A 113,723-nucleotide genomic window follows, 5' to 3' on the forward strand; every position below is an offset into this window, starting at 1 on the left:
GGCCCGGTTGCCGCCTGTGAACCCTCATGGGCGAACGCGGATGATCGTCTTCCCCCTGGTCCGCTCGGTCGGATTGAGGGCGGCCACGGCACCATCGAGGGTGGCGACGGTTCCGATGTTCGTCCGCACGCGCCCGTCCCGGACCCGCCGGGCGATCTCACCCAGCTGGACGCGGTCGGACACGACAACGAAGTCGATTGCCCGGCCGTCAGCAGGCCGCACCTCCGGCGGTCCGGTGACCGTCACCAGCGTCCCTCCGGCTCGAACCAGACCCGCGGACCGCTTCTGGATGTCGCCACCGAGAACATCGAAGACGAGATCGACTTCGCCGACGTCTTCCAGGGTGTCGTTGTCGAGGTCGACGAACTCGTGGACACCGAAGTCGACTGCGGTCTGTTGGCCGCTGGCACGTCCGGTGCCGATGACGTAGGCGCCGGCCTGCCGAGCGAGCTGCGTCGCCATCGAACCGACCACGCCGGCCGCGCCGTGCACCAGGACGCTCTGCCCCTCCAGGAGGTGGCCGTGATCGAACAGCCCCTGCCACGCAGTCAGGCCGGCCATCGCGACGCCGGCACCCACCGTGAAGTCAACGTCGCCCGGCAGCGGGGCAAGGTTGCGCGCCTCGACGACGACGTACTCCGCGAGCGTGCCGTCGCGGGTCCAGTCCGTAAGGCCGAACACCCGCTGTCCCACCGACAACCCGGTTGCTCCGTAGCTGAGCGCGGTGACCACCCCGGCCACCTCGTGGCCGGGGATCGACGGCGTCCGGTCACGGCCGAGGCGGTCGATCCAGGTCGAGGGCCACTCCAGCTCATCGCCGGTGAATCCAGACGAATGAACTTCGACGACGACATCGCCGTAGTTCGCGCCCTCAAGACTGGCGAGCCTCGCCGCGTCCGGCTCGGGCCGCTCCACCAGCCTCATCCCGGCCGTCCCGGCGGCCCGGTCCGTCACCACGATCGCTTTCATCTGAACGCCACTCCGAATCAGTCCTCGTCCACCCCGTTACGACACAACAGGGGTGCTGCTGTCTGCGCGTCATGACCGACCGCTGTTCACGGTCTCGCCCTCGACCGGCCCGGTTGAAGACGGCGACGGCATCGTCGAGGGTCGCGACGTTGCCGATCTTCGTCAGCAGTCGCCCGCTGGACGACTACGTCATGTCCTTCTCGAACGCGGTGAGCTCCTCGCCATGGTCGCCCGCTGCGCGTTCGCGCTGGGGGTAGGCGCCGGCACCGGGATGGACCTTGTCGATGAGGTCGAGGTACTGCGGGTTACGGGCAATGAACCTACCGACGACCGGGCAGATGATGGTGATCTTCTTCCCGCTCTCGCGGATCTCGTTCAGCACGCGAGCGACGAGCTCCGTGGCCACCCGGTTGCGCCGGTAGGCGGGGTCGACCCAGGTCGTCAGCAGCACGACACGGCCACCCACGAACCGGTACTGGAGCTCGGCGATCGCTTCGGCGCCGAGGGCGGCGATCCAGCGACCGCGCTCCACGTCGTTGATGACATCGAGCTCCCAGCTGGATTCCACCTCGCTGAGACTTGTCTCGTTCAGAGCGGCGATGACCGCCGCGTTGTTCTCTTCCCGGGTGGCCGCCTCGGCCTCGAGATCGATCGCCATTGTCACGCTTCCTGTCGGGGTGCTAAAGGTGGGTTCAGGACGAATGGGTGCGACGCAGGGTTACTCCCGGATGCTGAGGGTCGACGAGGTCGGCGTACTCGGGGTTGTGCTCGATGAACGTGCGGACGATCGGGCACAGGATGGTGACCGTCTTACCTTGCCCGCGCGCGTCGTCCAGGACGTGTCGGATCAACTCGGTGGCGATGCCCTGTTCGCGGAACTCGGAGAGCACGGAGGTGCCGAGCAGCACGAGTCGGTCGTCTCCGGCGACGCTGTAGGTCAGCCCGGCCACCTCCCGGCCCCCGACGAGGGCGTCGTAGGTGCCGAGTCTCTCGTTCTTGACGACCTGCAAGTCGAGCGCGGGGGTACGGGGATCATCGATTACCTCGTCGATGAGGACGGCTTGGTCCTGACTGAGGATGTCTTCCTCGTCGGGGTGTCCGGCCCCGTCGGAATACCCGAGGGCGTGGCGGGTCGGCTCGATGGGGTTGGTCATGGGGGGTACGCCTTCGGTGCTGGTCATCGGGTCACTTTCAAATCGTGGCGGTAGTCGTACGCGCCCAGTTGCATGTCATCGACGGGAGATGAAGGCGCAGTCGTCGACGCGCTGACTTCTCTTGCGAGGCGGCAATCGCGCTTCGTCGTACCGGGTCCGCATGAGCGATGGCGCATGATCGCCTCTCCCCTCCCTCCGCCCGGTCGGCGTGGAGGCGTCAGCCGAGGCCGGGCCGGTGTCGGCACCTGTGGCGGTGGGACCGGCGCAGCTGTCATCGAGTCGTTCCTCGCATCGTTGGATCACCTCGCGCTGCGACCGGGAGTCGCCGGGCACCGATGTCGCCCAGTTGTCCGGATTTGAGTCCGCCCGAGTCGCGGGACGCGATGACGATCGCCGCCCTGATGCGTGAACGACGACTACTCGCTCATCCATCAACCGGAGATCGCCGCAATCGTAGCTGCAACGGACTTGATGGTCCAATCTAGCTCCGGCTAGAACGAGTTCAACCGGCAGCCACTTGACCCATAGCACCTGCGCATCCAGCGAGCTTCCGCGTGCGGCAACGGCCCCAAAGGTCGAGCGGTTCTTGCAACGCACCGGTAACTGGACTGTTTGGTCCGCGACGACTGACCTGCGGAGGCGGCGGCCAGTGTCATGCCCGACGCCAGGAGGGTTCGATGGGACCGGCTCCCGCCGCCGAGGATGTTGTCGACGGCCAGCCGGTCGACGCGGTGGACATCCTGCCGATCAAACGCTGCCGTCTCGGTCGACGTCCTTTACCGGAGTGGCCCAGCACCCACCCGCCTCCGCTCCGCAAATTCGGCCGCGTACCGAGAAACCGCTCGAAAAGCCCCGCTTTCGACGCCAAGTACCGGCAAGAGCACGTACCGGAGCAACCCAAAGCCGAGGGCGCATGCGGCCCGGAGGAGGCGGTTGCGCCGCTTATGCCTCAATCGACGTCAAGTCCGTGTGCCCACGCCCAGGAAGCCGCCGGCCCAGCATCGAAGGCACGCGAGAAGCGAACGAGGACCCGCCGAACTCGCGACGGAGCGGGGATCAGAATCCACGCAGGTGACTGAACCCGGGAGATATGGGAAATGAATGATCCGACGGCAGCAAAGCCAGCCATAGGCGCCGCGTCCACCTCATGACCCGCTCGGGCGGCACCGCGGGCGAACCGATAGATAATGCGTGAACGTGCCTCCGCAGCCCGTAATACATGACGACTGCGCGCGCCACGGCCAGGGAGCATAGTCGACGTTTGATTCGTCCCGCTCCGCCTTCCGTCAAACAATTCCTGAGGTTCGTGTGCGCAACTAACGTGGTGTCATCCCTTCCAGCCAGGTCGGCCGGTGCGGACAGCCAAGGGACCTGGATGCATCGAATCGGAGGCAGCATGGACAACTGGTTCATCTCAGAGGCGGTGTCACGAAGTGCAGAATCCGAAACGGATCGGCAAAGGCTCGCGGCCCTGGTAGATCCAGAGGTGTGCAAGGCCGACCCGGCGGGTGGGGGCTCGCCGAGCGACGCAGCCATCCTCAACTTCGCGCTCAATCTCGAATATCTCGAAGCCGAGTTCTACCTCCGCGCGACGACGGGATCCGGGCTTCCTGACGAGATGACTACCGGCACCGGGGTCCGCGGCGAGGTGTCCGGCGGAGGATCAGTCAACTTCAGCAGCAACTTCGTGCAGAGGTTCGCGAAGGAGATCGCCGCCGACGAGATGCAGCACGTCGCCTTCCTGCGATCCGCGCTCGGCGATTCCGCTGTTGCTCGTCCCGCGATTTCACTGGATACGAGCTTCACCGCGGCCGCGACCGCCGCTGGCCTGATCAAGCAAGGCGAAAGCTTTGACCCGTACGCGAACGACCTGAACTTCCTCTTTGCGGCGTTCCTCTTCGAAGACGTAGGAGTCTCGGCCTTCAAAGGATCCGCGTCACTTTTGTCGAACAAAACGTACCTTGATGCGGCCGCCGGCCTGTTGGCCACCGAGGCATACCACGCCGGGATCGTCCGATCCGCTCTCTACAGCGTCGGACTTACCGACGACGCCGTATTCGACTCGGTGCAGAAGCTCTCCGACGCGCGTAACAGTCTCGATGGTCCGGCGGACGACGACCAGGGGGTCGGGACGGCGGCAGACCCGAATTTCATCCCCACGGATGAGAACGGGATGTGCTACGGCCGAACGGCCCAGTCCGTTCTGAACATCGTCTACCTGAGCCCGACCCCGGCGACTTCGGGTGGCTTCTACCCAGCCGGCCTGAACGGCGAGATCGTGATGAGCGCCGGAGCCGCCTGAGCGGGGGTGTAAAAAGATCTGTTGTGGACGATGTGGCGAGATGAAGCCTGCCGGCAGGTCCGGAGCGGGTGGCGCGGCGTCCGCGCGTCGCGGCTACCCCTCCGACCTGACCGCTGCCCAGTGATCGCATGCCCTACGAAGTGCCTACACGATCACCCCGATCCGGCATGATCCGCCGACCAGGGCATCACCGGCCGACTGATCGAATAAACCCGCGCAGGGCCGCGACGGCCGGCATGGCCGGCCACATCGCCCGCGGCAAACCGGCACGCCGTCAAACCCGCCGCACCGTCGCCTACGCCTGATCAACCCCATCCCATACACGCTCCGGTTAGGATCCGTGACATCGTCGGGAGCCGAGCCGTGCAGGAGCAGCCGATGATCATCGATGCGACGCTCGCCCGGATCAACGAAGGGGTGCAGTTGCACCATCATCAGGGCCGGCGTGCGGCTGCGCGCGACGTGTTCACGCAGATCTGGGACGAGATCGGCGGAGAGCAGGGCGACCCGTTGCACGTGTGCGTCCTCGCGCACTCGATGGCCGATGTGCAGGACGACGTCCACCAGGAGTTGGCCTGGGATCTACGGGCGTTGGCGGCGGCCGATCTGCTCACCGACGCCCGGGTCACTCAGGCCGGCGTGACCCTGCCGGTGGCCGGCCTGTATCCGTCGTTGCACCTGAACCTGGCAGAGTGCTATCGCAAGCTCGGCGACCTCGACCGTGCCCGCGAGTACCTCCAGCGTGCGCAGGCGGGGATCGGCGCGCTCGGCGATGACGAGTACGCGCAGCTGATCAGGGGCGGTCTCGATCGGGTGGCGCAGCAGCTGGCCGGCGAGTAGGCGTACCGCTGCCGACGAGACCGCCGGCAGCCGGCGGCGGTCGCCGGGCAGGATCCCGGATCAGCCGGCGGCTTCCCGTGCGGACGGCGTGAAGCGCCGTTTACCAGTCCAGCGGCGCGGCGAGGAACGGCGCGTCGTCGGGCGCCGTCCTGCGCGCCGCCAGCACGGCCGTGGCCGTCTGAAGACGAAATCCTTCGCCGGTACGGTCTGCGCCCGTCCGCCGCCGATCTGCCTCGCATCCGCGAAATACCGCTGCAAGCTCAGGAAGACCGTGAGCAGCATGACCAGGACACGGAGCTCATGAAGCTGTGCTGTCTGCAGCTGTTCAACGCCGGCCAACTGGGCGACGTGCTCGTCATCTGGCAGGCCAAGGAATCGAGCTGGAATGCCCACTGCTCGATCGACGTTCAACTGCTCTGCGGAGCAGGGTTGGACGCCACCAGGGCGTACCTGGAGGCTGACGGCTCGGCGCAGGCTGTAGAAGCGCTCCGCTACCTACTGGACTGCGAAGCCGCCGGCGACTTCGTCGGCTTCTCGGTAGTGGAGGAATCCCGCTGGAGGGCCAACTACTACCTGGGCTGACTTGGAGTGGCTACGGAACCGCGGGGTGACGTTTGCTGTTCGAGTATCAGCTGTCCGAGTTCCTGGGTGCATCGGGTGAGCGCGACGTAGAGGCCGTTCCAGCCGCGCGGTTCGGCGGCGATGCCCTGGGGATCGATGAGTACCGTGGCGTCCCATTCCAATCCCTTGGACTGGGTTGCGGTGAGCACCGGCACGTCGACCAGCACGGCCAGGAGTTCGGCGATGCGGTCGGCGGGGGCGATGACGCCGACCGTGCCGCCATGCCACCGTTGCTGCAGCTGTCGTACGGCTTGGGAGGCGGCGCCAGCAAGCTCGGCGGGCGTGATCGTGAGCTCCCAGGGGGCGATGCCGGAGGAACGTACCGCCCGTGGCGGCGCGTTGTGGCTGCCGGCTTTCTCCAAGACGGATTCGGTGAGGTCCATGACCTCACGCGGGGTCCGGTAACAGATGGTCAGCTCCGCGGCGGTCCAGCGGTCTCCGAAAACGGACTGCACCGCTTGTGCCCAGCTGGTGTGCCGGTGCGCCGCCTCCGCCTGGTCGATGTCGCCGACCGCGGTGATGGAGCGACTGGGACAGCGCCGTAGGACCATTTGCCACTGCATCTCGGAGAGCTCTTGTGCCTCGTCGATGACGACGTGGCCGTACACCCAGTCGCGCTGCCGGCGAGCGTGGTCGGCGACGAACTCGCCCTGTGGTTGCGGGGCTTCGACCTCGCCCAGCAGGTCGGCGAGGGCGTCGAGCAGGGGGATGTCGCTCGATGCCCACGGGGCAGGCTCGGCCGAGACAGCGGTGATCTCCGCCGGGGACAGCTGCGGGGCGAACCGGGCCAGCAGGGTGCGGTCGGTCAGGAGATCACCCAGCAGGGATTCGGTGTCGAGGGTGGGCCACCATGCCTCGATGAACCGGGCGATGGTGGCGTTCTCGGCGATGCGAGAACGGAGCTGTTCGATCTCGTCCTCGGAGAGCAGTCCGTCGACGTCGCTGCCGGTGGACCTCCTGTCGGGGTGGTGATCATGTTCCATGCTCCTGTCGACACGGGCGAGGATGTCCTCGAAGCCCTCCTCCATCTCGTTCATCAGCGCCTCGCGCTGCTCGGCGACGGCTTCGGCAAGGAGATGGTGCAGCTGCTCGGCGAACGCCGCCCGGGCGCGGTGGTACGCGCGCCCCTGCACCGCCGAGGCGAGCGCCTGTGCCACGGCTGCGGCCGTGATGACGTAGAAATCGCCCTCCCAGCGCAGCTTCAGCTCACGGGGCCGGGGCAGCAGCGACGTGACGTAGTTTTCGAGCGCGGGTTGCCAGAGCGCGCGGCCCTTGATCTCGGCGAGGAGCCGGCTCTCGTCGCGGCCCACGCGGATCCTGGGCAGCAGAGTGTCGCAGGTCGCCGAGACGACGGCGGTCTCGCCGAGCGCGGGCAGCACCTGGGCGATGTACTCGAGGAACCGTGACGAGGGGCCGAGGACCAGGACCGCTTGGTCGGCCATCTTGGGGTGGGCGAACAGCAGGTAGGCGACGCGGTGCAGGGCAACCACGGTCTTGCCGGTGCCGGGGCCGCCCTGAACGATCAGCGGGCCGGTCGCCTCGGCCCGGATGATGTCATCCTGTTCGCGTTGCAGCGTGGAGATCGCCGTCGACATGCGGCCGGTGCGCCGCTGGTCGAGGGCGGCCAGTAGAGCGGCTTCACCGACGAGTTCGGCCGTTATGGTCCCGTCCAGTGGCTCGTCATCCACACCGACGACGATCGATCCCGTGGTGCGTATGTGCCGGCGCCGTGCCTGACCTTGTGAGTCGACGGCCGTCGCCGTGTAGAAGGGTCGCGCTGCGGGAGCGCGCCAGTCCACCAGCAGTGGCTCGTTGTCCTCGCCGTCGTTGCGGAGACCGACACGGCCCACGTGTCGCACCGTGCCGTCGAGGCCGTCGAGGCGGCCGAAGACCAGCCCTTCCTCTGCTCGCCGTAGCTCCTCGTACTGCTGGCGGAGCATGCGCTGCCGGGCCCGTTCCAGCGAGTCCAGGGCCTCTGACGAAAGCTCGGCCTGCAGGTGGTCGATCAGCCTGTCGCGTCGGGCCGTGGCCGAGTCGAGAAACTCCTGCTCCTCGGCGACCGCGGATCGGCGCGCGACATCCTCTGCGGTAGAAGCCGACGGTTCACCGCCTGGTGTTGCTCCGCTGACGCCAGCAGTGCCGTAGTTCGGAGCAGAATTCCGGCGCATTCGCGAATCCTCGTATCGGTGTTCCCCGTCGGCTCGGATGAGCCGCAGCGCATTCCGGCGGCAAGCATAGGTTTGGTTCTCCCTCGTCGCCAGGAACTCCGTCGGCAGAGATGGAAATCTCAATGCCTTGCAGGTACGGGTCGATTGTGGCCTCACCTAATCGTGATTTGCTTATTGACAGTTCGGTCCTTATCTGATCTGACTGCCGACGCTGGCACTGCCCGCGCGCGACCCGACCACCGTGCGAACATCGTCGTTCACAATGCGAAACCAATCGGCCTGAAGCCGCTCGGCGCAGGTCGGTTCGGGCGGCAGGTCGCTGTACTGGCTGCTGTACTGCTGGCGTCAGATGAGGCGGTGGATGCGGACCTTCGGGCGCTCGTTTCTGAGGTGTCCGTGCTTGTGTTGGCGGATTTGCTCGTCCCAGACCTCCTGGTCGTAGTCCGGGTTCGGCGGGATCCACCGGTGCGAGCCGTCGCTGTAGTGGAACTTCTCGTCGCCGGGTCGCAGGATGCTCATCGAATCCAGCCGAGGAAGCGTCGGTGCAGTACTCCCGCCGGCATCCAGGTCAGGTCCTCGGAGGCGCGCACGAGTTGGGCACCGAGGTAGAGCGCCAGGGATATCGGAGCGCCGTTGAACTCGGCGCGTAGTTCGTATTGCCGGGTGCGGCATGGCCAGGGCGCGTCGCAGCCGCCGCAGCTCCAGATCGGTAGCACTGGGCCGTGGGTGGTCATGCGCACCCGCCGAGTGGGCCCGCTGTCAGGAACCGCGGCCGCCGGTTCATGGCCCAGTCCGCCTGCCGGCACGGGTACGCCATACACAACCACGACGCCGCACGACCGGCAGTCGGGCCGCGTTTCGCCCGCAGTGGTACGACCCGGTTGCGCGGCTCCGCCTCGTTGCTCACTGCCCCTCCTGGGTGGGCCAGTGCCCTCGGTTGATCGGTATGCGATGTCGGTTACGGCAGGGCAGGTCGACGCCACAGCGGCAGATCCAGGCCCAATTTCGCCACGACCATGCCGGGCGGTGCCGTTGTGCCAGGGTCATCGCGACAGCGGTCACGTATTGGTCGTAGGAGACTCGCCGCCACGGTGGTGGCCCGTCCCGCATCCCTGTACTCCCTCCGCCGGGCAGCACTCCATGGCCGATCCCGAGCCACGGGACCGGATCTGGAACGTTCGGTAACTGCGACGCTACGATCAGAACGGCGACGAGTGGACTCACCGGCAGTACGCGTGAGCAGGCCAGACACCCGTCTGGAGGGGGCGACTCGCCAGGAACGTCGACCAGCGGTCAACGTAGGGATGTGGCATCGCCAGTCAGGCGCTCCTCAACCGCGGCATCCGACTCCTGGACAGCGACCGGGTCTCCGCACAATCCCGACAGGAACTAACCTCTATCGTCTACCGCCTGCGAGCGGACGGACTCACCGGCACAGGGACGGGCAGATGAGCGACGACCACGACGCCGCCGGAGCAATGAGCTTCATCTTCGAAGCCGGCGTACTCAAACGCGCCGCCCGCACCGGCTGGTGGTTCGCCGGCGTCAAGCACCCCGAGACCATCGCCGAACACTCCTTCCGCACCGCGCTCATCGGCATGATGCTCGCCGCCATGGAAGGCGCCGACCCCGCCCGGGTGTCCATGCTGTGCGTCCTGCACGACACCCAGGAAACCCGGATCACCGACATCCCACACATCGCCAAGCGCTACCTCACCGCCCAGCCCAACACCGCAGTCACCGCCGACCAGGTCGCCGCCTGCCCACCCGCAGTCGCCGACGTCATCACCGCCGCCGTCGCCGAATACGAAGCCGGCGACACCCTCGAAGCCATCATCGCCCGTGACGCCGACAAACTGGAATGCCTCGTCCAAGCCGTCGAATACCGCCACCAAGGAATCGACAACGTTCAACGCTGGATCGACAGCTCACGAGCAGCGCTCAAGACCGCGAGCGCGCACCGCCTCGCCGACGCCGCCCTCACCGGACAGCCCCTCGCCTGGCTCACCCCTTCTCGAACGCCGGGGCCCTAGCTGCTGACAGCTGGGCTGCTCCGTCAGGGCAGGCTTGGCACGTGCGCATCCGTTGGCAGGCCAGCATTGACGTGTTCACGCAAATGCTGGGGCGGCGCGGCGTCGAGCCTGCCGCCGTGACGGACGTCGAAGCGGCATGGGATGTGTTCGCTGAGTTCCTTCAACTGGAGATCGATGGCATTGACCCGACTCCGGACTCTGATGCTGATGGCTTCATAGTTCAATGGGGTCGACGGTCTTGGAGCGACAACCGCCCGATTCTGGCGTTCGCTCGGCAGTTGGCCGTCGCTGATGTCGGTGATCGTGCCGATCCCTACTGGCAGCCTGAACTATGGCAGCTCGACTTCGAGATGACCTTCGACGATGAGCCCCGTCTGACCGGCCTCGACAGCCTCGACGTCCAGAACACGGGATTCAGGTTCGCTCCCATCGGACCGCTGCGCGCTGCGGCTCTGGCCGATGCCCGGGCGGAGGCGCAACGGCATGCCCCTGTTCGGGCAGCTTGGATCACGACCCCAGCGAGTAGCGTCTTATCCTTCGAATGCGTCAGTTGATCTCCGAACCATGAGGTGGAGGCGGTTCATCAATCGGTAGAGCAGGATCAGGCCCGATTGACGTATCGGCACCCGGTGCGGCTCTGGCGCCCGTCGAGCACGCCAGCGCGGTCTTCCTCCCGGATCGTCGGACTCGGCTTCCGAGACGCCGAGCCGCCTTCCTGCCGCTGATGCAGACCACATCCCGCTGGCGCTCGATTGCACCGCCTGGTCTCCCGAAATCGCCGAGCGGCCCAGCACGCCCCTGCCTGCCGTCCACGATGGCCCGGATTCGCTCACCTCCACGGGTGGGGCACGCTGCGCAAACCCCAGGATGCGATGTCCAGGCTCCCCACCCGCGCCGGCCATTCGTCAGGCCCACGAGCGTGAACGAACATGACCCATCGCGAAAAGGTGCGCGGCCACGCTTCCCCCTCGGGCGTTCTTCGTCTGCGGCGGGGCCACCTGCCCGATGTTCCACATTCCTCGGCCTGGGCTGTCACGATCGGACCTCAACCGGACATGGGGTGTGTGTGAGCTCCGGGACCGAGCACGAGGAACGCTTCCGCCGCATCTACGCGAGCAACTTCCAGCCGCTGCTCGCGTACGCCCTGCGACGTGCCGCGCAGCCCGAGGACGCGGCCGACGTCGTTGCCGAGACCTTCCTCGTCGCTTGGCGCCGCGGTCACGAGATGCCGGCCGACGCCGAAGTCAAGTTGTGGCTGTACGGCGTCGCCCGACGCATTCTTGCCAACCACCACCGCACCGGACTACGCCGCGAGCGACTGGGTGAGCGGCTCCGGCATCGAATGAGGGCCGCCGTCGCCGCCGACCCAGGCAGCGAGGTACCCGAACGACTCGCCATCCAGGCCGCGCTGGCCCGCCTCGGCGAGCTGGACCGGGAGGTGCTGACGCTCACCGTCTGGGAGGGCCTCGAGCCGCGCGAGGTGGCAATGGTCCTTCGGGTGGACCCGGCCGTGGTCCGCACCCGCCTTTCGCGCGCGCGAGCCAGGCTGCGCGATCTCATCAGTGACGACCTCGCCCCACCCGGACATGTACTCGACGTCCTGACCGCACCCGCCCCGAAGGAGGGCAGATGACCGACGAACACCTCGACCGGCTGGTCCGGGACGCCGACCCCTACCGACCCGATGTCATCGGACACCTCGACGGGGCTAAGCAGACACTCCTGGAGGAAATCATGTCTGTGCCGACCCTCCAGCGCGTCCTCGAACCGCCGCCGCCACACCCCACGACGCCCCGCAGCATTGTCCGCCGCTCCGCCGGAGCACTGGCCGCGGCCGCCCTTTTCGCGGGCATCCTCGCCGTGCCCGCCATGCTTCCCGACCATCGGGACGACCGCCAGGCCGTTCCCGCCGGCACCCCGATCGTCTACTCGGCCGCGGCGATCAAGGCTGCCGAGGAGAACCCGCGGTTGCTGATCAACCAGCCCGGCTGGACGGTGACCACCGTCTACGGATTCGCCAAGCAGCAGGGCACCATCGCCTTCCGCAACGGCCAGGCGGAGCTGGAGATGAACTGGTACCCCGCCGACGCCTACGACGACTTCTACGCCGACCGGCTCCGCGCCAGCAAACCGGAGCCCGTGACGATCGACAGCTGGTCCGGTCACCTCTTCACCTACAGTGCCGGCGACTTCGCGGTCACGCTTCGTCCCCGCGACGGTGTCTTCGTCGAGCTTCGCACCCGAAGCCGCTGGACCCGGGACACGTTCGAACGACTGCTCACCGATGTGGTGCGCGTCGACGCCCGCACCTGGCTCGCCGCGCTTCCGGCGGAGGTCGTCACGCCCGACCGGGTGGCCGCGGAGGCGGCCATCGCGCTCGCCGACGTGCCGCTGCCGCCGAGGTTCGACATCGCCGCCCTGGGTCACATCGGCATCAACGATCCCTACCAGTTCGGCACGGAGGTGACCGGCAGCGTCGGCTGCGCCTGGGTCTCGGAATGGCTCCGCGCGAAGCGCATCGGCGACGACGCGGCGCTCAAGCAGGCAAGCGACGCGCTGCTCAGCAGCCACAAGTGGCGAGTGCTGCACCAGATGAACGACAAGGGTGACTGGCCGGAGGTGTTCTGGGGCATCGCCGACAAGGTCGCCGCCGGGACCCCGCCAACCGGCTATGTCCAAGCGTTGGGCTGCGACTAGCTGTTCGTGGGCCCGACACACCGAAGGCCCTGACCTGGACTGCGTCCTGTCTGGGCCTTCGTGCTGGAGCGGGCGCGCACAACGGCACGCCCGCCATCGACTGGACCGTCCAGCGGCCCGTCGGAAAACCTCACAGGTAGTGCCACCACCAGCCGCCGGCGACTGTCGGCTAGCCGACACTTATCGGTCACATCCGTTCGCAACCGGTCGGGGGGTCAACGAGTGTCTTGCCCGTGACACCGTCGACGGCGAGCGCCGCCGACGGACAAACGGGGAATCGGAGGCTCCAACATGACCAGGACCACCACCCGCCGGCTCGTCGCCGGCGTTCTCGGGGCGGGGCTCGCGGTGACCGGCGTGGCCACCCCCGCCGCGCACGCCGCCGCCGCGCACGACACGTCGGTCTCGGTCGGCCGGCTTGTATTGAACCCGACCGACCGGGGCTACACCGGCAGCCTGCCGGTGACCGTCAACTACCGGGGAGCGGAGGCCTCCTACCTCGAGCTGACCCTCACCGAGCCGGTGCCGGGGGCGTTCGCCGGGCTGGTGCCCAGCGAAGCGTGTATCACCATCAGCCCGACGCCGCTGCGTACGATCTCCTGCATCGTGCCGGGCGGCGACCTCCAGCCCGGCGAGCGGCGCCGGTTCACTGTCGATTTCCGGGTCCTCACCGCGCCCCGGGCCCACGCCATGTCGGCCGCGGGCGGCCGGGTGACGGTGGACGCCGGGGACGCGAACCCCGCGAACGACACCGCCTCGTTCGACACGCGGTTCCGCTCCACCACGGGTTCGCTGCGCAACCCGCAGCCGTACCAGTGGGACACCCGGACCGACGCCTCGCTGACCGTCGGCTCCGCGACCCTGACCCGGCAGGAGGACGGGAGCTGGGCCGGCCGGCTGCCGATCACGGTGCGCTCCGCCGGCGACGCCGCGCACGACATGTACTGGCTGGAGCCGACGTTGCCCGCCGGCGTGGAGGTCGCCGGGATCGAACCGGAGGAGGGCTGCGCCGGGGTCTGCGGGGTGGCCGGCGGGGCGTTCATGCAGGGCGAGGAGCGGGCGCTCACGCTGCTGCTCCGGGCACCCGCGGAGGTCGCGCCCGGGGACCTTGGCACCGGTTCGGTGCGGCTGTTCGCCCTCTTCGGTTGGGGCGACGAGCTCGTCGACGTGTCGCCCGCCGACAACACCGCCAGCTTCGGCGTCCGTGCCGTCGACGCGGCCTGACACCTCTATGACGAAAGGGCAGGCGCGGCCGTGGATCATGGATTCACGGCCGCGCGTTCCCGCCCCGCCGGCCCCGCGGACCGCATCCGAGCCGCACACTGCCGCCCGGACCGCCTCCGACGAGACCGGCCCCCGCTTCGACGAGATCTACCGGCACAATTTCCAGAGCCTGGTGGTGCAGCTCTACGCGTTCGTCGGAGACATGAGCGAGGCCCAGGACCTGGTGCAGGAGGCGTTCAGCCGGGCGTGGCCACGCTGGGAGCGGATCGCCCGCTACGACGACCCGGTGGCCTGGGTACGGCGAGTGGCTTGGAACGCCGCAGCCAGCCGCTGGCGCCGGCTACGCACCGCCTGGCTGTTCCAACAGCGGCAGCGGCTGGATGTCGTGGCCGGGCCGGAGCCCGATCGGGTGGCGCTGACCGCCGCGCTCGGCGCGCTCCCCGCCAGCCAGCGGCGCGCGGTGGTCCTGTTCTACCTGGCCGAGCTCACGGTCAACGAGATCGCCGAGGACTGCGGTGTGGCGCCGGGGACGGTCAAGTCCTGGTTGCACCGTGCTCGTACGGCGCTGGCGGCCGGCCTCGCCGACGGCGAAGCCGGCCGACCGGGCAGCGGACGGACGCCCGCGGGCGGGTCGACGGAGAGGACGGTGAACTGACGTGGACGACCGAGACCAGAGCGCGGACCGGTTGGCCGGCGCCTTCGCCGAGTTCCGCGGCGCCAGCCTGCGCCGGGCCGCCGAACCCGACCCAGATGAGCCCCGCCGGCGGGCGTACCGCCGGTTGCGGAACCGCGTCGCGGCGCCGGTCGTCGCGGCCACTGTTGCCCTGCTCGCCGTCGCGGTCGGCCTCGCCGGCAATGCGGTCACCCAGCCGCCGCTCGTGACCACCGACGAGTCACCCCCCGCCACTGAGATCCCGCCGGCCACCCCGAGTACCGCGCCGACCGGTCCGACCCCGAGTTCGTCGGCCACACCGACCACGCCGACCAGCCCGACGCCTACGGCCACCGCCTCCGGGACGCCGTCGGCGGCCTCGGCCACCCCATCCGGCGGCCGATCCGCGGCACCACCGTCGGCGACCTCCACCCGCCGGCTCGACCTGTCGATCAGCTCCCCCGGGTCGGTCACCCTCGACCCGACCGGTGACGCCTACACGGGGTGGTTGACGTTCACCATCTCCAACGCCGGCGACCGGGCGTACGACGCCAACGACATGATCGTGGTGCTGCCGGTGGAGGCGACGGTCGACTTCGGCGACAGCGCCATCGGTGGCTGCTTCAACCAGGGGCAGGACGACGACACCAGGACGATGTTCTGCACCGGGGACCGGCAGATTCCGGCGGGTGGGTCCCGCTCGTACCGCTTCGGCTTGCGAGTGGAGATCGCGCCGGGCCCGACAGCCCGTACCCTCGACGGCCTCGCTCTCACCGTGCGCGCCAACGACCGAGGGGCCTTCCCCGCGGACCGCACTCCGGCCGACAACACCGCTCGGATCGACCTCGAACTGCCTCCAGGCTGATCGCGACGCGGCGTCCCGACTCAAGCGGACCGGCACGCCGCGGCCGCCTGCCAACTCACCCCGTCCTTCGCTCGCCGCATCACCCGCCGTGACCTGTCGGCCTGACACGCGTCTCGTGGGCGGCGCCTGTCACGACGAAGGGGGCGTGGTCGGGGACCGATGTTGGCCAGGCTGTTGGCGGGCGGCGATGGCGAGGAACCGGTGTGCTGGGTCGTCGTAGTGGGTGAGGTACCAGCCGGTTCGGAGCAGGGCGAAGCGGAGTGGGGTTTCGGCGAGGGGTTCGTCGGGGCGCAGGGTCCGGCCGTGGCGGGCGGCGAGCGCGGCGCGGCCGGAGGGGTGGAACAGGACTAGTCGGCCGCCGGGTCGGGTGACGCGGGCGAGTTCGCGTAGGCCGTCGCCGGTGTCGGGTAGATGCGTGATGAGACCGGCGGCGAAGATCACGTCGGCGGCCGTATCCGGGAGGGGCAGGCGGCGGGCGTCGGCGAGGACGAGGCCGGCGTGGGCGGTGGTGGCGCGTGCGCGGGCAACGTCGAGCATTTGCGGGGTCAGGTCGACGCCGACGACGGTGCCGGTGGGTCCGACCGCGTCACGCAGGGCGGGCAGGGCGCGGCCGGTGCCGCAGCCGACGTCGATGGCCACCCCGCCGCTGGGGATGGTGGCTTCGGCGATGGCGGCGGCGTAGGCGGGCAGGTCGTCGCCGAATTTGGTGTCCCAGGTCGCGGCGCGGGCGGCGAAGAACGCTTGGGCTTCGGTGCGGTACCAGAGGTTGGTGGGCGCAACCCATCGGTCGAGGTGCTGGATGACCGGCCAGGTGGCGTCGTGCAGGTCGACGACGATATCCGCGTCGTCAGCCGGGCGGCGGTTGCTGCTCAGGGTGGGGGCGCTGCGCACCCAGATGCTCAGCTGCCAGCGATCGGCTGGGTGGTCGGCGCGCCAGCGGGAGCCGTCGGCGATGACCACGGTGTCGGCGGCGCGGCCGTTGCGGGCGTCGGCGTGGGTCGTGCAGGTGGCCTCGGTGAGCCGCACACAGCGGCGGCCGGCGTTGCGCAGGACAGCGGTGAGCCGGTCGGCCAGCAGCGCGGCGCGGTGATCGTGCCCGTCGATGAGCACGGCAGGCGAGCCGGCCGGGATGGCGGCGGCCAGGTGGGTGAGGACGGTGCTCCATCGGTGCCGCTGTTCGCTGGTCATGGTGTCCCAGTGGGCCGCCGCCATCCGCGCGTTCATCTCATCATGATGCAGCTGCGAGACCGTCAGAGCTAGACGTACGGCACTTGCGATGCGATCCGGTTGATTTGCACCGCAGATGCGATCGGCTCACCAAACCCGGCCAGCGCCACCACCCGCAAGGCCCGTGGTCGTCTCGACCCCCGCTGGCTTCGTAGCTGACAAATGTCATTCCGGCGATGACGGTCGTGACTACTCGGGCTCCGGTAGACACGGGAGCCTGGGAACATGTCGCTCTCCCAGCATCTGCCCGAGCGGGTGCCTGTCGTCGCAGTCGAGGCAGTCTCGTGTTCGTACCGCGATTTCGTCGCCGTCGAGACCGTCAGCCTGTCGGTGCGGGCCGGCCACATTCACGCACTTCTCGGCACGAACGGTGCGGGGAAGACGACTCTGCTGGAGACGATCCAGGGGTTGCGGCGCCCCGCATCGGGCAGCATCGAGGTGTTCGGGCGCGACCCTCGGCGGCACCGTGCCGAGGTTGCCGGGCGCACCGGCACGATGCTCCAGGAGTCCGGGCTCGTGGATGAGATGACGGTCGCGGATCAGCTCTCGCTGTGGCGAGGCGTGAGCGTACGTGAGGACTCGGTGGATCGCGTCCTCGAACTCGTCGGACTCGATCACCGCCGCCGGGTACCGGTATCGGTGCTCTCCGGTGGGGAAAGGCGACGCCTCGACTTCGCGATGGCGCTCTGGGGCGACCCGGAACTGGTGGTGCTGGACGAGCCGACGACGGGCCTGGACCCGCAATCGCGTCGCACGATGTGGTCGATCATCCGCGACCTCAACACCCGTGGTACGACCGTGCTCCTCACGACGCACTACTTGGAGGAGGCACAGCACCTCGCGGACTCGGTGACGATCCTCGACAAGGGGCGGATCGCGGTCGAGGGCACGATGTCCGACGTACTCGCGGCGATCCCCGCCCGCATCACGTTCATCTCTGCGGCGTCGTCGGCGGTGCTGGCCGAGCTGCGGTTGCTCGTCGTCGGCGATGTCGCGCAGACGCCCATCGTCGACACCTGCGGTTCAGCGGATACCTGGTCGGTGACCGTCCAGACCCCGCGGTTGCAGGACGATGTCGCCGCCGTCATGGACTGGGCCCGCGCGCATGGTCTGCGCCTGGAGCAGCTTCGTTGCGCCCCGGCCTCGCTGGAAGAGGTCTTCTTCGAAATGCCCGCCCTCGCCGCTGGTAGGGCCGACTCATGACGACCACCACGACCCACCGCAGAAGCGCCGGCCAGCTCGTCGCATCCCTCATCGCCGCCGAACTGCGGGTGTTCCTGAGACAGCCCGTCATGCTCGCCCTGACGCTGCTGCTCCCCGCCGGGCTGCTCGCGATCACCGCGATCGGCGAGACCTCCGATATCTCCGAACTCTGGGCGCAGGTCGCGGGCCGCAACGTGGTCGCGGCCCAGTGCATCACCGTCTACTTCGTCGCCCTGAACACGATCACCGCACGCCGGCACACCCTCGCGCTGAAACGGTTGCGCACGACCGCGCTGCCCAGCTTCGGGATCGTGGCCGGCCTCCTCACCCCGCCCCTTCTCGTCGGAGCGTTCCAGGTCATCGTGGTGCTCGTCGGGCTGGTGGCGCTCGGCGCGCCCACGCCCGATGCGGCGGTACTGGTCGTCGTGTCGGCGCTCGCCGGGATGGTGATCGCGGCACTCGCGGGTGTGGTGACGAGCGCGTTCACGGCAACACCGGAGAAGGCGCAGTGGACGATGCTGCCGCTGTTCGTCGCGACGATGGGTGCGGTCGCGGTGCTGCCGTCGATCGGTGACGGCGTAGGCGGTACGGCTCTGCGGCTGGTGCCGCTCGTGGCCAATGCGCATCTGGTGACGGCAGGATGGCACCTGGACGGTGTCGCCAGCGAGGCGGCCGCCGCCGATCTCAGCATCATGGCCGCCTGGATCGTCCTGCTCGGGGTGCTCGCCTGGCGCACGTTCCGATGGGAGCGCCGACACTGAACGCACGGCAACGATGACGGGAGGGCGTATGAGCAGGCAGAAGCGTGATCGCTTCCGCGGCATCGCCGCCTACGTGCACGCTTCTCATGCCGCGCTCGCGCTGGCCTCGTTCGCCGCGCCCGTGGTGGCGCTCGCTCTTGAGGCTTCGGTCGTACCCGGCTTGGCGTTCTTGGTCGCGCTCTTCGCCGGGATCGTCGCGGTGGGTGGGGCACTGGCCGTCGCCGTCGATTTCGCGCCCTGGCATCGCCTCACCCGCCCCTTCGCTCCCCCGTGCCGCCGTGCGCTGTTGAGCGTTGCCGTCGTGGTCGCGGCGCTCGTCGTCATACTCCTCCTACCGTCGTCGGGAGGAGCCGTGGGTGTTGCGGTGATCCCGCTGGCGTGGGCGCTGCGCGCAGTCGCGGACGGGTCGTTCTGGTCCGGTATCGCCCGCATGTTCGCCGCCGCCCTGGGCTGCGGACTTGTCACCGCGCTCACCTCGGCTTGGAGCGGACAAGCCTGGGATTCCCTCGGCCTGGCTGTCGCCGTACTCCTGGCCTTCGGGTTACTCGGGCAGGACTCGATCTACATCCTCGCGATCGAACTCGACGACCTGCGCGCCCTAGAAGCGGATCGTGCGGTGGCGACCGAACGCAAGCGCCTCGCCGGCGACCTCCACGACATCCAGGGTCAGCATCTCGGCCTCATCACGGTCGAAGCGGAACTCGTCACGAAACTCATCGCGAGCGGAGACACCGCGGGGGCCGCAGCTCACGCCCGGCGGCTACAAGCCATCGCCGGCGACGCGTTGGATGAACTGCACCGGGTCGTGCACGACACCCGCGCCGTCACTCTCGATCAGGAACTCACCAACGCGGCTCGCGTGCTCGAAGCGGCCGGCATTGCCGTCGCCCGGAACGTCGACCGTATCGACTTCCTGCCCGAGACGGCGGACCGGCTGTTCGGCCTGACCGTGCGGGAAGCAATCACCAACATCCTCAAACACTCGCGCACCCGGGACTGCACCATTCAGGTCAGATGCGAGGCACGAGCCGGCAACGATGGCATCGTACTGACGGTGACGGACTCCGGCCCCGCCGCTACTCATGCGGTTCGGACACGTGGTACCGGGTTGATCATGTTGCGCGAGCGCTACCTGGACGCCGGTGGTGAATGCACCTTCGTCTCAGGTCCGGGAGCCAAGCTCACTGCCTGGGTACCCATGACCGGAGGAGGTTCCCGATGACCGAGCCGGGCACGCCGATCCGCGTCATCCTCGCCGATGACGAACTCCTGCTGCGCGAGGCCGTGATGACACTGCTCGCCCTCGAAGACGGCATCACCGTGCTCGGAACCGCCGCCACCGGCGCTGAGGCCGTCGAACTCGTCCGGAAGGCCCGCCCCGATGTGGCCGTGCTCGACCTCGAAATGCCGACCCAGGACGGCATCGAAGCCGCCGCCGAGATCCAGCTGATCGCACCCGGCACCCGGGTCGTGCTGCTGACCCGCCATGCCCGCCCGGCGGTACTCCGCCGCGCCCTCGACGCCGGGGTCTCCGCGTTCGTCACGAAGGCCACCTCCGTCAAAGAACTCCCGAGCATCCTCCGGTCCGTCGCGTCCGGAGGTCGATACGTCGACGGCGCCGTGGCTACCGCCGCCCTGTCTGAGAGCAACTGCCCGCTCACCGAACGCGAGATCGATGTGCTCCGCGAATCCCTCGACGGCGCAACCATTCGCGTCATCGCCGAACGTACCCATCTCGCCCCCGGCACAGTGCGCAACTACATCTCGACCGCCATGACGAAACTCGGTGCCGCCAACCGCGTCCAGGCTGCGCGCGTTGCGTGGAATGAGGGCTGGATCTAGCGCGCCACCCCGGAACAGGGTTATCGCCGACGCCACGTCGGTAGGCCGGCGGCGGCGCGGAGCACGAAGTACAGCACCGTCGCGCCCAGCAGCGCCCACCGCCACAGCTCCCGGAGATCGTCGGGAAAGATCACGAAGACGAGGAGCGCAACCGCACCGATCTGCACGATCGCGGACAGCACCTCCCGGGCCGGTGTGGATGCCGGGCCGACGCTCATCAGGTCCACTGCCAAGCTTCGCTTCGGGGCCCGCTGCTGCCGTGGTCCATCACTCCATCCGCTCATGCGTCCACGGTTCCGCACCGGCCCGGAAGGCGTTAGGCGCAGTTGTCACCGCTCCGATGACAAACGTCACGAGCAGTCGTGACGGGGCTTACTGCCGCCCGTTTCCGGTCTGTCGCAGCCGACGCGGTGTTCGGTTCACGGGCGCTGAAATGCTGAATGCGCCGGCCGGATGGGTTGCCCCATCCGGCCGGCGTCCGGACCCGTCCTGCAAACCGACCCGGAGGGCCGGCACTGGTGGGTACCGGTCTGGGACTGACCGTCTCAGTGCTTCTTGAACACCGGCATGGTGTCCAGCGTGGTGGTGATGTTCTGCGTGGTGCCGCCCCGATACGTCTTCCCGGTGAAGATGTCGGTCCAACTGTTGCCCGGCGGGAACCACACCGACGTCGTAGCGGTGTTGCCGGGCGTGGTCACCGGTGCCACCAGGTAGTCCGGGCCGTAGAGGTACTCGGAACCGGCGGTGGCGTACGCGGCCTGCTCATGCGGGTAGGCCAGGTACATCGAGCGGACGATGGGCGTACCCGTGCGGGTGGCCTCCTTGGCGGCGGCGTAGGTGTACGGCAGCAGCTTCTCCCGCAGGTTCAGGAACTTCTTGGCCGACGCCTCCGCCGCCGGGCCGTACTGCCAGGGCAGCCGGTCGCTGTGGTTGGAGTGCAGCCGGTCGATCGGCTGGAACGTACCGAACTGGACCCACCGGGCGTAGAGGTCGTCGGGCAGCTTCGTGCTGCCCGGCTCGCTGCCTGGCTCCTGCAGGCCGCCGGTGTGCCCGCCGATGTCGTGGCTGACCGCGGCCAGCCCGGTCGCGGCCGACTCGCCCGGCGTGTAGCCGACCTGCATCTGCAGGGTCTGCCAGTTGGAGACGGTGTCGCCGGTGAAGTGCAGCGTGGTGCGCTTGTCGGCCCACGGGCCGGTCGGCACCGGGGTCGGGCTGCTGTAGCCGCCGGCCTGCAACGATCCGTACGCCCGGGAGAAGGCGAAACCGGTCTTGTCGGCGTACTGCTGGTTGATCCAGGCGTCCGGGGTCACCCCGGCGAGGGAGGACTTGGAGTTGTCGCAGCACCAGTCCATCCACCAGAGGTCCGGGCCCTTGCTGCCCTTCGGCACCATCCCGTCGTGCAGCTGCAGGTACGCCTTGAGCTGATCCGGGTCGCCGAAGTCGAACGCGTAGCAGTCGGCGCCGCCGTTGCAGCCGACGCGCTGCAGCTTGCCCTTCGCGGTGGCCTGCGCCTGCGCGAACTTCGGGTCCGAGCCGAGGATGCTCGGGTGGATGTTGATGCCGGTGTGCAGACCCTGCTTCTTGGCCCAGTCGAAGAACGCCTTCGGGTCGGGGATCCGGGTGGGGTCGATGCTCCAGCCGCTCCACTTGTTCGGCGCCTTGACGTCGGTGTCGAGGACGAGCACGTCCATCGGCACACCCTCGGACTTGGCCCGGGCCACGAGGTTCTGGAACTCGGTCGCGGTGCGGTCGTAGTACTCGGACCACCACACCCCGTACGCCCACTCCGGCAGCAGCTTCGTGGGCCCGGTCAGGGTCGACAGCTCCTTCAGACCACGGGTGAAGTCCTGCCCGTACGCGAAGACGTAGCCGTCCTGCTCGGCGGCGGGCCGGGGCTTGGTGTCGCGCAGGGCCGAAGCCGAGTCGTCGAGCAGGTACCAGCCGTCCTGGTAGAGCAGGCCCGCGGAGGTGAGCGCGGAACCGGAGACCCCGTCCAGGCCCCGGCGGTAGCCGCCGAGCGGCGCGTGCGGGGCGAGCAGCGGGGACTTCGCGCTCGTGACGGCGACCGTGTCCACGTTGACGTTGCAGCTGGCGTCCGTGGGGCAGCCCAGCGTCACGGTGTTGGTGCCGCGGGTGAGGTGGACCGGGACGGAGATCGTGTTCCAGTAGTCCCATCCGCTGGTCGGCGGAAGGCTCGCCGTGACCGGTGCCGCGGTTCCCGCCGTGACCGACATGGTGCGCGTCTGGCTCGGCTGGGAGCCGGCCTGGCCGTTGGCGTAGCGGATCTGCACCCGGTAGTCACCGGCGGACGGCACGTTCGTCACGGTGAGCGCGGCGGCGGACGTGGTGCTCTCCAGGCCGGCGAGGAAGCCCGTACCGGAGGCGCCGTTGTGGTCGTTCGCGGGCTTCGCACCGCCGGTCAGCGCGCCGGTCTCCGCCTCGCCGAGCGTCCCGAACGGCAGGGGCTGTGGCTGGGGTGCGGCCGGCGCCGGGAACGGTTCGCCCGGGTTGACCACCGCGAGGCTGTCGATGTTCACATTGCCGGAGTCGTTGGGACCCCGCAGGACGCTGATCTCGTGCCGGCCCGCGGTGAGGTCGACCGGCACGTTGGCCAGGCCCCAGGTGTCCCAGTTCGCGGTGGGCGGCAGCGTCAGCGTGCGGCCGGGCTCGCCGTCGACCAGGACCGTCAGGGTGCGGTCCACGGTCTGGCCGTCACCGCCGGCGCTGTTGGCGTAGCGGACGGTGAGCTGCTTCGTGCCATCCGCCGGGGCGTCGAGCGCGAACTTGACCGAGTCGCCGGAGGAGGTGAAACCGGCCGCGAACCCGCGTCCGGTATATCCCCGGTGGTCGGTTGCCACGCCGGGGCCGCTGAGCTGCAGCGCTTCGGCCTCACAGAGCGCGCCGAGGGCGCAGTCCGGAGCACCGCGGCCGGCCCAGGGCTGGGCCTGCACGACCTGCTTGCCGGTCTTGAGCTGCACGGTGAGGTTGTCCGCGGTGAACGCGCCCGAGCCCACCTGGTAACGCAACGTCATCGCGCCGGTGTCGATGGTGAGCCAGCCGTGGTCGACGTGCTTCGTGAAACGCGTACGGGGGAAGTCGTCGCGCCCGACGGCGTTGAACGTGGCGGCGTCGGTGAACTTGCCGTCCTTCTGGTACTCGGTGCGGATCAGGGTCGGGGAGAGCACTTCGAAACGTGCGTTCCCTGACCGGACGGCTCCGTCCTTCGCCTGGTTGTGGCTGGCCTGGGCCGTCGCGGACGGAACGAGTGTCAGCCCCGTGATGAGAATGCCGGCCGCGGCGGCTGCTGTCGCGCGGCGGCGGCGTGGACCCCGATAGAGCAAGTTGCACTCCTCGTCGTATATGGAGGAAATGGGTCAATGACAACGTTGTCACTAGTCCGAAACACCTGTCAACGAATCTTGGAGGGTGTCCCTGCTCTCTTCCGCCAGGCCCTGCAATCGTTACCCAGGCAGCGCCGGCCCGCCGACCCGTAGGAGCCGGTCCTGGGGCGCGAGCTCCTCGACCAGCCTGTGCAGCTCTCGCTCATGGTGCGGGAATCTTCGTGCCAGGCTCACCGACTACCTCGATGAGGCTCGGCTGAAGCAGCCAATCTCGCCGGCCGTCGATCCAACTATCCGTCACTCGTCCCACCCGCCGAACCCGGGACTGCAGGCCCAACGCCCGCCCGCTCGCGGTCCGCACGATGCCCTCGCGCACCGCTCACCACGAGCGCCCGCGCAACCAGGCGTGCCGAGCTAGGAGAGCTCGTTGGCCACTGCTTTGGTCTGGCTCATTGCTGTGGCCGCTGCTGTGGACAGCTCCGGCTGCACCCTCGGTACAGTGCGCTCCCATGGCCGAACGCGTCTCCGTCGACGATCTGGGAATCTGGGTCATGCGCCCCCACGGGACTACGGGACTTCCCTGGGTGGAAGTAACCAGGGTCGCCGTGTACGTCTCGGTGTTGCCCCCTGACGGTCGGCGCATCGTATGGATGGACGCCACGCATGTGTCGGGTGAGTTCGTGGAGATCAATAGCCTGACCGACGGGTTCGAGGAAGCCGTGGCCGCTGTCATCTCCCGGTCGGGTCGCGGCCCGGTGGACCTGGCCCGCTTGCATTCGTCGGATCCCCCTGTCGAGATCTATCGCGCGGAGGGATAGGAAGGCCACGATCCGTGCCGACCGCCCGCAAGGCGTCTGACCCCGTAACGGCACCGAATCGCGCCATGCCGCTACCGACGGCGTGACGGCCTACCTCGCGGGGACGCAGAGATCTACAACATCACGGACGCCGCCGTGCGCGAGGACCCGCGGCCCGAGCCGATGCTGTTCTACAGGTCCATCGCGTAGACCAGGACCTGCCGACAGGTATCCGGCTGCACCGTCTCGCGCTCCAGCGACATGCCCAGCTTGACCATCACCCGCGCAGACGCCTCGTTGCCGACGACGTGGATGCTGACCAGCCGCCGCAGGCCGAGCTCGGCACGGGCGTGGGAGACAACAGCCTCGGCCGCCTCGGTGGCCAGGCCTCTGCCCCAGAAGGCGCGGCCGAGCCGCCAGCCGATCTCCACGGCCGGCATGATCTCGGCCAGGAAGGCTGGTACCGCCAGTCCGGTGAAACCGGCCAGCTCGCCGGAAGTGGACATTCTCGCTGCCACAAGGGGCCACCGACCGTTACCCCTTTCAGATCCGCCGAAGAGGTCACCCAAACGACTGCTGCTCGCCACGGCCTACGCCGATGGCAACCGCCCGCCCAACGGCGTCGACCACGTCGCGGAGGCCTTGTCCACCCTCGGCGCGTCCAGGCCGACCGCGTCATTCCTCATCAGCAGGCATGGAGAGCCACTGACATCCACTCAGAGCTGCTCACGAGTATTTTCGTCATTTATCACAGATTATTCCGCTTCCCGCCACTTGTAGACGGGCGGCAAGGCCCGAGCCACGGCGACGACCCGGCGGCGCCGAAATGATCAGGACCAGGGTCGACGGGCTAAACACTGTGTTTAAACATCGTGTATGGTTCCGTGGAGAACCTGGACCTCGATCTGGATAAGTGATGAGCAACTCGACTTTTCTCCTCGTACACGGCGGGCACCACGGCGAGTGGGTTTGGGCGCCGCTTCAGAACGCCATGACCGAGCGCGGACTCGCCAGCCGCACGGTGACACTGCCCAGCGCGGTCACCGACGTCGACAAGGGCGAGCCGTACCCGGGCATGTATGACGACGCGAAGGTGATCCGGGACGCGATCGCCCAGATCCGGGGCGATGTGATCGTCGTTGCCCACTCGTACGCCGGCGTTCCAGTCACGGAGGCCGTCAGCCGCGACTCGAACGTCGTACACGTGGTCTATGTCGCCGCCTACATGCTCGACGTCGGCGAGAGCATGTTCGGCACGCACGGCGTGCCGTCTCCGGAATCGCTGAGCGGGCTGCGCCCGGCCGCGAACCCGGACCTCAACCTGCCGCTCGCCTTCTATGACGGCGACCCGGATAACCCGGACACGGCCAGGGCTATCGCGCGGCTCGTGCCGCAGAGCGTGCGCGCCGACTTCGAGACGGTTACCCGGGCGGGCTGGCGCCAGGTGCCGAACAGCTACGTGATCCCGACACATGACCTCTCCCTTACGGGCACGGTCGCGGAGCAGCTGGCCGAGCGCGCCGATCGAGTCTTCCGCGTGCCGGGCAACCACGCGCCGTTCTGGTCGAACGTGACGGAATTCGCAGATTTGCTGGTGAAGATCGATGGCCTCGTTCACGCGGCGCGGTAGGGCGGACGACGGCGGGCAGGCGACCACGGACCGCCGGATTCTGTTGGCGGCGGAGCGCCTCATTGAGCAGGGCGAGCGGTACACCGAGATCACGGTGCAGCAGATCCTCGCCGAGGCGGGCATCTCGCGGGCCACGTTCTACGCGCACTTCCGCGACAAGACCGACCTCATTCTGCGGCTTACCGCAGAGCTACGGCAGCAACTGCTCGATATGGCGCGGGCCTGGGATCCCGGCGCGGGTGAGGATGGCGCCGATCGGTATACGCGGTTCTTCGTCGACGTCATTGCGCTGCACCGACGGAAACGGCTTCTACTCGCCGCGCTGCGCGAGGTTGCCGGTTACGACGCTGCGGTGCGTGGCTTCTACACCGCAGATCTGGAGGGCTTCGACGAGGCCGTGCTGGAGACTCTCGTCGAACAGCAGCGGGCCGGCAAAACCCCTGCCGACCTGGACCCCGCGGCCGCCAGCCGGGTGATCGTCTGGGGTGGTGCGCAGGCCATCGCCCGCCACATCGAGGTGGACGACGGTAGCGGCGACGCGGCATTCGCCCGGGAACTCGGATGGATCTGGTGGTACGGCGCCTATCGCCGGCCACCCATCAGCAAGGAGAAAGCACAGTGAACCATGGAATTCCGGCTCACCCCTTGGCCGGTCGCACCGCTCTCGTGACCGGCGGTGGACGCGGCATCGGTGCGAGCATCGCAGGACTGCTCGCCACGGCCGGCGCCCGGCTCGCGCTCGCAGGACGGTCGCAGGAGTCATTGCTTGAGGTAGCCGCAGGCCTGCCGGATGACACCGTAACCATCGCCGTCGACCTGGGAAAGTCCGGCGAGGCCGAGCGCTTGTTCACCACCGCGGTCGAGCAGCTGGGCCGCGTCGACATCCTGGTGAACAACGCGGCCGCCGAGAACTTCACGCTCGGCAGCGAGCTGACCGAAGACGAGTCCGACGAGATCTGGCGAATCAACACCCGGTCGCCGCTCATCCTCGCCGGGCGCTTCGCCAAGCACATGGGCGCGAACGGCGGCGGCAGCATCGTGAACCTCTCGTCGGTGATCGGCAGTGAGCGGGCCATCGCCAACCAGAGCCTCTACGCCACCACGAAAGCGGGCGTCGACGGCATGACGCGTGCACTGGCCGCCGAGTGGGGTAAGCAGGGCGTACGCGTAAATGCCGTTCGCCCCGCAGTGACCCGGTCGGACATGTCCGCCGCCATCTTCGCCAGCCCCAACCTCACCGAGACTCTGACGGCGCAGTACGCCCTCGGCCGGATGGGAGAGCCGAGGACATCGCCGAAGCCGTGCTGTTCTTCGCCTCCCCAGCCAGCTCCTTCATCACAGGGCAGACCTTGAGCGTCGACGGCGGGTGGATCACAGCGCTGGTCCACTGAATCCGTGACCTCCTCGATGAGGTCGGCGGCCACGACAGTGCGCCAGGTGAAAGCCGCCGTCACAGGCCCGATCTCCAGCGAGTTAGGCAACACCGGGCGATCAACGTCCGGCAGGACTGTCCGTTTGCACAGCGACCACAGCCGCATCCGCGCCTGCCCGCCCTCCCTGGTAGGCGCTGCTCGACGTGACTGGGCTGGTCGTGATCCCTCGAAGCAGCAGTACGCGCGGGCGCTGCGCACGCTCCTACTCCCTGAGCCTCATGGATGCCGAACGGCAGCGGCTCGCCACCCGAATCCAGGTGCTCCATGGCCAAGAAACCCGACGACAAGATCGACTTTAAGAAGAGCCTTGACGCCTACCAGGCGCACCGAGGCCGGTTCCGGATAGTCGACGTACCCGACATGCAGTACCTCATGACCGACGGTCATGGCGATCCCAACACCTCGCCCTCCTTCACGCAGGCGGTCGAAGCGCTCTATCCGGTCGCGTACAAGCTGAAGTTCGCCAGCAAGCGGGACCTCGGGCGCGACTATGTCGTCCCGCCCCTGGAAGGCTTGTGGTGGGCCGAGGACATGGCCGCCTTCACCGTGGCACGGGACAAGTCGCGGTGGGACTGGACGCTGATGCTCATGGTCCCCGACTGGATCGATCAGACCATGTTCACCACCGCCGTCGAGCAAACCGGTGCCAAGCGCCGGCCCGCACGTCTCGACGATGTCCGCCTCCAGACGCTGTCCGAGGGGCGGTGTGTGCAGACGCTGCACATCGGTTCCTTCGACGACGAGGCCGGCTTCCTCGCCCAACTGCATCACGGGTTCATCCCCGAGAACGGGCTTCGCCTGGCCGGAACCCATCATGAGATCTACCTCAGCGACCACCGCAAGGTCGCGCCAGACAAGCAGCGCACCATCCTCAGGCAGCCGATCACCATCGGCACCGAGGGGTGAGCGGGATTTCCCGTGGGATCGGTGTACCAGATATGGGCGCGCTGGCCCGCCTAACAGGGGTCCCGCGTAACACCGTCCGCGTTCGAAACTCCCGCGCTACCCACCGGGGCAGCGGTTATCGCCGCCGCTGTGCTCCTGGCATCTCGTCGGCGGTGGCGGCGCAGGCGGGGGCGGGGCGAGATCCCGGTACGCTCCGGCGGCGACCGGAACGGCAAGTACGCCGAGACCGAGCGCGATGACCAGGTAGACGGCGGCGGTCCGGCGCAGGAGCCCGCTGCGGGCCACGACGGCGATCACCACCGGGCCGACCACCACCTCGGCGGCCAAGAGCAGCAGGGCCACGTTCGCCTTACGCGCCAGTGCGTCAGCTCCGACACCCTGGTCACTGTGCTGGTCTGCCCAGCCTTCGAGGCCGAGGGCGAACATCCACCCGAGCAGCACCAGGCCACCGATGAGCCACGCCACCGTCAGGAGCGCGACGACGCCTGGCGCCCAAGGCGCCGCAGATCGACGATCCACGCCTGCACGCTATCCAGGAATGACAAGTGAGACGAAGGTGGCAACCGGTCGGCGGCAGATCCGAGGTACCCCGGGCTCGGCGTCGGCACCCCGCTGGGGTCCTTTCCTCGGGCCGGCCGCCGTCTGGCCCGGCGTCGCGATCGCCGCGCTATGGGAGCGGAGCGCTGGGCGGATTTCCGTCTGTCAGACAGGCGCTTGAAGACTGACCAACGCGCCGGACGATGAACGCCGTCAGGAGGGCTCGAAGTTGCCAAGACCAGACCAGCCCCCCGGCTCCATCGGCTACGCGCAGGCACCGCTCGCACAGAAGACTGTGTCGGGGCCCGTGTTCGTGCTGCCGCAGAACAGCGCAAACGTTGCTACCGACGGTAGACCTCCGGGATGGCGTCCTTGATCTGTCGCACGGTCTCGGCGACGTCCAAACGAGTCGTATCAACACCGACGTATCGATAGTCGGCGTCGGTCGCTTGCCGGATGGTCCGATCTTCAGGAATCAGGTCCACCATGTCACGCCAGTCCTGCGTCGTCTGCTTCGCTCTGGTGATCCGCCGGTCGTCACGCACGTCCTTGTCGACCAGGAGCTCAACCATGTACACGGACCTCGGCGGCGAGAGCGACTGACGAAAGGCAAGGTAGTCCGGGTAGTTGCGTAGGAAGCTTCCGGCGATGACGTTGACGTAGCCAGCGGTCCAGAAGTTCTCCACCAGGGCGGCAACGTTACGGCGGAGCAGGCCGAAGAACTCGTCGTCCATCGGGCATGGATTGGTCTGCCCGATATCTTCAGCGTCAATCCGAGCGCCGTCGGGCGTGTGGGCCAGCAGTTCACGAACGATGGTCGATTTACCGGCACCCTCCTCGCCGTTGACCAGGATGAGACGGTTCCCCAACGTCGGCGAGGCCGGCCGCTCCGGAGCGAACATCCATGGATTATGGATGGTCTCGAAGACGCAAAGTTGTCCGCACCGTCGTCGGGATGTGCGAACGTCGCCGGCTTTCTAGGGCGTAGGCAACCATCACCGAGTGCACGGACATCGGCGGGCTCTTCGTCGACCCTGTGTTCCCGCACGAGCCACTGCGCGCTACACCCCGGTGAGCTGCGCGCCGTCCGGACCGCTCCTCGCCGCGATCGACGGCGCGGGGCCGACTTGGTTCGGAAAAGTCGGCGTCGACGGCGCACAGTCGGCCGATCGGCCTCCCTCCGGCCCGTCAGCGGGCTCCCCCGTCCGAGGGAGCATGCTCACCCATCGCGGGGAGGTCTGGCATTTCGGTGCGCGAGATGCTGGTGCAATCGGAACGAAGGGACACACCGTGACCACCGTAAGACCTGAGCCGTCGCCTCCGCTGCTCGGCGACGGGCGTCGGCCGGTACGGACAGCCAACCTCGTACCGCTGCGGACGCTGCCGTTGGGCCCATGTCAGATGCGGCTGCCGAAAGCGGCCGTATGAACACCACGATCGTCGAGGACCTGCCGGTGGCACCGCGATGGTTTCGCCTCACCGCGCTAGACGAGCGCACCACCCTGATCGAGGAACCTCACGTCCGTGGCCTGCTGCGCGCGAATATCTGGCACCTGCGTGGCCGCGAAGGCGATCTCCTCATCGACTGCGGACTGGGCGTCACCACGCTGGCACCGCTGCTGCGCGAACGCTTCGACCGCGAACCCGCGCTGGTCCTGACTCATGGACACCTCGACCACATGGGCTCCGCGCACGAGTTCAGCCGGGTCTGGGCGCATCCGCTCGAACACGTCGACAGTCCCGCTCCCGGCTCCCTGCTGGGTCCCGTCCTGGCCGCCCAAATGGGTCTGCGCGAGACCCTGCCGCCCGCGCTGCTGACCGCCCGTCCGCACAGCGACTACGACCTCGGAAACTACCGAGTCCAACCCGCGACGCCCACCCGCTCACTGGCCGACGGCGACATCTTGGACCTGGGCGACCGCCGGCTGACCGTCCTGCACCTGCCCGGTCACAGTCCCGGCAGCATCGCCCTGTTCGACGAACATGACGGCACGCTGTTCAGCGGGGACGTCATCTACGACGACGTCCTGCTCGACTCCCTGCCCGGCAGCGACCCCGAACAGTACGCACACTCTCTCCGGCGGCTACGCAGCCTGCCGGTACGGCTGGTGCACGCGGGACACGGACGCGGCTTCGGTCAGGAGCGCCTGCACCACCTCATCGACGATTACCTGCGTGAGCACCTTGACGCGACCGACGAGCACCGTCGCGGGAACGAACGCGATACGTCGAAGTCAATGCGCCAAGGAGATCACTCGCGCTGAGGAGATCCGGCACCGCGGGGGCGCCTTCCGACGCAGAGAGGGGATCTCATGTTCGCCGCGTACGTCACGGTCACCATCGTCGCCGCCGTCTTCACCGGCTCCGCGGCCGTCACCTACCTGGCCGGGCACCGCTACCCGAAGGCCCAGTTGGACATGAAGCGCCTGCCCCGCTCGTGGGGACCGAAGTTGGGCATGTTGCTCGCGGCGGGTTCGTTGGGGTTGCTGTCCGGATTCGCCGTGCCGCTGCTGGGTGCGCTCGCCGCCGCCGGCCTCGTGCTCTACTTCATCGGCGCGTTCGGCGCCCACCTGCGGGTAGGTTCCCGCCAACTTGTCGGACCGGCCGCGTTCCTCGCCGTCTCCCTGGCCGCACTGGTCCTGATCCTCAACTACCACGACCCGTGGTGACCCGCCGCCATACGTCCAAACCGAAGGTGGTGCGACTTGTCGAATGAGGATTTCGAGCCGTCGAGGCCGATGTGCAACGATCCGAAACACCTGATATGCCCGCTAGACTCCCGAGGTATGACTGACCACGCGCAGTCCTTGCTGAGCACCATCGGTGGACCCCAGGACCTCAAGACCCTGGCACCCGAGCAGATGACAGTGCTGGGTGCGGAGATCCGGGACTTCATGATCGCTAAGGTGGCGCGCACCGGCGGTCACATCGGCCCCAACCTCGGTGTCGTCGAGCTGACGCTTGCGATGCACCGGATCTTCGACAGCCCGCGCGACCGTTTTATCTTCGACACGGGGCACCAGGCCTACGTGCACAAGATTCTGACCGGACGGCAGCGCGGGTTCGACCTCTTGAAGCAGCGAGGCGGGCTCACGGGATACCCGAGCCGAGCCGAGAGCGAACACGATCTCGTCGAGAACTGTCACGCCTCCACCGCGTTGTCCTACGCCGACGGAATGGCCAAGGCCTACGCCCTGCGGGGCGAGCGGCGGCACGTCGTGGCGGTAGTGGGGGACGGTGCCCTCACCGGTGGTATGTGCTGGGAGGCGCTCAACAACATCGCCGCCACCGGCAACCGGCTGGTCATCATCGTCAACGACAACGGTCGCTCCTACGCGCCGACCATCGGCGGGCTCGCCGATCACCTCGCGTCCCTGCGGCTCAACCCGGCGTACGAGAAGGTGCTCGAACTCGCCAAGGACGCCCTGGAGAAGGCGCCGTTGGTCGGCAAGCAGCTGTTCGACACCCTGCACGCGGTGAAGAAGGGCATCAAGGACGCCGTGGCGCCGCAAGCGATGTTCGAGGACCTCGGGATCAAGTACGTCGGACCGGTCGATGGCCACGATCAGGCGGCGATGGAGTCAGCACTCACCCGGGCCAAGCGGTTCGGCGGCCCGGTCATCGTGCACGCGGTGACGCAGAAGGGGCACGGTTACGCACCCGCCGAGCAGGATGAGGCCGACCGGCTGCACGCGCCTGGAGCCTTCGATCCGGAGACGGGCAAGCCGCTGGCTGCGTGGAGCCTCAAGTGGACGAAGGTGTTCGCCGACGAGCTGGTGGCGATCGCGGGTGAGCGGCCCGATGTCGTCGGCATTACGGCTGCCATGCCGGAGTCGACAGGTATCGACAAGCTCGCCGCCGCGTACCCGGACCGGGCGTTCGACGTCGGTATCGCGGAGCAGCACGCCACCACGTCAGCCGCGGGGCTCGCGCTGGCCGGGCTGCACCCGGTGGTGGCCATCTATGCGACGTTCCTGAACCGGGCTTTCGACCAGGTGCTGCTGGATGTGGCACTGCACAAGCTGCCCGTGACCTTCGTGCTCGACCGGGCAGGCATCACCGGGCCGGACGGGCCCAGCCACTACGGCATTTGGGATCTGTCCATCCTCGGTGTCGTGCCGGGCCTCCGGGTGGCCGCGCCTCGTGACGCTGAGACCCTGCGCACGTCACTGCGCGAGGCGGTGGCGATCAACGACGGCCCGACCGTGGTGCGCTTCCCGACCGGGTCGGTGCCGGCGGCGCTGCCCGCGCTGCGTCAGGTCGGCGGTGTCGACGTGCTCGCCGAGACGCCTGAGCGCGAGGATGTCCTGCTGGTCACGGTAGGACCCTTTGCTCACCTCGGCGTACAGGTCGCGGCCGAGCTGGCGAAACGCGGCTTCGGCGTGACAGTGGTCGACCCACGCTGGGTCCGTCCCGTACCGGTCGAGCTGGTTCAACTCGCGGGCTCGCACAAGCTGGTCGTGACGATCGAGGACGGCGTACGCAACGGTGGCATCGGCGACGCGGTCGCCAGACTGCTGCGTGACCACGACCTGGATGTGCCACTGCGCGACCTGGGTGTGCCCGCGCGGTGGATCGACCATGGCACCCGCTCCGAGATTCTCGCTGAGGTCGGCCTGACGGTTCCCGATGTGACGGAGCGGGTCGGGGGCTGGATCGAGGCGTTGTCGGTGCCTGCCAAGCCGGGGCTGTCCAGCGTCAGTCGCGGCTAGCGGGTCTGCGCCTCGATCCGGCCGAGATCTCTGCCTGCGCGGCTGCGGCAAGCCTGAGGCAATGCCGGCAAGCTCTTGAGGCACAGGTCTCGCCGGGACGTATTCCGACCAGTCGCGGTCGGCGATGCCGGAGTGAGAGGCGCTGCGACGGACTGGGTCCGCCACGCTCACCCGGGACCATCGGATTCAAGGGCGCCTTCCGTGATGAGGGAGGCGTGATGAGTGCATCCGTGACCACGTGGGGTGCGGGCGACTATCCGGCCATGGCGCGGCGGCTGATGCCGGTCGCCGAAGCGGTGGTGGCAGCTGCTGCGATCCAGCCGGATGACCGGGTGGTCGACGTCGGCACCGGTACGGGCAACGCCGCGATACTGGCCGCACAGTGCGGAGCCCGTATCGTCGGGGTGGATCTGGAGCCCGCGCTGCTGGAGCTGGCTCGGCGGCGTGCCGCGGGTGACGCCCTGGCGGTCGATTGGCGGGTCGGCGACGCGTGCCGGTTACCCCTTCCAGACGACTCGGCCGACGTGGTCCTGTCCGTGTTCGGCGTGATCTACGCGAACGACCACGACGCGGCAGCCCGAGAGCTGAGCCGGGTGTCTGCCCCCTCGGGCCGAGTCCTGCTGGCCGCCTGGACACCGGGCAGTCTGTTGCCGGCCATGGGGCAGGTCCTCGGCCCATATCTACCGCCGCCGCCGGCCGCAGGCGCCCCGCCGAGCCAGTGGGGTGACCGCGAGCTGGTCGGACGGCTCCTCGCAGCCGCCGGCCTGCGGATCACGTCGGCTGTCGTTCACCGGTTGGGTTTGAGCTTCGCCAACGCCGACACAGCGACCAACCTGCTGATCGACAGCGCCGGGCACGTCGTCGCCGAACGGGAACTGCTCGTGGCACAACGTCGGTGGGAGGCGTTGCGCGCCGACCTACGTTCGTTCGTTGACGATCGCGGGGTGGCCGATGGCGGTCACTTCCGGCTGGAGCTCGAATACCTGCTTGTGACGGCCACGCCGGCATCGGAGGTGACAGTATGACGCGCGCGCAGCTGGACAAGCAGCCGCCGGCGGTCGCCGCGATGTTCGACGGCGTCGCCGAACGGTACGACCTGGCCAACAGGATCATCTCGTTAGGCCAGGACGCCCGGTGGCGGCGAGCGACCAGAGCCGCGTTGGGCCTGCGCCCAGGCGAACGCGTGCTCGACGTGGGCGCCGGCACCGGCGTCTCCACCGAGGAACTGGCCCGCGCCGGGGTGTACGCAGTGGGAGTGGACCTCTCCACCGGCATGCTGCAGGTCGGCGGACGCGTCCGGCCCGCGGTGCCGCTGGCGGCAGGCGACGCGCTGCGCCTGCCGTTCCCGGATGGCGCGTTCGATGCGGTGACCACTTCCTTCGCGCTGCGCAACGTGGTCGATCTCGAGGCTGCCTTACGCGAGTTCGCCCGGGTCGTCAGGCCAGGCGGGCGGCTCGTGGTCTGCGAGTGCAGTCACCCGACGAACCCCGCATTTCGTACGCTCTACCTCGCCCACCTACTCCGGGCGATACCCGTAGTGACCCGATGGCTTTCCAGCAACCCGGACGCCTACGTCTACTTGATCGAATCCATCCGTGCCTGGCCGAACCAGCCGGACCTGGCGAAGCGGATCGCCGCGTCGGGCTGGCAGCGGGTCGGTTGGCGCAACCTCAGTGGCGGTGTCGCCGCGCTGCACCGCGCCACCCGCCGTTGATTCGTCTGCTCCGGGAAACGTCCGCTTCCGCCGCAGAAGGCACGATGACACGGGCGCACTCGTCGACCGCCACTGCCGTCAATCAGCAAAGGCGAGGCCACGCTCAGCCAGTGCGGCGGCAAGGGTGCGGACCGCCTTCGGCCCGACCCCGTGCAGAGCCAGTAGATCGCGGCGCCGGTGGGCGGCCACTTGCGCAAGCGTGGTGATACCGGCTTCGAGCAAGGCGGTGTTGGCTGGTCGTCCGATCGGTGGCAGGTCACCGATCTGTGCGGGTTCGCGGCGAGTACTCATGCGATCACGATATTAGTCCGCCCACTGAATTCGCGGAGCTTGTCAAGGGCTCCGCGTCTCTACGCGGTGGATCATCGACCACGCTCGAAGTCCATTACCGACATTCCTGGTTCGGTTGAGGCGACCCCCGGCCTTCTGGGTGTCGAACCACGACAATGTAGCGATGAAGCGGATCTTTCGGTCCCGGCCGATCATGACCGAGGAGACGCACCGGGCGACCACGGTCGAGATCTTCTTCGACCTCGTGTTCATCTTCGCTCTCACCCGGATCGTCCTGCTCATGGGGCGGCCGCCCACGTTTCTCAGCTTGGCGCAGGGGCTCATCCTCCTGCTGCTGCTCTGGACCACCTGGACCATCTACACCTGGGTGGGCAACCTGGTCCGCGCCGACGCCGGCCTGGTCCCCGCCGGAGCGATCGTGGCGATGGCGGCCGTCTTCGTGGCCGCCCTGGTCATACCGAATGCCTGGCAGCACGGGAACGAGGTCATGGACGCACCCCTGATCCTGGCCTTGGCCTACATCGCACTTCGAGCGATCAACATCGCCCTCGGCCTGCACGCAGCGGGTGGCGACCGGCAACTGCGCTTCACGCAGGGCCTCTTCGCGACCACGGCAATCCTCGCGTGGATACCGCTCGTCCTCGGCGCCCTGCTCCACGGAACCGCTCAGACCCTGCTCTGGGGAGCGGCATTCGTCATCGACCTCAGCGGCGGCGTCATCGCCTCGGCCGTCAGCGGGTGGCGGCTGCGCAGCCCCAGCCACTTCGCCGAACGGCACGGCCTGGTGTTGATCATCGCGCTCGGTGAGTCACTGATCTCGGTGGGGACCGGAGCCGAGTTGGCAGTGACGCGCGGCCCGGTCCTGCTGGCAGCGTTGCTCGCGATCACCAACGCGGTGTGCGGGTGGCGGCTCTACTTCAAAGAGACCGCGATGGTCGCGCGCCGCGGCTTGGAAACGGCACCTAGCGCACAGCGCGGTCGGATAGCCACCTACGCGTACAGTCTGGCGCACTTTCCTCTGGTCGCCGGCGTCATCTACGGCGCGCTTGGCGTCGAACAAGTCCTCGGCCACCTGGCCCATGGCGAGCCCTGGCACGACACCCGGCTGGACTGGGCCTCCACCGTCGCGTTGTACGGCGGGACGGTTCTTTACCTCACCGGTCGACTACTGTTCCTCCGGCTCGCCGTCCAGTCCGCCCCACGAGCGCAGATAGTCGCCATCGGCGTGGCGCTGCTGCTGCTACCCGCCGCCCGGAACCTGCCCGCCCTGGCCGCGCTCGGGCTCCTCACCGCGTTCCTCGTCGCCCTGGTCTGGTACGAGCAGTTCAGCGTGGGCTCACGACACCCAGTCGCGGGCGAGGCAACTCCGGCCTGACCCATTCCGACCGTGAGGTGTCGAGCGTTCCGCCACGCCCCCACGGGCAGCCCGTGTCAGGCAGCGGACGCCGAACGCCGCGACGGAGAGGATCCTTCAATACAGTCGAGGACCGCCGGCTGAGGGCGTGCCAGCTCATCACCAGCCGACCCGAGCGCCTGAGGCCCGCTCCGGGAACCCGCGGGCTCGACTTTTCCTGTGCCCATCGTCGTTAGCCGGACATGGCGCGCGGCCCTCGGAGGATGACGGGGAAGCGTTCGGTCGCCCGGCTGCGCCGGGGCCCGGCAGCAGGTCGATGTCGTTTGCGTGCATCGGCTCGCCGCACTGGGCGCAGCTCAGGTCGACACTGCTGATCTCGCCGCAGGCGCGGTGGCGGTAGAGCACGGGTGGGCCGGCCGCGCCGGCGAGCCACTTGTCTCCCCAGCCGACCATCACCATGAGCAGGTCGACCAGCTCGGTGCCCTTCTCCGTCAGGACGTACTCGTAGCGGGGTCGCCGGTCGTAGGGGCGGCGCTCGAGCACGCCCTGCTCGACGAGGTGGTTCAGCCTCTCGGTCAGAACCTTGCGCGAGATGCCGAGGTCGCCCTGGAGTTGCTCGAACCGGGTGAGCCCGACCCACACGTCGCGCAGGATCAGCGGTGACCAGGGCTCTCCGATCACGTCGAGCGTACGTGCGATCGAGCAGGCCATCTTGCTGAAGTCCGTGCGCTGCATGGGCTCAGTTTACCAATCGGGGTTCCCTGAGGGAACTTGAGTTGTTACGGTCACAGGGTCCCTTGAGGGAACCCAGGAAGGATCGCGGAGATGAGCAAGGTCATCAGCGCCCACGCCGTCTCGGTCGACGGTTACATCACCGGCCGGGAACCCGGCGCGGGGCGCGGGCTCGGCGACGGCACGATGCTCTTCGACTGGTACTTCAACGGCGACACCCCCAGCCAGGTCTTCGACGGATTCCGGTTGAGCGCGCCCAGCGCCCGGATCTTCGACGCCTTCGCCCGGCGAGTGGGCGCAGTCGTGGCAGGCCGCAACACCTACGAGGACTCCGAGCACTTCGGCGGCGGCAGCCCCCACCCGGCGGCCCCACTGATCCTCCTCAGCCACCGGCCGGCACCGGAGCTGACCGAACGGCAGACCCTCGTCACCACCGGCATCGAAGACGCAGTCGCCACGGCCCGCGAGGCCGCCGGCGCCAAGGACGTCGGCCTCATGGGCGGTGGCGTCGTGACCGAGGCGCTGAAGGCGGGCCTCGTCGACGAGGTGGTTCTCCATCAGGTGCCGGTCCTGCTCGGCGGCGGGCGCCCCTTCTTCCAGTCACTGCCCGAGCACGTGCGCCTCCGGCTCATCGAGGCCGTCCCGGCGCCCGGCGTCACCCACCTCCACTACGCCGTCGAGCGATGACCGGCATCACCGGCGCGGCGGCCTCGCTCGCCGATCAGCACCGCCAGAAGCCCGCCCGGAACCTAGGCCAGGAGATGACGACCATGCTCAACCCCGACGTACGCCGCGTGCTCGACAGCACCCCGATCGCCCACCTCGCCACCGTCCTGCCCGACGGCGCCCCGCACTCCGTTCCGGTCTGGATCGGCACGCACGGCGAACACATCGTGATCCTCACCGGTCCGGGCAGCCGCAAGGCCCGCAACCTGCGCCGCGACCCGCGGGTAGCGCTCTCCCTGACACCAGCCGACAACCCGGCCCAGCCAATCATCGTCCGCGGCCGCGTGATCGAGTGGCTCGAAGGCGACGCGGGCTGGACGGTCATCGACCAACTCGCCACCAAGTACATCGGCCAGCCGTACTCGCGAAGCGAGGAGCGCGTCGTCGCGGTCATCGAACCCGAGCGGCAGACGGTGGGCATCGGATGAGCGGGTCGAGCACTCGCAGGAGATAGGGGCCATTCGATCATTTGATCCGCTGGCTGCCGGTGGTCGAGAATCGGCGCCGTGACAGACGTGGAGTTCTCCCAGGACTGGATCAAGCTGCTCGGCCGACTCGACCGGCAGGTGTCTTCCGGGCGGCCTTCGCCGGACACTGCGGCGTTGTCCGAGTTGATGACCAGCTATCAGGTGCCGGGGGTCAGCATCGCCGTCGGGCACGTGGATGGGCGGGTCTGGGCCGCGGGATACGGCGTCACAGGTGGCGAGTCGTCAACGCCGGTGACCGCGGACACCGCTTTCGCGGCCTGTTCGATCAGTAAGCACGTCGCCGCGTTCGGCGCACTGCTGCTGGTTCAGAACGGCGTCCTGAACCTGGACACCGACATCGACGAGTACCTCACCTCGTGGCACCTGCGCGACCGCGCGGGTCGGCAACCGAGAGTTACGGTACGCCAACTACTGGCACACACGGCAGGGCTGTCCGACACCTGGTACCGCGGCTATGCCGCGGGTCGCGCCCCGTCGCTGCGGCAGGTCTTGGAGGGCAGCGGCTCGACGACCACTCCCCCGGTTCGATCGACCCTCTTGCCGGGTAGCCGATTCCGATACTCGGGCAGCCACTACTCCGTACTCCAGCAGCTGATGGTGGACGCGACCGCAACCCCGTTCGAGGAGCTCATGCGGACTCTGGTGCTGCAACCGTTGGCGATGGACGACAGCAGCTTCGACCAGCAGGTCCCGCACCAGCGACCGCCGCAGCTGGTGGCTCGTGGCCATCACGGTGGCGGCACAGGGATTCCCGGCGGTTGGCGAGTGCAACCGGAGGCGGCCGCGGCTGGACTGTGGAGCACCCCGACCGACCTGCTCCGGCTCGACCTCGAGATCGCCCGGGCGGTCGCCGGCGAGTCGAAGCTGCTCGACCGCGACCTGGCCACCGAGATGTGGACGCCGCAGATTCCGGGCGGCAGCTACGGCCTCGGCACCGAGGTCGACGACCGCGCCGGGCGCCGTCGTTTCGGACACACCGGGCAGAACGTCGGCTATACGTGCTTCTCCTACGTGTGGCCCGACAGTGGCATCGCGGTCGCCGCGATGACCAACTCCGAGGATGGCTGGGAGCTGCTGGCCATCATCCGCGCCACTGCGGACCGTCGGTACGCCACCCGCATCGCGGCCGCGCCACTCGGTGATATGACGGGCCGCTACCTCTTGCACGACGGCTACCCGATCGACATCGCGGTCACCGACGGCCAGCTGACCTTCTCCGCTGCGGCCCAGCAACCGGTCGTCCTCCTGGCGGAGCCGGACGGTCGCTACCTGCACCCGGGGCTTGACCTGGAAGTCCGGTTCCTACCGACCCACGACCAGGCCTGCGTCCTGGAACTGTGGCAGGAGGGAGTCACCCAGACCGCGAGACCAGCAACCGAGCAACCAGAGTCGCCGAGCATTCACCCGTGAGCTGGCGGCGGCCGGCGATGTGCTGGACTGCGAAGACTGCCTAGAGTCACGATGGAATCCGGTCCAGGACAGCCCGCCGAGCGCTGCTGCCTCCGCGCCACCGCGCCAAGGCCCGCGAGACCTCGACCGCTAACGGCCTATCGATCACTGGAAGCATGCCGTACTAGTCTTCGCCGCATGGCCTTGCGACCGGACGAGTTCTTTGACCATGTAGTCGCCGTCGCGGACAGCGAGCGTCGGCTTCCGTTGGCGCGCATGACGGGATGGGAGATCAGTCCGTTCGAGCCGGATGGACTGCGCGTAGCGCCGTTGCGCCCGCCGGTGCTCCCCGAGCCTGCGCGGCACGGCGAGGATCCGTCGGGCTGCAACGCCTGCCGCGACCGGGACGAAGGGATCTGGTTCAACGATCACTGGCGGCTGGTCCGGATTCCCGGAGTGGGCGTCCCGCTGGTGCTCATGCTGTTTCCGCGCGATCACTACGACATGGCGGATCTACCGGACGAACTGGCCGCCGAGCTGGGCCTGCTGAGCACTCGTATCGTTCGCCACGTGCAGGCGCTGCCGAACATTTCGCGAGCTCACGTCTACCGCATTGGAGATGGTGGCGCCCACCTGCACGTCTGGTTCTTCGCTCGCCCAGAAGGGCAAGCCCAGTTGTACGGGTCGTGGCTGGTCGTCTGGGACGACCTGCTACCGGAGTACCCCGCGGACGTCGCAGAAGCTGACGCGGAGATCGTCGCAGACGCGCTGGTCGCGTCCCATGGGGGCAGCCGATCGGCCGTCACCCCACCGGCTGCCTGACCGGTTGATCCGCAGCAGCCACTGCTCCCCTCACCGTTGCGCCGCCATCCTCCGCCGCGGGCGTCAATGTCTGTCCTGCTGTTCGGGCATTCCTCCGTTGGTAGCGTTCAGGCTGGCGGCGATCTGAGCCGGGAGTGGGTAGACACGTTCGATGGGCAGGTGGGCTGCCGCCGCGTGTTCGTCACCGGCGCGCAGAAGCTCACGGACACGCTGCACGGTGGCGGTGATGTCCGTGACGGCAACCACCCAGTCGTCCACGTACCGGTCGACGGCCTCGCCGGACAACCCGACCTGCAGCGATCGGTAGGGCAGCGCCTTCAGCTGCAGTGACCGTTCCGGATCCCACTGCACTCGTACCGGGCTGGCCTTCAGTTGCCGCGACCAGGCCTTCCTGTCGCCGTGCAGGTCCCGGTCGTAGTGACTCAGGCAGGCTCGCGCCAGCGCCCACTCGAAGCCCTCCCGGCCGATGTCGATGGACAGCACGTGCTCTTGCCCTGGCTGCGTGGCCCAGCCGCAGCGGTACATCATCCACAGGAAGGACGGCTTGATCCAGGTCATCCGATCTCGTCTGAAGGGGGCCACGAAGCGGCCGGCTGCCACCGCTGGCAGCGCGATCTGCGGCGAATACGCCTGGTACACGGTGATGGTGTCGGCCGTGTAGCGGGCGCGGATCTGACGGGTGGGAACGGACACCGCATGATCCTCACCGATCAGGACCCGACCGCTCCACACAATTCCGCACCCACGCCGGCGGCGGGGCCCCTTCTTCCAGACCCTCCCCCAGCACGTACGCCTGCGCCTCATCGAGGCCGTCCCGGCGCCCGACGTCACCCACCTCCACTACGCGGTCGAGCGATGACCGGCACCGCCGACCAGCACAGTCAGAAGCCCACCCGGAACCTACGCCGGGAGACGAGAACCATGCTTAATTCCGACGTACGCCGCGTGCTCGACGACACCCCGATCGCCCACCTCGCCACTGTCCTGCCCGACAGCGCCCCGCATCCGTCCCGGTCTGGAGCGGCACCCACGGCGAACACATCGTGATCCTCACCGGCCCGGGCAGCCGCAAAGCCCGCAACCTGCGCCGCGACCCACGAGTCGCGCTCTCCCTGACACCAGCCAACAACCCGGCCCAGCCAATCATCGTCCGCGGCCGCGTCATCGAATGGCTCGAAGCGGACCCGGCTAAACCAGCCGGCACAGACATCGGCCGACGTGGCGGTGCACTCGCTGGCCGATGATCGGGTGCCTCACAGCCTGAATGCCCTACGAGCAGCTTCTCGAGGGTGCAGATCGGTATCCGCCCGCGGTCCGCCAGAATCTACGCGTGACCTTCGACGCCTATCGGCTCCAGCAGGCCTTCGACGAGGCCGAACTCCACGCCGACACCGACACGCTGCGGGCGCTGCTCGCCGATGACTTCCGATCCATTGGCGACCAGGGCCACGTGCTGGACAAGACACAGTGGATCGGCAAGTTTGTCGAATTCGCCTACCTCAGCCTGGACAGCAGCGACGTCGAGGTGCACCGCTATGAGCATGCCGCCATCGTCCGCTGCGTCCAGCGCAGCCGCTCGACCTGGCGGGACCAGGAGATGGCCCTGACCGTCCGCGTCAGCCAGACCTGGGTCGAGCAGCCCGAGGGCTGGCAACTTGCGGGCATTCAGTTCAGCAGCCTCGGTGAAGCCTGACCGTCGCCTCTCGGTCCGACATTCGGCATCAAGGCCACGACCAGCAATTCATGTCGCGCGGTCCGGATGCACGGATCTGCCGCAGACGGGCGCGACGCTCCGCCGTAGGTGAATCCCCCACGGCGCACCTCACCCGGCTTCATCCTTGATGGGTCGAGGAGACGTCGTCGACTCAGGGGCTTTCCGCTGGTATCCGCACTCGTCGTGAACCCAGCGGTCAAGGTAGGTCGCCCTGTTGACTTGCGTATCCACGACCGCGAGCCATTCGGCCGCCGCCCGCTTCATGTGTCGGACCGCGGCGGCGTCCTGTTCCGGCGATCCCCTTCCAGGGGCGTCCATCTCATCTGTCAGTGCTCCCCAGATGAGGTTGAGCGCGGTCGGTATGTCAGGCAGGTACGCTGCTCGGGGGGTCTTGGACATGGCGCTCATGGCCAGCCCCTGAAACTCGAGACCCGCCTCGTAGGTGGGCCAGCCCTCTTCGACATCGAGCACAAGACGCGCCTGGTCCGCGGTTGCCTCCAGGAAGCCTTCGGGCCCGTGTTCTGGATGCCAACGACCTGCCACGACAAGGACGCTACGCCAGCCGCCAGAAGCATCCGGCTAACCCCTGCCGCCGAGCGGGCGGAGCCTGAATCGCCGCGGACGCATTCACTCATCTGCCGCGTTGCGCGCCGGAGGCGACCATTTCGCGCACGGCGGTCATCTGCCGGAGTGACGGCACGGGAGGCTGATCCAGGGTTCGAGGGTGCGACCGGAGTTCCTAGGGCGGTGAACAGCGGTGGAGACCTGGCACCTACGTGAGGGGAACCGAGGTCGGGTGGTCCGACGGAGCGCCGAGGAACGCGCGGATCCATCCTGACCGCAGGCCGCAGCCGCCGCCTCCGCAGCCCGATCAGGAACTCGGGGCGTCGCGTTTGAGGCGCTGCAGCTGTTCGACCTTGCGTTCGGCGCCCTGCCGGGAGTACGAGCCGAGCGCCGAGAGCGGTATGACGGCGTCTGAGTCGTCAGAGAGGCGGAGGACCGGAGCGTAGAGCGGTAAGCCTCCTCGTACGTCGATCTGCGAGCAGTCGACCGACTGGATCGCGCTCCACGGTGTGAACTTGTCACGGCTGTCGAAGCGTCGAACGCGGACACCGCCCGCGTCGATGACTACGCCGAGTCGAAGAGCCCGCCAGATCCCGGCCACGCCACTCGTGAGGAGCACGCATCCCAACACGATGCCGAACCAGTCGCGCTCGGCCACAACGTCCCCGGGGGTGAAGTACGTGGTGCCCAACAGCGTCCACAGCGTGAAGATGACGACCAGGACCGGGATCTGAATGCGTGGCCTGATGACGATGCGGCTCATGGCGGGCATATTACAAATGGCCAGCGCGGGCAACAGGAAAGCCCGGTTGGAGCTGCTGCGTCGGATCACCGGGCCAACGGGCTGCCGGTAAGGTCCGAGGCACGGATCAGCCGCCGTCACCGCCCCGCCACTGAGCGAAGCCATCACGCCCGGTAGCTGGTCTCGGGGCCAAGCAGCCACCTGGCCGCCGATGAGAGCACGTTCTCCGGGGCAGTCGTGAACGCAGTCCCACCCGCTCGGAGTGCCCTCGCCGGCTGAGCCACGCGGTCCCCGAGCCAGCAGATCACCGAGGCAGCGATAGCCTGCCGTCATGACGAGCGCCGAACTGGACGAGTTGATCGTCGCCGACGCCGACGCACTGCGGGTGTGGTTGTCGGCCAACCACGCCACGTCGCCCGGTGTCTGGCTCGCCCTGACCAAGAAGGGCGGCACGGTCACGACGCTGACCTGGCAGCAGGCGGTCGACGAGGCCCTGTGTTTCGGCTGGATCGACGGGCAGGCCCGTAGACGGGATCAGGACAGCTCCTGGATCCGGTTCACCCCGCGCCGGCCCCGCAGTTCCTGGTCACAACGCAACGTCGCGAATGTGGCCCGGTTGGAGGCGCACGGGCGGATGCTGCCCCCAGGCCGCCTCGCGGTGGAGGCCGCGAAGGCGGACGGGCGGTGGGCGGCCGCCTACGCCCCGCCGTCGGAGGCCGAGATGCCGGCCGACCTGCTCGCCGCCATCGCCGCCGACCCCGCCGCCCAGGCCATGTTCGACGTACTAACGAAGACCAACCGGTTCGCACTCATCTACCGCGTCAATGCCGTCAAGCGGGCACAGACCCGAGAGCGGAAGATCGGCGAGTTCGTCGCCATGCTGGCCCGCCACGAGACCATCTACCCGCAGAAGGCCAAGCCTTCGACCTCGCCGCAATCGGCAGCTGGGCTCTGACTGCGGACGATGGCGTGCCGCATTGCGCAGGACTGAGCGGTGACGTCCGGCGGTCAGGTCGCCGACGGATCAGGCTTCGTCCCAACGCTCGGCGTCGGCTCCCCACCCGGACGGCGCTGCCTGACGTACTTCGTCTCGGCTCACCGTCCGCAGGTCGGCCGCTCGGACCTTCACGACCGGGACGTCGAAGGCGAACTCCACGTTCGACCCATCGGCGAACGAGACCGTCACGTGAGTGTCGGGACCTGCGGGGTGGTTGTCCATCCATTGCACGTGGACAACCTCGGCCGTCAGGGATCCGTCCGGACGCACCAACACGAATCCCTCGAGGTCGCCCTGGGCAACATCCGGTTGGAGCCGTCCACGCTGCTGCGCGAGCTGCTGCTCTCGCCAGCGACGTCGTGCGTCGGTGTCCGCCACGGAGTGCATTCTTCAACGGGCCAAGCAGCCGCGGAACCCGCGACGTGCGCGACCCACGAAGTATGAACGTCCGGATCTGCCGCTGATCAAGGCGGCACCGATCGGCCAAGGTCGGGGGTGCGCTGATCTGCCGCCGTAGGTGCGCCGGCCGCGGGCGGTCCCAAGCGTTTGCGCCTCCTTGGCGCTGGCGACCCCGCTCCCAGCCTGTCTACGCAGTCAGGATGGGTACGTGTTGCCGGGCGTCGTTGCGATCAGCACATCGGCCACCGGCTGCCAACCGAGGGTCATGTAGAGGCGTTGGCCGTCCTCGCTGGCGATGAGAATGCCGTGTTCGACGCCTTCTTCGATCGCGGAACCGGCCAGTGCGCTCATGACCGCACTGGCCAGGCCCTTGCGGCGATGAGCCGGCGTGGTCTCGATTCGGTCTGCGACCGCATCGGTTCCGGCCAGTCCCATCGTCCCGCGCGCGCCAACCTCTCCCGACTCGTGCCGTACCGTCGCCGTGACCAGGCTGTCGCTTCCGCGCGAGTCGACCTGGGTCAGGAGCCGGTACGGCGCCACGGGCATGTTCTGCGGATGCCCCCGAAGATCGGCCGTCATCAACAGTTCCGAGTGCTTGAGCACGATCAGGCCTGCGGCAACCAGTGCCGAGGCCGCCCTTGCCGGGTCGGTGGTGGGCACGGTCAGCCACGTGACGGTGTCCTCACCGGCGACCAGCTCAGCCAGCCTGGTGAGCGATGAGAGATCCTCGCCGGCGTCGAGCGCCACATATTCGATGTCGCGGCCGGGCTGCATGCATCGGACCCGCAACGCGCCGCCTACGTCTTCGGCGGCGGGCAGTGTGCGGGCCACGGACCAGCCACGCTGCCAGCGGACGATGAGATCTCGCAGGTCGCTCACCCATCGAGTAGATCAGTTGCACCTGAGTGACCCGCCACGCCCTGGCGCAATGAGCCCGAGGTCACGACTCTGTCTTCACGCGCTTATGGGTGCGCGCGAGTGGTTGATCACCTCCCCGCATCTCCACCACCGTTCCAGCGACTCCTTCCCGGATGAGCTGCAAGACCACCGCCACGACATCAGCTGGGGGGATCAGCGGGCCGGTTGCCGCGCGTTCGGCGTGACTCATGAGCGCCCACTGAGCCTGGGCACGTTCGAGACCGATCCAGTCGGGAGCCACGCACATCACCCGAACGCCGTGGCTGGTCGCCAAGCCGCTCAGGCTGGAGGTGAAGCGGATGAGACCAGCCTTGGCGGCCCCGTACTCGGGTGATCCGTATGACGTGGAGTCGATGCCTGCGCTGGACGAGATGTTGATGATCGCGCCGCTGCCCTGTTCACGCGTGGGTGCCATAACAAGCTGGCTGAGCATCATCGGGGCGACGAGGTTCAGGTTGATCGTCGCTGCCCACTCGTCGGCCGTCGCTTCGGGATATTGCCGCCGCGGAGTCCAACCACCGGCATTGTTGACGAGCACGTGGGGGCCTCCCAGCTCCCGCGCGGCGGAGACGATGCGGTCGGCATCGGATGGCACTCGGACGTCGGCGCACACCTTGCGCACCGGCACTGCACGCGCCTCGATCACGTGGGCGCACGCCTCGGCAGCTCGTTCATCGCGATCGACGACGATGATGCCGTAATAAGTATCGGCGAGCCCGATGGCGATCTCTCGACCCAAGCCACCGCCGGCCCCCGTCACGATCGCGATTCGCGCCATGGTCGCCCTCCCTGCGTCGCCCCTAGACGCCCGTTCCTACCCGAGGACTCCGGCGGCGAAGCAGGTCACGATCCGTCGATCCCGACCCCTCAGGCGCGCTTCGCTGCCCGACCGGCTTCGAGGCCCTGATCACTGGGCTAAATCTCTTCGTTCAGCTGTGACGCCCTGATGCTCGGACCACCTGACGCGACCCGCCGAGATGCCCTCGGGGCGCGACGCACGGGGCCGGCCCGGTGGAATCCGGACCGGCCCCGTGTGGTGGGTGGATGTGGGTTACGGCGCGGAGACGCCGTCGAGAATGCCCACCGCGTCGGTGCCCGGGGTGACGACGACCTTGCGGGTGAGGGTGTAGGAGCCACCCGCCGGCACGTCGACGTTGAACCGGCTCATCACCCAGTTGCCCGCGGCGTAGACGTCGAAGGCGCTGGCCGGTGTGCCGTAGACGAGGCCGAAGACCTGCGGGTCGGTCCCGGTCATGCCGATGTACGGCTTGGTCGGGGTGTACGCCGCCGTCGCACCCGGCGGCACGACGCCGGCGCCGGGGATGACGCTGGCCTGGCCGGCCGCGTCGTGGTCCATCGCGTCACCGGTCCACACGCTCAGCGGCGCCGAGCCGGAGTTGCTCAGCTCCGTCGAGACCGTGGCGAAGTTGTCGCCCGGCTTCAGCGTGTACGTCGTCGTCGCCGTCAGACCCGTGAAGCCCTTGACCGGCCCGGACACCCGGACGACCGCCTGGTCGCCGGTGGCCTGGACGATCTGGACGTCGGTCGCCGTCACCGACCGGATGTCCCACGCGCTGGTGCCGGTCGGCTGGGTCGCCGAGACGTAGGGCAGGTTGATCCAGTCGAACTGGTCGGCCATGCCGCGGACGGCGACGTCGACGGGCTTGCCCCGGGTGCCACCGGAGAGCTGCGAGTCGTTGTAGGCGTCGGCGATCGCCATCGAGAGCTTGTCGTTCTCGAGCATGACGTCGCCGTAGCCCGCCTCGACCAGACCCGATCCGATCTGCTTGCCGTAGCTCGCCTCGACAGCGACCGGGCGCAGCGCGACGTCGGCGACGCCGCTGCCCGCCGCCGGCACGGTGACCGTACCGTCGGCCGTCTGGTAGCCCAGCTTGGACACCCGGACGTCGTACCGACCGGTCGGGGCCTTCACGAGGTACTTGCCCCGGGCGTCGGTGCTGGTGGTCGCGACCACCGTGCCGGCCTGCTCGAGGACGACCCGGGCACCGGGGACGGCGGCACCGCCCGCGGTGATCGTGCCGGCCGCACGGGCGGCGTCCGGAACGGCCGGGTCGTGCAGGTCGATCTCGTCGGCCCACTTCGCGATGTTCCCGGTGGGGTCGCCACCGGCGGTCGCGTAGTCGGTCAGGTGGTAGAAGCTGAACTGCTTGGTGGCGCCGGGCGCCATCGTGGCGTCGTAGTAGAGACCCTCGACGTAGCCGTACGCGCCGACCGCGGCCGGGGTGTCCAGCGCCCACGCGAGACCGTGCGCGGCCTGGCCGTTCGTGGTGGCCGCGTCGGCGCCGACGTAGACGTAGTTCCCGGTCCAGCCCGAGGTCTTCATTCCCGGGTTGGTGCCGGCGAACCCGGGGATCCGGCCGTTGTCGACCGAGCTGTCCGGGTCGATCATGTAGTTGAAGTAGCCCTGGTAGCCCGTCGTGCCGGTATTGGTCAGCTTGACCGTCATCTTCACGATCGGCGCGTCGGGCAGGGTCTCGTAGCGGACCTGCGCCTTGATGGCCGGGTCCGCCCGGTACTGGCCGTTGCCGAGCACGGCGGCGCCGTCGACCGCGAGATCGGGCAGGTCGAGCTGGTCGTTCGGCCGCTCCCACGAGTCGGGCGGCGTCAGGCTCGGACGCAGCAGCATCTCACCCCAGTCGAGGGTCTCGGCGCCGTTGGCGTCGTTGAGCATGAGGTCCGACAGCGCACCCTGACCCAGACCGCCGACGCCGTTGTTGGCGGCGGTGTACGGGGTCACGGACGCGCGGATCTTGTCGTTGGCCAGGTAGTAGTACTCGGTGCCGGCGACGGCGTCGGTGCGGGTGCTGCCGTTGCCGTAGTCCGGCGCGTACGTCGACTTGCCGGCGACCGGCTTGACCACCTTGATCAGCTTCAGGTCGGCGGTCGCGTTTCCGCTGGTGCCGACCTTGACGGTGGCCCCCGAGCGGGCGTCGGCGATCAGCCCGCGCTTGGCCGCCGTGACGGTCCAGGTCGACGCCGGCAGACCGATCCGGTAGTGGCCTCGGGCGTCAGTGCTGGTCACCGCGGTGTCCTGACCGGCGGCGACGGCGGTGACCTTCGCGCCGGCGATCGGTGCGCCCGTCTGCGGGTCGCTGACCGTGCCGGTCACGGTCGCCCAGCGCTTCGCGGACTCGCCGCCCGGCACGTAGGCGTAGAGGTTGCCGTCCCAGGCGCCCGTCACCACGGTGTTGCCGCTGACGGCCGGGCCGGCGCCCACCCAGGTGCCGGTCTCGTGGCTCCACAGGATCTGGCCGGTGTCGGTGGCCAGGGCGTAGAACCTGCCGTTGTTGGCGCCGACGAAGAGCGTCCCGCCGGCCACCACGGGGCTGGACATGACGCCACCGTGGTAGATGTCGCCGGGCAGCGCCCGCTCCCACAACACGTTGCCGGTCTGGGCGTCGAGGGCGACGACGGCGCCGCTGGGGAAGCCCATGTAGACGACGCCGTTCTTGACCGCCGCCGCGCTCGGGGTCGAGCCGCTCGACACGAGCGAGGAGCGCGTGCTGCGGTAGGTCCAGAGCGTCGCGCCGGTCTTGGCGTCACGGGCGGTGATGCCGTTGTTGGCGCCGATGAAGACCTTCCCCTCGGCCGCGGTCGGTACGCCGTCCTGCCAGCTTCCGAGCGACTCGGTTCCGGTCCACTTGCGGGCGCCGGTGGCCAGGTCGTAGGCGAGCACGCGGTCGGCGGTCTCGTTGCCGACGAACACGGTGCCGTCCATGACGGCGGGCGTGCCGTCGCTCATGGTCGCGCCGGACATCGGGGAGGCCCAGATCTGCCGCCCGGTGCGGGTGTCGAGCGCCTTCAGCACACCCTGGCTGCCGATACCGAAGCGGGTCTGGTGGGGCCAGAGCACGGTGTGGCCGGAGACGGCCGGCGAGTAGTAGCCGTAGGTGCGCTGGTTGTTCGGGGCCGGCGCCTGCTCGGGCACGGCCTTCCAGCGCAGCTTGCCGGTCCTCGCGTCGACGGCGTAGAGCTCCGAGCCGAGTGTCGGCGCGAAGATCAGGCCGTCACCGTAGGCGAGGCTGCCGTGGATCGACTGCGGCACCTGGAAGTTCCACAGCTCCTTGCCGTCCTTGAGCCCGACGGCGTGGATCCGGCTGTTGCCGTCGCCGTTCTCGTCGCGGGTGCCCGCGTAGACGATGCCGTCGTGGATGACCGGCGACCCGGTGAGGAAGGTGCCCTCGGTGCGGAAGCTCCAGGCCAGGCGGCGACCGGCCTCCTGGGCGGGCGCGACACCGGAGTGGGCCTCGTTGCCGTGGTGCTGGTTCCAGTCACCGCCGGCGACCGGCTTGAGCGCCGGCTCGCCGGTGAACGTGAACTCCGCCGACTTGGTCCAGGTCTTGCCCGCCGCGTCGACCACCGTCACGTCGATGCGGTGCTTACCGACCCGCTGCAGGCTGTTGGGCAGGTTGGCCTGCCAGGTGAACTCACCGCTGTGGTGCAGCGGCATCCAGTTCTTTCCGCCGTCGATCTGGTAGCGCGCCGAGACGACCTCGTCGCCGGTGTCGTAGGCGTTGATCTGGATGCCCGGGAACTTCGCCGCCGGCACCTTCGAGCCGGGCGCGGGGCTGACGATGGTGAGGTGCTCGTTCTCGCCGTACATCCGGAACGGGTTGTCGAAGCCCGGACCGGCCATGTGGATGTAGCGGAAGCCGCGCGGCGCGTTGTCGATCGTGTACGAGCTCGACACGGTCTGGATGTGCTTGGCGGTCGAGGCGAACGCCGAGCGGTTCTCCACGTGGTTGGAGTGCTCGTGGCCGACCAGGATCAGCTGCGCCTGGTATTGCTCCAGCACGTCACCGAAGGCGTCGTAGGTCGACGGCGAGCCGAACGGGACGTTCATCGGCTGGTGGGTGAGCACGACGACCTCGATGTCGTTCTTCGGGTTGTCATCGAGCGGGACGCTCGCGGCGAGGTCCGCCTTGAGCCACTCCAGCTCCTCGTCGAACGGCGCCGAGCCGTTGTTCTCGAGCACCACGAAGTGCCGGTTGCCGTAGTTGAACGAGTACCACTCCGGGCCGACGTTCTTACGGTAGTTGTCGATCTTGTCGGCGTACGCCGACCCGCTCGCGTACTCGTGGTTGCCGACGGCCGGCCACACCCCGACGGCCGACTGCTGGGTGCCGCGACGGTACGTGTCGAACTGCCCCTGGCTGGCATCGTTGGTGAGGTCGCCGCTGACCGCGATGAACCGCAGGTCGGTGCCGGTGGAGTTGATCTCGCGGATCTGGTCGGGCAGCTGCGCGTTGACGTGCGGGTCGGCGATGTTCGCCCAGGAGAACTTGTCGCCGTCGGAGAGCTCGTCACGCACGAGTGCGAAGTCCGCCTTCGGCGTGGCGTCGTCGGCGAGCTGGCCGAGGTTCGCCCAGAACTTCGGCTCCTTGTACTCGTCCAAGCCGAACCGGTAGCCCCGCGGCTGACCGGCCCACACGATGTCCGTCTTGCGACGGTCGGTGGAGATCGTCAGCGAGTAGGAGCCGTCGGCGGCGGTCGTGGTGGTGACCACGCCGTCGGAGAGGCGTACGCCGGCCAGGCCGCCCTCGCCGTCGTTGCGGACGCCGTCGCCGTTGGCGTCGACGTACACGACGCCAGTGACGGTGGCCTCCGGCGGGTCGATGGCGTACGCCGCGTACGACGCGAGCGGTCCCGCCACGACGCTGGCGCCGAGCGCCAGCGTGGCGGTGTACAGGACGACGCGCAGGCGCGCGCGTGTCCATCTGAACGCGGACATCGGGATCCTTCGGGATGGGGGTTGGGAGATGAGCGTCAGGTCAGGAACGACGAGCGTTCGACGAACCAGACCAGACCGGCACCAGCGACCGCGACGGTCGCCGTGGCGGTGCCGAGCGTGAGAGCGCGAGCGGCGACCGGCCTGGTCGCGGCCCTGCGCAGGAGGAGCAGTCCCGGGAAGGCGAGCGCGATGATCGCCAGCTGAACGAGTTCGATGCCGACGTTGAAGGAGACCAGGTCGGTCAGCGTCGAGAACGACAGCGGCCCGTCGACGCTGAGCGCGCCCGCGAAGCCGAGCCCGTGCAGCAACCCGAAGCCGAAGACCACGGGCAGTCGGTGACTCGTCTTCGGCGAGAGCAGGTTGTCGACCGCGACGAAGGCGATCGACAGCGCGATGAGCGGCTCGACGATCCACTCGGGCGCGCTGACCCAGCCGACCGCCGCCAGCACCAGGGTCACCGAGTGCGCGAGCGTGAACGCCGTGGCGACCTCGACGACGTCGCGCAGCCGCTTCGCGCCCAACAGCAGCGCCAGCAGGAACAGCACGTGGTCGAGCCCGAAGAGCAGGTGCTCTCCCCCGAGCCGGACAAACCGCGGGATGTCGCGGAGCAGATCCGTCTGCCCCACCGTGACGCTGGTGCGGGCAGAGTCGAGCAGCCACGAACCGCGGTGACCGTCGATGTCGTAGGCCACCAGGGTGGTCGTGTCGTCGATGACACCGTCGGAGGCGCGGAAGATGTCGCTGCGGACGGTGAGCGCGCCGGACGCCGGGCAGTCGTAGGCGAGCGCGACCTGCACCCGGCCGGAGTCGGCGAGCTCGACGCGGGCGCCGTCCCCGGCGGTGCACCCGATCGAGCTGCGGCTCAGCCGCAGCCGCTCGCCGACGTACGCCGCCACCTCGCGTGCGTGCGCGTCCAGCGACCTGCGCCGCACCTCGGTCGGCACCTCGGCGGCCGCGCCGTCCACGCCGACCGCGTCCGGGCCCAGCACACCGTCGAGGTTCAGCAGCCGGGCGATGACGTCGTACTCCAGGTCGACGGCGGCTCCGACGCCGTCGCCCTGGCTGCGCAGGTCGACGGCGACCTCGGTCACGTGGACGTGCGCCTGCGCGGGAGCGGCGACGCCGAGCGTGGCAACGAGGGCGGTGATGATTGCCAGTAGACGCACAGGCAAGCACTTTGCTGTGCTCGCTCCACACTGGGCAATATGGGCACGGCCCAATTCACCGAACCTTCCGCTGGACGTCACCACCGGCCGGACAGCTGAGTTTCCACAGTCGGGCGGGTGCCAGACGTATTCAGGGCGCTGCGACACGTCGCCCACGCGCGGAGGCCAGCGGAGCCGACAGCGGATCCCTACAGTCGGGTCATGAGCAGCGGCATTCCTGTGCGAGCTGTCTACCCCGGCAGCTTCGATCCCTTCACTCCCGGGCACCTCGACGTGGTGAACCGGGCGCGGGGCCTCTTCGACGAAGTGGTCGTGTTGGTCGCGGTCAACGGCCTCAAGCAGCCGGGCACCGACGCGGAGGAGCGAGCGGCCGCGGTCCGGGCGATTCTGCCGGTCGAGTGGACCTCCGTCACCGTTGCGGCCTGGAGCGGGTTGACCTCCGCCTACTGCCGCCGGCATGAGGTAGGAGTGATCGTCCGCGGCGTGCGTAACACCAGCGACCTGCAGGCCGAGTATCAGCTCGCCGGGATGAACCAGTCGCTGGGTGTCCCCACGGTCTTTCTGCCTACGCGGCCCGAACTGGCCACGATGTCCTCGACCGCGGTACGGGCGCTGGGGAAGGGGTCTTCATCCGCTCGGCCGTAAACTGCCGGACATTGACGGGCGTCTCGTCGGGCCGCCGCCGGACAATCGTGGAGACCGCCGCGTGACGTTGCAGCACCCGGCCGGCGTTACCCGATCAGGGAGGGCCAATGACCAGTTCGGTGACCCTGGGCGCACTCGCCGCTGTTCTCGCCGTCGCTCTCCTGCTGCTGATTCGCCGGCCCGCCGCCGCCCAACGGCTCGCCCGCCTGGCCGCTCTGGCGATCACCGTGCTGGTCGCCGCCGCTCTCACCCCGTGGACAGTCCAGGACTCCGGACCAGCGGCGAGCTTCCTGCTCGGCGTACCGGTCCTCGCGGCGACGGTGCCGGTGCTGGCCGAGCGCTCCGGTCGCCGGGCCGAGATCGCCGACCTCGTCGCGGCGGTCGTCATCGGCAGCTGGGGTCTGCTGCTGGCGCTCGGCATCGGGGTGGCGTTCCTGCCAGTGGTGCTGCTCTACCTGCTGAGCGCGACCTGGAGCACTGCACCACGTAAGCAAGCCTGACCGAGCAGTGCGGCGCTCGGCGGCGGGAGGTCGGACAGAATCCGACTTCTGTCCGACCTCCCGACGCGCATCGCCTCAGTCGTCGAGGGCCTGGTAGACGGTGGTCCAGAAGTCGTGGAACGCCCACGTGGAGTTCGGGACGGTCGCTCCGACCTGGGTGAGCAGGATGCCGGTGAGCTGCTTCTCCGGGTCGGCGTAGGTCGACGTACCGCTTCCGCCGTCCCAGCCGAACTGGCCCACGGAGGCGTAGTCGCCGCGGTAGGTGCGAACCGCCATTCCGAAGCCCCAGCCGCCGTGCTGACCTTGGCCGAACGAGATGTGGACGTTGTCTCGGGCCATGGCGGTACGAGGGGCCTGCTGCTCGGGCGTGAGGCGGTTGGTCGTCATCAGTTCGACCGCGGGCCGGGACAGGATCCGCTCGTTGCCGTGGATCCCGCCGTTGAGCAGCATCCGGAAGTAGGCGTGGTAGTCGTCGACGGTGGAGACCAGCCCGCCGCCACCACCCTGGAACGCCGGAGGCTGCGCCCAGCGTCCCCCCTCGGCGTCGTCCCACACGGTGAACTCCCCGGTCTGCGGGTCGGGAGCGTAGAGGGTCGGCAGTCGGGCGATCCTGTCGCCGGGTACGTGGAAGCCGGTGTCCTTCATGCCCAGTGGGTCGAAGATGCGTTCCCGCAGGAACGTCTCGAACGACTGGCCGGTGACCCGGGCAACGAGCACGCCGACCAGGTCGCTGCTGAGCTGGTACTGCCAGCGTTCCCCGGGCTGGTGCATCAGCGGCAGCGTTCCCAGGCGGCGCATCCACTCGTCCGGATCCGGCATCGGCTCCGGCAGGTTCGGGGTGAGCCCCTGCGCGAAGACCGCGCCCATGATCGGGGTGCCGAGCGCCGTCATGTCCATGCCGAGCCCGAACGTGGAGGTCAGCACGTCCCGTACGGTGATCGGCCGCCGCGCCGGCACGGTGTCGTCCAGCGGGCCGTCGATCCGCTTCAACACCTGCCGGTCGGCGAGCTCCGGCAGCCACGGCTCGACGGGGTCGTCCAGCCGCAGCCTGCACTCGTCGAGCAGCACCATCGCCGCGGCGATCGAGACCGGCTTGGACGTCGACGCCATCCGGAAAATCGTGTCCCGGCTCATCGGCGGGCCACCGTCGTGGCGCATCGTTCCGATCGTTTCGACGTGCGTCTCCCCACCCCGGCTGACCAGAGCCACGAGCCCGGGGATCTTCCCCGAGTCGACGTGCCGGGCCAGCACCTCGTGGAGTCTGCGTAGTCCGCTTGCGGAGAAGCCGCTGTCAGCAGTTCGCATCACGTGTTTCCTTCCGTACGTTCTCGATCTGCGGGGTCCGCCTCGGCGTAGCGCTCATGGGCTTGCATGGCCGCCACGCGACGGGTGAGTGCGGTGTGGTCCAGCCGCGTTCGCTGAACCGTTCATGGCAGCCACCATCGCCAACCGCTCTGACACCGGGCTGTCACCGTCCTGACGCGGCCGCTGACAGGTGGCGGGATGTGACCGGCGCGCTGGGTATCCCACTGAGGCGCTGCAGCCGGCGGCGCTGGCCGATCCGATGTAGCCGCGGTTCGCCGGACGCCCGCGGAGACGTGTGTAGCTAACTCGCCGTTCATGCGGACTTTCGATCGCGGAAGGAGTTGACACTCCATTGGGGCAGTCGTCGGCTGGTTGATCATTCTGCGCAATACCACGTACGCCCAGATCAGTCGGCCTCCCCGTAGCGTCTGACTCGCTCATCTGGTCGACCCGCAAAGGAACACGCATGTCCATTCACGAAGATGACGGTGCCTCTACGTCACAGCAATCGAGGGGGCAGGACCGGCGCGGTTTTCTGCGTAACGCGGCGCTCGCCGGGGCCGGCGCCGCTGCGCTGAGCACGGTTGGCTCGATGCCGGCGTTCGCCGCAGAATCCAACAAGGCAACCAAGACCGGCACCTGGCGGCCGAACCCGACGTCGCTGCAGTTCACCCTGGCCGTCATGCCCGACACGCAGTATCTCGCCTGGGGCAGCCAGGACAGCATCAACATGAAGCCGCTGGAAGAGTCGTTCCGGTACGTCATCAACAACAGCGGCGACGACTCCGGCGACAACATCGTGTTCCTCGCCGGGCTCGGCGACATCACTCAGGACGGCGACCCGACCTCGTTCGAGGCGGTCGGCAAGGCGTTCAAGGTGCTGGACAACCACGATGTCGCGTACAGCGTGCTGGCCGGCAACCACGACGTGACCGGCGACGACAGCCGCGGCGACTCGGCCTACCTGCAGACCTTGGGCCCGCAGCGGTTCAAGCGCGCCAAGACGTTCGCCGGGGCCGACCCGTCCGGTTACAACACCGCGCACATCTTCCAGGCGGCCGGCCGCTCGTGGCTGCTCCTGGCACTCGACTGGCGGACCACGGACGCGGGCCTCGCCTGGGCCAACGACATGATCAAGGCCCACCCGAAGATGCCGGTCATCGTCACCACCCACGAGCTCGTCGACTCGACGTACGGCGACGAGGTGTTCCCGTACGAGTCGGGCGACCCGGAGAACAACGCCGTACTGACCTCCTACGGTCAGCGGCTCTGGGACGAGCTGATCAAGGACAACGACCAGATCTTCCTGACCCTCAACGGCCACTTCTGGCCGAACGGGCGCATGACGAAGAAGAACGCGCACGGCAACGACGTGCATATGCACATCACGAACTACCAGAACCGGTTCATGGGTGGCGGCGCGATGCTGCGCCTCTACCACTTCGACCTGGCCCGCAACACGATCGACGTGGAGACCAAGAATCCGTGGATCCTGGCTGAGGACGCGGCAGCGCGCAGTCCGCTGGCCCAGGAGCACTCCCGGATCACCGGCCCGGTCGACAACTTCTCGATGCCGATCAACTTCGGCGACCGGTTCGCCAGCTTCATTCCGCTGCCGATCCGGCCAGCCCGCCCGGCCAGCAAGGTGCTGGTGAAGGGCACGCTGGCGTACTGGCGCTTCGACGGTGGGGGCGCGGACGGCACGCCGGTCACCTCGGCGCAGACCATCCGAGACCTCTCCGGCAAGGGCAACGATCTCACTCTGGTCACGCTGCCCGGCGCCGACGCCGACGCGCTCACCTGGTCCGCCGACCACCACCCCGACCAGCCCGGCCACGCGAGCCTCAAGTTCGCCGGCGGCCGCAACCCGGTGCACGGCGCGTACCTGACCACGCGGCCGAACGCTCCGCTGAACATTGAGACGTTCAACAGCGGTTACACCATCGAAGCGTTCGTGATGATGCCGCTCGACTGGAACTCCGGCAACAACGGCAACGCGTCGATCCTCAGCCGCCGCGGCTCGGCGAAAGACGCCGGCAAGCAGGGTAAGAACACCAACCCGAACGAGCCGCTGGCGCAGCTGAACATCACGAACAACGGCCGCGAGGTTCAGTGGAACCACTACCCGCTGAACACCACCTACCCCACGACCAACTGGAGCCACGGCCTGGTCGAGCTGCGGTGGTGGCACGTCGCGGTGGTGAACGACGGCCGGCTGAGCAAGCTGTACATCGACAGCTCGCCAGTGGCGGACAACCCGTCCCGGGAGTCGATCGGCCTCACCTCGCTCGGGCTTGAGTGGTTGCTCGGCGCCCACGAGAACGCCGGCAAGGTCGACGTCGTCTTCCACGGCAACGTCGGAGATATCCGTATTGTGAACCGACCCCTGGACTTCAAGGACTTCATGACCGGCAAATAGGCCTTCTACACCGAGGATCCCGTCTCCGCGTCGGTCGCACTCGTGGAGGCGGGTCCTCGCTGTAGGTGTACCGCCACCGGGCGATCAGTTGCGCACCTTCGACGGTGTGGCCTGCGCCGCGGGCAGACAGCCCACGCTCCGGCAACGGTCGCCCGCGCTCGCCGCCGCCGGTCGGGTCCGCCGGCAGACCCACCGCTCGCGCCACGCCGTGAGTCAGCGATCAATTCGACAGGTACGAATGTCGCGATTGCAGGGGTTCTCGGCCGGATCGGCGTGGTCGATCGGATCAGCTGGTGTGACCGTGGAGGACAGGCAGAAGTGTTCCGGACCCGTCCGGGGTCATGGCTCGGGCAGCCGGGGCCGGACAGCCTCATAGACCCGATCATCAATTCCGCCTGTTGGAGGACCCCATGGAACTCGGTCTCGCGCTGCCCACCGCCGGGCCGGAGACCTCTCCGGAGACGATCATCAAGGTCGCCAAGGAGGCCGAACGGCTCGGCTACGCCGCCCTGTGGACGTTCGAGCGCCTGCTCCGCCCGCTCGAGAAGGTCGTCCTCTGGACGGGGGGCGAACCCCAGACGGTGCCGGAGTTCTACGGTTCCACGTATGAGCCGCTGGAGACCTTGAGTTACGTCGCCGCCGAGACCGAGCGGATCAAGCTGGGCACCGCGGTCCTGCTGGCGCCGATGCACGTACCCGTGATGCTCGCCCGCCGGCTCGCCACCCTGGACCAGTTCAGCGGCGGCCGGGTCATCGCCGGCATGGGACAGGGCTGGCAGCACCACGAGTTCGAGACGGCGAACGTGTCGAGCCGACGCAAGGGCGTCCGCACGGAGGAGTTCATCGCGGCGATGCGGGCCGCCTGGGGCCCGGACCCGGTCCAGCACGAAGGCGAGTTCTACAAGATCACGCCGTCGCAGGTGAACCCCAAGCCCGTCCAGGCCCACATTCCAGTGCTGCTGGCCGCGACGTCACCGGCCGCCATCAAGCGCGCCGCCCGGATCTCGGACGGCCTGCTCCCGCTCACCTCCTCGGCGCAGGAGCTGGCCGGCGTCGTGTCCGCGTTCCATGAGGCCGCCAGGGAGGCGGGCCGCGACCCCAAGGACCTCCAGGTGATCAACCAGGCGGCCTGGCCGACCCCGGTCACCCGTGAGCCGATCGGCGACGGCCGGCCCTTCCTCGGCGGATCGCCCCGGCAGATCGCCGAGGACCTCATGGCCGCCCGTGAGAGTGGTGTCACCCAGGTGTACCTCGCCGCCGGCCAGGGCCTCGGCCTCGATGTGGGCCTGAAGGGCGCCGACGTGGACGAATGGCTCGGGTTGCTCGGTGAGGTGATCGAGGCGGCCGAGCAGCTCGGCGTTCTCGCGCCGTGAGGATCGGTGAACAACGGGGACCGGCGCCCACCGGTCTGGAGCACCAGCCGCCACTACGGCACCGCGACCGCACTAGCGGTGACGGCGCGAGTGCTGGGCACGGTGCCGGACCGGTCGGGGCTGCACCGGGTCGGCCCGGCGCAAGACTTCGACAGGCGTTCTAGATGTCCTCGTCAGGAGCCACATCGGTAGGCTGGAATCATGCGGGAAAGTGCGATTCGGCCGAATGCCGCGCTCGGCGATTTTCTGCGGTCGCGCCGGGCACGACTCGATCCCACCGAGGCGGGTGTGGTCAGCGCCCGGCGCCGCCGAGTCCCGGGCCTGCGCCGTGAGGAACTAGCGGCGCTGGCCGGGATGAGCGTCGACTACTACACGCGCCTCGAACAAGGACGGCACTCCGCTGCCTCGCCCGGCGTGCTCGATGCGATCGCACGTGCGCTGCACCTGCCCGAGGCCGACCGCAAGTACCTGCATCGCCTGGCCGAACCGGCGCCGCCGCAGGGCGATCCGGTTCCCGTACGCCCCGAGACCCGCGCTCTGATGCGCGCGCTGGGCCCGACACCGGCCGTTCTGATCAACGCGAGCATGGACGTGCTCGCTATGAACCCGGCCGGTCGGCGGCTCTACGCCGGCTTCGACGCCATGCCGCCGCACGAGCGCAACTCGATCCGATACATGCTCACCGCTCCCGGGGCCCGCGAACTGCACGGCGAGGACTGGACCGCGATCACGGCCGAGATGATCGGCATCTTGCGGCTGCGAACTGGGCGAAAGCCACTTGTTGGCGGTGCCCGGGGTCTGGTCGACGACATGACCGCCTCGAGTGACCTGTTCCGCCGGGTCTGGCAGGACCAGACCGTGTCACTCGCTGACCGTCGCCGCAAGATCTTCCATCATCCCCAAGCCGGCCGGATCGAGCTCGCCGTGGAGAGCCTGATGGTCCAGCACGCTGAGGGACAGATCCTGATCGTGCTCTCGCCCGAGCCCGGATCCGCCGCCGAACGCGCCTGGCACGAGGTGATGGCACGCGACCCGATGTGACCGGGATCCTGGCCATCACTGAGCCAGGTAGGGGCAGCTCTCCGCGCCTACCGTCGCCCGAGTGACGATCGACCCGCCTTACCCGCGTCGCTGGGCCATGTTGCCCGCGATCCTGAGTGCCAGCTTCATGACGCTGTTCGACTTCAACGTCGTCAACGTCGCCGCCCCCTCACTGCAACACGACCTGCACGCCGGGCAGGCCGCTCTCCAGATGGTGGTCGGTGGCTATGCGTTCACGTACGCCGCCGGGATGGTGATCGGCGGACGACTGGGCGACCAGGTCGGCCACCGACGCATGTTCCTCATCGGCATCACCACGTTCGCACTCGCCTCACTGCTGTGCGGCGTCGCTCAATCGCCCGGCCAACTGATCGCCGCACGGCTCCTCCAGGGCCTGACCGGCGCGATGATGGTGCCACAGGTCCTCGCACTGATCACTTCGGTGTTCCCGACGCCGGAACGACCGAAGGCCATGTCCTGGTTCGGTGTGACGCTCGCCCTCGGCAGTGTCGCCGGGCAGATCCTCGGCGGCGTACTCGTCCAAGCCGATCTGTTCGGGCTCGGCTGGCGCGCCATCTTCCTACTCAACGTGCCGATCAGCGTGGTGGCGGTGCTCGCTGCGGCTCGGCTACTGCCAGACCATTTGAGCACCGACCGCCGCCACCGGTTCGACGTGCTCGGCGCGATCGGGATCGCGACCTCGCTCGGCCTCGTGCTGGTCCCGCTCATCCTCGGCCGCGAGCAGGGCTGGCCTGTGTGGGGCTTCATCCTGATGGTGCTGGCGGTTCCCGCGTTCGGCGCCACGCTCTGGTGGGAGCGCCGTCACGCCGAGCCAGTCCTGGATATACAGCTGTTCCGCAGCCGCGCATTCATGGCCGGTCTGCCCGCCAACGCCGCCTTCATGGGGTACTTCGGCAGCTACTTCCTGGTCCTGACTTTGGTCTGGCAAGAAGGGTTGCGCCTGTCCGCCCTGCAGGCGGGCCTGGCGTTCCTCCCGATGGGCGTGGTGTTCGCCCTGGTCTCGGTGCTCGGCCGGAGCGCCGTGGCCCGCATGGGGGCACGGGCCGTCACGCTCGGCAGCCTGATCGTCGCGCTCGGCCTGATCGTGATGATCGTCGAGCTGCACGTGCTGCGCGCTGATCTCACGGTGGCGTGGCTGCTGCCGGCCACCGCCATCATCGGGTTGGGCAGCGGGCTTGCCTTCCTGGCCCTGATCGGCTCGGTACTGGCCAACGTGGAGCCGACCCGGGCCGGCGCGGCGGCCGGGGTGCTGACCACGACGCAGCAGTTCGCCAGCGCGGCGGGTGTGGCAATTCTCGGGTCGATCTTCTTCGCCAACGTCGGGAGGAGCACGAGCTTGGCGGCGTACGCAAGAAGTGCCGAACGCTATTCGTACCTGGCGCTGATCTGTGTGCTGGCCACCGCCGTGCTGGCCACCCTGATCCAGCGTCGGCAGGCCGCGCCGGAAGCCCGGGCCGAGCTGGCGGACTCCCGGGGATAGTTCACGGCCGCACGTCGTGGGCCTGGCCCTGACAGGCCCACGACGCCGGGCGGATTCATCGTCTCCCTGATAACCGGCAATCAGGACCCTCAGCAGGTCATACGCTCCGGCGGCTTCAGGTCGGGCCCGAGATTTCCGGACTGCCTGGTGAGACCGGCAACAGAACTGGCGGGGCTACGGCCGCGAGTAGGGCATGACTCGGGACCCCCGGCCCGCGCCCCGAGGTGCGGGCCGGGGTGGTCTCGGATGCGAACGGCCGGACCCTCTTGATCGCTCGTCTGACAGGACGGGCTCGAAACGGTCGGCGTGGGAAATGGCGTTGCACCGGCGCCACTGCGCACGGTTAGGTTGATGACATGACCAGCTCGCACGCGTTCCCGACGGCGTCCCCCGACGTCCTGCTCGGCGCGCTGCGACGCCGGCGGTCCAACGACCGCCTGCGCTGAGCAATCCTCTCTGCGACCGGCGGATCGAACCGCCGGTCATCGTCGATCGTCTTCGGTCCGCCCGCATCCTCATCCGGTGATCCGCGACCGCGGATCCGAGCGAGATCGGCGTACCCATGGATCTGGAGCAACTTCTGACCGACCGGCTGGCGCCGGCGTTCGCGACGGTGGCCGGCACGCCCGTGGACCCGGTCGTGCGGCGCTCCCCGAGGGCTGACTTCCAGTCCGACGGCGCGCTGGCCCTGGCCCGGCAGCTCGGCCGGACGCCGCGCACCATCGCCACCGAGGTGCTGCAGCACGCCGACCTTGCCGACCTGTGCAGTGTGGTGGAGGTCTCCGGCCCGGGGTTTCTCAATCTGACCGTCGCCGACGACGCCCTGGCCGGGATGGTCTCCGCGCTGGCCACCGACCCGCGGCTGGGAGTGGCGATGGCCGCTACGCCGGAGACTGTGGTGGTCGACTACTCGGCGCCGAACGTGGCGAAGGAGATGCACGTCGGGCACCTGCGATCGACGGTGATCGGCGACGCGGCGGCCCGGCTGCTGGAGTGGCTGGGGCACCGGGTGCTGCGCGCCAACCACCTGGGCGACTGGGGCACGCCGTTCGGCATGCTGATCGAGCATCTGGTCGACCCGGGCGAGGTCAAGGCGGCGCAGGAGCTGTCGATGGGTGACCTGGACTCGTTCTACAAGGCGGCTCGGGCCAAGTTCGACACCGACGAGGCGTTCCGTGAACGGTCCCGGCGGCGGGTGGTGGCGTTGCAGGGCGGCGACGAGGCGACGCTGCGGCTGTGGCGGTTGCTGGTGGAGCAGTCCGAGCGGTACTTCCTCACCGTGTACGGCCTGCTCGACGTGACCCTCACCGAACGGGACTTCCACGGTGAGAGCAGCTACAACGACCTGCTCGGGCCGGTGGTCGAGGAGCTGGACCGGCTCGGACTGCTGCGCGAGAGCGAGGGAGCGGCGTGCGTGTTCCCGCCAGGCTCCGTCGGGCGCGACGGCGCGCCGCTGCCGCTGATTGTGCGCAAGTCCGACGGTGGGTACGGCTACCCGGCGACCGACCTGGCGGCGGTCCGGCACCGCACCGGCACCCTGGGCGCGACCCGGCTGCTCTACGTGGTCGGGCTACCCCAGCGGCAGCACTTCGAGATGGTGTACGCGGCCGCCGCGCAGGCCGGATGGCTGGCCCCGCCCGCCCGGGCCGAGCACGTCGGGTTCGGCTCGATCCTCGGATCGGACGGGCGGATGCTGCGCAGCCGGGCCGGCGGGTCGGTGAAGCTGGTCGGGCTGCTGGAGGAGGCGATCACCCGGGCCACCGCACTGGCCCGGGAGCGGAACCCGGAGCTGGGTGAGGCTGAGGCGGCCGAGGTGGGCCGGTCGGTCGGCATCGGCGCGGTCAAGTACGCGGACCTGTCCAGTGACCGGCACAGGGACTACGTGCTCGACTGGGAGCGGATGCTCGCGCTGGATGGCAACACCGCGCCCTACCTTCAGTACGCGTACTCGCGGATCCGGTCGATCTTCCGGCGAGCCGGGCTGACGGCCCGGCCGGACGCGGGGATCTCGCTGACCGAGCCGGCCGAGCGGGCGCTCGCCTTCGAGCTGGTCGGCTTCGGCAAGGTGGTCGGCGAGGTGGCGGAGAACCTGGAATTCCACCACCTCGCCGGGTACCTGTACCGGCTGGGCGCCACGTTCAGCACGTTCTACGAGCGGTGTCCGGTGCTGCGGGCCGACGGGCCGGTCCGGGAGAGCCGGCTGGTGCTCTGCGACCTGACCGCCCGGGTGCTCCGGCAGGGGCTCTACGTGCTCGGCATTCGGACGCTGGAACGAATGTGATCAGGCAGGTGAACAGGGGTTCCGCTCGGCTGAGCTGCTGATGGGCGTGTCCGGCATCGGGTACGGGTCGCTGCCCGTCCAGATGCCGGACGTCCTGCCCCAGATCTCGACCGACCAAGAATTGTGAACCCCAGCGGGGAGTCCGAGCGGGCGCATGAGGCGACACGGCCGCCTGGCAGGATGGGCCGGTGAACGTCACGCGACTCATCACCTCGGGGGACGCACCGGCCCTGGCCGAACTGTTCCGCCTCAACCGTGAGTTCCTAGCGCCGTGGGAGCCGGTCCGGAGCGAGGAGTACTTCACCGTCGACGGTCAACACGCGGTCATCCAGGCCGACCTCGGGCAGCACGAGCAGGGATCGAAGCTCCCGCACGTCATCCTCGACGACTCCGGTCAGGTGATCGGCCGGATCACGCTCAGCGGCATCGTGCGCGGTCCGTTCCAGTCCTGCGCCATGGGCTACTGGGTGAGCGCCAGTCACAACGGCCGAGGCTTCGCGACCAGGGCGGTACGTGAGATCGTGCGGGTGGCCTTCGAGGAGTTGGGGCTGCACCGGGTGCAGGCAGAGACGCTGCTGCACAACGTCAGGTCGCAGCGGGTGCTGGAGCGCAACGGGTTCGTGCAGTTCGGCGTGGCACCGGAGTATCTCAACATCGCCGGCCGGTGGCAGGACCACGCCGTCTACCAGGTGCTGTCTCCGACGGCCGCCGAACGGAATCGCTCACCACGCAACGCTGAGACCCGCGCGCCACAGCCAGCTCCACAAGGGACATAGACCTCCGAACCACCCGATCACTCCATGCGGCTGCATGTCAGAGGTAGCGATAGACAGGGATCAACCTGTAATACCGAGGATGAGCGCGTACGAGATCGCGCTTCCCGGCTATCGCGGAGGTCAACTTGCCCAGCCTGCAAGACCGACTGCTCATCTCGCCCCGCCGCCTCGGCGCCATCCTGACACCGGTGATCACCGCTGCGGTGGCCGCCGCCGTCGTCCTCGCCGTCACGGCGCAGCCTCAACCGCCGGCGGACGCTCCGCTCGACCACGCGCTCGGGGTGACCGGGCCGGAGGGGATCCGCAGCGTCGCATACACCCAGGCCGTCGCCGCGGCGAAGACCAAGAAGCCCAAGGTCACCGTGATAGGGACCGGCGGCACGATCTCGGGCGTCGCCACCTCGCGGAGCAGCTTCACCAACTACCAGTCCGGCCGGATCGCGATCAGCGACCTGGTCGGCCAGCTGCAGCCCGAGATCGGCGAGGTCGCCGACGTGACGACGGTGCAGTTCGGCAACAAGGGCTCGGGCGGGTACAGCATGGCCGAGTTCCACGCGTTGACCCTCGCGGTGGAGTCGGCGCTAAGGACCTCGGACGGCGTCGTGGTCACCAGCGGCACGGACACCATGGAGGAGTTCGCGTACTGGCTCGACCTGACGGTGCAGAGCCAGAAGCCGGTCGTGCTCACCGGGGCGATGCGTCCGTGGGCCGCGGGGACCCCGGACGGTCCGCAGGTCATCGGCGCTGACGGCCCGGCGAACCTCTATAACTCGATCGTCCTGGCGGCGAGCCAGTCCACGTACTGCTACGGCACGGTGCTCATGCTCGGCGACGAGTTCCACGCCGCCAGGGACGTCACGAAGACGAGCACCCACCGGATGGACACCTTCCAGTCCCGCGAGCTCGGCGTGCTCGGCTGGATCGACGGGCCGAACATCAAGGTCGGTCGGGCGCCGGCGCGAGTGGATGACTGCGACAGCAAGAAGCGCTGGAGGACGCCGTTCGACCTGTCCCAGATCCCGCCGACCGCGCTACCCCGGGTCGAGGTGGTCTACGGCTACCAGCAGGCCGGCGGCGAGGCGATCACCGCCTTCGCGGCGGCCGGGGTCAAGGGCATCGTCACGGCGGGCACCGGAGCCGGTGGTCTCTCCTCCGCCCAGAGCAGCGCCCGGTCCGCCGCCGCGCAGTCGGGCGTGGTCTTCGTGACCGCCTCGCGCACCGGCTCCGGCTCCACGTACGGGGGAAGCAGCAGTCTCCCCATCGTCGCCGGCGACGACCTGCTGCCGCAGAAGGCGCGGCTGCTGCTCCTGCTCAGCCTCGCGTTCTCCCCCACCGACACCGCCAAGGTCCGGGAGTGGGTGACCACCCTCGGCAACCCCGAATGGGACACCACGCCGAAGGACACGGGCGGCAACTGATCACCTCCGGTGGCCGGGTCGTATCCCGCCCGGCCACCGGAGCCGCCGCGAGGATTTTCGCCAGCCGTCGATGGGCAGTCTGCTCCCCGGCCGCCAGGGCCGGACTACGCGAAGCTGAGGCCGTCGGTCCGGGCTCGCTTCAGTTCGGTGAACGCTCGGTGGCCTGCGAGCGGGCGGGCGCTGTCGAAGAGGAGAGGTCCACCGCCAGGATCCCCGTACCCGGTGTCGGCGCCTCGCAGGGCCCTGTCGACTGCAGCAACCGTGCCGCGCGCAGCTGTTCCCGGACCGACGCTCCGAGTCGACCTGGTGGCGGACGCCCCGTGTCGGTGCAGTTGAGCAGTTGAAGGGGGCGCCGGATCGGGTGTCCCAGATCCCGAGGCCGCCCCGGCGTGGCACGCGGGCAACCCCGGCGCCCAATGCAGTTCGTTCATGTCCTCGACCAGCCCCCACCGCGTCGAATTGTCGAGACAGGGGGAGATCGATGTCTCCTCCGACTGCGCTGAAAATCACCATTCATGGACCATGTGGTCCAGGATAGATGCTTGGCAGCAGCGGGATGAGTACCCACGCCACGGTGGCTGGCCTGGGCTGCGGCGACTGCGCAGTTGCACCCGCATGACCTCTAGACTGGACTTGACCGACCAGTTCCGGCGCGACTACGTTCGGGGCGTCCGGCTCGGTGCCTCCGCTGGGGACGAGCTGTCCGGCGTGCCCACGGGCGCCGAGTTCTACGGACGTCGCGCCACCTGGGGGGACCGGGTGCCGCAGATCGCGAATCGGCGGGGAAGGAATAGTTGGTATGAGTAAGAGTTTCGAAGGCCGTAAGGTCGTGGTCGTCGGCGGCAGCAGCGGGATGGGCCTGGCCACGGCCCACCAGGTCGTCGCCGGGGGCGGCACTGCCGTGATCACGGGTCGAGACCGGGACAAGGTCGGGGCCGCGGTCGAGGCCTTGTCGGAGAACGGAAAGGCCTGGGGCATCACGGCCGAGTTGACCGACCGCGACCAGGTGCCCGAGCTCCGGAAGCAGCTCGCCGCCGAGCACGCCGACGCGACGATGCTCGTCAACGCCGCGGGTTTCTTCATCCCGAAGGCGTTCAGCGAGTACGACGAGGCCTTCTACGACTCGTACAACGAACTGAACCGTGCGCTGTTCTTCATAACGCAGACCGTCGTCGCGGGCATGGTCGCCGGGGGCCGGGGCGGCGCCATCGTCAACATCGGCTCGATGTGGGCGCACCAGGGCATCGCGGCGACGCCGCACACCGGCTACTCCGTGCAGAAGGGCGGCCTGCACTCGTTCACCAAGGCCCTCGCGATCGAGCTGGCGCCGCACAGCATCCGGGTCAACGCGGTCGCCCCCGCGGTCGTGAAGACGCCGCTTTATCTGGGCTTTGTCCCAGCGGACAAGTTCGATGAGACCGTCGGCAGCTTCGACAGCTTCCACCCGCTGGGGCGTGTCGGTAGCCCGGAGGACATCGCGAACGCGGTGTCGTTCCTGCTGTCGGACCAGTCGAGCTGGATGACCGGCGCCATCGTCGACGTCGACGGCGGCATCATGGCCGGCCGCAACTGACCTCGAACGCAACGCAGGGATGGCGCCGGCGGGGGCCTCGACTCCGACGGCGCCATCCCGAGGGCCTCGCGGTAACGCTCGCTGGAGTGGCAGGGATGAGCTGGTGGAGCGGCCCGAGCCGGACGCGGCGGCGAACGAGTCGTTGTCCAGGTTCATGCCTCGGGATTCACCCCGGGTCAGCTGACATGGCCCTCGATCTGGACCGATCGACTCGGCCGTGACCGGACGCCGTCGATTCCCGAGCACGAGCTGGCCGGAGTGGTCAGCGCTCTCGGCTATGGCACGCTGGTCTCAACTCACCCTGGCAGACAGGCTCTTGCTGGTATCACTTCAAGTGAAATACGTCAGTAGCCGGAAGTACGAGGTGAACCGAGCGCCCTTGTGACCTGGTCCCGCAGGACCGGGAGCAGATCGGTGATGAACCAGGGGTTGCGTGCCTGCCAGCGAAAGTTCAGCGGGGATGGGTGCACGAGTGGGATGGTGTCGGGCAGGTAGTCGTGGAACGCGTGGACGGTCTCGGTGAGGTTGCGTTTTGTCCGACCGGCAAGGTAGTGCTGTTGCGCGTAACTGCCGATAAGGATCGTCAGGGCGATCTCGGGCATCAGCTCGAGCAGGGGTCTGTGCCAGCGGGCGGCAAAAGACTTACGCGGTGGCAGATCTCCACTGGCGCCTTTACCGGGGTAGTAAAAGTCCATCGGTAGGAGCGTGAACAGGTTCGGGTCCCGAAATTGAGTGTCGGTGACGCCGAGCCAGTCGAGCAGTTTCAGACCGCTGGCGTCGTTCCAGGGGACGCCGGATTCTTGGGCTTTACGTCCGGGTGCTTGCCCGATTACCGCGATCCGGGCGTGCGGGCCCGCCGTGTACAACGGCAGAAAGCCGAGATCGCCTGCCCACGCATTGTCGGGGTCAGCGATGATGTCGGCACGGATGGAGTTGAAGCTCACTGCTGCCCCTGCACTCGTTCGGCGTGGCGGACGAGCCGCTCCTGTTGCTCAGGATACGGCAGCTGCCATTTGTTGCTGAGCGGGCAGTAGTCCCCACGATTCAAGAACGCGCTGTCCGCGTGGTGGGCCGGTTCACGTTGATCGTGACTGTCGCAGTCGGCGACCCACACCCGGTTCGGCAGCGTCGCTCACAGCGGTGAGGAGCTGCGCGCGCGTGAGGATCTCTGACGTCCGCCGATTGGCAGTCTGCTCGCCTGCGGCCAGGACCTGGCTACGCGAAGCTGAGGCCATCGGTCCGGGCTCGCTTCAGTTCGGTGAACGCCCGGCAGCCGGCGAGCAGGCGGGCGCCGTCGAAGAGGCGCAGAGCCTCGTCACCGCGAGGGATCGAGGTCAGTACGGGGCCGAAGAAGGCCACGTCGTCGACGATGACCGTCGGGGTGCCGAGGTCCTCGCCGACGAGTTGTTGGGCGCGGGCGGTGCTCGCCCGCATCTGCGGGTCGATGTCGTTTCGGTGAGCGGCGTCGGCCAGCTCGGCGGGAAGGCCCGCCTCGGCCAGGGCTGCCGGGATGACGGTCTCGAAGTCCTTGTTCTTCTCGTCGTGGATCCGGCGGCCGAGTGCCGGGTACAGCCGCGCGAGGGCGGCGGTGCCGTGTTGTGCGACCGCCGCCGCGCATACCCGCGCCGGCCCCCAGGCACGATCGTTGAATTCGCGGTACCAGGGTTCCAGGTCGCGATGCTCGTTGATCACCGCGAGGCTCATCACCTCGAACCGCAGTGCGATGGGACGCAGCCGGGCCACCTCCATGAGCCAGCGTGAGGTGATCCAGGCGAAGGGGCAGGACGGGTCCACGTAGGCGGCGACTACCGGGCCCGGCGCATCTGCAAAGTTATCTTCCACGGAAGGTAACTTACCTTCCGTGGAAGGTAAGGTGCAACCGTGGATGAGGACCGCATCACCGAGATCGTTGGTCAGTGGCGTCGCGAGCGACCGGACCTCGACCCGAGCCCGCTGCTGATCATCGGTCGGATCCAGCAGCTGTCCGAAGCGCTCGACGCGGCGCTGCGACCGCCGTTCGCCGCGGCGGATCTCGGCAACGGCGAGTTCGACGTGCTCGCGGCGCTGCGCCGAGCAGGCGAGCCGTACACCCTCACCGCGGGTCAGTTGAGCCAACGGATGCTCGTCACCACCGGCGCGGTGACCAAGCGGGTGGACCGGCTGATCACCCGAGGTCTCGTGTCACGCTCGGTCTCCGAAGCCGACGCCCGCGGCAGAGTCGTCGGGCTCACGCCCGCCGGAGTCACGTTGACGGACCAGCTCATCGAGGAACATCTCGCCAACGAGGCGGCCCTGCTGCGCGGACTCAGCGACATCGACCGCAGCGCGCTCGAGCGCCTACTCGCGACCTTGGCCCGAGCCGTGACTCCCTGAGTCCCCACCTCCCCGACACCGTCAGCGTGGCGGCGAGGCCTGCTCCAAGGGGCGCCCGTGAGCTCGGATCGCGTCCGAGACGGCGACGCCGAGCAGGACCACGGCAGCTGCCGCGGCGACCCCGAGTGGCGGGCGGCCGACCATCAACGGCGCAATGGCCAAGAGCACGAGGATCCCGATCGGCCGTGGCCGGGACACGCGGGCGAAGGCCACATACTCGAATAGTGAGCGCCCGGCGAGGTAGAGCGCGGGCCCGCCGAGGATGGCACTGACCCAGGCGGGTTTGGCGTGTCCGGTCGGGTCCATGAGGAGGAGTTCGGAACCGGCTGAGGTGACGACGACGCCGGTCACCATGAGCAGATGAGAGAACTCGGCCGACCGACCGAGCCGGCCGGGATTGGCGGATGCCGCGATGGCCTCACCCAAGATCTGGCCGGCTCGGTAGAAGTAGATCCGCCACAGCAACACCGTGGTGAGGAATGACAAGGTAAGGGCCAACGTTCGTTCAGCCACGATCGGACCGCGCAGAAGGCTGGATCCGGAGGTCAGGATCGTCTCACCGAGCGCGACGATGACGAGCTGCCAGTAGCGTTCGGCGAGGTGCTCGCCCGCGACGGCCCACGGGGACACCCGCGAGCGACCCAGCCCCGGCACCGGCCAGCCGAGTCTGGCCCCCAGGTAGTCGATGGCCACGGCCAGCGCCCACAGCAGATTTCGCGTCAGCTCTGGTGCGAAGGCGCCGACCAGCCACGGTACGGCCGACGCGGCGAACCAGACGAGCGCGAGCATGTTGACGCGGCGCAGACCGTGACCTCGCAAGGTGAGTACGAAGAAGAGGGTGCGGCCCACCTGGATCGCCGTGTACGTGCCCGCGAAGAGCATGCCGGTCGAGGCGAGAGCCCCGGATATCGCGACCGCCAGGAACAGACTCCCGAGCATCGTCGCGACGACAACGACCTGGATCGCCGGCTGGAACGGGTCGAATCTGCTCGTCGTCCACGCCGTCTGGGTCCAGATCGACCAGAGGGCCAAGAGCAGGAGCAGGGTCTCGCCGTTCTCCGACAGCGAAGTGCTCAACGTCTCGGCGACGTGGCCCCTGGTGTAGTCCAGCACCAACTCGTGCACGATTCGAGTGAGCGCGAATACGTACACCAGATCGAAGAACAGTTCCAGGAAGGTCGGCCGCTGCGGACTCTCCCGCTTGCGCAGCAGATTGGCCACTCTGTTCGTCGTCACCGGCCCGTCCGCGTCGTCGGCTTGTCGCTGAAGCAGTCGTACCACGTCGCCGCGCCGCCCACGGGAAGATGCACGCAATGTGGGTTTCGGTCTGGCGGGCACGATCGCAGAAACTGATCTTGATCGCGTCAGGCCACAGGTCGAGACCAATCATTTCGGCATGGTCTGCATGACTCAGCCATGCCGGGCAGCAGTCATCCGCTCACCGGGTCGCCGGCGCGGTACACGGCGAGCGGGCGGCGCAGTACGGTGATGTCGCTCGTCGGGTCGCCGTTCACGACCAGTAGGTCGGCGTCGAATCCGGGGCGGACGTAGCCCTTGCGCCGTCCGAGACCACAGACCTCGGCACCGACCGAGGTGGCCGCGGCGAGTGCGGCGGTGGCGGGGATCCCGCATGCGACGTACTCGACGAGCGTCTCCGGCAGGATCCCGTGCGGCTTCGCCGGGCCGAGGCCCGCGTCCGAGCCGGCCACCAGGCGGACCCCGGCCCGATGCAGCGTCGTGGCGCCGTCGCGCAGCGTGGCCTCGCTGAGCCCGAGCCGCGCCGCCATCGCCACCACCTCCGGTGGCGTGACCACGGCCGGGTCGGTGCCGAGCGTGGCACAGACCGCCACCCCGGACGTGGCCAGGCGGTTCGCGAGATCGTCGGGGACGTGGGCGCCGGTCGCGGTCACGCACGTGCAGTGTTCGATGCCGTCGACGCCGACGCGCAGCGCCTGCTCGACCGCGCTGAGCGCGTGCGCGTGCGCGGTCACCGGCAGGCCCAGGTCGTGCGCCCGGGTCAGCGCAGCGGTCAGCTCCCGGTCGCTGAACTGAGGCCGGGAGGTGTCGGTACCGGGGGTGAACACCCCACCGCTGGCCATGACCTTCACGACGTCGGCGCCGGCCTCTGCCCGCAACCGCACGGCCTCGCGAATTTCGTCGACGCCGCTCGCCTCGCCCCCCATCGACCAGCAGTGCCCGCCGACGCTGGTGATCGGCGCGCCCGACGCCACCACCGTTGGCAGATCGTCACGCACCTCCTGGTCCCGCCACTGGAGCACGGCGCCGCGCCGGTCGCCGAGGTCCCGAACCGTCGTGACGCCGGCCGCCACGTGTGAGCGCAGTGACGCCTCGATGACCGCATCGAGGTCGGGCTCGGGACGCTCGGCGAGCCGGCCGAGCGCGTCGAGCCCAGCATCGGTACACAGATGCACATGCGCGTCGATCAAGCCGGGCAGCACGGTGCCGTCCGGCTCCTCGCGCACCGGCCAGCCCGCCGGCACCTCGGTCCGGCCCTGGTGCACGTCGGCGATGCGCCCGTCGTCCAGCAGGACCAGCACCCCGCCGTCCACCAGCCGCTCGCCGTCGAACATCCGCGCCGCCCGGACAGCATGCTTCGTCATCAACTTCCCCGCTCATCTGAGTTAGAGCCGAGTTGCCCGTCTCGCGCCGCGATTCAAACGTCAACGTCGCCGGAATACCGGGTGCTCATTGATGTGCGGTTCCGAGACCCGGGTGACGTCACCGCCGGCATCGGCCAGCGCATTCCAGTCCATTTTGCCCACTCCGACCTACTCGACGATGTCTTCGCGCATCCCGGACTTCCCCTCGCTCTCCAGCAAACCTCACGATCCGAGGTCTGCACTCCCCCGGTAGAGGGAGCGCATCCCCCCGCTACCGGGAGGACACGGCGACCAGTCGTCGCAGAGCGTTGATCCATGACCGTCAGGCGATGTTCTGTCAGTCCTGGGGTGGCTGCCCGGCCTCGTCGGGAGCGGGCCACGAACACCGGCCGTTCGCTGAGCCAGCCTGACCAGGTCACGGCCGATGCCTCAGCGACTCGGCCCCTCGAAAGATCGGAGCACTCGTGAGTCCCACCGACTCTACGCGTACCTCGGCTGCGGCACCATCGCCCTGGGCGGTCTGGGCCGCCTACGCCGTCCCGCTCTGCGTCCTGCCGTCCGCGGTCTGGCGACTGTCCCTGCTGTTCACCGACGACGCCGCTAGCACGTGGTACATGATCTTCCTGTCCGTCCTGTCGATGCTGCTTGCCCTGTCGACACTCGGGCTGGTGCATCGTTGGGGACAACAGGTGCCGGCCCGGGTACCGCTGCTCGGAGGCCGGTCGATCCCAGCTCGCCCCGTCGTGATCCTCGCGATGGCCGGCGGCTTAGTGCTGGTCGCGATCACCGTGTACTTCGTCCTGAACCAGATGTTCCACTTCGTGCCGCGCGGATGGGCCGGCGTCGGCAGCGACGAACCCGCACATCCGGTGCCCGGCTGGGAGGTGCTCCGGTACTACGTCCCGCTGCTCGCTTGGGGTCCGCTCGTCATCGCCGTGGCCGCCGACTACCGGCGGCGCGTCGCCCCGGTTCGAGCACCGTCTCGATAGCGTGTCGGACCGCTCGGCTGCCGCCGCATCCTCACATCGACAGGCCGAACAGTTACCGACCGCGTCACCGCCTGCGCGGCTGCCGCCACCAACTGGATCCAGGCGAGCTCTTTTGTCACATGCGCCCTATATTGTCGTTGCGCGCCCCGCATCCCCGCCGACTCCCGCCCACGGAGGTCAGACGATGGCTGGTTCCGCGCTCGACACCATCTCCGACGACGAGGCGCGCGCGAGGCTCGTCGACCAACTCCTCGCCGACGGAAGGATCACCTCGCCAGCGGTGGAGCGGGCATTTCGCCGGGTGCCGCGGCATCTGTTCGCACCCGACGATGTCAGCATCGACGCCACGTACGCCGACGACGTGATCATCACCAAACGTGGCCCGGACGGGCGCGCGACGAGTTCGATCTCCGCGCCCTGGCTGCAAGCGATGATGCTGCACGCCGCCCGCCTACGCCCCGGCGCGCGCGTCCTGGAGATCGGCTCCGGCGGCTACAACGCCGCACTCATCGCCGAAGTCGTCGGCCCGCACGGCAACGTCACCAGCATCGACATCGACCCCGACGTCACAGCCCAGGCTCGAGCCGCGCTCGACAGCACAGGTTATCCGCACGTCCAGGTCGCCACGGCGGACGCAGAAACCGGCCGGCCCGCCGCCGCGCCATACGACGCGGTCATCGTCACCGTCGAAGCCAGCGACATCCCACCCGCCTGGATCGACCAACTCGCCCCCGAGGGCATCCTCGTCGTGCCCCTACGGATGCGCGGCAACACGCGATGCCTCACCCTCACCCGCGAAACCAATCACCTCATCGCCATCGACTCGATCGTCTGCGGCTTCGTACCCATGCGAGGCGCCGCCGCCAACTCCGTCACTCGACGGGCCCTACGCGGCGACGACGTGACGCTATGCATCGACGACCCCGACACCCAGGCCCTGAACTTCGACGCCCAGACCAGCACACTGAACGGACCCCATATCGAGGCCTGGTCGGCGGTCACCACCCCACCCGCGACGTCATTCGACTCCCTGCACCTATGGCTGGCGAGCCAACCACACCCCTACGGACAACTCGCCGTCGACCGCGACCGCGCCGCGGACCTTGAGCCGCAGAACTGGGTGGCGTGCCCCGCTCTGCTCACCGACGACAGCATCACCTACCTCACCATCCGCAGACTCGACGACACTGCCTGGCAGTTCGGCGCCCGCGGCTACGGCCCCCACGCCGCCCCGCTCACCCAACACCTGCTTGACCTCATCGCCGACTGGGACCGCCACCACCGCAACACGCCCGGCCCGCACATCGCCGTCTACCCGAACGGAACCATTCCCCCGCCCACGGACCAGCCCCGTCTTGTCGTGGCCCGCCGGCACAGCACCACCGCGATCACCTGGACCACATCGAGGAGCCGCGCGTGACAGCCGACGACCCGGTCCTCGTGACCGTGTGCGGAAACTCGGGAAGCAGAAAGGCGACCGCAACCCGAGAAGCGCCCCGCCGCTATGGCCGCGGCGCGGCGCTGTTCAAGCTTTCCGACCGTCCTCGTGTACGTGATCTCCGGGAATGCCTCGGTTGTTGATCCCTCGGCGGCCTCAACCTGTCATGATCTCTACGTTCGGGAAGTGCGGATGTGAGAGCGGTTGGACCGCAGGCGGCTTGTGGGGCGCAGCGCCGCTCAGCGGGAGGGTTGGTCGGCGCGCGCGATCGGCATGTATGTCGCGGCAGCGTCGGTGGTCAGGAACTTCAGGACGATGTCGCGCACCGCGTCGGCGTGTTCCAGCAGCAGCAGGTGACTGGCGTTTGGCAGTACGGCGAGCTCGGCGGTGGGCAGCGCCCGGTAGAGCGCCACCGTGTGGTCGAGTGTGACGAGGTCGTCGTCGCCGGCCAGGACGAGGGTGCGGGCGGTCACGGCGCGCAGGTCGGCCGGGTCTGGGGCGGGCTCGGTCGCCGCCGCATGGGCGATCTTGTCGACTACCACCGGGAAGTGGTCCCGGCCGTCGGGTGACACCTCGGCGTAGGCGTCGACGATTTCGGCGGGCATCTCGCCACCGGCTGACGGTTTAAAGATCAGTCCGTCGAGGTCGTAGGCCGTGCTGATCAGGACGAGACGTTCGACCAGGTCAGGGCGGCGCATCGCCACCCGCAGCGCCACCGTGCCGCCGGCGCTGTAGCCGACCAGCCGGGCCGGGGCGCCGACCAACTGCTCGAGGAACGCGATGGTGTCCTGCGCCATCAGCTCGATGGTGATCGGGCCGGGAGCATCGGGGGTGCGGCCGTGGCCACGCCGGTCGGGCAGGTACACCCGGAAGGTGTCGGCGAGGCCGTCGAGGTTGGCGGTGAAGCAGCGGCTGTCGGTCAGGCCGCCGTGCAGGAGCACCACCGGGTCGCCGGCGCCGCGTTCGTCGTGCCACATGTCAACGATGTTGGTCATGCACTACATACGAGGCGGCGGTTCCAAACTCATCGGCAGACCGAACAGTGCGAACAGGGACGGCTCGAGGTACGACGTCGTGGCCGCGATCAGCCCGTCCCGAACATCCAGGATGACCAGGCCGATAGCCTGCCGGCCGCGGTATTGCCCGAATGCCGGTGAGCCGTTGGCCGCGGTACGGACGAGCCGGTCATCGGCACACACGCCGGCCGCGCCGAGCAGGGCGGCCCGGATCGCTTCCCGGCCGTCGAGCCACCAGGCGAACGGCGGCATCGACATGGTGGCGTCCTCGTGCAGCAGCGCTACGAGGCCGTCGACGTCGTAGGCGGTGAACGCCTGGACGTACCGTCCGAGCAGGTCCTCGGCCACCTCACTGGTTCCGCCCGGTTGGTCGCGCGCGGAGATGCTGGCCCGGGCACGCTGCAGGGCACTGTTGACTGCGGCCGGGCTCATGTCGAGGAGTGTCGCGACCTCCTCCGCCGACCAGCAGAGCACCTCACGCAGGATGAGCACCGCCCGCTGGCGCGGCGCCAATTGCTGCAGGGCGGCGACGAACGCCAGCCGGATCGTGTCGCGCTGCACGGCGAGCTCCGCCGGATCGCCGTCGACAGGGAGCACGCGCCGGTCCGGGACGGGTCGCACGAAGGCGGCGGCGCTCAACGGCGCGCCGAGGCCAGCCCCGACAGGTGAGGACGGGCCGAGATCCATGGCGAGGGCACGCCGCTGCACGCTGCGGGTCATGTCGAGGCAGACGTTGGTGGCGATCCGGTGCAACCAGGTACGCAGACCCGCTCTGCGCTCGTCGAACCGATCAGCACTCTTCCAGGCCCGAAGCAGAGTCTCCTGCACGGCATCCTCGGCCTCGGCGGCGCAGCCGAGCATGCGATAGCAGTAGCCGGTCAGCTCAACGCGGTGCACTTCCAACCGATCCTCGAACATCACCCGCCCACGGTAAGTGCCGAGCCCGACACCTGGCTTCAGGGTCCACGGCGGTTCGACGACGCGGATGGCCCGGCCTGCCCTCCGACCCGCAGCCTCGGCGAGGCGGTCCGAGCCCGTGTTTGCGGGGTCGGTGCCGGTCTTATCTGTCTAGGGCTGGACGTCGTTGGAAAGGTTGATCCGGATCTCCGTGTTGCGGTATCCGGCGCGACCGAAGGCGGCCGCCATAGGCGTGTTGCCCATGTCGGTGGTGGCGGTGATGCGCGACTCCCCGTTTGCCGCGTGAAGGCGGGTGATCTCGGCGAGCACCTCGTCCACGTAGCCACGCCCGCGGAACTCCGGCACCACCCCGAGGTAGCCGACGTTCACGTTGTACGAGGTCGCGGAGGGAATCGCCATGCCCGCCACCTCGCCCTCGCGCGTGTAGGCGATCCGCCACCACTCGCGCATGCCCGGCGCCCTGAGATAAAAGTCCATCTCCTCGCGTGCGGTCGCATCCACGCCCTTGGCGGCCAGGTTCGCACGGGTCTGGGCGTCCAGGCTGCCCTCGGCGATTCTCCTGAACACCGCGAGGAACTCCTCGTCGGAGGCCTCGGCGAACCGCAGCCTGCCGGCCGCGGGGGGCACCCCGTCGGCGGGTGCCCACTCGAACTGCAGCCGCTCCACCTCCCGAGTGAGGCCCGCCGCGTGCGCCGCCGCCCGCCGCCACTCCACGGCTGCCGAGGTGGCCGGATCGTCGCGCCAGCCACGGGTGACCTTGATCCTGTACTGCACCGGCTCCGGGAACCCGGCCAGCGCGGCCCTCATCAGCTCGGCGGCGACAGCGGCACGGTCACCCACGGCAGGATCCACGTCGAGGCAGTCGAGCGCGACCGGATGCGGGCTGCCCTTCGGCCCCCACCACAATGCCCGTCCCACGACCTGACCGTCGTGCTCGGCGATCCACGTCCATTCCGGCCGGTACATGCCCTCGGCCAGTTCGGCCAGGTAACGGTCGGCGGGAATCCACCCCACGGGCTCGGTCACGGTCCACGAGGTGACGCGGTCGAGGTCCGCGGGAGCAGCAGCACGGTAGATGATCATGTGCAGAGGCTAGCGAAGCCCGCACCATGACTCGCAGGGCGTACCAAGTGAGATGGCCGGCGACGCCAGCACGGCGGAAGTGCCCTTGGTGTTGGAAGTGGCGGTGCTGCTGGCGACGGTAGAGGCGGATCTCCTTGTCGGGCAGTCTCCGACCATCCAGCCACCCGCGAACCACAGGCTTGGCGGCTTGGTCTCGGCAGTCTCTCGTGGCCTCGGCGCGCCAGTGTTGTCCTCGCCCAACGGCACGCTCATGGCACGCGAGGTCCTTGCCCCGACCGTCGCCCGGAGGCGATCACCGGCCGACGCCTCGCACTTGAGCGGAGGTCGGCGTGCGTACTCCTCCCCCAGTTCGACGATCTCGTCCCGATGTGCAACAGCAGCGTTCACCTGGCTGGGGTGCCTGCCATGAGTCCTCGCCTCCACTCCACCCGGTCCTCGGGCGTCTGCCCCTCGGACCTAAGCGACGAATGAATCGAGTCGGTTGTCGATGGCGCGCGCGAGCGAGACCATGCCTGGCATCCGTTCGCTCGGGTCCCCGTCGGCGACGACGTACCAGATCGACACCACGATGTATCCGCGGCGGAACAACACCTCCGGTTCGGCGGCGGATTCCGCGGAGCGCGCACCCTCGTCGCCGAGGCCGGGAATCTCGATGTTCGGTGGCACGATGGGCCGACGGAATTCCTTGATCGCGGTCGCCTCGGCAGCATGCCGAATGACCGCGACGGTCAACTGGCTGGCCTCGGGAGCACCCCACAGGCATGTCTCCACCTGCTGGCGTCGGCCGTCGTCGCTCCGTTCGCAACGCGCCGCCTCCTCTCGGCCGAGGAACGTCTGGACGTCCGTCTCGTGTACGAGCCTGTCCGCCACCGAGGGGAACGATGCGAACTGGTCGTCCGGCCCGTTGAACGCCCCTCTGGCCAGCCAGATCAGCACGACAGCGAGGACCAGGAGGACCGGCAGAACCGGCGACCTCCAGTTGACCGAACGGTTCATCGCGCCTCTTTCTAGCGATCCGACGTTGGCACTTATTCTGCGGGCGATGCCTCGAATGGTGTTGTCGTGACCAGCTCGCTCAGCTGTACGGCCGGCGACGGCATCGCGGGCGCAGATGGATCGGGCGGTTTCCCAGGGGCAATATCGCGTCCAGGACGACCCCGGCCACCGATGAGGTGCCGGTCGGCCACGTGGAAGCGCTGGTCGGCGCGCCGGTCATGGCCTGTCTCAGTCTCGCGTCATTGGTGGCGTAATTTCTGCGCTGCGACGAGGAACATCGGCACCGCGACGAGGATCCGGTTCGCGCGGGCTCGCTCGGCCTGCTCGGCGAGCCAGCGCCCCTCGTCGGTGATCCGTTGCAGCAGGGTGAGCGCGGTGCCATCAGTGAACACACCGGTGTGTACCTCGACTACCGGGTCGGTGAACCCGGCGTCGAGCAACAGGTTGCGGTACCTGCGGGCAATGCGCGGCGACGGGAGCAGATCCGCCTTCGCGTGGACCAGCCGGCGGGTGGTCTCTGGCTCATCCGAGTCGATGGCGATCATGTCCCAGTCCTGGCCAAGCAGCACGGCCCGTCCTCCCGGCACGAGCACTCGGCGGGCCTCGAGCACGGCTCGCAGCGGGTCGGCGAGCGTGTGCAACACCTTCTCTGCGCGGTAGCAGCTAACTGATCCGGTCTCGAGTGGTAGCTCGCAGGCGTCGGCGACGTGGAACTCGCCGGCAGGCCAGCGTTCCCGGGCCACCGCGATCATTTCCGGGTCGAGGTCGACGCCGATTGCGTGGGCTCCGCGCTCGGCCAGCTCGGCGACCGCACGGCCACTGCCGCAACCGGCGTCAACCACGGTTCGGCCGGTGAAGTCGCCGAGTAACTCGTAGGAACGGGCGCGCAGCTCGACAGCCACGGGCTGCGCGTCAGCGGCGTCGAGAGCGGCGAGGAGACTGGACATGCCCGCCATGGTCCGACGTAATGTCGACATGAAGTCAAGCCCGATGACGATCGGTCAGGTGGCGGACCACTTCGGCCTGCCAGCGCACGTGCTGCGGCACTGGGAGTCGGTGGGCCTACTCTCCCCTGCCCGCGCCGAGGGTGACCGCCGCCGCTACACCCGCGACGATCTGTTCCGGGTAGCCTCGATCGTGCGCGCGAAACAGGCCGGCCTACCGCTACCGGACATCCGCGCGTTCCTCGCCGCGCGCGACCCGGCAGCCCGCAAGGACGTGCTGCGCCGCAACCACCGCGCTTTGCAGGACAGGATGGCGGCGCTGCAATCGGCGCTCGATCTTCTCGAAGCCGGGCTGAACTGTTCGCACGAGGACATCGCGACCTGCCCCACCTACCAGGCCCACCTCGCAGCGTCAGTGCAGGTCACGGGCAGCGTGCGCTGACCGGCGCGAGGACGCGGCCAGTATCGCGGTGGTAGTGGCGATGCGATGGAGCCTGGTGATGCGACATGCGGGCGGCGGACAGGAGCGGGCCGGCCGACGGTGTGATCGCGGCCGGCCCGGTCCAGCTCAACTCAGCTCGACTGTTCCCACGATCCGTGTGGGGGTGACGGAGCCGCCGACGGGCTCGTTGGACACCCCGAACGTGCCTGCCTCCGCGAACGGGCCGATAACCGTGGTCGACGCCCTGACCCCCGCGGCGAGTCGCCCCACCTTGCGGGGCTCGGTGCCGCGGATGAGCCAGAGCTCGTAGGTCCGCCCGGGGCCGGGATCGGGCAGGTCGCGGAGCAGCACCACACCGCTGTCGCGATCACGGGAGACGACCACGGTCGCGGCACCGCGGGGCTGCAACGACCGCTCGAACACCTGGGCGTCCGGGGCGTCCAGGACGGCGGCGATCTGCCGTGCCTGGTGCGCAGGCCGCGATGAACTGGTGCTCGCTGAGGTACCACTCGAGTAGCGGCCAGGGTGGGCCCTTGGCGAGCTGGTCGGCATGGGTGGAGTCGCTGATCTCGCGATCGGGCGCGACCGCGTGCGGGTCGGCCGAGTCACGGTCTCGCCGAATTTGCAGGTGGCCAAGACTCCGACGCCACCAGGTCTGACTGACTAGACTCGCGATGACGTCGAGTAATGACACGAGCATCTTCGGTGACCACCTCAGGTCCCTCGAGAGCAGCCGTCCTCACAGAGACGCAGAGGGGAAGGGCGACGTGGTCCATAACGTCCACGCGGGAGAAGTTGACGGGCTGAAGTTCATCAATCCAAAGGGTCTCTACGATCCTCGGCCGAACGCCTACTCACATCTTGCGATCTTCCCGGCCGGCTGGCGGATGATCCTTCCAGCTGGACAAGGCGGCGAGACCGAGGACGGCGTTCTGTCGGAGGACTTCGGGACGCAACTCAGGCAAGCGCTGACGAACGCGGCAACTGTGCTGGCAGCCGCCGACGCCACGATGGCGGACGTAGCGAAGTTCAACCTCCTCATCGTTGACCACAATGAGGAGAAGTTTGCAGTGGTACGACAGGAGTTCGATCGCGTCTGGGGCGACCGGAAGCCGGCATGGACCCTGATTCCGGTGCCCGCCCTGGCACTGAAGGGGATGCTCATTGAGATCGACGTTATCGCTGTGGTGCCGCGGTGAGACTTCCGGACGGCCGAACCCTCTAACGCCGGCTCGGTCCTACCGATAGACACCGCCGCCGGCCCCAGGGTTTACCGATCTCTGACGAAACTCAGCGTGCTGACGGTGCCCCGCCGACCAGCGGCTGAGGACGGTCGCGCTGACCTGGCCGTCTTCGCCGTCGATGGCGCCCGCCTGGGGACCATGCAACGCTGGCCGGATCGTCCACCGCCGCGCCTGACCCCAGACGACCCACGTGCCGGTCCATCACTCCCTTCTGTGTTGGGCCGGTGGCGTGCCGGCAGCGGCTCAGGAGAGCCGCGTCCAGGAGCGGTCGACGCCGGAGCCGGTGCCCAGGAAGATCCCCGTCGGGTAGCTCATGACGATCGGGTCGTCCCGAAGCACCCGCACGATGAAAGCCTCGCCGCCGTCCCGCTGCCTCCCACCAAGGGCAGGCTTGTCGACGTACCGCCCGTCGACACAGTAACCGCCGCCGCCGTAGACGCCGGTCACCGCCAACACCCCACCGTTCGCGGCAACGGCCGCGAAGCTGTCGTCGGGCAGACCGGACTGCTCCTGCCAGCGGTCGCCCGTCAACGCCCACACTCGCCTCGAGCTCGCCGAGCCGGACCCACTCTCCGGGTTCATACTCCGGTCGAGGTCGCGGACGGCCACCCACAGTCGGTCGTCGCCACCCTCGATGAGCCACTGTCGGCGTTCGCCGTCAGGCGAGTGATTCCACAACCGGTCGCCGATCCGGCTGTGGCGCGAGCTGCAGGCCGACCACGGTTGGTCGGGTATCGGCCGGGTACTGATCCTAATTGCCATGATCTTCTGGGCCTGGACCGGGCTCATGGGTGCGACCCGTCGGCCGCACCCTCCGCGCGTTCGTAAAGCCAGCGCCGCCGCTGCCGGTCAGCGGCCGCCTGGTAGGAGTCACCATGCCTCACACGGGAAGTGCGTCGATCGGATACAGGCATGGTCCAGCAGCAGGATCACGCGATACCGGGCAAGATCGGCCAACCGCTCGAACAGAGAGGTCACATACGGCAGCTCCGGCTCGCTTGTGGTGACGTCGAGGTTGAAGGGATGGCTCCGGAACGGCTCAAAGTCCTCCCACTCCAGCGTCAACCACGCGTGACCCCGATCGTCGCCCCCGAGGAACATCTCCTCTCCCGCCGGCTTTGGGAAGAGCCTGAAACCGAGCACCACCTCGAGGTCTGCCACGACCTCGCTCATTTGTGGATCCCAGTCAGGAGATGCGGCACCCAACAGCAAGGTCTTGTCCATAGCCATCTGTTCACCGATCAGCAGCTGAGCCAGTCGAGGAATCCGCCGCGACAATCACCGAACCAGTCGTGTCACTGCGGCGCCGTCGTCGGCTGTCGACCAGATTCTTGTCGCCGCCGGCGATGAGCTCCACCCCGTCCGAGCCCTTCGTCCCACCGCAGCCCCTCGGCCACCCCGACGGCCGGTGAGAGAAAGCGTGGGCGGGCTCGCTGGGCATCCGCTGCAAGGTGAGGCGGTAGCGGGTGGTTCACTCGCTGCATGAACATCTGCGTCTTCCTCTCCGCCGCGGACCTCGACGCGCGCTACACCAACCCGGCCCGCGTCTTCGGCGAGCTGATCGGCAAGGCCGGACACACGCTGGTCTGGGGCGGCTCGGACATGGGCCTGATGAAGGTCGTCGCCGATGAGGTACGCGCCGCCGGCGGCCGCCTGGTCGGCATCTCGGTGGAGATCCTGGCGGACGTGGCCCGCGAGGACGCGGACGAGATGGTGATCGCCGCGAACCTCGCCGAACGTAAGGCTCTCCTGCTGGCGCGCGCGGACGCCATCGTGGTCCTGGCGGGTGGGCTGGGCACCCTGGACGAGGCGACGGAGATCCTCGAACTGAAGAAGCATGCTCTGCACGCGAAGCCGGTGGTCCTGCTGAACACGGACGGCTTCTACGACGGCCTGACCGCACAGCTGCGCCGAATGGACGCGGACGGTTTCCTCCCGGTCCCGCTGGACGACCTGCTGCACGTCTCCGCCGACGGCGCGGACGCCCTCGCGTACCTCGACGCGGCGGTGAACGGCTGAGGCTTCTTGGTGTAGCGGAGGGGAACGCTGGAGCGCCAGGCTGCGGCCGACGTCCCACCGCAGCCTCAGCCATCGGCATCCCTCGACGTCCAATGGAATAGTCGCTCGGGTGAGCGGCACGCTGAAACTGAAGGACGGCCACGACGACGCCGTTGTTGTGGTGCGACAACTTCTGGCGGGCTCGGACCTGCCCGCCGAGTGCGAATGGGCCGGATTTCAATGGGACGACGGCCGCGTCTGGTACCGAGTGACGATCGTCGCTTGGCCGCCCGGTGACCTGGTCAAGGTGGTGATCGGGTGCGCGCAGCAGCTCGCGACGTTCGCTGTTCCCAAGCGCCCAGCGCCAACGGTGAGCCGGTATCTGGATCTGAGCGAAGCCCAACGCTCACGAGGCTGGTCGGTGTACCCAGGCGATCCGAACCGAGACCGAGACGTGTGGATTCACCTCGCGCGAACGGTACGCCATGTATGCGACGCGTTCGAGGTACGAGAGCTGCACCGCGAACACGACCGCACGTTCGGGCTGCTGGTGGTGCGACCGGTCCCGGCCTGACCATCAACCAGGCGGACAGGTGAGCTAGAGCCCTGGGGTAGGGCCTTCCCCACCGGCGACCTTCCCGCTCACCGGCTGCCATCCGAACAGACCGCTTCATAGGGTCGCAGGAAGTCGACGAACCGATTCCTGCCCGTTCTGGAGGTGGTCGTGAGTTTCTCCGTCGAAGACCCGCCCGTCTCGAGCCGCGCGCCGTCCGGAACGTTCCCCCGGATCGTCGACGTCGACGCGTTGCGCGCCGTGGCGCTGCTCCTCATCCTGGTCGTCAACATCAACTTCTTCGCCTCCGGCTACTCGTTCCACCTGGTTCCGGATCCCGCGCACGACTCCTGGGGTGACCAGACGGTCCGGTGGCTGGTCGAGCTGCTCTTCACGATGAAGGCGTACCTGCTCTTCTCCTTCCTGTTCGGCTACAGCTTCACGCTCCAGATCGATTCCGCCGCCCGGCGCGGCGTCGACCTCGTCCCACGGTTCCGGCGACGGCTGGCCGGGCTCTTCGTGCTCGGCGTCCTGCACGCGGTGCTGCTGTTCCAGGGCGACATCCTGACCACGTACGCCTTGCTCGGTCTGGTCCTGCTCGCCATGCGGAAGGTCCGCGTCGGGACCGCGCTGCGCGCCGCCGTGCTGCTGACCGCCGGGATCGGCTTCGTCCTCGCGCTCGCCGCCACGGCCGGGACTCAGCTGGTGACCGATCCGGCGGCGGCACTCGCGGCGGGGCAGCAGTCCACCGAGGCACTACAGGGCGGGCTCCGTTCGGTGATCACCGAGCACGTACGCCAACTGCCGGCGATGTTCGGCACGCTCCTCGTGCAGGGGCCACTCGCCCTCTCGGCGTTCCTCTTCGGTTACGCGGCCGGGCGGCGTCGGCTCCTCACCGACGTCGCCGGGAACCGGCAGCTCCTGCGTCGGGTACAGCAGGTGGGTTATCCGGTCGGCTTGGCCGGTGCGGTGATCTTCGCGTCGGGCGGGGGCACCGCCAACCTGACCGGGCTGACGGTGGGCGTGCTCACCGCGCCGCTGCTCGCGGCCGCGTACGCCGCCACCCTGCTCCGGTTCTTCCAGACCGACCGGGGCCGGCGGGTCGCCGCCGTGCTCGCGCCGGCCGGACGGATGTCCCTGTCGAACTACCTGGGTCAGTCGCTGCTCTGCGTGCTGGTCTTCACCGGCGTCGGGTCGGGCCTCGCCGGTGCCGTCGCACCCCCGGTCGTCGTACTCCTCGCGGTCGCGATCTTCTGTGTGCAGCTCGCCGTCAGCGCGGCGTGGATGGCCCGGTTCCGGTACGGACCTTTGGAGTGGCTGTTGCGGGCCTGGACCGAGCAGCAGTGGCCACGGCTGCGCGCCGCGGACCCGGCATGACGTTGCCGGTGGGGCGGCTCGCCACGCCGTCCCACCGGACCCGGCATGACGTTGCCGGTGGGGCGGCTCACCACGCCCGTCCCGGTACCCGCGGCGCCCGGCATCCGCTGGCCTGCGACTCGAACGGGTCGCGGTGGAGGCCGTTCTGGGCACGACACGGGGACCTACCTGGCCTGAAGGCGTATCACTCGTCGCCGTCCGCTGTCGGTGTGTGATCGGGAGGTGTCGACCACGGTGGCGACGAGCTGGTCCGGATCCGGCGTGCCGCAGCGGGCGGCCGCGAACTCGGCTGCGGCGGCCAGCGGCGCCGTACGCAGGTTCCCGTCGGCGCGCAGCCAGCGAAGAGAGTCGGTCGGCCAGCCGGGTCGTTCACGGCCAGGCCGCGGACGAGGGCGCAGAACCGCTCGAGGCGGGCGTCGGCACGCTCGTAGAAGGTGTCCTTGCTGACGTCGCTAATCGCTGTTCCTTGGTCGCGCTCTTCCCTGCGCGAGTCATGGTCGTGCCACCAACCTGGCAAACTTGGACTGTATAGTCCAGTAGGAAGTCTCCGACTCTGGGCAGACCGGCCACACACCATGCCAGCGGTGCGTTGCCATTGGCCTGCCCAGTCCAGTCAACAACGACGATAGAGTGAGTGTGATGTCGGAACGTACGGCTCTGATTACGGGCGGCACCAGCGGAATCGGGAAGGCGACCGCGCGGACTCTGCATGATCGCGGCTACCGCGTTGCCGTCACCGGACAACGCCAGGAGAGCGTGGCTCGCGCACGGCAAGAATTGCCCAACGATGTCCTGGTTTTGCAAGCTGACGTGCGGTCGCTATCGGACATCGATAAGGTCGTGTCCGAAGTCGGAGGACAGTTCGGAAGTCTGACCACGCTGTTCCTGAACGCCGGCGTCAACCGTCCGATGACGCTGGAGGATTGGGACGAATCGGGCTACGACGAGGTGTTCGCCGTCAACACGAAAGGGGTGTTCTTCACCCTGGTCAAAGCCCTGCCACTGCTGTCCGACGGCGCTTCGGTCATTGTGACAGTGGGTATCGGAGCAACGCGCAGCCTCACCGGCAGCAGCGTCGCGGCCGGTTCACACGGCGCGATGCTGTCCATGATCCCGACACTTGCGCTCGAGCTCGCACCGCGCCGGATTCGTATCAACGCGGTCAGCCCCGGAATGACCGACACTCCGATGACGAGAGCCTCGATCCGGACGGCAACCGATGACGTCGCGGGGACGATGACCGCGATGGCCGAGCAAAATCCGTTCGGCCGCCTCGCAACGCCAGAAGACGTCGCGAGGACGGTCGCTTTTCTGGCTTCGGACGATGCCGTTTACATCACCGGGCAGGAGATCGTCGTGTCCGGGGGTGCCGGGTTGGCCATCTGACCGAATTGGTCTAGCTCAGGTCGTGTTCGAATGATCACTGATGAGCTGTCCCGTCTGCGGCGGCCCCGGGCTCCCCGCTTTCCACACCAGCCGCGGGGCGTCCTGCGTGACGGCCGCAGAGCGACAGCGGCAGAAGTCACTCTGGATAGGCCTGCCAGCATCGCCGCCGGTCGGTGCGTGCGGCGGCCGTCGGTGGCCAGGTGGATCTTCGTGCTCAGTCCGCCGCGCGAGCGGCCCAGCGCCTCGTCGGGCACGCTACCGCCCGCTGACCGCGCTTGAGAGAATCACCAGGAACCACTGTCTCCCCGTGAAGGTCTGATGGCCACCACCCACTCATCGGTCCCGTTCGTGCGTCCTGGCGTGCAGCACGATCTGCCCGCGCTGCACGACCTGGCCCGGCGCACCATCGACGCGTCCTACCGCCCGTTCCTGGGCGATGAGGCCGTGGACCGGTTCATCGGCTCGGGCGGCAGCGACCAGCACATCACCGACCACCTCGCCCAGGGGCACGTGCGGGTCCTGCACGTCGGGCACGACGTGGTCGGCCTGACCATCCTGGAGGGAGACCTGCTGGACCTGGTCATGGTCGACGTCTCCCGGCACGGGCAGGGCCTGGGCGGGGTGCTGCTGGCCGACGCCGAGGCTCAGCTGCACCAGGAGCACCCCGTGGCGCGGCTGGAGTCCTTCGAGGGCAACACCGCAGCGCTGGGCTTCTACCTCGCCCACGGCTGGCAGGAGACCTCCCGCACCCCGGCCGCAGGCGGCATGCCCGCACGCATCACCCTGACCAAGTCCCGCCCCGCCTGACCACACGCCAATTCGCGTTGGGCTGGCCCGAACGGGCCAGCCCAACGACTTGCCGTGACCACCTATCGACGCAATTACTTATGCACGTGCGACTTCTACTCGTGGACCTGCAACGAACCGCCATCCAAGGGCTGGGGGTCGGCCCGGTCGAGGTCATAGTCCGTGCCGCGGCGGTTGTCGTACAGGATCGAGGTGCCCGGGTTGGGGCCGCTGGACAGCGGCCAGACCACCAGGCGCATCTTTGCCGGGTCGTCGTACCCGTAGGCGACGAAGCCATAGCCGGCAGTCCCGTTGACGGTCGCTTCGCCCTTCACCGCGGCCTTCGCGTCAGGTGCGACCACGAGCCAATCCAGCTTGGTCGATTCGAGCGTGAAGGCACCCCCGTCGAGCGTGGCGCTCACCCGTCCCCCGCTGAGGGCCGGACCGGGCTCGCCCTGCTGGTACTGGGGATTCAGCTGCACCCGCATCCGCTCGGCAGCCGTCGGATTCGAGCTCAGCGCGCCCGCCGGCGAGGCGAAGTTGGCGCCGCTGGTGACGAATCCCCCCTGGGGGTTGTAGACGACCACCATGGTTTTGGCGGTGGCGCTGGCGCCATCGTCGTCGGTGACGGTTACCTCGATGGTGTACATGCCGGCATGCGGGAAGACGTGGGTCTGCTCGCAGGCGTGGCCTTGGGCGGTGAACTGGGAGGTGGTGGTGTCGTCCCAGAGGATCGCGCAGGTGTGTGTGTCGTTGGCTGCGTCGGTGAAGGTCGCCTTCAGCGACACGGGGTCGCCGACCTTGTAGACCTGCCAGTCCGGCGGGACCAGGCTCGTGATCCTCGGCGGTGCGTTCAAGACGGTCACCGTGGCGGTGTCGCTGACCGCCGCGTTGACGCCGTCCGAGGCGGTCAGCCGCAGCGTGAACACGCCGTCGTCGTCGCAGGTGAAGGTGGTACGTGCCGAGTGAACGTCGCCGAAGGCGCAGCTCGTTCCGGCGTCAACGCCGGATCCCGGCGTGTAGGACCAGGTCGCGTCGGGTGCGCCGCCGTCGTCACTGGCCAGGCCGTACAGGTTGATGGCGCTTCCCTCGTCCCCGGTCCGGTCCGGTCCCGCGTCCACCAGCGGCGCGTCGTCGACCGGCCCGGTGCCGCCGCCACCACCGCCACCGCCCGTGCCGTCGTTGATCTCGACCCAGAACTCGTCATAGTCGTAGAGGATCCGGTCGGAGACGACGTACACATTCAGGGAAGCTCCCGCCGACCTGTTCTGCGAGAGCGGCACCGCGCGGACGGAGAAATCCCAGTCGGGGCTAGCTGCGCCCTCTTCGGTGATGCGGAATGGATATTCATCGCAGTCGTGCGTAGTTGTGTTGTACGGAGGCATGCCGGTCATGCCGTCATAGTTACCGGTTCGATTGCACGCACCTTTCCGCTCTTTTTCGTTTTCACTGTAGTTTACGCTTTCCGGGGCCACTCGGTGCAGACCGGGATCGTCAATGTCCCCGGTGAACTTTCCTGGGATCCTCTTCGGGAGGTACGTGATCGGCCAGGTGTTTTGCGGCTCGTTCTGTGCGGTCCTGATGTGTTCTGCCACGGCGCCGTGCTCGGCGCTGTTGATGCTGTACTGCAAGTGAGGAATTACCTCGGCGTTGATACAGGCCTTCGGGTACGTGGTTTCGCCAAATTTGAAGTATGTTGCGGAGTCGCACCGGATGGTCCGTTCGGGGGTCCGGGATCCGTCCGGGGGGAAGACGAATCCGCCACCGCTGCCCTGGTACGTCAGATACCAGTTGTGGAAGAGTACGTCGTCGGGGCCGGTTGAGGCGGCCTCGTCTGAGGTGATGTCCCAAGACCACCAGGTGTCGTCGGTGTTCCACTGGGCCCAGGTCTTGTAGATCGGCTGACCGATTCGGGAGCAGCCGGTGTCCTGGCAGTCGGCGCCGATGGTGATGGCCATGGTGGGAGCGATCACGCGGTCGATCTCGCGCACGTCGTAGTCGACCGATCCCGGTACGGCCTTGTAGTAAACGCGGACCGAGCGGTCATCTCGCCGGCCCGCCACGACGGCGGTGAACTCCATCGTGATCTCGCCGACCTTTACGCTGATGTTGAGGTTTTCGTCCCATTCATACAGCACGCTCCCGAGGCGGTACCGCTGGCACCACAGGTCGCGGTTCAGCGTCACGCCGTTCACGGAGTTCGAGTCCGGTCGGGCGAGGCATTCGCCCGCCTGCGGCTCCGGTGGTGCGGAGCTCAGATTCAGCGCTTGGCTGACGCTGGCGGACATGTCCGCCTGCTCGGCGTCCCAGGACGATCGTTGGTCAAGCTGGACCGCCTTCTTCTTGGCATTGAGCCGCGCCTCTTCGGGAGAAGGCGGCGCCTCCTTCGGCCGACCCTTCCGTCCGTTGAGCCACTTGAGGGCGCTGGGGTCACCCTTGATCCCCTCCTCGAGCAGGGCCCCGTTCGCCACCTTCCCCAAGGGCGGAACCACTCCGGCTGATGGACGTTCAGCGGCGTGGGCGGCCTGACCGCCCACGACCGACATGGTGAGGGTAAGGGTGGTAGCTAGGACTGCGGCTGCTAGGCGCCGGCGCGACGTTGTGCCGCCGCCCCGTCCCCCGTGGTGTCTGACGTGCATCAACGCTCCTACTCTCGTGCGGTTCACTCGGTCGGAGGTAACAGGAGAACCCGACCGTCCACATGAGAGGCGTCGATCTCTCCGATCTTATTACCTTCGATGGGTAGGGATCCGCAGGAGCGCCCAAAGGTACGACTCACCGATCGGACTTTCGACCGGATGCCAGTAGGCGCTTCGGACGAAGCGCGTTCCTGGACGAGATCATCACGGTCTAAAGGCAGCTTCCGTTCGGAAGGCGGCCAACTGTCCGCTGGGCGCCGGCGCCCCCTGGCACCGACTCCACATGACCGACCACGCACACGGTGCCGATCTGCGCCGCATACAACAGAGAGCCGACCGGAGCGGGATCACCTTCCCGGGCCAGTCGCGCGTCGATGGCCGATGCCCCAGTTCGCGTCAGCCAGAGCCGCGCCGCCTTGACGTCCTGTTCTGTAGGCGCATGCGACGGCGGCCGACGCGCGCACGTAGAGTCGTTGGACGAGGTGCACCACCCGGCATGAGAAGCCGCGGTAAGTACCGACTTGGCTACGTCCTCGGCCCGCTGGCGTTCTTTGTCGGAGATGACGGCTCGACGGCTACTGTCTTGCACAAGGTCGGCACAGAACGAGCCGCGGTCCGCGTCCGCCCCAAATATCGGACACCCGATCTTGGTGGCCTGCTGAGCGTTCGGAGCTACCGCGGCGTCCCGGCGACTCCACCAGAGACCACCAGCGGCAGCGACCAGCGCCATCATGGCCACCGCGGATGTCAGAAGCGCCAGACGGCGACGCTTGACGACCTGCGGTTCATCCCGAGCCCGCGATGCGGGTAGATCAATGCCGTCATCCACGGTATGGATGGTAGGGCCGTACAGACGCCCGGCGGCCACTCCCATTAGATGACGACAGGCGGTCTGGTTCGGCGATCGGAAGGGTGAATATGGCGGGTACGGATCGTGCGACGGTCGCCGCGGCCGCGATAGGCCGCATTGACACGTGGCTTCAACAGCACGCGCCCCAGGCCCGCGCGGCTCTACGACCGCCGGCGTCCGAGGCAGACCTCGTGGCGGCGCAGGAGGCGGTCAGCCAGCCGCTGCCGCCGGACCTGCGGGCCTGGTGGTCGTACGCCGACGGGGCACATTCCGGCCTTCAGGCCGACGGCGGGTGGCTTATCCCGCCAGGCTTCGTGCCTTACTCGATCGCTGAAGCGCTGGAGAGTCGACGCTTGTGGATGGACGTCGCTCGGAAGGTCGCACCGCTCGACCAGTGGGACGACTTCGTGAATTCGGAGAACAATCGCCCAGCCGGAACGGTTTGCGAGACCTGGCTGCCTGCCTGGTTGCCCGTCGCCACCAACCACGGCGGCGGAAATCTTTTCGTGGACCTGCGCGGCGGCCCGAAGAACGGCTGCGTGATGGAGTTCTATCGGGACACTGGCGCGCTGGCCCAGCCACCATGGGCAGACGTGGCGGACATGCTTGACGACATTGCCGAGCGACTGGAGGAAGACGAGGCGGAAGTCGATGACTTAGGTCGGGTCGACTGGCCATGACGCCACCACCGCCGGGTGCCGCCCCGGCCGTACTCTGTCTGCGCGACGGCAATCCGAATCTTTCCAGTCGTGCTCACCGCGGCACCGTGACGGCCGGCCGGCTGGCGGGAGCCCGCGACGCACGATGGCTCCACCGTGGTGTCGGCGGACGCAGGTCGGGCAGGCGTGTCGGGTAGGACGCTGAACAGAGGCGGCGTGTACCAGGCCCTGCGACAGCAGGCTTGATCATCAGCCACTCCTTGTCGGTCGACTCGCCACGGCGTACCGCCGGCACGTCGTCAACGATCAACCACTGCAAGGTCGGCAGGAAACGCCCAGGCGGGTTCGGAGGTCGCCGGTACGGCCGCTCGTTAGCCGCCGGCGATTCACGACACCTGAACCTGTTGATCTACTCTCCGCGGTGTGGGGATTTCTGCCGATGGATATCGCTGGGAGGCCGCCTGCGGTGGGTGGATCCCACCCGGCGCGGTACCGCATGGCTACGAGGCGGACGGTGAGCCATTGTGGGTGTGCCGCGTCCGGATGCGCGACGGCGTGCACCCGGGCAAGGTCCGCCCGGGCTTCGGCGGGGCCCAAGCCACCTGGGGCGGTGCAACGGTCAGCGTCGACGAATACGAGGTGCTGATGGATCGGGGTGTCTGGGGCATCGCGTCCGGCGGCGCGGTGCCCGCGGACGCGCTGCCGGTGGGCCGGGAGGGCGACGGCGAACCGCTCTACGTCGCCCGCGCGGCGGTCGCCCCTGGCACACTGCACATCGGCAAGGTGCGGCCCGCCTTCGGCGCCGCCAACATCGGATACGGCAACCACGAGCACAAGATTCATTCGTACGAGGTGCTGCTACACCCCTCGTCGTCTCCCCCGTCTGAGACCCCGCGGCGCACCGGGATCCAGATGGAACCCACCTACGCCGACTTCGGCACCGAGCCGCCCCGCATCGGGAACGTCACGATCACGGGCCTCGACCGGTCCTCTGCCGCCGGCGACCACCTGGCCATCGGCGCCGGCGGGTCGGTCGAGCTGACGTTCGACGTGCCCGACCCGGCCGTCGTCCGTGAGGCCTGCGTCGCCCTCCGGGCGCTCGCGTCGATGCTCTCCCGGGCGCCCGGATACGCCCCGCTCACCGTTCGCCTCAACGGCAGACCGCTGGCCGACCGGCTGCGGATCCCGAACGGCGGAGGACTCCCGCAACGCCTGGCCTTCGCGGTCCCAGCCGAGGAGTTGGTGGCCGGCTGGAACACATTACGGATCGAAAGCGGCCACGACGCCCGGAGCATGTTGTGGTTGTACCGGGTGACGATCGACCCGATGCACGCACACGATCAGGCGGGGCTGGCGCTCGAACGGCAGGCGATCGCCGAACCGGTGCTGCGGTACGGAAGCGACGTCGGCGAGGTCGTCATCTTCATCGACCGCGGGGAGCAGGCCGTCCTCGACCAGGTGGCCTGGGCGGACGTATCGGGCGCCGAATATGCGATCACGTTCGAGAAGCAGCAGGCCGCGTTCTACGGCTGGACCCGGCAGCCGGGTGAGCAACCGAGGGAGTTCCGCGGCCGGCTGATCGAACGCGGCTCCTTCGCCAAGGAGGCTCGCCGCTTCTCGACCGAGGAGGGTTGGGGCGGCGGCTGGCACCGCTCCGGTGACCTGCTGTTCGCCGTGGGCGCGCCCGGCCGCCCGGTCACCAGGCTGACCTGGCGCGATGGCCGCGGCAACAACGGGACGGTCGCCTTCGACGACGGCGGTTTCCTGGGGACCTACCAGCGGGTCGGTGAGGGCCCGATCGGCTACCGCGGCAGTCCGGCGTAGGGCTGATTGTTGGCTCGCGGACCGGCTCGGCGGTGGCGGCCCATCTCAGCCAGCTTCCTCAGGGCCTGACAGACCAGCGATCAACCACACCCATTGAGCCTGCTCTCGCTGGCGTTCGTCACGTGCCGAGTGGCGGGAGTGCTTCTTGTGCTTCCGCTACTCGGCGCAGCGGGCGGCAGCGGCATCGCCTCCGTGTTGGCCGAATTGGCCGCCCTGCCGCTGTCGTTCTGGGACTCACCTGGAACTGACGCCGACCGACTACCGAACCCGCGCTCGTTCCCATGATCGTCTTCGACGGCGCCGGCCCGTTGGAGCCCCGCTCACCGAAGAGACTCTGCGCGCGGTGGAAGCGCGGCTTGGGTCTTGCGCCCTCCGGCCGCCTTGGCGCGGTGCTGATACCTTCTCCCGCTGGCCGCCGATCGGCAGGAAATATTCGACCAAGCAAGGGTTGTCGCCGTCCCTTTATCGCCTTGCTGTTGGCATCGCGAGCACGGTCGCCATGATTCGGCAGAGAACGTTACGAGGGGACGGCAAGCGGCCCCCGTCGTTCGCATGCCCGAGCGGAGCCCGGCCCATCGACGCGCCCGCGCCGAGGCTGGCCACGGTTACCGCCAGGGCAGGCGGTGCCGGAGCAGGTCGATCTCGGCGGGGTTGGCAGCCAGCGGCAGGGCTCGTTCGTCGGCTTCCTGGGCCATCTCCGGCTGGTTGTCGGCGCGAAGGAGTTCGGCGCGGGTCGCGTGGTACAGGTGGTAGCCGTCCAGGGTGTCGGCGAGCTGTTCGAGTTCGGCCAGCGCCGCGCGTGGTCCGTCGGTGTAGCGCAGGGCGACGGCGCGGTGCAGGCGGGTGACCGGAGATGGCTGCAGGCGCAGGAGCATGGTGTAGAGCACGAGGATCTGCGGCCAGTCGGTGTCTTGCCAGCGCTTGGCCTCGGCGTGGCAGGCGACGATCGCGGCCTGAAGTTGGTAGGGGCCGGGGCGGCGGTGGGCGGCGGCGCGGGCGATGAGGTCGCCGGCGTTCGTGACGACGGTGTGGTTCCAGAGGCTGCGGTCCTGGTCGGGCAGTTGGATGATGCGGCCGTCGGCGTCGAAACGGGCGGCGGTACGGGCCTGATGTAGTCGGATGAGCGCCAGCAGGCCCATGACCTCGGGCTCGGCGGGCATCAACCGGTGGAGCAGCGTGGCGAGGAACTCGGCGTCGTCAGCCAGGTTGCGGTCGTGGGAGACCTCGCCGGTGGTGGCCAGGTAGCCCTCGTTGAACAGCAGGTAGATAACCGCGAGGACCTCCGAGAGCCGGCTGGCGAGCTCGTCGGGGTCCGGGATCCGGTACGGGATGCCGGCTTCGCTGATCTTGCGTTTAGCGCGGGTGATCCGCTGCCCGATCGTGGTCTCGGGGAGGAGGAAGGCGCGGGCGATCTGCGCGGTGGTCAGTCCGCACACCGCGCGCAGGGTGAGGGCGATCTGGCCGGTGCGGGGCAGTGCGGGATGGCAGCAGGTGAAGATCAGCCGTAGCCGGTCGTCCGGCTCGGGCTGGGTGGGCCAGTGCAGCAGGGCGAGTTTGCTGCGGTATCGCGCCTGCCGCTTGAGGTGGTCCAGGCCCCGGCGGCGGGCGACGGTGAACAGCCACGCGTCGGGCCGTTCGGGAATGCCCTCGGCGGGCCAGTGGGTGAGCGCGGCCTCGACGGCGTCCTGGACCATGTCTTCGGCGGTGGCGAAGTCACCGGTGAGGCCCACGAGGGCGGCGGCGAGCCGACCCGCGTGGTCACGTACCACCCGGGCCAGCTCGTCCTTCGGCGTCGCCGTCATGTGGCGGCGATCGGGCGGACTTCCACCAGCGGGCAGCCCGGCCACGACTTCGCCAGTCGTAAAGCAGCGTCGAGATTGTCCACGTCGATCTCGGCGAAGCCGCTAACGATCTCCTTGCCCTCCACGAACGGCCCGTCAGTGATCACCGGTTCGCCACCGTCGAGCCTCAGTGTGGTCGCCGACTCCGGCGGCATGAGGTAGACGTGGCGGGTCACCTGATCGGCGTGCTCCGTGAACCACTGGCCCACGCGGCCGTAGGCGCGCTCACGTTCGGCGTCGTCCATGGCGGCCAGGTCAGCGGCGAACTGCTCGGTCTCGACGAACATCAGCACGTACTTCATCTGCTGGGTCCTTCCTCTCCTGCCGTCGGCTGTCCCTGTATCTGGTTCAACCGCCGGCCCATCTCCTCTGCGCTCACGTCCTCGACGTGTGAGGCGATGGTCCAGCCGTGTCCGAAGGGGTCGATGATGAACGCGTCGCGGTCACCGTAGAACTGGTCCTGTGCCGCCCGCTTCAGCCGCCCGCCGAACTCGACAGCACAGGCCACGGTGGCGTCAACGTCGTCCACGTAGATGAACTGAAACACCGGCGACCCGGCCAGACCATCGGCCGGCGGGGCGGTGGTGCCCGTGTGCGGTGAGGCGTCCTCGATGATCACCACCGAGTCGCCAATCTCGATCTCGGCGTGCGCGATCGTGCCGTCCGGACCGGGAAACCGCATTCGCTCGGTCGCGCTGAACACCTGGGTGTAGAAGTCGATGGCCTTCGCGGCCCCGTCCACCACCAGACACGGCGTGATCCGGCGATATGTGTCCGGAATCGGCCTGGTTGACTGCGTCATCGTCTGGTTCTCCTTCATCGGTCGAACCCCGACAGGGGGTGCGGTCAGGACACCAGCGCGTGAGGTGGTCACGCGCTCTCACTCTTCAGACGACTGGAGAACGGCTCGATCCGACACACAGGCCAGTTTTTCAACGGTGATACGCCGCGGCCGTCGGCTCGCGCTCCCGCCGCACGCAAGACGTGCCGGTGAGCATGTTGCCGGTGGCGGCGGTGATGACCGAGTCGAGCCGGTCCCAGGCGTGCGTGAGACCGATGATCCACTGGTCGACATGCTCGCGCTCCGCCGCGAACCGCTTGGGCAGAGTGGGAGTGGCGCGGCCGTTGGTGGCGCACGGCATGAGCTCGTAGTAGACCGTGTTCAACGACATGAGCACCGGCTCGCGCATGTCGCCAAACGCAGGATTCCCGGCCAAGAGGCTGGGCTGTGCGCTGCTGTGGGAGACATTCATCGTCACCCGATCCATACTGCGGCCGCTCAGGTCCGCTATGCGGATGGCCGGCCGGTGCGTCGCACCCAGACCCTGGCCTGCCGACGAGCCGGAAGCTGGTAGCACATCTTCCATGCCGACTACCTCGAACTGTGTGCCGGGCGCTTCTCCCCGTAGAGCAGCACGCTAGCGGTCGCGACCAGGAGCGACGCGGGCGCTCATCGTCCGCCCCGAGTTGACCAAGCCGAACATGGGATCGGTCAGGTGTGCCGTCCGCGCGCTCGGCTCAACTGCCTCGTCGCTCACCAGATCCTCGGGCGCCGACTGAGCCACCACTCAGCCGCAACCGGGCAATACATATGTCATTATGGTGCGAGTGGTCGCCGAGCCTCACCAGCCAGACAACGGTGAGTTCTCGGCGGGCGAGTTCAACTCGGCAGGAGCACAGCCATTGTCCTGCGGCAATGAAAATCGGAATAACCTTCGCACAGACGGCATTCGCGTTCTGATCTACGGTATACGCTAAAGCCCATGCCCTGGCCGCCCCCGGCGTCCGGTAGCCGTTCCCTGCGCCAACCCGGAGTGGCAGCTGGTTCGCCACCCGCGTGCCGCTTTGGTGCTCGACGAGTCGGCCAGCACCCTGGACCCGCTGATGGAGCTCGCCGATGCGATATTCATCAGGCGCGAGGGGTGACACAGGATGGACCGCAACCAGCATGATCCTGGATGCACAGCAATCCGATGGCAGGATCGGGGGTCTCCAAGATGTTGCGCAGCCTATTGTCCCTCCACTTGCCCGTGGTCCTTGGCGGCGTTTCCTCGATTGCGGCTTGCTTTAGGCATTTCACCCGGAATTGACAGCCAGTACAACGGGATCAGCAAGGCGATCATCGTGACGCCCAGCTCGGGAAGGATGAAGCCGACCCCTGTCCCCAGAGCGGTCAGGAAAGGAGCGGGCAAGTAGCGCCTGGCGACAACGCTCGCCCCTTCTGGGGTGATGGTGTCACCGAGGAGCCGGTGGCCACGTCTGGCGTAGTGCCAAATAAGGTTGAAGAAGATGGCCCCCACCATGAAAGTTGCGCCGTAGAAGACGGTGGCGGCACGTTCGCCCTGCCCGCTGCTGAACGCTCGAGCGAGGGTCTCCGCAGTGAAGGGTACAAACGCGGCGGTCAGCAGCAGCAAAGTGTTCAACAGCAGTATTGTTCGGTCGATGGATCGGATATGGTCGAACATGAGGTGATGATTGACCCAGGTCTGGCCGATCAAGAGGAAGGTGATGGCGTAGGCGAGGTAGGACGGCCACAGCGTCAAAAGGTCCCTCCCCAGGTGTTCGGTCCCGGCCGGCAGGCGGATGTCCAGGACGAGGAGGGTGCTCGAGATGGCGAAGACCGCATCGCTGAACCCGGTAAGCCTCCTAGTGTCGCGATCCACGCCGAACGTCGGGTCGCCTTCGCCTCCCCGCGGCTTTTGAGCCCGGATCAACAAGCGGATCCAGCTCTCCATCAATAGCTCCTCTGATCGAGCCTTGATGGGCACTGAGGTATCGTGCCCGGGCGTCGGAGGTATGTCGGTACGGGCTTCCCACGCACCACACCTCTACGCCAACCGCTGTGAAACCATTCCCGACCAACCCGCCTGGAAGGCCTTCGCCGAAGCCCTCGTCATGGCCAGCGGCTACGATTGACCCACCAGGAAGACCCGCACTTCCTAGACCAACCGACAAGCATGTCCTGGGACGGAAAAGTCAAGCATGTGGTGGGACTAGACACGTAGACCACGATCGTCTTAACCAGCCGACCGGGGCGATGACCACGACCACGGCGCCTGGTGTTCGTCCAGCCAACAAATCGGATTCGCAGAAGCCGCCCCGAGGCCACGGATCCGCTGGCCAGGCACGTGAGCCAGCAGTCGCATAGGTCCGTTTCCGGGCTCAATTAATCCTTCTGGGCAACTACACACGCCGGTAGTGTGAGGCGCCCCGTTCAGCAGGGCTATAGGCTTGTTTAGGGACAATAGCCATTTAACCCTGAGGAAAGGGACAGATTCCCGCCCAGCAAGTCACTGTGCGCAGTGTTGGGCAGCCCAGTTGAGGGGGAGACGTTGAGTGGTCGCGATCCAGCTCGGCATCCCACAGATCAGAGCGACCGACAGCTGGCCGCCAGCCACCGAGCACCTAACTTGCGTGGACCCGGCAGGATAGAGAGGTGTTGACGTCTTCCGACCTCCCCGCGGTTCTGCGGATCAGCGCTCCGAGCGGCCAAGGCGAACTCACCTCGCTCCTCGATTGGTTACGTCATGAGGATGAGTTGCGTGGCCGAGTACGGCTGGAGCATGCCCCGGTACGCCCCGAGGAGATGGGGGCCATCACCGACGCCCTGTTGGTCTCTCTCGGCTCGGGTGGAGCAGTGGCAGTGCTCGCTGGCTCACTGTCGACATGGCTGAGTCAGCGCGACACCAGTGTGGAGGTACACGTTGCCGGAGCCGACGGGCGGCAGGTGACGCTACGGGCGCAACGGGCGCGTGACCTGTCCGTGTTGATCCGCGAGGTCGAGCGGCTGCTTCCTCGCGATGGGGACGCTGGGTGAGCGAGCCGCGCTTTCCCGACCCGGATCGCTCGTGGGCGGTGTTGATCGGCGCGGACCGGTTTCCTGTCGCCGCCGACCTTCCCGATATACCGGCGGTCCGGGAGAATCTGTCATCGTTGCAGGCGGTTCTCACCGATCCGCACGTCGGGACGCTGCCCCAGTGCCTCCGAGTCGACAAAGAGGCAACGGCCACGGACGTTGGCGCGGCGCTGAAGGAAGCCGCCGAAGCCGCAACTGACGTGCTGCTCGTCTACTACGCCGGGCACGGTCTCGTGGACGATCTGGGCAGGTTGTATCTGGCGCTGGCCGGCACCGACCCGGGCCGCCCTGGTTACAGCGCCGTGCCGGTGGAGCTGATCAAGCGTGACCTCGCGGTCAGTTCCGCGGCGACTCGGCTGCTAATCCTGGACTGCTGCTTTTCGGGCCGCGCGATCGAGGCGATGTCGGCGCCTGACGGGCTCGTTGCCGGGCAGTTGGCGATCGCCGGCTCATACACGCTCACCTCGACCACCGCGAACACCCCGGCGTATGCGCCGGCTGGCGAGACGCACACCGCGTTCACCGGCGCGCTGCTGCGCGCCCTTGAGCGGCCCGAGCCGCTGGCCCTGGACCAGATCTATGATCAGGTCGACCATGAACTGGCCGAGCGCGGTCTGCCCCGCCCGCAGCGGCGGGCGGGTAATGCAGCCGGGAACCTCGCCTTGGCCCGAGGGGGGACTCGTCGGCCCGAACCGACGCCGGCCCCGACGGATGAGAACAGCTTCACGGGTCAGCCACCATACGGCCCCGTAGCCAGGCGGTCCATGACCACGATCGGAATCGCGCTACTGCTGCTCGTGCCGGTCACTTCCTGGTTTTCTTGGCAGCGGCAGAATTGGGGTGTTCTCTTGGCGTTCGCAACGATCGAGCTACTCGCCGGTCTAGGTGCGATCCAGGAGGCGAAAAATCGGCCCAGGACCCTGACCATTGGCCGGTCCAGCCTGACTGCCGAACGTGGCTCGCGGCTTGAGCTCCGCCTCTCATGGACCGATATCGCGCACCTTGGGGTAATGACCCACCACACACGCAAGAAGGAATTTCAGGTGCTTCTCATCCGCCTTCAGCCGGGCGTGCCACCGCAGACCACGACGGGGTTCGATCCGATCTCGGGGCGGTGGCTCAGAGCGCCATACGAGAAGCTCGGCTACATCGCAGTAATCATGGTCGGCATCGATCCGCGGAAGGTACGTACAGCGGTGCGATGGCATACCACCCGCCGTCTGTACCGCACTGAGCGGGAACTGTTCGACCTGGATCCCGGGTTGGCGTCGACGACAGCCAAGCTCCGACAATGGGCGCCCTCGAGGAACCCAAGGCCGAACGACTAGCGAACGTGCGCATGGCCGGGGCGCCAGAGGACAGTGCAAGCGAGTTGCTCCCCGATCAGCCGATGACGACGTCGCCCGGAGCCTCTCGTCGGCGGTCGATGCTGCTGGTATACCTGCCGACGCCGGGACATGATCTCGGGACGGTGGTCAACTCGACCGCACCGCAGATCGCGGTCGCCGCCGCGTTCTGCCACGGCATCATGATCGCGGGAACGGTCGTGCTGGCCGGCAGCGAGATCTACATCCGAAGCCCGCTCGGGCAGATCAACGCGGCATGGACGCTGCTCATCGTGGGCGGTCTCGCCCTCAACATTGGCGGCCGATCCCTGTTCGGCATCGTTCTCGACCCCACCCACCGACCGTGGCGCGGCATCGCGGCGGTGCTCGTGCTCGCCGCCATCACGGCCGGACTGCTGATCACACCGCCCCTCGTAGTCGCGGCCGCCGTCATCCTCGTCGCCGTCGCCGTCTACCTCACCATCAGCTACCGGAAGACCGTGGCCCGGTCCTTGCGCATGCCGAGCTGAACGAAAGAGCTCCGGACAGATAGCTCGCCGCCGCAGGTCTTGCACCAGCCTGCGCCGGGCGCACGCCGGCTCGACGGCGGCCGACGTCACACCTGACGGCGGTCACACCGGTCGCGGCCTCCCTGTCGTCATGTACGTACCCGTTTCGCGGACCGTTTCATGACTGAGTCCTCGTGCCGAGTCACCGACAGCGCCTGTGAGACGACCTGCTTGCCTTCCTTCAAGGAGTTCACGATGACCAACCCCGACACGATCATCCTGGTCCACGGATTTTGGCTCACCCCGCGCAGCTGGGAGCACTGGATCGCCCACTACGAGCAGCGCGGATTCCGGGTGCTCGCACCCGCGTACCCCGGCTTCGAGATCGAGGTGGAAGCCCTCAACGCCGACCCGAGCCCGATCATGGAGGTGACCGTACCGAAGATCGTCGACCACCTCACGGCGGTCATCAACGAGCTGCCCGCACCGCCGATCATCATGGGGCACTCGGCCGGCGGGACGTTCACCCAGCTCCTGCTCGACCGAGGCCTGGGCGCCGCGGGCGTCGCGATGAACTCGGCACCGACCGAAGGGGTACGGGTCGTGCCGCTGCCTCAGGTCAAGTCCACGTTCCCGGTGCTGAAGAACCCCGCTAACCGGCACAAGGCTGTGGGGCTCTCGTTCGACGAGTGGAAGTACGCCTTCACGAACACGTTCACCGAGGAGGAGTCCCGCGCCCTCTACCGGCGTTACCACATCCCCGCGAACGGCGGAATCGTGTGGGGCGGCGTGCTGGCCAACTTCCAGCCCGGCCACCAGGACACCTGGGTTGACTACCACAACGAGAACAGGGCGCCGCTGCTGTTCATCTCCGGCAGTGAGGACCACGTCATGCCGCCAGCCGTCCAGCAGTCCAACGCCAAGCACTACAAGTCCAACACCCTCACGGAGATCAAGGAGTACCAGGGCTACGCCCACCTGCTTCCCGCGCAGAAGGGCTGGGAGGAGATCGCCGACTACGCCCTCGACTGGGCCCTGCGGCACGCCCGAGCATGACCGATGCGCGGAACACATCGGCGGACCAACGCCCCTCGTCGAGGTCGGCGACAGGCAGCTGCTGACCGCACGATTTTCGGACCGAGATGCGTTGGTGAGCATGACGGAATCCCCTCGTCAACCTCCGACCCGACCGCCAACCTCAGCACGCGATGAGACGCCCAGCTTGCGGACGATGTTCGAGACGTGCACCGCGGCGGTCTTCGGCGAGATGTACAGCCGGCGGGCGATCTCGGCGTTGGTGAGTCAGGCGAGTAGGTTCGCGCACCATCGGCATCGGTTACCTGTCTTTCGCCGCCGCCTGATACCTAGCCGGCCCTCACCGAGGCCAGACATGCCTATGTCGTCCAGCGGCGCGGCAGGGACACATCGGCGCTGTTCGCGGGTCGCTGCCGTAGCTCACCAGCACCGGACCCGGCTTCCGAGGCTGCGCGGGCAGCGGGACGCGCCCGCGTCAGCCGCCCGTCCCGCTTCGCGCGCCTCGCATGCCACGTGCCGGACGCGGAACGCCTCCACGAGGTTCCCGCGCTGCGTCACTCATCGATTGGGCCTACACGCCAACGGTTCGCCCGCACATCCCACGTCTGCCGCGAGGCCCTCTGCAGCTAGACAAGAGGCCGAGGAGGATCCGCCTCTATCGATCCTAGGCCAACGGCCACGGTCGAAGCCTCCACCGCACGATGACCGACCGCCGGGCGATGGCCCGTTAGTAATGTTCAGGCTCTCCCGTCGCTTGGGCTTTCCCGCCCCACATCGCCTCGGCCGCCAGTCGCCGATTACCAGGTTGATCGACCTTGCTGTGCAGCGCGTCTAGTGAGAGAGCAGCAGCGGAGCCAGGGTGCGTAGCTGTGGCAGCAACTCCTCCGGCCCATCCACGAGCGGCTGAACGCAGATGTGGTCCGCGCCCGCGGTGTGGTGCGCTCGAACCCGCTCCGCCACCGTCTCCGGGTCGCCCCACGGCACGAGGGCGTCGACCAGGGCGTCGCTGCCGGTACCGGCCAGGTCCTTCTCGGCCCAACCGAGCTCTCTCAGGTTGTTCGCGTAGTTGGGCAGGGTCAGGTACCACGAGGTGTACCGCCGAGCCTTCTCCCGGGCCGAGTCGGGATCGGTGTCCAGCACCACGGCCTGCTCAGGCGCCAGCACCGGCTCCGGCCCGAGAATCTCGCGGGCGCGCGCGGTGTGCTCAGGAGTGACGAAGTACGGATGCGCGCCCGCGCTACGCCGCGCCGCCAGCTCCAGCATTCCGGGACGCAGTGCGGCCAGCACCCGCGGGGCCCGCTGCGGCAACGGCGCGGCGTACTCGGTCTCGTCCATCGCATCAAGGTAGGAGCGCATCGCCGCGAGTGGACGCCCGTAGTCATGGCCGCGCGACGAAACCAGCGGTGCGTGACTCACCCCGAGGCCGAGTAGGAACCGCCCGTCGTACGCCTCGGCCAGCGCGTTCGCACCGTTCGCGGCGGCGGTGGCGTCTCGGACCCAGATGTTGGCGATACCGGTGGCCACCACCAGCCGCCGGGTGGCGCCGAGCAGGATCGCCGAGTGGACAAGCGCCTCCTTGTACCTCGCCGTCTCCCCCACCCACAGCGCGCCGTAACCCAGCTCCTCTACCTCGGCCGCGACCGCGCGACCGAACTCGGCCGACTGCCCGCCGAGCACCCCCGTCCAAAACCCGATGGGGCCGATCCGCCGCTTCACCTCCGCCGGATCGACGTCGCCGGACCGCTGCTGCTGAACCATGGCATCTCCTTGCACAGATGATCGCCACCCGACGGTATCCCGCCGTACGACTACCTCGAGGCGTGATCGTTGGCACGACGTCTGTCGAGAGCACAATGCCGGCGCGCGCACGGGTGGGCCCTCTGCCACTCCTTCGCCCTGCACGTCTGCGAGTTGGACCGCTACCGCATGACCGCGCGTCGCCGCGGACGACTTTCGCCGCCATGCTTGCCCTGGTCGGGAGTCACGTTGATACCTCAACTCACGGTCGGACAACCACCCAATCCGTCCGCCTCGCACCGCTGAGCATCAAGTGACGTCCCATCGCTTACCGGAAGGGCGCGGGCGACCATCCGGCGGGTGGCCGCGCGCGTCGCGGCATCCGACCGCCGCCTCGAAACACCCGACTCAGCCCGCGACTCCTCTGGGAGCTGATCGCAGCGGCCCGGTCGCCGGAGGCACCCCACAACCGCAACCCCGCGTGACGATCCCCTGGCGCGCGTGCGGCTCGACCAGCGTAGGCCCGGTCGTCCGGCGCGGTTTTGCCTGATTCGGGTGTCAGCCGTGGACGTCGCCCAGCATCCAGACCCTGCTGCACCATGCTCGTGTGCGCCATGAGGATTCGCGCGGCGGGCGAGCCTGCCGGACCGGTGCGCGGTCGCCGCGCGATCAGAGACCGCGGGGTAGATGAAGATGCGGATGCCGATGTCGGGCGTGCCGGACAGCAGCAATGAAGCCGATCGTACGTATGTACGATCCACGTGTGGCACGGGAACTGGTTGGGCGCTGGTGGAACGGGGTGTGGGGGAGGCTGACCCGCCGTGATGTGTGGCTCGCCCGCGAGGTCCGATGGCACGTGATCGCCCGCGCGGGCGACTCGGAGACGGGCACAGTGCTCCGGTGGCAGTTCGACACGGAGGACGAGGCCCGGATGATGGTGCGGCGTCTCGTCCGGGCCGACGGCGGCCAGTGGCGAGAGCAGACCGGGACCGCGGCCACCCCGCCGCCAACGTGATGCCGGCCGGCTGCCGGAATGCCTGGTCCCGCACCGTGTTCGACGGAACGAAATCGCGGGACCTCTGACACCCACCGGGGTCTCAGCGCCGGGTCTCGGCGGCTGACCGGCCCACCGTCAGGTGTCGTAGAGCCCATCCCATGGCTCATGAAATCCCAGGCGATCTGGGTACAGCTCGACCCAGTCGACGTGGCTGCCGTCACCGGCCCGGTCGCCGGACTCATCGATCAAGCCGAAGGTGACGTCGTCCTGGTGAGTCTGGAACAGTTGAATCGCGATGTCGCCGTACGACATGCCGGACAGCCCCGCGAGCAGCCCGTCGAGCGCCTCAGCCAGCGCGGCTCGATCCGCGACGCGCGTGATCGTTGAACGCCGGTACGCCCCATCGCGGTCAAAGAGGTGCACATATGCGTGGTGGTCCCACGCCGACGCGAGGAACAACCCGTCGTCGTAGTGACCGATCCTGTCCGTACGGTAGTCAGCCTCGTGCGCTATAGGAATCAGCCGAGGTACGGGCACCCGGTCAACGTAGCGTACGAGCGTCGCCAGTTCCGCGGGTCGCGCCTGGAAACGATCGGGTCAACGGTCAACGGAAACCGCCCGTGTCGAGCATCAATTGGCGCAGGACAGGCCGGCTGCCGGATGTCGGACGACGCAGTGGCTCACCCACCCGCAAGTTGTGAAGCGGCTTTGGTTTCAGGTGAGTACGCCCGGCGGGCTTGGCGCCAGACGCTAGGGTGCTGCGTGCCCGTTATCGACCTGGACTTGCCCCCGCACCGCTCGTCGCCCGAACGGCGCTCTCGCGCTCGGCTCACCCTGATCCTTATGGCGTTGGGCCTTGGCTTTCTCACGGGCGAACCGGCGGGACCCCTGCACCTCGACTCGCGGACGGTCTGCGGTGTGCAGCCGGATGATGCGGCGGCTCCGACAGCCGGAAGGCAGAGTGCCGAGCTCGTCATCGACCCTAAGACCGGCCATATCGTCTCGGTCAGGTGCAGCAGTGCTCGCAGCCAGTAACGATCTGTCAAGCGCTGCGACCTACGACAAGCCTCAAAGCATCGCCGCCGTGAACCCCACACACCCTGGCCGCTGGTCTGCTCGGCTCTGCCCAGGGACTCACGGTGGGGATGGCCACCCGCGCGACCCCCGACTACCTCACCGTCCGGACGGGCTTCTCCTATCCCTGTCGTAGCTCCCCGCCCGGAGGGCAAACAGCTCTTGCAGTCCGCCAGTGTGGCCGGCCCGGCCGATGTCGGCCGAAGGTCGCGGGCAGGTCGGGCCGTCCTTGAGGGGACCACCTGCGCGACGGCGAAGGCGGTTGCGTTGCTCAGTCTCGGGAAACCGGGACAAGACGCGGGTCTGTGCTCCCGTTCAGCCACTGGCGCAGGACCCCGTTGAACAGGCAGGCGTCTTCCACGTTCCAGATGTGATGCATTCCCGGCGCGAGCCGCAACTGTGCTTGCGGTGCGGCCTGGGCGATCTCCCGCAGGGAGTGGCGCACCGCTGCGGATTCCTTCTCACCGGCGATCGCGAGCAGCGGGCCGGAGTAGCGGCACAGGGTCGCGGGCACGCCGCCGGCGAACACCTCGGCGTTCATCGCGGACGCGGTCTCGCGGTGCACCGAAAGGCCATGCGCGACGTACAGGGCGCGTGAGTCCGCCGGAATCCCGAACGCTGCGGCTTGGGCGCGCCAGAACCACGGCGCCCGCCAGAACGCCAGTTGCAGCCGGCAGATCAGGCGCACTCCGGCGCCGACCGGCTGGAGCGGCGCTCCGGTGAGGAATGCCGAGTGCACCCGGTCAGGGTGCCGCGCCAACACGCGAAGCGCCATCACGGCGCCCAGGGAGAGCCCGACGAGATCGAAGGGACCGTCGACACCCTGGTCGGTTACTCGTGCGACGAGGTCGTCGGCCATCGCGTCCAGGCCCAGCCAGCCCTCGCCGACTCGGTTCCCGAAGCCCGGCAGGTCCGGCGTGAGCACCACCCGGTCGGTGAGCGCGGCCACTTGCGGCTGCCACATCCAGTTTGCGACGTTGCCTCCGTGCAGCATCACCAGCGGGCGTCCCACCGCACCCGTCTCGGGACGGTGCACCTCGGGGAAGGCACTCATGCGACCTCCTCCTCGACCGCGTCGAGCCAGGCGAGTTCGGTGCGTAGGTGCACGATGCCGTTGTCGAGCGTGGCAAGCCGCAGCCGCGCGCCGCGATCGGACGCCTCGGCCTCGGCTCGCATCCGCTCGAAGCGCGCCAGCTGCGCCTGCGTCGCGACGCGACGTTGCGCGAAGAGCGACCGGAGGCCGTCGTCGTCGAGGTCGGCGCCGAAGAACACCCGCGCGAGGAACGGGTCGCGTTCGACGTGGCGCTCCGGCGCGCTCGCGAGCCAGGCGGCGAGAGCCGCCCGTCCGGCGGCGGTGATGCGGTGCTCCTGACGGTCCGGCGCCCCTGATCCGGCCACCGTCTCGACCTCCGCGCACCCCTCGACGACGAGCTGGGCGAGGGTGCGGTAGATCTGGGCCTTGTCCGCCGCCCAGAAGTGCCCGACGGTCGAGTCGAAGTGCCGCTTCAGGTCATAGCCGGTCATGGGCGCGAGGGCGAGCAGCCCCAAGATGATGCGTGACAGAACCATCTAACTAGTAGACGAGTCACCTAGGAGATTTGTCAACTAGCGGCTTGGGTCCGACCTGCGTGATCTGGAGCCCCGACGCTCTGCGGCCAACGGTGCGTGATCCGATCCAGCTGCGGCAAGTGGGTCTCGTCTCGCCAGTTCTCGGCGTGAGGTGATGTCGAGCTTGCGAAAGATCTTGCGCAGGTGATAGTCCACTGTGCTGGGGCTGATGAACAGCTGTGCCGCCACCTCGCGGTTGGACGCGCCATTCGATACCCGGCGCGCGATGTCGCGCTCCTGGCTGGTCAGGCAGCAGCTCTGGGCGAAGTGGTTGGTCGTGTCGTGGTGGGCCAGCCTGCTGCGTAGCTCGCGGCGGGATGCGACGCCCAGCCGGTGGAACACTCCGCGTAGGTGATGTTTGACGGTATGGGCGCTGATGACCAGGTGCGTGGCGACCTCGACGTTGGTGGAGCCTGCCGCCACCAGAAGGGCGATCTGTTCCTGTCGTGGGGTCAGTACCGCACGGGGAAGGATTCGGGCAGGCTCGGCTACGGCGTGGTGCATGGTGCTCCTCGGGCGAGGGTTCGGGGTCTCGACGACCATCCGATCGCGCCGCGGTGCACGACGAGTGCAGACCGAGTGCTCCCCTACCCGCTTACGACGCACCCCTCATCAGGCTCAGCCGGGCCCGGACGTACGCGACCATGGTCCGGTACGACTCGGCCGCCTCGATGCCGGAGAACTCGACGAGTTCGCGGAAGCCGTCGTCGGCGATCAGGTTCTCGAACTGCTGGCAGCCCCGTTCCGCGCGCACCTGGTCACCGAGATCGAATGCGGCCCGCGCGAGGATCGCCGCGACGGCGCACCGGGGGCCGTTCGACTCAGAGACGCCTTCCGTCAAGCCCCACTCCGACATCTCCACCGCTCGATCGAGCCGGCCGAGTTTCCAGGAGGACTCCGCGATGAGCTGCGCATAGTAGATCTTCAGGTGATCGAGGTGCTTCGCCACCGCGATGGCCAGCCCCTCGTCCGCAACCCGTGTGCCAGTCTCGAACCGGTCGGACCCCAGGAGCGCTCTCGTGAGTGTCAACAGCGAAACGGCGAGCAGTTCCTGGCGCCCCGTCTGCCGGGCGAGACTTACCGAGCGTTCGCCGTACGCGTTCGCGTCGTCGTGGTCGCCACGCGACAACGACAACACGGCGAGGTTTCGCAGGACCTCGGCTTGTCCGGCGAGTTCTCCGGCGCCTTCGAAGATGGACAAGGCTCGACGGAAATATTCGTCGGCCTGTGGCAGCGGGGCGAAGACCTCACCGACGGTGCGAAGGAGTTCGGCTTCCATCAGCGGCTCGCCGAGCACGCTGACCAGGTCGAGGATCGCGAGTACGGTGGGCGTCCGGCCCGCGGGTATGGAGTTGCTGCCCGGTGCTGAGGCGGCGAGGACCATGGCCGCCGCGTCGCGCCCCAGGCCATGTGCGAGGGCCAGATCGATCGTCGCCCACAGCGCGGCCCGTTCCCGCGCATACCAGCCGGCAGCCTGTGACACGCTGTCGAACGATTCAGGCGTCACGTCCGACGGTAGTTCGTCGACGGCGCCGGCTGGCTGTCGATGGTGCCTCGCGTAGGCGGCGCGGGCCGAGTGCAGGTAATGCATGACGAGACGCCGCTCATACTCCGGTCGTTCGTGATCCTCGTGGAGGAGCTCACCCGCGTAGGCCCGCAGCAGGTCGTGCAGCACGTAGCGCCCGGACTGGGACAGGTCGAGCAGGTTCGCGGTCACCAATTCCATGAGCTGTTCGCGCGCCTGTGCGCGACCCACTCCGGTGACGCTGGCCGCCGACTCCAGCGAGACCTCTGGGCCCGGATGGACGGCGAGGGCACGAAACACCTGCGCGGTTGCGGGATCGAGGGCCTGGTACGACCACGAGAACACCGACCGGACATCGTCGGACGAGTCCGCGCTGGACAACGCGTCGAGTCTGGCGGACGGCGCCGATACGTCGCTGACGACCGCGCTCAATGGCAGGGCCGGATTGAGGGCCACGCGGGCCGCGACGATCGCCAGTGCGAGCGGCAGCCCGGCGCAGAGCGCGATGACCTTTTCCAACGCGTCCGGGTTCGCGGTGGCGCGACGAACGCCGAGGCGGTTGATCAGTAGCTGTCGGGACTCGGCGCCGGTCAGCCGATCGACTTGCAGGTAACGTGCCCCCTCCCGGGTGACCAGGCTCGTCATCCGGTTACGGCTCGTCACGATGACCAGACAGCCGCGGGAGGCCGGCAGCAGTGGGCGGACCTGATCGGAGTCGCGCGCGTTGTCCAGGAGGATCAGGAGTCGACGACCGAAAAGGCGACTGCGGTAACGGGCCGCCTGCGCGTCGACGTTCTCCTGCGGGGACGAGACCGCCGGCTCGCCCAGGGACGCGAGCAACGTGGCGAGTGCCTCCTCCGATGACATGGCACGTCCGTCCGGATCCAGACCCCTGAGGTTCAGGAACAACTGGCCGTCGGGAAAGTCGCTGGCGATCTGGTGGGCCCAGTGCACGGCGAGGGCGGTCTTGCCGATGCCACCCATGCCGCCGAGCACGGTGATCACGATGGTCGTGTCGCTGAATGCGTCGGACAGTTGGTCGTCGAGCACGGCGGCCACGTCGTTTCGGCGGACGAAGCCCGCGACCTGCGGCGGCAGCTGTGCGGGCCGGGGAGCCTCCGGCGGGCGCAGTTCCTCCTGCAGGGTCCAGCCGCTGGCGAGTAGTTCCCGATACGCCTCCCGCAGTTCGGAGCCCGGGTCCACCCCCAGTTCCTCGGCGAGACGTTGACGGGTCTGCTCGAAGACCCGCACCCCTTCCGCCCGGTGACCGGTGGCGACGTACGCGCGCATGAGGGACGCCTGCAGCGCCTCGTCCAGCGGCGCCGCGGCGGCCACGCTCAGGAGTGGGGTCAACACGGTGTCGGCCATGCCGTGGGCGATCGCGGCTTCGCTGGCCGCGAGCGCCACCGAGACGCGCTCCCGTTCGATGGCGACGAACTCCGGCGAACTCAACGCGCTGGCCGGAAGGTCGGTGAACGCGGGGCTGCGGCCAAGCTCCAGAGCGGTCAGGTACTCCCGTACGCCGGCCAGGACGTCCCCGCCGGCGAGCGCCTCGCGGGCCCGCCGGACCAGCTCGCGATACATGGCCAGATCGGAGGCCTCGGTCGCGAGGGCCAGCCGGTAGCCCGTACCGGCCGGTAGGAGGTACCGACCGGTTTCACGGACGTCCAGATCCGGTTCGAAGATCCGCCGGATGTGCCCGACGTGCCGATGGATCTGGTTGGCGGCGCTGGCCGGCGGTTGTTCGTCCCAGAGGCTGTCGATGATGTTGTCGAGGCTGACCGCGTCACCCCCGGCGGCGAGGAGCTTGGCCAGGATGATCCGCTGGCGAACCGGGCCAAGATCGACATCCGAGCCGTCCCGCCGGCAGCCAAGACCGCCGAAGACCTTGAACTCGCAGCGGGACGGCGGCCCGTCCGGGAGTCTGCGGTCGGGCGTCGTCACGATTGACATCCTAGTGATCAAAGGGCAGCGGCTTCGCTATTCGGCCCAGCCTGCGGCTTGCGCCTGGTCCCCCACATCCCCCATCTCTCGTTGTCGTCGAGTCGGCCGACAAATACGGGGACTACGTGATTCGGGTGATTCGCGAAACGCGCGATATCCGTACCTTCGGCAGGGTTCCCAGCGCGGAACGCAAGCCCGAGGAGTGCGCATGCCCCATGTCACCGTTGGCTCAGAGGGAGCCAACCCGATCGAGATCTATTACGAGGATCACGGCACCGGTACGCCGGTGGTACTCAGTCACGGCTACCCGCTGAGCGGGCAGGCCTGGGAGAAGCAGGTCTCCGTACTGCTCGCAGCCGGTTACCGGGTCATCACCTATGACCGGCGGGGTTGGGGCAATTCCAGCCAGCCCGCCAGCGGATACGACTACGACACGTTCGCCGACGACGTGAACCTGCTGCTCACGAAACTGGACGTACGCGACGCCATCCTCGTGGGTCACTCGATGGGAACCGGCGACGTTGCCCGGTACCTGGGTCGCTATGGCACCGAGCGGGTCGCGAAGGCCGTACTGATGTCGCCGATCCCGCCGTTCCTCCTGTGCACGGACGACAACCCCGAAGGCGCACCGCAGGCGTTGTTCGATGGGTTCATCCACGCCGCGCGGGCGGACCGGAACGCGTGGCTCAAGCAGTTCCTGGAGAACTTCTACAACCTCGACGTCTACGGCGGCTCGCTGGTCAGCGACGAGGCGTTCCAGGCCAGCCTGAATGTGGCCGTGGCCGGTTCTCCCGTCGCCGCGGTGGCCTGTATCCCGACCTGGCTCACCGACTTCCGTGACGACCTGTCCAAGATTGACGTGCCGGTACTCGTGATCCAGGGCGACCAGGACCGAGTCCTACCCATCGGGGTGACCGGCCAGCGGGTGTCCGCCTTCACCGCGGATTCGCGGTTGCTCGTCATCGAGGGCGGGCCGCACGCCATCGCCTGGACCCACAGCGATCAGGTCAACGCCGCCCTGCTCGACTTCTTCCAGAAGTAAGTAGTGAAAGGAAAAACCGTGAAATTGTCCTTGCGGCGACGCCTCATCTCCGTAGGCGTGGCCATCGGCGCCCTCACGCTGGTTGGTGCCGGTATCGGCACCGCGCAGGCCTCGACGAATTACGCCCAGCATTCGCGCCCCGCAACGGTCAAACCGACTGTCGTGCTCGTGCACGGTGCCTGGGCGGACGGGTCGAGCTGGGACAAGGTGACGGCCAAGCTCCAGCACGACGGCTACCGGGTGGTCACCCCGCCGAACCTGCTGTCGGGCGTGGCGAACGACGCCGCGAATCTCCGCGCCTATTTGGACACCATCAGCGGACCGATCGTCCTCGTCGGGCACTCGTACGGCGGCATGGTCATCACGAACGCCGCGATGGGCGACAAGCAGGTCAAAGCCCTGGTGTACGTCGACGCGTACATCCCGGACCAGCACGACACCGTTTACGCGCTGACCTCGGCCGTGCCGGGCTCCGTCTTCGCGGCCGAAGCGTCCACCGTCTTCGACCAGGTCGCGATCCCGGGTGCCGACGAGGGAGTCGCCAACTTCTACGTGAAGCCGTCGATCTTCGGCAAGGCGT

General features: G+C 68.3%; 108 protein-coding genes and 4 pseudogenes (1 of these 112 cut by a window edge). 63 read left to right on the forward strand and 49 right to left on the reverse strand.

Translation table 11 applies throughout. The annotated features are described in order from the left end of the window. Positions 1-24 precede the first annotated feature (24 nt). The 3 genes from D7044_RS13425 to D7044_RS13435 form a co-directional block, all read right to left on the reverse strand. On the reverse strand, positions 25-969 hold the full coding sequence (locus D7044_RS13425; RefSeq protein WP_120689047.1) for an NADP-dependent oxidoreductase: 945 nt from the start codon (positions 967-969) through the stop codon (positions 25-27). 184 nt (positions 970-1,153) lie between these two features. Further along, positions 1,154-1,627 carry a GNAT family N-acetyltransferase gene (locus D7044_RS13430; RefSeq protein ID WP_120689048.1) on the reverse strand — a complete coding sequence of 158 codons (474 nt, stop codon included), beginning with the start codon at positions 1,625-1,627 and terminating at the stop codon, positions 1,154-1,156. 34 nt (positions 1,628-1,661) lie between these two features. Further along, positions 1,662-2,150, reverse strand: a complete 489-nt coding sequence (locus D7044_RS13435) for a GNAT family N-acetyltransferase (RefSeq protein ID WP_120689050.1) — start codon at positions 2,148-2,150, stop codon at positions 1,662-1,664. A 1,369-nt stretch (positions 2,151-3,519) separates the two neighbouring features. Between D7044_RS13435 and D7044_RS13440 the strand changes: the two genes are divergently transcribed. The 3 genes from D7044_RS13440 to D7044_RS13450 all read left to right on the forward strand — a co-directional run bounded on the left by D7044_RS13440 (position 3,520) and on the right by D7044_RS13450 (position 5,847). Next, a complete protein-coding gene (locus D7044_RS13440) occupies positions 3,520-4,425 on the forward strand; it encodes a ferritin-like domain-containing protein (protein ID WP_120675607.1) in 906 nt (301 codons plus the stop codon). Between the two features lie 363 nt (positions 4,426-4,788). After that, entirely contained in the window at positions 4,789-5,265 is a 477-nt protein-coding gene (locus D7044_RS13445) for a tetratricopeptide repeat protein (protein ID WP_233564972.1), read from the forward strand. Positions 5,266-5,565: 300 nt separating this feature from the next. Further along, a complete protein-coding gene (locus D7044_RS13450; RefSeq protein ID WP_233564973.1) occupies positions 5,566-5,847 on the forward strand; it encodes a hypothetical protein in 282 nt (93 codons plus the stop codon). On the opposite strand, the gene D7044_RS13455 is transcribed toward D7044_RS13450, so the two are convergent. From D7044_RS13455 to D7044_RS13460, 3 genes are all read right to left on the reverse strand, one after another. Next, positions 5,835-8,054 (reverse strand): HelD family protein, encoded by a 2,220-nt coding sequence (locus D7044_RS13455; protein WP_120689053.1) that lies wholly within the window; start codon positions 8,052-8,054, stop codon positions 5,835-5,837. The two genes, D7044_RS13450 and D7044_RS13455, sit on opposite strands and share 13 nt — an antisense overlap. 345 nt (positions 8,055-8,399) lie before the next feature. Then, positions 8,400-8,573, reverse strand: a complete 174-nt coding sequence (locus D7044_RS32620) for a hypothetical protein (protein ID WP_199716610.1) — start codon at positions 8,571-8,573, stop codon at positions 8,400-8,402. Next, a complete protein-coding gene (locus D7044_RS13460; protein WP_120689054.1) occupies positions 8,570-8,788 on the reverse strand; it encodes a hypothetical protein in 219 nt (72 codons plus the stop codon). Before D7044_RS13460 ends, D7044_RS32620 begins: the two co-directional genes overlap by 4 nt. A gap of 586 nt (positions 8,789-9,374) precedes the next feature. On the opposite strand from D7044_RS13460, the pseudogene D7044_RS32975 reads away from it, so the two are divergent. The 8 genes and pseudogenes from D7044_RS32975 to D7044_RS13505 form a co-directional block, all read left to right on the forward strand. Further along, positions 9,375-9,506: pseudogene (locus D7044_RS32975) on the forward strand (transcriptional regulator); the annotation flags it as partial. Continuing rightward, positions 9,503-10,087, forward strand: coding sequence for an HD domain-containing protein (locus D7044_RS13475; protein WP_120675595.1), 585 nt, complete (start codon positions 9,503-9,505; stop codon positions 10,085-10,087). The pseudogene D7044_RS32975 and the gene D7044_RS13475, both read left to right, overlap by 4 nt. A gap of 41 nt (positions 10,088-10,128) precedes the next feature. Continuing rightward, positions 10,129-10,641, forward strand: coding sequence for a hypothetical protein (locus tag D7044_RS13480; protein WP_120689058.1), 513 nt, complete (start codon positions 10,129-10,131; stop codon positions 10,639-10,641). Positions 10,642-11,153: 512 nt separating this feature from the next. Next, on the forward strand, positions 11,154-11,720 hold the full coding sequence (locus tag D7044_RS13485) for an RNA polymerase sigma factor (RefSeq protein ID WP_120675591.1): 567 nt from the start codon (positions 11,154-11,156) through the stop codon (positions 11,718-11,720). After that, a complete protein-coding gene (locus tag D7044_RS13490; protein WP_120689059.1) occupies positions 11,717-12,784 on the forward strand; it encodes a hypothetical protein in 1,068 nt (355 codons plus the stop codon). The genes D7044_RS13485 and D7044_RS13490 overlap by 4 nt, the downstream gene beginning before the upstream one ends. 291 nt (positions 12,785-13,075) lie before the next feature. Further along, complete coding sequence (locus D7044_RS13495; protein WP_120689060.1) at positions 13,076-14,008, forward strand: hypothetical protein; 933 nt, start codon at positions 13,076-13,078, stop codon at positions 14,006-14,008. Between the two features lie 37 nt (positions 14,009-14,045). After that, positions 14,046-14,663: a SigE family RNA polymerase sigma factor gene (locus D7044_RS13500; protein ID WP_120689062.1), complete on the forward strand. Its 618-nt coding sequence runs from the start codon at positions 14,046-14,048 to the stop codon at positions 14,661-14,663. Position 14,664: 1 nt separating this feature from the next. Continuing rightward, positions 14,665-15,525 (forward strand): hypothetical protein, encoded by an 861-nt coding sequence (locus D7044_RS13505; protein ID WP_120689063.1) that lies wholly within the window; start codon positions 14,665-14,667, stop codon positions 15,523-15,525. 129 nt (positions 15,526-15,654) lie between these two features. Here D7044_RS13505 and D7044_RS13510 read toward each other — a convergent pair whose 3' ends face one another. After that, the gene (locus D7044_RS13510; RefSeq protein ID WP_233564974.1) at positions 15,655-16,749 is read right to left on the reverse strand and encodes a class I SAM-dependent methyltransferase; all 1,095 of its coding nucleotides are present in this window, start codon (positions 16,747-16,749) and stop codon (positions 15,655-15,657) included. Between the two features lie 228 nt (positions 16,750-16,977). On the opposite strand from D7044_RS13510, the gene D7044_RS13515 reads away from it, so the two are divergent. Genes D7044_RS13515 through D7044_RS13530 form a run of 4 tightly spaced genes read left to right on the forward strand, consistent with a single transcriptional unit; the run spans position 16,978 to position 20,558 of the window. Further along, positions 16,978-17,955 (forward strand): ABC transporter ATP-binding protein, encoded by a 978-nt coding sequence (locus D7044_RS13515; RefSeq protein ID WP_120689065.1) that lies wholly within the window; start codon positions 16,978-16,980, stop codon positions 17,953-17,955. After that, positions 17,952-18,716 carry an ABC transporter permease gene (locus D7044_RS13520; protein WP_120689066.1) on the forward strand — a complete coding sequence of 255 codons (765 nt, stop codon included), beginning with the start codon at positions 17,952-17,954 and terminating at the stop codon, positions 18,714-18,716. Before D7044_RS13515 ends, D7044_RS13520 begins: the two co-directional genes overlap by 4 nt. Positions 18,717-18,744: 28 nt before the next feature. Continuing rightward, positions 18,745-19,938, forward strand: a complete 1,194-nt coding sequence (locus D7044_RS13525) for a sensor histidine kinase (protein ID WP_158609988.1) — start codon at positions 18,745-18,747, stop codon at positions 19,936-19,938. Next, complete coding sequence (locus tag D7044_RS13530) at positions 19,935-20,558, forward strand: response regulator transcription factor (RefSeq protein ID WP_120689070.1); 624 nt, start codon at positions 19,935-19,937, stop codon at positions 20,556-20,558. The genes D7044_RS13525 and D7044_RS13530 overlap by 4 nt, the downstream gene beginning before the upstream one ends. Positions 20,559-20,578: 20 nt before the next feature. Here the strand turns inward: D7044_RS13530 and D7044_RS13535 are convergent, their stop codons facing one another. Together D7044_RS13535 and D7044_RS13540 are read right to left on the reverse strand one after the other, a co-directional pair. Then, a complete protein-coding gene (locus tag D7044_RS13535) occupies positions 20,579-20,842 on the reverse strand; it encodes a hypothetical protein (RefSeq protein ID WP_158609989.1) in 264 nt (87 codons plus the stop codon). A gap of 261 nt (positions 20,843-21,103) precedes the next feature. Then, positions 21,104-23,743, reverse strand: a complete 2,640-nt coding sequence (locus tag D7044_RS13540; protein WP_233564975.1) for a TIM-barrel domain-containing protein — start codon at positions 23,741-23,743, stop codon at positions 21,104-21,106. A gap of 665 nt (positions 23,744-24,408) precedes the next feature. On the opposite strand from D7044_RS13540, the gene D7044_RS13545 reads away from it, so the two are divergent. Further along, positions 24,409-24,717: a hypothetical protein gene (locus tag D7044_RS13545; RefSeq protein ID WP_120689074.1), complete on the forward strand. Its 309-nt coding sequence runs from the start codon at positions 24,409-24,411 to the stop codon at positions 24,715-24,717. A gap of 170 nt (positions 24,718-24,887) precedes the next feature. Here the strand turns inward: D7044_RS13545 and D7044_RS13550 are convergent, their stop codons facing one another. Then, entirely contained in the window at positions 24,888-25,283 is a 396-nt protein-coding gene (locus D7044_RS13550) for a GNAT family N-acetyltransferase (RefSeq protein WP_411710982.1), read from the reverse strand. A 329-nt stretch (positions 25,284-25,612) separates the two neighbouring features. On the opposite strand from D7044_RS13550, the gene D7044_RS13555 reads away from it, so the two are divergent. From D7044_RS13555 to D7044_RS13570, 4 genes and pseudogenes are all read left to right on the forward strand, one after another. Further along, positions 25,613-26,326 carry an alpha/beta fold hydrolase gene (locus D7044_RS13555; RefSeq protein WP_120689077.1) on the forward strand — a complete coding sequence of 238 codons (714 nt, stop codon included), beginning with the start codon at positions 25,613-25,615 and terminating at the stop codon, positions 26,324-26,326. Continuing rightward, positions 26,301-26,948, forward strand: coding sequence for a TetR/AcrR family transcriptional regulator (locus D7044_RS13560; protein WP_120689079.1), 648 nt, complete (start codon positions 26,301-26,303; stop codon positions 26,946-26,948). Before D7044_RS13555 ends, D7044_RS13560 begins: the two co-directional genes overlap by 26 nt. After that, positions 26,888-27,717 (forward strand): annotated as a pseudogene (locus tag D7044_RS13565) (SDR family NAD(P)-dependent oxidoreductase). Before D7044_RS13560 ends, D7044_RS13565 begins: the two are co-directional and overlap by 61 nt. A gap of 306 nt (positions 27,718-28,023) precedes the next feature. Then, positions 28,024-28,665, forward strand: a complete 642-nt coding sequence (locus D7044_RS13570; RefSeq protein WP_120689082.1) for a GyrI-like domain-containing protein — start codon at positions 28,024-28,026, stop codon at positions 28,663-28,665. Positions 28,666-28,761: 96 nt separating this feature from the next. Here the strand turns inward: D7044_RS13570 and D7044_RS13575 are convergent, their stop codons facing one another. Together D7044_RS13575 and D7044_RS13580 are read right to left on the reverse strand one after the other, a co-directional pair. Next, positions 28,762-29,184 carry a DUF6234 family protein gene (locus D7044_RS13575; RefSeq protein ID WP_120689084.1) on the reverse strand — a complete coding sequence of 141 codons (423 nt, stop codon included), beginning with the start codon at positions 29,182-29,184 and terminating at the stop codon, positions 28,762-28,764. Between the two features lie 359 nt (positions 29,185-29,543). Further along, positions 29,544-30,104 carry a hypothetical protein gene (locus D7044_RS13580; protein WP_120689085.1) on the reverse strand — a complete coding sequence of 187 codons (561 nt, stop codon included), beginning with the start codon at positions 30,102-30,104 and terminating at the stop codon, positions 29,544-29,546. 522 nt (positions 30,105-30,626) lie between these two features. Between D7044_RS13580 and D7044_RS13585 the strand changes: the two genes are divergently transcribed. The 5 genes from D7044_RS13585 (at position 30,627) to D7044_RS13605 (ending at position 35,628) form a co-directional block, all read left to right on the forward strand. After that, the gene (locus tag D7044_RS13585; protein WP_158609991.1) at positions 30,627-31,466 is read left to right on the forward strand and encodes an MBL fold metallo-hydrolase; all 840 of its coding nucleotides are present in this window, start codon (positions 30,627-30,629) and stop codon (positions 31,464-31,466) included. Between the two features lie 48 nt (positions 31,467-31,514). After that, positions 31,515-31,871 carry a DoxX family protein gene (locus D7044_RS13590; protein ID WP_120689089.1) on the forward strand — a complete coding sequence of 119 codons (357 nt, stop codon included), beginning with the start codon at positions 31,515-31,517 and terminating at the stop codon, positions 31,869-31,871. Positions 31,872-31,988: 117 nt separating this feature from the next. Beyond that, positions 31,989-33,914, forward strand: coding sequence for a 1-deoxy-D-xylulose-5-phosphate synthase (dxs, locus tag D7044_RS13595; RefSeq protein ID WP_120689091.1), 1,926 nt, complete (start codon positions 31,989-31,991; stop codon positions 33,912-33,914). Between the two features lie 218 nt (positions 33,915-34,132). After that, positions 34,133-34,939 (forward strand): class I SAM-dependent methyltransferase, encoded by an 807-nt coding sequence (locus D7044_RS13600; RefSeq protein WP_147434653.1) that lies wholly within the window; start codon positions 34,133-34,135, stop codon positions 34,937-34,939. Then, positions 34,936-35,628: a demethylmenaquinone methyltransferase gene (locus tag D7044_RS13605; RefSeq protein ID WP_120689094.1), complete on the forward strand. Its 693-nt coding sequence runs from the start codon at positions 34,936-34,938 to the stop codon at positions 35,626-35,628. The genes D7044_RS13600 and D7044_RS13605 overlap by 4 nt, the downstream gene beginning before the upstream one ends. Before the next feature lie 78 nt (positions 35,629-35,706). Here the strand turns inward: D7044_RS13605 and D7044_RS13610 are convergent, their stop codons facing one another. Beyond that, positions 35,707-35,919 (reverse strand): helix-hairpin-helix domain-containing protein, encoded by a 213-nt coding sequence (locus tag D7044_RS13610; RefSeq protein ID WP_120689096.1) that lies wholly within the window; start codon positions 35,917-35,919, stop codon positions 35,707-35,709. Positions 35,920-36,082: 163 nt separating this feature from the next. Here D7044_RS13610 and D7044_RS13615 point away from each other — a divergent pair, with 163 nt between their 5' ends. Continuing rightward, positions 36,083-37,294, forward strand: coding sequence for a low temperature requirement protein A (locus tag D7044_RS13615; protein ID WP_120689097.1), 1,212 nt, complete (start codon positions 36,083-36,085; stop codon positions 37,292-37,294). Positions 37,295-37,432: 138 nt separating this feature from the next. Here the strand turns inward: D7044_RS13615 and D7044_RS13620 are convergent, their stop codons facing one another. Next, positions 37,433-38,008, reverse strand: a complete 576-nt coding sequence (locus D7044_RS13620) for a winged helix-turn-helix transcriptional regulator (protein ID WP_120689099.1) — start codon at positions 38,006-38,008, stop codon at positions 37,433-37,435. A 90-nt stretch (positions 38,009-38,098) separates the two neighbouring features. On the opposite strand from D7044_RS13620, the gene D7044_RS13625 reads away from it, so the two are divergent. The 4 genes from D7044_RS13625 (at position 38,099) to D7044_RS13640 (ending at position 41,430) form a co-directional block, all read left to right on the forward strand. Then, complete coding sequence (locus D7044_RS13625; protein WP_120689101.1) at positions 38,099-38,692, forward strand: dihydrofolate reductase family protein; 594 nt, start codon at positions 38,099-38,101, stop codon at positions 38,690-38,692. Further along, positions 38,689-39,159, forward strand: coding sequence for a PPOX class F420-dependent oxidoreductase (locus tag D7044_RS13630; RefSeq protein ID WP_233564976.1), 471 nt, complete (start codon positions 38,689-38,691; stop codon positions 39,157-39,159). The genes D7044_RS13625 and D7044_RS13630 overlap by 4 nt, the downstream gene beginning before the upstream one ends. Before the next feature lie 78 nt (positions 39,160-39,237). Further along, complete coding sequence (locus D7044_RS13635) at positions 39,238-40,629, forward strand: serine hydrolase domain-containing protein (RefSeq protein WP_147434654.1); 1,392 nt, start codon at positions 39,238-39,240, stop codon at positions 40,627-40,629. Positions 40,630-40,806: 177 nt separating this feature from the next. Further along, the gene (locus D7044_RS13640; RefSeq protein ID WP_199716611.1) at positions 40,807-41,430 is read left to right on the forward strand and encodes an HIT family protein; all 624 of its coding nucleotides are present in this window, start codon (positions 40,807-40,809) and stop codon (positions 41,428-41,430) included. A 63-nt stretch (positions 41,431-41,493) separates the two neighbouring features. Here D7044_RS13640 and D7044_RS13645 read toward each other — a convergent pair whose 3' ends face one another. Beyond that, positions 41,494-42,123 (reverse strand): DUF4291 domain-containing protein, encoded by a 630-nt coding sequence (locus tag D7044_RS13645; protein ID WP_120689104.1) that lies wholly within the window; start codon positions 42,121-42,123, stop codon positions 41,494-41,496. A gap of 350 nt (positions 42,124-42,473) precedes the next feature. On the opposite strand from D7044_RS13645, the gene D7044_RS33410 reads away from it, so the two are divergent. Beyond that, entirely contained in the window at positions 42,474-42,674 is a 201-nt protein-coding gene (locus D7044_RS33410) for a pyridoxamine 5'-phosphate oxidase family protein (RefSeq protein ID WP_325050892.1), read from the forward strand. Between the two features lie 86 nt (positions 42,675-42,760). After that, entirely contained in the window at positions 42,761-43,123 is a 363-nt protein-coding gene (locus D7044_RS13660) for a nuclear transport factor 2 family protein (protein WP_120689257.1), read from the forward strand. A 129-nt stretch (positions 43,124-43,252) separates the two neighbouring features. Here the strand turns inward: D7044_RS13660 and D7044_RS13665 are convergent, their stop codons facing one another. Together D7044_RS13665 and D7044_RS32365 are read right to left on the reverse strand one after the other, a co-directional pair. Next, positions 43,253-43,687 carry a hypothetical protein gene (locus D7044_RS13665; protein ID WP_147434655.1) on the reverse strand — a complete coding sequence of 145 codons (435 nt, stop codon included), beginning with the start codon at positions 43,685-43,687 and terminating at the stop codon, positions 43,253-43,255. Positions 43,688-44,015: 328 nt separating this feature from the next. Beyond that, on the reverse strand, positions 44,016-44,471 hold the full coding sequence (locus D7044_RS32365) for a PH domain-containing protein (RefSeq protein ID WP_158609992.1): 456 nt from the start codon (positions 44,469-44,471) through the stop codon (positions 44,016-44,018). Between the two features lie 310 nt (positions 44,472-44,781). Here D7044_RS32365 and D7044_RS13675 point away from each other — a divergent pair, with 310 nt between their 5' ends. Further along, on the forward strand, positions 44,782-45,405 hold the full coding sequence (locus D7044_RS13675; protein ID WP_120689110.1) for a YdeI/OmpD-associated family protein: 624 nt from the start codon (positions 44,782-44,784) through the stop codon (positions 45,403-45,405). Positions 45,406-45,474: 69 nt separating this feature from the next. Here the strand turns inward: D7044_RS13675 and D7044_RS13680 are convergent, their stop codons facing one another. The 5 genes from D7044_RS13680 to D7044_RS32130 all read right to left on the reverse strand — a co-directional run bounded on the left by D7044_RS13680 (position 45,475) and on the right by D7044_RS32130 (position 53,682). Beyond that, entirely contained in the window at positions 45,475-45,825 is a 351-nt protein-coding gene (locus tag D7044_RS13680) for a hypothetical protein (RefSeq protein WP_147434656.1), read from the reverse strand. A 216-nt stretch (positions 45,826-46,041) separates the two neighbouring features. Further along, positions 46,042-46,725: a GNAT family N-acetyltransferase gene (locus D7044_RS13685; RefSeq protein WP_120689115.1), complete on the reverse strand. Its 684-nt coding sequence runs from the start codon at positions 46,723-46,725 to the stop codon at positions 46,042-46,044. Between the two features lie 61 nt (positions 46,726-46,786). Then, a complete protein-coding gene (locus D7044_RS13690; protein ID WP_120689117.1) occupies positions 46,787-47,542 on the reverse strand; it encodes an SDR family NAD(P)-dependent oxidoreductase in 756 nt (251 codons plus the stop codon). A gap of 273 nt (positions 47,543-47,815) precedes the next feature. Beyond that, entirely contained in the window at positions 47,816-52,516 is a 4,701-nt protein-coding gene (locus D7044_RS13695; protein ID WP_120689119.1) for an outer membrane protein assembly factor BamB family protein, read from the reverse strand. Between the two features lie 35 nt (positions 52,517-52,551). After that, entirely contained in the window at positions 52,552-53,682 is a 1,131-nt protein-coding gene (locus D7044_RS32130; protein WP_147434657.1) for a HupE/UreJ family protein, read from the reverse strand. Positions 53,683-53,883: 201 nt separating this feature from the next. Between D7044_RS32130 and coaD the strand changes: the two genes are divergently transcribed. Together coaD and D7044_RS13710 are read left to right on the forward strand one after the other, a co-directional pair. Then, a complete protein-coding gene (coaD, locus tag D7044_RS13705; protein ID WP_120689120.1) occupies positions 53,884-54,327 on the forward strand; it encodes a pantetheine-phosphate adenylyltransferase in 444 nt (147 codons plus the stop codon). Between the two features lie 107 nt (positions 54,328-54,434). Further along, positions 54,435-54,827, forward strand: coding sequence for a hypothetical protein (locus D7044_RS13710; protein ID WP_120675515.1), 393 nt, complete (start codon positions 54,435-54,437; stop codon positions 54,825-54,827). A gap of 75 nt (positions 54,828-54,902) precedes the next feature. Here the strand turns inward: D7044_RS13710 and D7044_RS13715 are convergent, their stop codons facing one another. Continuing rightward, entirely contained in the window at positions 54,903-56,132 is a 1,230-nt protein-coding gene (locus tag D7044_RS13715) for a serine hydrolase domain-containing protein (RefSeq protein ID WP_120689122.1), read from the reverse strand. Between the two features lie 592 nt (positions 56,133-56,724). Here D7044_RS13715 and D7044_RS13720 point away from each other — a divergent pair. The 9 genes from D7044_RS13720 to D7044_RS33540 all read left to right on the forward strand — a co-directional run bounded on the left by D7044_RS13720 (position 56,725) and on the right by D7044_RS33540 (position 68,865). Beyond that, positions 56,725-58,551, forward strand: a complete 1,827-nt coding sequence (locus tag D7044_RS13720) for a LamG-like jellyroll fold domain-containing protein (RefSeq protein WP_233564977.1) — start codon at positions 56,725-56,727, stop codon at positions 58,549-58,551. Positions 58,552-58,961: 410 nt separating this feature from the next. Continuing rightward, positions 58,962-59,924: a TIGR03619 family F420-dependent LLM class oxidoreductase gene (locus D7044_RS13725; RefSeq protein ID WP_158609993.1), complete on the forward strand. Its 963-nt coding sequence runs from the start codon at positions 58,962-58,964 to the stop codon at positions 59,922-59,924. Between the two features lie 201 nt (positions 59,925-60,125). Next, positions 60,126-60,965 (forward strand): helix-turn-helix transcriptional regulator, encoded by an 840-nt coding sequence (locus D7044_RS13730; RefSeq protein ID WP_120675502.1) that lies wholly within the window; start codon positions 60,126-60,128, stop codon positions 60,963-60,965. A 61-nt stretch (positions 60,966-61,026) separates the two neighbouring features. Further along, positions 61,027-62,466, forward strand: coding sequence for an MFS transporter (locus tag D7044_RS13735; RefSeq protein WP_199716612.1), 1,440 nt, complete (start codon positions 61,027-61,029; stop codon positions 62,464-62,466). Between the two features lie 562 nt (positions 62,467-63,028). Beyond that, positions 63,029-64,747, forward strand: a complete 1,719-nt coding sequence (gene argS, locus D7044_RS13740; RefSeq protein ID WP_120689128.1) for an arginine--tRNA ligase — start codon at positions 63,029-63,031, stop codon at positions 64,745-64,747. Between the two features lie 188 nt (positions 64,748-64,935). Next, the gene (locus D7044_RS13745; protein WP_120675496.1) at positions 64,936-65,523 is read left to right on the forward strand and encodes a GNAT family N-acetyltransferase; all 588 of its coding nucleotides are present in this window, start codon (positions 64,936-64,938) and stop codon (positions 65,521-65,523) included. 125 nt (positions 65,524-65,648) lie between these two features. After that, complete coding sequence (locus D7044_RS13750) at positions 65,649-66,941, forward strand: asparaginase (RefSeq protein ID WP_120689130.1); 1,293 nt, start codon at positions 65,649-65,651, stop codon at positions 66,939-66,941. 829 nt (positions 66,942-67,770) lie between these two features. Next, positions 67,771-68,514, forward strand: a complete 744-nt coding sequence (locus D7044_RS13760; RefSeq protein WP_233563032.1) for an SDR family NAD(P)-dependent oxidoreductase — start codon at positions 67,771-67,773, stop codon at positions 68,512-68,514. Positions 68,515-68,694: 180 nt separating this feature from the next. Next, complete coding sequence (locus tag D7044_RS33540; RefSeq protein WP_407663330.1) at positions 68,695-68,865, forward strand: hypothetical protein; 171 nt, start codon at positions 68,695-68,697, stop codon at positions 68,863-68,865. Here the strand turns inward: D7044_RS33540 and D7044_RS13770 are convergent. Continuing rightward, entirely contained in the window at positions 68,859-69,458 is a 600-nt protein-coding gene (locus tag D7044_RS13770) for a uracil-DNA glycosylase family protein (RefSeq protein ID WP_120689132.1), read from the reverse strand. The genes D7044_RS33540 and D7044_RS13770 overlap by 7 nt on opposite strands. Before the next feature lie 271 nt (positions 69,459-69,729). After that, positions 69,730-70,356, reverse strand: a complete 627-nt coding sequence (locus tag D7044_RS13775) for a mycothiol-dependent nitroreductase Rv2466c family protein (RefSeq protein WP_120689134.1) — start codon at positions 70,354-70,356, stop codon at positions 69,730-69,732. Positions 70,357-70,395: 39 nt separating this feature from the next. Between D7044_RS13775 and D7044_RS13780 the strand changes: the two genes are divergently transcribed. After that, on the forward strand, positions 70,396-70,887 hold the full coding sequence (locus D7044_RS13780) for a MarR family winged helix-turn-helix transcriptional regulator (protein WP_120689136.1): 492 nt from the start codon (positions 70,396-70,398) through the stop codon (positions 70,885-70,887). 21 nt (positions 70,888-70,908) lie between these two features. Here D7044_RS13780 and D7044_RS13785 read toward each other — a convergent pair whose 3' ends face one another. Together D7044_RS13785 and D7044_RS13790 are read right to left on the reverse strand one after the other, a co-directional pair. After that, positions 70,909-72,108, reverse strand: a complete 1,200-nt coding sequence (locus tag D7044_RS13785) for a low temperature requirement protein A (protein WP_120689138.1) — start codon at positions 72,106-72,108, stop codon at positions 70,909-70,911. A gap of 209 nt (positions 72,109-72,317) precedes the next feature. Continuing rightward, a complete protein-coding gene (locus tag D7044_RS13790) occupies positions 72,318-73,508 on the reverse strand; it encodes an amidohydrolase family protein (protein WP_120689140.1) in 1,191 nt (396 codons plus the stop codon). A 464-nt stretch (positions 73,509-73,972) separates the two neighbouring features. Here D7044_RS13790 and D7044_RS13795 point away from each other — a divergent pair, with 464 nt between their 5' ends. Both D7044_RS13795 and fxlM read left to right on the forward strand, forming a co-directional pair. After that, positions 73,973-74,497, forward strand: coding sequence for a hypothetical protein (locus tag D7044_RS13795; RefSeq protein ID WP_120689142.1), 525 nt, complete (start codon positions 73,973-73,975; stop codon positions 74,495-74,497). 112 nt (positions 74,498-74,609) lie between these two features. Continuing rightward, on the forward strand, positions 74,610-75,917 hold the full coding sequence (fxlM, locus tag D7044_RS13800) for a methyltransferase, FxLD system (protein ID WP_233564978.1): 1,308 nt from the start codon (positions 74,610-74,612) through the stop codon (positions 75,915-75,917). A 257-nt stretch (positions 75,918-76,174) separates the two neighbouring features. Here fxlM and D7044_RS13805 read toward each other — a convergent pair whose 3' ends face one another. From D7044_RS13805 to D7044_RS13825, 5 genes are all read right to left on the reverse strand, one after another. Further along, a complete protein-coding gene (locus D7044_RS13805; protein ID WP_120689146.1) occupies positions 76,175-76,930 on the reverse strand; it encodes an alpha/beta fold hydrolase in 756 nt (251 codons plus the stop codon). Positions 76,931-76,933: 3 nt separating this feature from the next. Next, positions 76,934-77,869: a sigma-70 family RNA polymerase sigma factor gene (locus D7044_RS13810; protein WP_120689148.1), complete on the reverse strand. Its 936-nt coding sequence runs from the start codon at positions 77,867-77,869 to the stop codon at positions 76,934-76,936. Positions 77,870-78,019: 150 nt separating this feature from the next. Then, complete coding sequence (locus D7044_RS13815) at positions 78,020-78,952, reverse strand: GNAT family N-acetyltransferase (protein ID WP_120689150.1); 933 nt, start codon at positions 78,950-78,952, stop codon at positions 78,020-78,022. A 456-nt stretch (positions 78,953-79,408) separates the two neighbouring features. Beyond that, complete coding sequence (locus D7044_RS13820; protein WP_120675475.1) at positions 79,409-79,948, reverse strand: hypothetical protein; 540 nt, start codon at positions 79,946-79,948, stop codon at positions 79,409-79,411. A 239-nt stretch (positions 79,949-80,187) separates the two neighbouring features. Beyond that, positions 80,188-80,895 carry a methyltransferase domain-containing protein gene (locus D7044_RS13825; protein WP_120689258.1) on the reverse strand — a complete coding sequence of 236 codons (708 nt, stop codon included), beginning with the start codon at positions 80,893-80,895 and terminating at the stop codon, positions 80,188-80,190. Here D7044_RS13825 and D7044_RS13830 point away from each other — a divergent pair. Further along, positions 80,894-81,334 (forward strand): MerR family transcriptional regulator, encoded by a 441-nt coding sequence (locus D7044_RS13830; RefSeq protein ID WP_199716613.1) that lies wholly within the window; start codon positions 80,894-80,896, stop codon positions 81,332-81,334. The two genes, D7044_RS13825 and D7044_RS13830, sit on opposite strands and share 2 nt — an antisense overlap. A 126-nt stretch (positions 81,335-81,460) precedes the next feature. Here D7044_RS13830 and D7044_RS13835 read toward each other — a convergent pair whose 3' ends face one another. Continuing rightward, positions 81,461-81,886 (reverse strand): anti-sigma factor, encoded by a 426-nt coding sequence (locus D7044_RS13835; RefSeq protein WP_120675473.1) that lies wholly within the window; start codon positions 81,884-81,886, stop codon positions 81,461-81,463. Positions 81,887-82,008: 122 nt separating this feature from the next. Between D7044_RS13835 and D7044_RS13840 the strand changes: the two genes are divergently transcribed. After that, positions 82,009-82,533 (forward strand): RidA family protein, encoded by a 525-nt coding sequence (locus D7044_RS13840; protein ID WP_120675471.1) that lies wholly within the window; start codon positions 82,009-82,011, stop codon positions 82,531-82,533. Between the two features lie 288 nt (positions 82,534-82,821). Here the strand turns inward: D7044_RS13840 and D7044_RS32135 are convergent, their stop codons facing one another. Both D7044_RS32135 and D7044_RS13850 read right to left on the reverse strand, forming a co-directional pair. Next, on the reverse strand, positions 82,822-83,109 hold the full coding sequence (locus D7044_RS32135; protein ID WP_147434658.1) for a hypothetical protein: 288 nt from the start codon (positions 83,107-83,109) through the stop codon (positions 82,822-82,824). 339 nt (positions 83,110-83,448) lie between these two features. Then, a complete protein-coding gene (locus tag D7044_RS13850) occupies positions 83,449-83,808 on the reverse strand; it encodes a hypothetical protein (RefSeq protein WP_120689152.1) in 360 nt (119 codons plus the stop codon). A gap of 252 nt (positions 83,809-84,060) precedes the next feature. Between D7044_RS13850 and D7044_RS13855 the strand changes: the two genes are divergently transcribed. From D7044_RS13855 to D7044_RS13865, 4 genes are all read left to right on the forward strand, one after another. Then, positions 84,061-84,597: an LOG family protein gene (locus tag D7044_RS13855; RefSeq protein ID WP_120675465.1), complete on the forward strand. Its 537-nt coding sequence runs from the start codon at positions 84,061-84,063 to the stop codon at positions 84,595-84,597. A gap of 109 nt (positions 84,598-84,706) precedes the next feature. Beyond that, complete coding sequence (locus D7044_RS32140) at positions 84,707-85,150, forward strand: hypothetical protein (protein ID WP_147434659.1); 444 nt, start codon at positions 84,707-84,709, stop codon at positions 85,148-85,150. A gap of 150 nt (positions 85,151-85,300) precedes the next feature. Further along, the gene (locus D7044_RS13860) at positions 85,301-86,506 is read left to right on the forward strand and encodes a DUF418 domain-containing protein (RefSeq protein WP_120689259.1); all 1,206 of its coding nucleotides are present in this window, start codon (positions 85,301-85,303) and stop codon (positions 86,504-86,506) included. A gap of 639 nt (positions 86,507-87,145) precedes the next feature. Then, positions 87,146-87,892 (forward strand): SDR family oxidoreductase, encoded by a 747-nt coding sequence (locus D7044_RS13865; RefSeq protein ID WP_120689153.1) that lies wholly within the window; start codon positions 87,146-87,148, stop codon positions 87,890-87,892. Between the two features lie 185 nt (positions 87,893-88,077). Here the strand turns inward: D7044_RS13865 and D7044_RS33545 are convergent. Beyond that, positions 88,078-88,167 (reverse strand): annotated as a pseudogene (locus D7044_RS33545) (IS5/IS1182 family transposase); the annotation flags it as partial. An 85-nt stretch (positions 88,168-88,252) separates the two neighbouring features. Between D7044_RS33545 and D7044_RS13875 the strand changes: the two are divergent. Continuing rightward, positions 88,253-88,699, forward strand: coding sequence for a GNAT family N-acetyltransferase (locus D7044_RS13875; protein WP_158609994.1), 447 nt, complete (start codon positions 88,253-88,255; stop codon positions 88,697-88,699). A gap of 95 nt (positions 88,700-88,794) precedes the next feature. Here the strand turns inward: D7044_RS13875 and D7044_RS13880 are convergent, their stop codons facing one another. After that, positions 88,795-91,215 (reverse strand): PKD domain-containing protein, encoded by a 2,421-nt coding sequence (locus D7044_RS13880; RefSeq protein WP_158609995.1) that lies wholly within the window; start codon positions 91,213-91,215, stop codon positions 88,795-88,797. Positions 91,216-92,235: 1,020 nt separating this feature from the next. Here D7044_RS13880 and D7044_RS13885 point away from each other — a divergent pair. Further along, the gene (locus D7044_RS13885) at positions 92,236-92,847 is read left to right on the forward strand and encodes an SMI1/KNR4 family protein (RefSeq protein ID WP_120675455.1); all 612 of its coding nucleotides are present in this window, start codon (positions 92,236-92,238) and stop codon (positions 92,845-92,847) included. Positions 92,848-93,249: 402 nt separating this feature from the next. Then, complete coding sequence (locus D7044_RS13890; RefSeq protein ID WP_120689157.1) at positions 93,250-94,650, forward strand: DM9 repeat-containing protein; 1,401 nt, start codon at positions 93,250-93,252, stop codon at positions 94,648-94,650. A gap of 605 nt (positions 94,651-95,255) precedes the next feature. Here D7044_RS13890 and D7044_RS13895 read toward each other — a convergent pair. The 5 genes from D7044_RS13895 to D7044_RS13915 all read right to left on the reverse strand — a co-directional run bounded on the left by D7044_RS13895 (position 95,256) and on the right by D7044_RS13915 (position 99,226). After that, entirely contained in the window at positions 95,256-96,452 is a 1,197-nt protein-coding gene (locus tag D7044_RS13895; RefSeq protein ID WP_120689158.1) for an RNA polymerase sigma factor, read from the reverse strand. After that, positions 96,449-96,793, reverse strand: a complete 345-nt coding sequence (locus tag D7044_RS13900) for a YciI family protein (protein WP_120675449.1) — start codon at positions 96,791-96,793, stop codon at positions 96,449-96,451. Before D7044_RS13900 ends, D7044_RS13895 begins: the two co-directional genes overlap by 4 nt. Continuing rightward, entirely contained in the window at positions 96,790-97,311 is a 522-nt protein-coding gene (locus D7044_RS13905; RefSeq protein WP_199716614.1) for a VOC family protein, read from the reverse strand. The genes D7044_RS13900 and D7044_RS13905 overlap by 4 nt, the downstream gene beginning before the upstream one ends. 112 nt (positions 97,312-97,423) lie before the next feature. Further along, a complete protein-coding gene (locus D7044_RS32145) occupies positions 97,424-97,858 on the reverse strand; it encodes a hypothetical protein (protein ID WP_147434660.1) in 435 nt (144 codons plus the stop codon). A 642-nt stretch (positions 97,859-98,500) separates the two neighbouring features. Further along, on the reverse strand, positions 98,501-99,226 hold the full coding sequence (locus tag D7044_RS13915) for a TMEM175 family protein (RefSeq protein ID WP_199716615.1): 726 nt from the start codon (positions 99,224-99,226) through the stop codon (positions 98,501-98,503). A gap of 701 nt (positions 99,227-99,927) precedes the next feature. On the opposite strand from D7044_RS13915, the gene D7044_RS33550 reads away from it, so the two are divergent. From D7044_RS33550 to D7044_RS13935, 4 genes are all read left to right on the forward strand, one after another. Beyond that, positions 99,928-100,308, forward strand: a complete 381-nt coding sequence (locus tag D7044_RS33550; protein WP_120689160.1) for an effector-associated constant component EACC1 — start codon at positions 99,928-99,930, stop codon at positions 100,306-100,308. After that, positions 100,305-101,675, forward strand: coding sequence for a caspase family protein (locus D7044_RS13925; protein WP_120689161.1), 1,371 nt, complete (start codon positions 100,305-100,307; stop codon positions 101,673-101,675). The genes D7044_RS33550 and D7044_RS13925 overlap by 4 nt, the downstream gene beginning before the upstream one ends. Continuing rightward, entirely contained in the window at positions 101,639-102,202 is a 564-nt protein-coding gene (locus D7044_RS13930; protein WP_147434661.1) for a hypothetical protein, read from the forward strand. Before D7044_RS13925 ends, D7044_RS13930 begins: the two co-directional genes overlap by 37 nt. Before the next feature lie 234 nt (positions 102,203-102,436). Further along, positions 102,437-103,237, forward strand: coding sequence for an alpha/beta hydrolase (locus D7044_RS13935; protein WP_120689163.1), 801 nt, complete (start codon positions 102,437-102,439; stop codon positions 103,235-103,237). A gap of 117 nt (positions 103,238-103,354) precedes the next feature. Here D7044_RS13935 and D7044_RS33415 read toward each other — a convergent pair. Continuing rightward, positions 103,355-103,471, reverse strand: a pseudogene (locus D7044_RS33415) (LuxR C-terminal-related transcriptional regulator); the annotation flags it as partial. A gap of 576 nt (positions 103,472-104,047) precedes the next feature. Further along, complete coding sequence (locus D7044_RS13945) at positions 104,048-104,974, reverse strand: LLM class F420-dependent oxidoreductase (RefSeq protein WP_120689164.1); 927 nt, start codon at positions 104,972-104,974, stop codon at positions 104,048-104,050. Positions 104,975-105,716: 742 nt separating this feature from the next. Between D7044_RS13945 and D7044_RS13950 the strand changes: the two genes are divergently transcribed. Then, positions 105,717-105,968: a hypothetical protein gene (locus D7044_RS13950; RefSeq protein ID WP_199716616.1), complete on the forward strand. Its 252-nt coding sequence runs from the start codon at positions 105,717-105,719 to the stop codon at positions 105,966-105,968. A 117-nt stretch (positions 105,969-106,085) separates the two neighbouring features. On the opposite strand, the gene D7044_RS13955 is transcribed toward D7044_RS13950, so the two are convergent. The 5 genes from D7044_RS13955 to D7044_RS13975 all read right to left on the reverse strand — a co-directional run bounded on the left by D7044_RS13955 (position 106,086) and on the right by D7044_RS13975 (position 112,101). After that, on the reverse strand, positions 106,086-106,487 hold the full coding sequence (locus tag D7044_RS13955) for a hypothetical protein (protein ID WP_120689165.1): 402 nt from the start codon (positions 106,485-106,487) through the stop codon (positions 106,086-106,088). 808 nt (positions 106,488-107,295) lie between these two features. Continuing rightward, on the reverse strand, positions 107,296-108,078 hold the full coding sequence (locus D7044_RS13960) for an alpha/beta fold hydrolase (RefSeq protein WP_120689166.1): 783 nt from the start codon (positions 108,076-108,078) through the stop codon (positions 107,296-107,298). Further along, on the reverse strand, positions 108,075-108,593 hold the full coding sequence (locus D7044_RS13965; protein WP_120675441.1) for a PadR family transcriptional regulator: 519 nt from the start codon (positions 108,591-108,593) through the stop codon (positions 108,075-108,077). The genes D7044_RS13960 and D7044_RS13965 overlap by 4 nt, the downstream gene beginning before the upstream one ends. Before the next feature lie 36 nt (positions 108,594-108,629). Beyond that, positions 108,630-109,136: a response regulator transcription factor gene (locus D7044_RS13970; RefSeq protein WP_233564979.1), complete on the reverse strand. Its 507-nt coding sequence runs from the start codon at positions 109,134-109,136 to the stop codon at positions 108,630-108,632. Between the two features lie 91 nt (positions 109,137-109,227). Further along, positions 109,228-112,101 (reverse strand): AfsR/SARP family transcriptional regulator, encoded by a 2,874-nt coding sequence (locus D7044_RS13975; RefSeq protein ID WP_158609997.1) that lies wholly within the window; start codon positions 112,099-112,101, stop codon positions 109,228-109,230. 208 nt (positions 112,102-112,309) lie between these two features. Here D7044_RS13975 and D7044_RS13980 point away from each other — a divergent pair, with 208 nt between their 5' ends. Together D7044_RS13980 and D7044_RS13985 are read left to right on the forward strand one after the other, a co-directional pair. After that, positions 112,310-113,143 carry an alpha/beta fold hydrolase gene (locus tag D7044_RS13980; RefSeq protein WP_120689168.1) on the forward strand — a complete coding sequence of 278 codons (834 nt, stop codon included), beginning with the start codon at positions 112,310-112,312 and terminating at the stop codon, positions 113,141-113,143. Between the two features lie 18 nt (positions 113,144-113,161). Beyond that, on the forward strand, positions 113,162-113,723 hold the 5' portion of the coding sequence (locus D7044_RS13985) for an alpha/beta fold hydrolase (protein ID WP_158609998.1). 290 nt of this gene lie beyond the right edge of the window; 562 of the gene's 852 nt are visible here — the first part of the coding sequence; it begins with the start codon at positions 113,162-113,164; its stop codon lies beyond the right edge, outside the window.

The organism is Micromonospora musae, assembly GCF_003626635.1.
Taxonomy (GTDB): domain Bacteria; phylum Actinomycetota; class Actinomycetes; order Mycobacteriales; family Micromonosporaceae; genus Micromonospora; species Micromonospora musae.

Excerpts from the sequence above, each read along its gene's own strand:
- D7044_RS13620 (WP_120689099.1), bottom strand. The coding sequence starts at position 38,008 with ATGCAGCGCACGGACTTCAGCAAGATGGCCTGCTCGATCGCACGTACG.
- D7044_RS13970 (WP_233564979.1), bottom strand. The coding sequence starts at position 109,136 with ATGCACCACGCCGTAGCCGAGCCTGCCCGAATCCTTCCCCGTGCGGTA.
- D7044_RS13720 (WP_233564977.1), top strand. The coding sequence starts at position 56,725 with ATGCCGGCGTTCGCCGCAGAATCCAACAAGGCAACCAAGACCGGCACC.
- D7044_RS13865 (WP_120689153.1), top strand. The coding sequence starts at position 87,146 with ATGTCGGAACGTACGGCTCTGATTACGGGCGGCACCAGCGGAATCGGG.
- coaD (WP_120689120.1), top strand. The coding sequence starts at position 53,884 with ATGAGCAGCGGCATTCCTGTGCGAGCTGTCTACCCCGGCAGCTTCGAT.
- D7044_RS13855 (WP_120675465.1), top strand. The coding sequence starts at position 84,061 with ATGAACATCTGCGTCTTCCTCTCCGCCGCGGACCTCGACGCGCGCTAC.
- D7044_RS13435 (WP_120689050.1), bottom strand. The coding sequence starts at position 2,150 with ATGACCAGCACCGAAGGCGTACCCCCCATGACCAACCCCATCGAGCCG.
- D7044_RS13850 (WP_120689152.1), bottom strand. The coding sequence starts at position 83,808 with ATGGCTATGGACAAGACCTTGCTGTTGGGTGCCGCATCTCCTGACTGG.
- D7044_RS13545 (WP_120689074.1), top strand. The coding sequence starts at position 24,409 with ATGGCCGAACGCGTCTCCGTCGACGATCTGGGAATCTGGGTCATGCGC.
- D7044_RS13525 (WP_158609988.1), top strand. The coding sequence starts at position 18,745 with ATGAGCAGGCAGAAGCGTGATCGCTTCCGCGGCATCGCCGCCTACGTG.
- D7044_RS32365 (WP_158609992.1), bottom strand. The coding sequence starts at position 44,471 with ATGAGCCGCATCGTCATCAGGCCACGCATTCAGATCCCGGTCCTGGTC.
- D7044_RS13965 (WP_120675441.1), bottom strand. The coding sequence starts at position 108,593 with ATGGTTCTGTCACGCATCATCTTGGGGCTGCTCGCCCTCGCGCCCATG.
- D7044_RS13605 (WP_120689094.1), top strand. The coding sequence starts at position 34,936 with ATGACGCGCGCGCAGCTGGACAAGCAGCCGCCGGCGGTCGCCGCGATG.
- D7044_RS13615 (WP_120689097.1), top strand. The coding sequence starts at position 36,083 with ATGAAGCGGATCTTTCGGTCCCGGCCGATCATGACCGAGGAGACGCAC.
- D7044_RS13830 (WP_199716613.1), top strand. The coding sequence starts at position 80,894 with ATGCCCGCCATGGTCCGACGTAATGTCGACATGAAGTCAAGCCCGATG.
- dxs (WP_120689091.1), top strand. The coding sequence starts at position 31,989 with ATGACTGACCACGCGCAGTCCTTGCTGAGCACCATCGGTGGACCCCAG.
- D7044_RS13900 (WP_120675449.1), bottom strand. The coding sequence starts at position 96,793 with ATGAAGTACGTGCTGATGTTCGTCGAGACCGAGCAGTTCGCCGCTGAC.
- D7044_RS13805 (WP_120689146.1), bottom strand. The coding sequence starts at position 76,930 with ATGACCAACATCGTTGACATGTGGCACGACGAACGCGGCGCCGGCGAC.
- D7044_RS13790 (WP_120689140.1), bottom strand. The coding sequence starts at position 73,508 with ATGACGAAGCATGCTGTCCGGGCGGCGCGGATGTTCGACGGCGAGCGG.
- D7044_RS13945 (WP_120689164.1), bottom strand. The coding sequence starts at position 104,974 with ATGGTTCAGCAGCAGCGGTCCGGCGACGTCGATCCGGCGGAGGTGAAG.
- D7044_RS13610 (WP_120689096.1), bottom strand. The coding sequence starts at position 35,919 with ATGAGTACTCGCCGCGAACCCGCACAGATCGGTGACCTGCCACCGATC.
- D7044_RS13460 (WP_120689054.1), bottom strand. The coding sequence starts at position 8,788 with ATGACCACCCACGGCCCAGTGCTACCGATCTGGAGCTGCGGCGGCTGC.
- D7044_RS13500 (WP_120689062.1), top strand. The coding sequence starts at position 14,046 with ATGGATTCACGGCCGCGCGTTCCCGCCCCGCCGGCCCCGCGGACCGCA.
- D7044_RS13815 (WP_120689150.1), bottom strand. The coding sequence starts at position 78,952 with ATGATCATCTACCGTGCTGCTGCTCCCGCGGACCTCGACCGCGTCACC.
- D7044_RS13715 (WP_120689122.1), bottom strand. The coding sequence starts at position 56,132 with ATGCGAACTGCTGACAGCGGCTTCTCCGCAAGCGGACTACGCAGACTC.
- D7044_RS13980 (WP_120689168.1), top strand. The coding sequence starts at position 112,310 with ATGCCCCATGTCACCGTTGGCTCAGAGGGAGCCAACCCGATCGAGATC.
- D7044_RS13835 (WP_120675473.1), bottom strand. The coding sequence starts at position 81,886 with ATGCCGACCAGCTCGCCAAGGGCCCACCCTGGCCGCTACTCGAGTGGT.
- D7044_RS32620 (WP_199716610.1), bottom strand. The coding sequence starts at position 8,573 with ATGAGCATCCTGCGACCCGGCGACGAGAAGTTCCACTACAGCGACGGC.
- D7044_RS13530 (WP_120689070.1), top strand. The coding sequence starts at position 19,935 with ATGACCGAGCCGGGCACGCCGATCCGCGTCATCCTCGCCGATGACGAA.
- D7044_RS13630 (WP_233564976.1), top strand. The coding sequence starts at position 38,689 with ATGACCGGCATCACCGGCGCGGCGGCCTCGCTCGCCGATCAGCACCGC.
- D7044_RS13590 (WP_120689089.1), top strand. The coding sequence starts at position 31,515 with ATGTTCGCCGCGTACGTCACGGTCACCATCGTCGCCGCCGTCTTCACC.
- D7044_RS13515 (WP_120689065.1), top strand. The coding sequence starts at position 16,978 with ATGTCGCTCTCCCAGCATCTGCCCGAGCGGGTGCCTGTCGTCGCAGTC.
- D7044_RS13730 (WP_120675502.1), top strand. The coding sequence starts at position 60,126 with ATGCGGGAAAGTGCGATTCGGCCGAATGCCGCGCTCGGCGATTTTCTG.
- D7044_RS13935 (WP_120689163.1), top strand. The coding sequence starts at position 102,437 with ATGACCAACCCCGACACGATCATCCTGGTCCACGGATTTTGGCTCACC.
- D7044_RS13425 (WP_120689047.1), bottom strand. The coding sequence starts at position 969 with ATGAAAGCGATCGTGGTGACGGACCGGGCCGCCGGGACGGCCGGGATG.
- D7044_RS13520 (WP_120689066.1), top strand. The coding sequence starts at position 17,952 with ATGACGACCACCACGACCCACCGCAGAAGCGCCGGCCAGCTCGTCGCA.
- D7044_RS13915 (WP_199716615.1), bottom strand. The coding sequence starts at position 99,226 with ATGGAGAGCTGGATCCGCTTGTTGATCCGGGCTCAAAAGCCGCGGGGA.
- D7044_RS13495 (WP_120689060.1), top strand. The coding sequence starts at position 13,076 with ATGACCAGGACCACCACCCGCCGGCTCGTCGCCGGCGTTCTCGGGGCG.
- D7044_RS13710 (WP_120675515.1), top strand. The coding sequence starts at position 54,435 with ATGACCAGTTCGGTGACCCTGGGCGCACTCGCCGCTGTTCTCGCCGTC.
- D7044_RS13675 (WP_120689110.1), top strand. The coding sequence starts at position 44,782 with ATGACGAGCGCCGAACTGGACGAGTTGATCGTCGCCGACGCCGACGCA.
- D7044_RS13555 (WP_120689077.1), top strand. The coding sequence starts at position 25,613 with ATGAGCAACTCGACTTTTCTCCTCGTACACGGCGGGCACCACGGCGAG.
- D7044_RS13570 (WP_120689082.1), top strand. The coding sequence starts at position 28,024 with ATGGCCAAGAAACCCGACGACAAGATCGACTTTAAGAAGAGCCTTGAC.
- argS (WP_120689128.1), top strand. The coding sequence starts at position 63,029 with ATGGATCTGGAGCAACTTCTGACCGACCGGCTGGCGCCGGCGTTCGCG.
- D7044_RS13580 (WP_120689085.1), bottom strand. The coding sequence starts at position 30,104 with ATGTTCGCTCCGGAGCGGCCGGCCTCGCCGACGTTGGGGAACCGTCTC.
- D7044_RS13960 (WP_120689166.1), bottom strand. The coding sequence starts at position 108,078 with ATGAGTGCCTTCCCCGAGGTGCACCGTCCCGAGACGGGTGCGGTGGGA.
- D7044_RS13725 (WP_158609993.1), top strand. The coding sequence starts at position 58,962 with ATGGAACTCGGTCTCGCGCTGCCCACCGCCGGGCCGGAGACCTCTCCG.
- D7044_RS13690 (WP_120689117.1), bottom strand. The coding sequence starts at position 47,542 with ATGGCGCGAATCGCGATCGTGACGGGGGCCGGCGGTGGCTTGGGTCGA.
- D7044_RS13820 (WP_120675475.1), bottom strand. The coding sequence starts at position 79,948 with ATGAACCGTTCGGTCAACTGGAGGTCGCCGGTTCTGCCGGTCCTCCTG.
- D7044_RS13695 (WP_120689119.1), bottom strand. The coding sequence starts at position 52,516 with ATGTCCGCGTTCAGATGGACACGCGCGCGCCTGCGCGTCGTCCTGTAC.
- D7044_RS13475 (WP_120675595.1), top strand. The coding sequence starts at position 9,503 with ATGAGCGACGACCACGACGCCGCCGGAGCAATGAGCTTCATCTTCGAA.
- D7044_RS32145 (WP_147434660.1), bottom strand. The coding sequence starts at position 97,858 with ATGGAAGATGTGCTACCAGCTTCCGGCTCGTCGGCAGGCCAGGGTCTG.
- D7044_RS13810 (WP_120689148.1), bottom strand. The coding sequence starts at position 77,869 with ATGTTCGAGGATCGGTTGGAAGTGCACCGCGTTGAGCTGACCGGCTAC.
- D7044_RS13600 (WP_147434653.1), top strand. The coding sequence starts at position 34,133 with ATGAGTGCATCCGTGACCACGTGGGGTGCGGGCGACTATCCGGCCATG.
- D7044_RS13455 (WP_120689053.1), bottom strand. The coding sequence starts at position 8,054 with ATGCGCCGGAATTCTGCTCCGAACTACGGCACTGCTGGCGTCAGCGGA.
- D7044_RS13510 (WP_233564974.1), bottom strand. The coding sequence starts at position 16,749 with ATGAACGCGCGGATGGCGGCGGCCCACTGGGACACCATGACCAGCGAA.
- D7044_RS13490 (WP_120689059.1), top strand. The coding sequence starts at position 11,717 with ATGACCGACGAACACCTCGACCGGCTGGTCCGGGACGCCGACCCCTAC.
- D7044_RS13640 (WP_199716611.1), top strand. The coding sequence starts at position 40,807 with ATGGCCTTGCGACCGGACGAGTTCTTTGACCATGTAGTCGCCGTCGCG.
- D7044_RS13560 (WP_120689079.1), top strand. The coding sequence starts at position 26,301 with ATGGCCTCGTTCACGCGGCGCGGTAGGGCGGACGACGGCGGGCAGGCG.
- D7044_RS13825 (WP_120689258.1), bottom strand. The coding sequence starts at position 80,895 with ATGTCCAGTCTCCTCGCCGCTCTCGACGCCGCTGACGCGCAGCCCGTG.
- D7044_RS13585 (WP_158609991.1), top strand. The coding sequence starts at position 30,627 with ATGAACACCACGATCGTCGAGGACCTGCCGGTGGCACCGCGATGGTTT.
- D7044_RS13840 (WP_120675471.1), top strand. The coding sequence starts at position 82,009 with ATGACGTCGAGTAATGACACGAGCATCTTCGGTGACCACCTCAGGTCC.
- D7044_RS13535 (WP_158609989.1), bottom strand. The coding sequence starts at position 20,842 with ATGAGCGGATGGAGTGATGGACCACGGCAGCAGCGGGCCCCGAAGCGA.
- D7044_RS13440 (WP_120675607.1), top strand. The coding sequence starts at position 3,520 with ATGGACAACTGGTTCATCTCAGAGGCGGTGTCACGAAGTGCAGAATCC.
- D7044_RS13895 (WP_120689158.1), bottom strand. The coding sequence starts at position 96,452 with ATGACGGCGACGCCGAAGGACGAGCTGGCCCGGGTGGTACGTGACCAC.
- D7044_RS13625 (WP_120689101.1), top strand. The coding sequence starts at position 38,099 with ATGAGCAAGGTCATCAGCGCCCACGCCGTCTCGGTCGACGGTTACATC.
- D7044_RS13450 (WP_233564973.1), top strand. The coding sequence starts at position 5,566 with ATGAAGCTGTGCTGTCTGCAGCTGTTCAACGCCGGCCAACTGGGCGAC.
- D7044_RS13930 (WP_147434661.1), top strand. The coding sequence starts at position 101,639 with ATGGGCGCCCTCGAGGAACCCAAGGCCGAACGACTAGCGAACGTGCGC.
- D7044_RS13905 (WP_199716614.1), bottom strand. The coding sequence starts at position 97,311 with ATGAAGGAGAACCAGACGATGACGCAGTCAACCAGGCCGATTCCGGAC.
- D7044_RS13430 (WP_120689048.1), bottom strand. The coding sequence starts at position 1,627 with ATGGCGATCGATCTCGAGGCCGAGGCGGCCACCCGGGAAGAGAACAAC.
- D7044_RS13885 (WP_120675455.1), top strand. The coding sequence starts at position 92,236 with ATGGCGGGTACGGATCGTGCGACGGTCGCCGCGGCCGCGATAGGCCGC.